The organism is Mesobacillus maritimus (assembly GCF_019749255.1).
GTDB lineage: Bacteria > Bacillota > Bacilli > Bacillales > Cytobacillaceae > Mesobacillus_B > Mesobacillus_B maritimus_A.
Window position 1 is genome coordinate 57,672 of the sequence record NZ_JACWFH010000009.1, and the last position, 115,343, is coordinate 173,014.

The 115,343-nt window shown below is 39.7% G+C and carries 122 protein-coding genes, 1 other RNA gene and 2 riboswitches (1 of these 125 only partly in view); of the genes, 36 read left to right on the top strand and 87 right to left on the bottom strand.

Annotation, left to right across the window (positions count from 1 at the left end):
- Positions 1–331: the 3' end of a potassium channel family protein gene (locus tag H0185_RS08880; RefSeq protein ID WP_343223122.1), read on the top strand. Its footprint begins 695 nt before the window's first position; only the last 331 of its 1,026 coding nucleotides appear in the window; its start codon lies off the left edge, out of view; the stop codon is at positions 329–331.
- A 1-nt stretch (position 332) separates the two neighbouring features.
- On the opposite strand, the gene H0185_RS08885 is transcribed toward H0185_RS08880, so the two are convergent.
- The 3 genes from H0185_RS08885 to H0185_RS08895 form a co-directional block, all read right to left on the bottom strand.
- Complete coding sequence (locus H0185_RS08885) at positions 333–734, bottom strand: YugN-like family protein (protein ID WP_221873146.1); 402 nt, start codon at positions 732–734, stop codon at positions 333–335.
- A gap of 112 nt (positions 735–846) precedes the next feature.
- Positions 847–2,199, bottom strand: a complete 1,353-nt coding sequence (locus H0185_RS08890; RefSeq protein WP_281427597.1) for a glucose-6-phosphate isomerase — start codon at positions 2,197–2,199, stop codon at positions 847–849.
- A gap of 238 nt (positions 2,200–2,437) precedes the next feature.
- On the bottom strand, positions 2,438–3,601 hold the full coding sequence (locus tag H0185_RS08895; protein WP_221873147.1) for an iron-containing alcohol dehydrogenase: 1,164 nt from the start codon (positions 3,599–3,601) through the stop codon (positions 2,438–2,440).
- Between the two features lie 157 nt (positions 3,602–3,758).
- Between H0185_RS08895 and H0185_RS08900 the strand changes: the two genes are divergently transcribed.
- Positions 3,759–3,995 (top strand): DUF378 domain-containing protein, encoded by a 237-nt coding sequence (locus tag H0185_RS08900; protein WP_221873148.1) that lies wholly within the window; start codon positions 3,759–3,761, stop codon positions 3,993–3,995.
- Between the two features lie 93 nt (positions 3,996–4,088).
- On the opposite strand, the gene yugI is transcribed toward H0185_RS08900, so the two are convergent.
- Positions 4,089–4,466, bottom strand: a complete 378-nt coding sequence (gene yugI, locus H0185_RS08905) for a S1 domain-containing post-transcriptional regulator GSP13 (RefSeq protein ID WP_221873149.1) — start codon at positions 4,464–4,466, stop codon at positions 4,089–4,091.
- Between the two features lie 241 nt (positions 4,467–4,707).
- Between yugI and H0185_RS08910 the strand changes: the two genes are divergently transcribed.
- Positions 4,708–4,908, top strand: coding sequence for a helix-turn-helix domain-containing protein (locus H0185_RS08910; RefSeq protein WP_221873150.1), 201 nt, complete (start codon positions 4,708–4,710; stop codon positions 4,906–4,908).
- A 151-nt stretch (positions 4,909–5,059) separates the two neighbouring features.
- On the opposite strand, the gene H0185_RS08915 is transcribed toward H0185_RS08910, so the two are convergent.
- Entirely contained in the window at positions 5,060–6,232 is a 1,173-nt protein-coding gene (locus tag H0185_RS08915; protein ID WP_221873151.1) for an aminotransferase, read from the bottom strand.
- Positions 6,232–6,732, bottom strand: a complete 501-nt coding sequence (locus tag H0185_RS08920; protein ID WP_221873152.1) for an Lrp/AsnC family transcriptional regulator — start codon at positions 6,730–6,732, stop codon at positions 6,232–6,234. The genes H0185_RS08915 and H0185_RS08920 overlap by 1 nt, the downstream gene beginning before the upstream one ends.
- Positions 6,733–7,172: 440 nt before the next feature.
- Between H0185_RS08920 and H0185_RS08925 the strand changes: the two genes are divergently transcribed.
- Entirely contained in the window at positions 7,173–8,033 is an 861-nt protein-coding gene (locus tag H0185_RS08925; RefSeq protein ID WP_221873153.1) for an alpha/beta fold hydrolase, read from the top strand.
- Between the two features lie 254 nt (positions 8,034–8,287).
- Here H0185_RS08925 and H0185_RS08930 read toward each other — a convergent pair whose 3' ends face one another.
- From H0185_RS08930 to H0185_RS08940, 3 genes are all read right to left on the bottom strand, one after another.
- Positions 8,288–8,548 (bottom strand): DUF1871 family protein, encoded by a 261-nt coding sequence (locus tag H0185_RS08930; RefSeq protein WP_221873154.1) that lies wholly within the window; start codon positions 8,546–8,548, stop codon positions 8,288–8,290.
- 105 nt (positions 8,549–8,653) lie between these two features.
- Complete coding sequence (locus H0185_RS08935) at positions 8,654–8,842, bottom strand: hypothetical protein (protein WP_221873155.1); 189 nt, start codon at positions 8,840–8,842, stop codon at positions 8,654–8,656.
- 91 nt (positions 8,843–8,933) lie between these two features.
- Positions 8,934–9,662, bottom strand: a complete 729-nt coding sequence (locus H0185_RS08940) for a peptidylprolyl isomerase (RefSeq protein ID WP_221873156.1) — start codon at positions 9,660–9,662, stop codon at positions 8,934–8,936.
- A gap of 123 nt (positions 9,663–9,785) precedes the next feature.
- Between H0185_RS08940 and kapB the strand changes: the two genes are divergently transcribed.
- Entirely contained in the window at positions 9,786–10,166 is a 381-nt protein-coding gene (gene kapB, locus H0185_RS08945) for a kinase-associated lipoprotein KapB (protein ID WP_221873157.1), read from the top strand.
- A 75-nt stretch (positions 10,167–10,241) separates the two neighbouring features.
- Here the strand turns inward: kapB and kapD are convergent, their stop codons facing one another.
- Both kapD and H0185_RS08955 read right to left on the bottom strand, forming a co-directional pair.
- Positions 10,242–10,862 (bottom strand): 3'-5' exonuclease KapD, encoded by a 621-nt coding sequence (gene kapD / locus H0185_RS08950; RefSeq protein ID WP_221873158.1) that lies wholly within the window; start codon positions 10,860–10,862, stop codon positions 10,242–10,244.
- A gap of 209 nt (positions 10,863–11,071) precedes the next feature.
- Entirely contained in the window at positions 11,072–11,299 is a 228-nt protein-coding gene (locus tag H0185_RS08955) for a hypothetical protein (RefSeq protein ID WP_221873159.1), read from the bottom strand.
- Between the two features lie 233 nt (positions 11,300–11,532).
- Here H0185_RS08955 and H0185_RS08960 point away from each other — a divergent pair, with 233 nt between their 5' ends.
- The 7 genes from H0185_RS08960 to mnhG are packed head-to-tail and all read left to right on the top strand — an operon-like array spanning position 11,533 to position 17,291.
- On the top strand, positions 11,533–13,938 hold the full coding sequence (locus H0185_RS08960; RefSeq protein ID WP_221873160.1) for a Na+/H+ antiporter subunit A: 2,406 nt from the start codon (positions 11,533–11,535) through the stop codon (positions 13,936–13,938).
- A complete protein-coding gene (locus H0185_RS08965; protein WP_221873370.1) occupies positions 13,938–14,360 on the top strand; it encodes a Na(+)/H(+) antiporter subunit B in 423 nt (140 codons plus the stop codon). Before H0185_RS08960 ends, H0185_RS08965 begins: the two co-directional genes overlap by 1 nt.
- Complete coding sequence (locus H0185_RS08970) at positions 14,360–14,701, top strand: Na(+)/H(+) antiporter subunit C (protein ID WP_221873161.1); 342 nt, start codon at positions 14,360–14,362, stop codon at positions 14,699–14,701. Before H0185_RS08965 ends, H0185_RS08970 begins: the two co-directional genes overlap by 1 nt.
- Complete coding sequence (locus H0185_RS08975; RefSeq protein WP_221873162.1) at positions 14,694–16,175, top strand: Na+/H+ antiporter subunit D; 1,482 nt, start codon at positions 14,694–14,696, stop codon at positions 16,173–16,175. The genes H0185_RS08970 and H0185_RS08975 overlap by 8 nt, the downstream gene beginning before the upstream one ends.
- A 6-nt stretch (positions 16,176–16,181) precedes the next feature.
- On the top strand, positions 16,182–16,658 hold the full coding sequence (locus tag H0185_RS08980) for a Na+/H+ antiporter subunit E (protein WP_221873163.1): 477 nt from the start codon (positions 16,182–16,184) through the stop codon (positions 16,656–16,658).
- Positions 16,658–16,942, top strand: a complete 285-nt coding sequence (locus H0185_RS08985) for a Na(+)/H(+) antiporter subunit F1 (protein WP_221873164.1) — start codon at positions 16,658–16,660, stop codon at positions 16,940–16,942. Before H0185_RS08980 ends, H0185_RS08985 begins: the two co-directional genes overlap by 1 nt.
- Entirely contained in the window at positions 16,926–17,291 is a 366-nt protein-coding gene (gene mnhG / locus H0185_RS08990) for a monovalent cation/H(+) antiporter subunit G (protein ID WP_221873165.1), read from the top strand. The genes H0185_RS08985 and mnhG overlap by 17 nt, the downstream gene beginning before the upstream one ends.
- A gap of 131 nt (positions 17,292–17,422) precedes the next feature.
- Here mnhG and H0185_RS08995 read toward each other — a convergent pair whose 3' ends face one another.
- From H0185_RS08995 to H0185_RS09015, 5 genes are all read right to left on the bottom strand, one after another.
- Positions 17,423–17,809 carry a hotdog fold thioesterase gene (locus H0185_RS08995; RefSeq protein ID WP_221873166.1) on the bottom strand — a complete coding sequence of 129 codons (387 nt, stop codon included), beginning with the start codon at positions 17,807–17,809 and terminating at the stop codon, positions 17,423–17,425.
- A gap of 233 nt (positions 17,810–18,042) precedes the next feature.
- Positions 18,043–18,246, bottom strand: a complete 204-nt coding sequence (locus H0185_RS09000) for a hypothetical protein (RefSeq protein ID WP_221873167.1) — start codon at positions 18,244–18,246, stop codon at positions 18,043–18,045.
- 119 nt (positions 18,247–18,365) lie between these two features.
- Complete coding sequence (locus tag H0185_RS09005) at positions 18,366–19,679, bottom strand: Na+/H+ antiporter family protein (RefSeq protein WP_221873168.1); 1,314 nt, start codon at positions 19,677–19,679, stop codon at positions 18,366–18,368.
- 1,141 nt (positions 19,680–20,820) lie between these two features.
- The gene (locus H0185_RS09010) at positions 20,821–22,326 is read right to left on the bottom strand and encodes a leucyl aminopeptidase (protein ID WP_221873169.1); all 1,506 of its coding nucleotides are present in this window, start codon (positions 22,324–22,326) and stop codon (positions 20,821–20,823) included.
- Between the two features lie 59 nt (positions 22,327–22,385).
- A complete protein-coding gene (locus H0185_RS09015; RefSeq protein ID WP_221873371.1) occupies positions 22,386–22,766 on the bottom strand; it encodes a DUF309 domain-containing protein in 381 nt (126 codons plus the stop codon).
- 80 nt (positions 22,767–22,846) lie between these two features.
- Between H0185_RS09015 and H0185_RS09020 the strand changes: the two genes are divergently transcribed.
- On the top strand, positions 22,847–23,320 hold the full coding sequence (locus tag H0185_RS09020) for a divergent PAP2 family protein (RefSeq protein WP_221873170.1): 474 nt from the start codon (positions 22,847–22,849) through the stop codon (positions 23,318–23,320).
- A 191-nt stretch (positions 23,321–23,511) separates the two neighbouring features.
- Here H0185_RS09020 and H0185_RS09025 read toward each other — a convergent pair whose 3' ends face one another.
- The 4 genes from H0185_RS09025 to H0185_RS09040 all read right to left on the bottom strand — a co-directional run bounded on the left by H0185_RS09025 (position 23,512) and on the right by H0185_RS09040 (position 26,550).
- Positions 23,512–24,222, bottom strand: a complete 711-nt coding sequence (locus tag H0185_RS09025; RefSeq protein ID WP_221873171.1) for a 3D domain-containing protein — start codon at positions 24,220–24,222, stop codon at positions 23,512–23,514.
- Positions 24,223–24,346: 124 nt separating this feature from the next.
- On the bottom strand, positions 24,347–24,670 hold the full coding sequence (locus H0185_RS09030) for a YuiB family protein (RefSeq protein WP_221873372.1): 324 nt from the start codon (positions 24,668–24,670) through the stop codon (positions 24,347–24,349).
- 140 nt (positions 24,671–24,810) lie between these two features.
- Complete coding sequence (locus tag H0185_RS09035; RefSeq protein ID WP_425515820.1) at positions 24,811–24,936, bottom strand: YuiA family protein; 126 nt, start codon at positions 24,934–24,936, stop codon at positions 24,811–24,813.
- Between the two features lie 396 nt (positions 24,937–25,332).
- The gene (locus tag H0185_RS09040; RefSeq protein WP_221873173.1) at positions 25,333–26,550 is read right to left on the bottom strand and encodes an NAD(P)/FAD-dependent oxidoreductase; all 1,218 of its coding nucleotides are present in this window, start codon (positions 26,548–26,550) and stop codon (positions 25,333–25,335) included.
- 396 nt (positions 26,551–26,946) lie between these two features.
- On the opposite strand from H0185_RS09040, the gene H0185_RS09045 reads away from it, so the two are divergent.
- Complete coding sequence (locus H0185_RS09045; protein ID WP_221873174.1) at positions 26,947–27,942, top strand: NAD(P)/FAD-dependent oxidoreductase; 996 nt, start codon at positions 26,947–26,949, stop codon at positions 27,940–27,942.
- A gap of 103 nt (positions 27,943–28,045) precedes the next feature.
- On the opposite strand, the gene H0185_RS09050 is transcribed toward H0185_RS09045, so the two are convergent.
- Together H0185_RS09050 and H0185_RS09055 are read right to left on the bottom strand one after the other, a co-directional pair.
- Positions 28,046–28,408 (bottom strand): HesB/IscA family protein, encoded by a 363-nt coding sequence (locus H0185_RS09050; protein ID WP_221873175.1) that lies wholly within the window; start codon positions 28,406–28,408, stop codon positions 28,046–28,048.
- A 119-nt stretch (positions 28,409–28,527) separates the two neighbouring features.
- Entirely contained in the window at positions 28,528–28,764 is a 237-nt protein-coding gene (locus tag H0185_RS09055) for a YuzB family protein (RefSeq protein ID WP_221873176.1), read from the bottom strand.
- A 255-nt stretch (positions 28,765–29,019) separates the two neighbouring features.
- On the opposite strand from H0185_RS09055, the gene H0185_RS09060 reads away from it, so the two are divergent.
- The gene (locus H0185_RS09060) at positions 29,020–30,087 is read left to right on the top strand and encodes an NAD(P)/FAD-dependent oxidoreductase (protein ID WP_221873177.1); all 1,068 of its coding nucleotides are present in this window, start codon (positions 29,020–29,022) and stop codon (positions 30,085–30,087) included.
- 117 nt (positions 30,088–30,204) lie between these two features.
- Here H0185_RS09060 and H0185_RS09065 read toward each other — a convergent pair whose 3' ends face one another.
- On the bottom strand, positions 30,205–30,441 hold the full coding sequence (locus H0185_RS09065) for a NifU family protein (protein WP_121611167.1): 237 nt from the start codon (positions 30,439–30,441) through the stop codon (positions 30,205–30,207).
- A 154-nt stretch (positions 30,442–30,595) separates the two neighbouring features.
- Between H0185_RS09065 and H0185_RS09070 the strand changes: the two genes are divergently transcribed.
- On the top strand, positions 30,596–30,925 hold the full coding sequence (locus tag H0185_RS09070) for a YuzD family protein (protein ID WP_221873178.1): 330 nt from the start codon (positions 30,596–30,598) through the stop codon (positions 30,923–30,925).
- A 9-nt stretch (positions 30,926–30,934) separates the two neighbouring features.
- Here the strand turns inward: H0185_RS09070 and thrB are convergent, their stop codons facing one another.
- The 5 genes from thrB to yutH all read right to left on the bottom strand — a co-directional run bounded on the left by thrB (position 30,935) and on the right by yutH (position 36,467).
- Positions 30,935–31,864, bottom strand: a complete 930-nt coding sequence (gene thrB, locus H0185_RS09075) for a homoserine kinase (RefSeq protein WP_246629107.1) — start codon at positions 31,862–31,864, stop codon at positions 30,935–30,937.
- The gene (gene thrC / locus H0185_RS09080) at positions 31,861–32,910 is read right to left on the bottom strand and encodes a threonine synthase (RefSeq protein ID WP_221873179.1); all 1,050 of its coding nucleotides are present in this window, start codon (positions 32,908–32,910) and stop codon (positions 31,861–31,863) included. Before thrC ends, thrB begins: the two co-directional genes overlap by 4 nt.
- A complete protein-coding gene (locus H0185_RS09085) occupies positions 32,907–34,208 on the bottom strand; it encodes a homoserine dehydrogenase (protein ID WP_221873180.1) in 1,302 nt (433 codons plus the stop codon). Before H0185_RS09085 ends, thrC begins: the two co-directional genes overlap by 4 nt.
- Positions 34,209–34,410: 202 nt before the next feature.
- Positions 34,411–35,394 (bottom strand): 2-hydroxyacid dehydrogenase, encoded by a 984-nt coding sequence (locus H0185_RS09090; protein WP_221873181.1) that lies wholly within the window; start codon positions 35,392–35,394, stop codon positions 34,411–34,413.
- A gap of 65 nt (positions 35,395–35,459) precedes the next feature.
- Complete coding sequence (gene yutH / locus H0185_RS09095; RefSeq protein WP_221873182.1) at positions 35,460–36,467, bottom strand: spore coat putative kinase YutH; 1,008 nt, start codon at positions 36,465–36,467, stop codon at positions 35,460–35,462.
- Between the two features lie 194 nt (positions 36,468–36,661).
- Here yutH and H0185_RS09100 point away from each other — a divergent pair, with 194 nt between their 5' ends.
- On the top strand, positions 36,662–37,165 hold the full coding sequence (locus H0185_RS09100) for a phosphatidylglycerophosphatase A family protein (RefSeq protein WP_221873183.1): 504 nt from the start codon (positions 36,662–36,664) through the stop codon (positions 37,163–37,165).
- A gap of 495 nt (positions 37,166–37,660) precedes the next feature.
- Here the strand turns inward: H0185_RS09100 and H0185_RS09105 are convergent, their stop codons facing one another.
- Positions 37,661–38,428: a TIGR01457 family HAD-type hydrolase gene (locus H0185_RS09105; protein ID WP_221873184.1), complete on the bottom strand. Its 768-nt coding sequence runs from the start codon at positions 38,426–38,428 to the stop codon at positions 37,661–37,663.
- 88 nt (positions 38,429–38,516) lie between these two features.
- Positions 38,517–38,954, bottom strand: coding sequence for a DUF86 domain-containing protein (locus H0185_RS09110; RefSeq protein WP_221873185.1), 438 nt, complete (start codon positions 38,952–38,954; stop codon positions 38,517–38,519).
- A 215-nt stretch (positions 38,955–39,169) separates the two neighbouring features.
- On the opposite strand from H0185_RS09110, the gene H0185_RS09115 reads away from it, so the two are divergent.
- Together H0185_RS09115 and H0185_RS09120 are read left to right on the top strand one after the other, a co-directional pair.
- Positions 39,170–39,436 (top strand): DUF3055 domain-containing protein, encoded by a 267-nt coding sequence (locus tag H0185_RS09115; protein WP_221873186.1) that lies wholly within the window; start codon positions 39,170–39,172, stop codon positions 39,434–39,436.
- An 88-nt stretch (positions 39,437–39,524) separates the two neighbouring features.
- Entirely contained in the window at positions 39,525–39,809 is a 285-nt protein-coding gene (locus H0185_RS09120) for a cytosolic protein (protein ID WP_221873187.1), read from the top strand.
- Positions 39,810–39,895: 86 nt separating this feature from the next.
- On the opposite strand, the gene H0185_RS09125 is transcribed toward H0185_RS09120, so the two are convergent.
- Complete coding sequence (locus H0185_RS09125) at positions 39,896–40,171, bottom strand: YutD family protein (RefSeq protein ID WP_221873188.1); 276 nt, start codon at positions 40,169–40,171, stop codon at positions 39,896–39,898.
- Between the two features lie 151 nt (positions 40,172–40,322).
- On the opposite strand from H0185_RS09125, the gene H0185_RS09130 reads away from it, so the two are divergent.
- Positions 40,323–40,967 (top strand): YhcN/YlaJ family sporulation lipoprotein, encoded by a 645-nt coding sequence (locus H0185_RS09130; protein WP_246629121.1) that lies wholly within the window; start codon positions 40,323–40,325, stop codon positions 40,965–40,967.
- Positions 40,968–41,018: 51 nt separating this feature from the next.
- Here H0185_RS09130 and lipA read toward each other — a convergent pair whose 3' ends face one another.
- Positions 41,019–41,939: a lipoyl synthase gene (gene lipA / locus H0185_RS09135; protein ID WP_221873189.1), complete on the bottom strand. Its 921-nt coding sequence runs from the start codon at positions 41,937–41,939 to the stop codon at positions 41,019–41,021.
- 276 nt (positions 41,940–42,215) lie between these two features.
- Here lipA and H0185_RS09140 point away from each other — a divergent pair, with 276 nt between their 5' ends.
- Positions 42,216–43,205: a M23 family metallopeptidase gene (locus tag H0185_RS09140; RefSeq protein ID WP_221873190.1), complete on the top strand. Its 990-nt coding sequence runs from the start codon at positions 42,216–42,218 to the stop codon at positions 43,203–43,205.
- A gap of 34 nt (positions 43,206–43,239) precedes the next feature.
- Here H0185_RS09140 and H0185_RS09145 read toward each other — a convergent pair whose 3' ends face one another.
- From H0185_RS09145 to H0185_RS09265, 26 genes are all read right to left on the bottom strand, one after another.
- A complete protein-coding gene (locus H0185_RS09145) occupies positions 43,240–43,341 on the bottom strand; it encodes a methionine/alanine import family NSS transporter small subunit (protein ID WP_221873191.1) in 102 nt (33 codons plus the stop codon).
- Positions 43,341–44,852, bottom strand: coding sequence for a sodium-dependent transporter (locus H0185_RS09150; protein WP_221873192.1), 1,512 nt, complete (start codon positions 44,850–44,852; stop codon positions 43,341–43,343). The genes H0185_RS09145 and H0185_RS09150 overlap by 1 nt, the downstream gene beginning before the upstream one ends.
- Positions 44,853–45,122: 270 nt before the next feature.
- On the bottom strand, positions 45,123–45,887 hold the full coding sequence (gene yunB, locus H0185_RS09155) for a sporulation protein YunB (RefSeq protein ID WP_221873193.1): 765 nt from the start codon (positions 45,885–45,887) through the stop codon (positions 45,123–45,125).
- Between the two features lie 119 nt (positions 45,888–46,006).
- A complete protein-coding gene (locus tag H0185_RS09160) occupies positions 46,007–46,309 on the bottom strand; it encodes a YunC family protein (RefSeq protein ID WP_221873194.1) in 303 nt (100 codons plus the stop codon).
- Between the two features lie 55 nt (positions 46,310–46,364).
- Entirely contained in the window at positions 46,365–47,747 is a 1,383-nt protein-coding gene (locus tag H0185_RS09165; RefSeq protein ID WP_221873195.1) for a bifunctional metallophosphatase/5'-nucleotidase, read from the bottom strand.
- 155 nt (positions 47,748–47,902) lie between these two features.
- Positions 47,903–48,751: a DUF72 domain-containing protein gene (locus H0185_RS09170; protein ID WP_221873196.1), complete on the bottom strand. Its 849-nt coding sequence runs from the start codon at positions 48,749–48,751 to the stop codon at positions 47,903–47,905.
- Positions 48,752–49,414: 663 nt separating this feature from the next.
- Positions 49,415–50,812, bottom strand: coding sequence for a Fe-S cluster assembly protein SufB (gene sufB, locus H0185_RS09175; protein ID WP_221873197.1), 1,398 nt, complete (start codon positions 50,810–50,812; stop codon positions 49,415–49,417).
- A 59-nt stretch (positions 50,813–50,871) separates the two neighbouring features.
- Positions 50,872–51,315 carry a Fe-S cluster assembly sulfur transfer protein SufU gene (gene sufU, locus H0185_RS09180; protein ID WP_221873198.1) on the bottom strand — a complete coding sequence of 148 codons (444 nt, stop codon included), beginning with the start codon at positions 51,313–51,315 and terminating at the stop codon, positions 50,872–50,874.
- Complete coding sequence (locus tag H0185_RS09185; protein WP_221873199.1) at positions 51,305–52,534, bottom strand: cysteine desulfurase; 1,230 nt, start codon at positions 52,532–52,534, stop codon at positions 51,305–51,307. Before H0185_RS09185 ends, sufU begins: the two co-directional genes overlap by 11 nt.
- Positions 52,534–53,841: a Fe-S cluster assembly protein SufD gene (gene sufD, locus H0185_RS09190; protein ID WP_221873200.1), complete on the bottom strand. Its 1,308-nt coding sequence runs from the start codon at positions 53,839–53,841 to the stop codon at positions 52,534–52,536. The genes H0185_RS09185 and sufD overlap by 1 nt, the downstream gene beginning before the upstream one ends.
- A gap of 19 nt (positions 53,842–53,860) precedes the next feature.
- A complete protein-coding gene (gene sufC, locus H0185_RS09195) occupies positions 53,861–54,646 on the bottom strand; it encodes a Fe-S cluster assembly ATPase SufC (protein ID WP_221873201.1) in 786 nt (261 codons plus the stop codon).
- A gap of 343 nt (positions 54,647–54,989) precedes the next feature.
- Positions 54,990–55,160: a YuzK family famiily protein gene (locus H0185_RS24600; RefSeq protein WP_485020621.1), complete on the bottom strand. Its 171-nt coding sequence runs from the start codon at positions 55,158–55,160 to the stop codon at positions 54,990–54,992.
- A gap of 194 nt (positions 55,161–55,354) precedes the next feature.
- The gene (locus H0185_RS09200; RefSeq protein ID WP_221873202.1) at positions 55,355–55,732 is read right to left on the bottom strand and encodes a carboxymuconolactone decarboxylase family protein; all 378 of its coding nucleotides are present in this window, start codon (positions 55,730–55,732) and stop codon (positions 55,355–55,357) included.
- A gap of 184 nt (positions 55,733–55,916) precedes the next feature.
- Positions 55,917–56,762, bottom strand: coding sequence for a MetQ/NlpA family ABC transporter substrate-binding protein (locus tag H0185_RS09205; RefSeq protein ID WP_221873203.1), 846 nt, complete (start codon positions 56,760–56,762; stop codon positions 55,917–55,919).
- 17 nt (positions 56,763–56,779) lie between these two features.
- Positions 56,780–57,445, bottom strand: coding sequence for a methionine ABC transporter permease (locus H0185_RS09210; protein ID WP_221873204.1), 666 nt, complete (start codon positions 57,443–57,445; stop codon positions 56,780–56,782).
- Complete coding sequence (locus tag H0185_RS09215) at positions 57,438–58,463, bottom strand: methionine ABC transporter ATP-binding protein (protein WP_221873205.1); 1,026 nt, start codon at positions 58,461–58,463, stop codon at positions 57,438–57,440. The genes H0185_RS09210 and H0185_RS09215 overlap by 8 nt, the downstream gene beginning before the upstream one ends.
- 195 nt (positions 58,464–58,658) lie before the next feature.
- Positions 58,659–58,773: riboswitch (SAM riboswitch) on the bottom strand.
- A 104-nt stretch (positions 58,774–58,877) separates the two neighbouring features.
- Positions 58,878–60,188 carry an O-acetylhomoserine aminocarboxypropyltransferase/cysteine synthase family protein gene (locus H0185_RS09220; RefSeq protein ID WP_221873206.1) on the bottom strand — a complete coding sequence of 437 codons (1,311 nt, stop codon included), beginning with the start codon at positions 60,186–60,188 and terminating at the stop codon, positions 58,878–58,880.
- A 71-nt stretch (positions 60,189–60,259) separates the two neighbouring features.
- Positions 60,260–60,362: riboswitch (SAM riboswitch) on the bottom strand.
- Positions 60,363–60,441: 79 nt separating this feature from the next.
- On the bottom strand, positions 60,442–60,783 hold the full coding sequence (locus tag H0185_RS09225) for a hypothetical protein (protein ID WP_221873207.1): 342 nt from the start codon (positions 60,781–60,783) through the stop codon (positions 60,442–60,444).
- 186 nt (positions 60,784–60,969) lie between these two features.
- On the bottom strand, positions 60,970–61,281 hold the full coding sequence (locus tag H0185_RS09230; RefSeq protein ID WP_221873208.1) for a thioredoxin family protein: 312 nt from the start codon (positions 61,279–61,281) through the stop codon (positions 60,970–60,972).
- A 7-nt stretch (positions 61,282–61,288) separates the two neighbouring features.
- The gene (locus H0185_RS09235; protein ID WP_221873375.1) at positions 61,289–61,639 is read right to left on the bottom strand and encodes a toprim domain-containing protein; all 351 of its coding nucleotides are present in this window, start codon (positions 61,637–61,639) and stop codon (positions 61,289–61,291) included.
- 240 nt (positions 61,640–61,879) lie between these two features.
- Positions 61,880–62,119: a YusG family protein gene (locus tag H0185_RS09240; protein ID WP_221873209.1), complete on the bottom strand. Its 240-nt coding sequence runs from the start codon at positions 62,117–62,119 to the stop codon at positions 61,880–61,882.
- A gap of 144 nt (positions 62,120–62,263) precedes the next feature.
- Entirely contained in the window at positions 62,264–62,644 is a 381-nt protein-coding gene (gene gcvH, locus H0185_RS09245; RefSeq protein ID WP_221873210.1) for a glycine cleavage system protein GcvH, read from the bottom strand.
- Between the two features lie 93 nt (positions 62,645–62,737).
- Positions 62,738–63,100 carry an arsenate reductase family protein gene (locus tag H0185_RS09250; protein WP_221873211.1) on the bottom strand — a complete coding sequence of 121 codons (363 nt, stop codon included), beginning with the start codon at positions 63,098–63,100 and terminating at the stop codon, positions 62,738–62,740.
- Positions 63,101–63,302: 202 nt separating this feature from the next.
- Entirely contained in the window at positions 63,303–65,090 is a 1,788-nt protein-coding gene (locus tag H0185_RS09255) for an acyl-CoA dehydrogenase family protein (RefSeq protein WP_221873212.1), read from the bottom strand.
- A gap of 197 nt (positions 65,091–65,287) precedes the next feature.
- On the bottom strand, positions 65,288–66,463 hold the full coding sequence (locus H0185_RS09260) for an acetyl-CoA C-acetyltransferase (RefSeq protein ID WP_221873213.1): 1,176 nt from the start codon (positions 66,461–66,463) through the stop codon (positions 65,288–65,290).
- A gap of 219 nt (positions 66,464–66,682) precedes the next feature.
- Positions 66,683–69,067 (bottom strand): 3-hydroxyacyl-CoA dehydrogenase/enoyl-CoA hydratase family protein, encoded by a 2,385-nt coding sequence (locus H0185_RS09265; RefSeq protein ID WP_221873214.1) that lies wholly within the window; start codon positions 69,065–69,067, stop codon positions 66,683–66,685.
- Between the two features lie 220 nt (positions 69,068–69,287).
- Between H0185_RS09265 and H0185_RS09270 the strand changes: the two genes are divergently transcribed.
- A complete protein-coding gene (locus H0185_RS09270; protein WP_090743131.1) occupies positions 69,288–69,419 on the top strand; it encodes a YuzL family protein in 132 nt (43 codons plus the stop codon).
- 131 nt (positions 69,420–69,550) lie between these two features.
- On the opposite strand, the gene H0185_RS09275 is transcribed toward H0185_RS09270, so the two are convergent.
- The 3 genes from H0185_RS09275 to H0185_RS09285 form a co-directional block, all read right to left on the bottom strand.
- Positions 69,551–70,465 carry a proline dehydrogenase family protein gene (locus H0185_RS09275; protein ID WP_221873215.1) on the bottom strand — a complete coding sequence of 305 codons (915 nt, stop codon included), beginning with the start codon at positions 70,463–70,465 and terminating at the stop codon, positions 69,551–69,553.
- 195 nt (positions 70,466–70,660) lie between these two features.
- On the bottom strand, positions 70,661–70,903 hold the full coding sequence (locus tag H0185_RS09280) for a YusU family protein (protein WP_221873216.1): 243 nt from the start codon (positions 70,901–70,903) through the stop codon (positions 70,661–70,663).
- 1 nt (position 70,904) lies between these two features.
- On the bottom strand, positions 70,905–71,717 hold the full coding sequence (locus tag H0185_RS09285) for an IucA/IucC family C-terminal-domain containing protein (RefSeq protein ID WP_221873217.1): 813 nt from the start codon (positions 71,715–71,717) through the stop codon (positions 70,905–70,907).
- Positions 71,718–71,903: 186 nt separating this feature from the next.
- Here H0185_RS09285 and H0185_RS09290 point away from each other — a divergent pair, with 186 nt between their 5' ends.
- From H0185_RS09290 to H0185_RS09300, 3 genes are read left to right on the top strand one after another with little or no spacing between them, the layout of a single operon-like run.
- Entirely contained in the window at positions 71,904–73,487 is a 1,584-nt protein-coding gene (locus H0185_RS09290; RefSeq protein ID WP_221873218.1) for a spore germination protein, read from the top strand.
- Between the two features lie 24 nt (positions 73,488–73,511).
- Positions 73,512–74,600 (top strand): GerAB/ArcD/ProY family transporter, encoded by a 1,089-nt coding sequence (locus tag H0185_RS09295; RefSeq protein ID WP_221873219.1) that lies wholly within the window; start codon positions 73,512–73,514, stop codon positions 74,598–74,600.
- Entirely contained in the window at positions 74,597–75,673 is a 1,077-nt protein-coding gene (locus H0185_RS09300) for a Ger(x)C family spore germination protein (RefSeq protein ID WP_221873220.1), read from the top strand. The genes H0185_RS09295 and H0185_RS09300 overlap by 4 nt, the downstream gene beginning before the upstream one ends.
- Positions 75,674–75,746: 73 nt before the next feature.
- Here H0185_RS09300 and H0185_RS09305 read toward each other — a convergent pair whose 3' ends face one another.
- Positions 75,747–76,916, bottom strand: a complete 1,170-nt coding sequence (locus H0185_RS09305) for an FtsW/RodA/SpoVE family cell cycle protein (protein WP_221873221.1) — start codon at positions 76,914–76,916, stop codon at positions 75,747–75,749.
- A 412-nt stretch (positions 76,917–77,328) separates the two neighbouring features.
- Here H0185_RS09305 and H0185_RS09310 point away from each other — a divergent pair, with 412 nt between their 5' ends.
- From H0185_RS09310 to H0185_RS09335, 6 genes are all read left to right on the top strand, one after another.
- Positions 77,329–78,252, top strand: a complete 924-nt coding sequence (locus tag H0185_RS09310; RefSeq protein ID WP_221873222.1) for a substrate-binding domain-containing protein — start codon at positions 77,329–77,331, stop codon at positions 78,250–78,252.
- Between the two features lie 16 nt (positions 78,253–78,268).
- Positions 78,269–79,141 carry an ABC transporter substrate-binding protein gene (locus H0185_RS09315; RefSeq protein ID WP_221873223.1) on the top strand — a complete coding sequence of 291 codons (873 nt, stop codon included), beginning with the start codon at positions 78,269–78,271 and terminating at the stop codon, positions 79,139–79,141.
- Positions 79,142–79,347: 206 nt separating this feature from the next.
- Positions 79,348–80,049 (top strand): ABC transporter permease, encoded by a 702-nt coding sequence (locus tag H0185_RS09320; protein WP_221873376.1) that lies wholly within the window; start codon positions 79,348–79,350, stop codon positions 80,047–80,049.
- Positions 80,042–80,776, top strand: a complete 735-nt coding sequence (locus H0185_RS09325) for an ABC transporter ATP-binding protein (RefSeq protein ID WP_221873224.1) — start codon at positions 80,042–80,044, stop codon at positions 80,774–80,776. The genes H0185_RS09320 and H0185_RS09325 overlap by 8 nt, the downstream gene beginning before the upstream one ends.
- A gap of 259 nt (positions 80,777–81,035) precedes the next feature.
- Entirely contained in the window at positions 81,036–81,791 is a 756-nt protein-coding gene (locus H0185_RS09330; protein WP_221873225.1) for a (S)-benzoin forming benzil reductase, read from the top strand.
- Between the two features lie 97 nt (positions 81,792–81,888).
- Entirely contained in the window at positions 81,889–82,044 is a 156-nt protein-coding gene (locus tag H0185_RS09335) for a hypothetical protein (protein ID WP_221873226.1), read from the top strand.
- Between the two features lie 124 nt (positions 82,045–82,168).
- Here H0185_RS09335 and H0185_RS09340 read toward each other — a convergent pair whose 3' ends face one another.
- A complete protein-coding gene (locus H0185_RS09340; RefSeq protein WP_221873227.1) occupies positions 82,169–83,203 on the bottom strand; it encodes a ThiF family adenylyltransferase in 1,035 nt (344 codons plus the stop codon).
- Between the two features lie 340 nt (positions 83,204–83,543).
- Between H0185_RS09340 and H0185_RS09345 the strand changes: the two genes are divergently transcribed.
- Positions 83,544–85,385, top strand: coding sequence for an aldehyde ferredoxin oxidoreductase family protein (locus H0185_RS09345; RefSeq protein ID WP_221873228.1), 1,842 nt, complete (start codon positions 83,544–83,546; stop codon positions 85,383–85,385).
- A gap of 712 nt (positions 85,386–86,097) precedes the next feature.
- Here the strand turns inward: H0185_RS09345 and H0185_RS09350 are convergent.
- Both H0185_RS09350 and H0185_RS09355 read right to left on the bottom strand, forming a co-directional pair.
- Positions 86,098–86,370, bottom strand: a complete 273-nt coding sequence (locus H0185_RS09350) for a MoaD-like domain-containing protein (RefSeq protein WP_221873229.1) — start codon at positions 86,368–86,370, stop codon at positions 86,098–86,100.
- A 1-nt stretch (position 86,371) separates the two neighbouring features.
- Positions 86,372–86,644: a ubiquitin-like small modifier protein 1 gene (locus H0185_RS09355; RefSeq protein ID WP_221873230.1), complete on the bottom strand. Its 273-nt coding sequence runs from the start codon at positions 86,642–86,644 to the stop codon at positions 86,372–86,374.
- Between the two features lie 156 nt (positions 86,645–86,800).
- On the opposite strand from H0185_RS09355, the gene H0185_RS09360 reads away from it, so the two are divergent.
- Positions 86,801–87,940, top strand: coding sequence for a zinc-dependent alcohol dehydrogenase (locus H0185_RS09360; protein WP_221873231.1), 1,140 nt, complete (start codon positions 86,801–86,803; stop codon positions 87,938–87,940).
- Between the two features lie 69 nt (positions 87,941–88,009).
- Here H0185_RS09360 and H0185_RS09365 read toward each other — a convergent pair whose 3' ends face one another.
- The 6 genes from H0185_RS09365 to H0185_RS09390 form a co-directional block, all read right to left on the bottom strand.
- Positions 88,010–88,999 (bottom strand): Gfo/Idh/MocA family protein, encoded by a 990-nt coding sequence (locus tag H0185_RS09365; RefSeq protein WP_221873232.1) that lies wholly within the window; start codon positions 88,997–88,999, stop codon positions 88,010–88,012.
- A 137-nt stretch (positions 89,000–89,136) separates the two neighbouring features.
- A complete protein-coding gene (locus H0185_RS09370) occupies positions 89,137–89,703 on the bottom strand; it encodes a PepSY domain-containing protein (protein WP_221873233.1) in 567 nt (188 codons plus the stop codon).
- A 209-nt stretch (positions 89,704–89,912) separates the two neighbouring features.
- Positions 89,913–90,557, bottom strand: coding sequence for a PepSY domain-containing protein (locus H0185_RS09375; protein WP_246629108.1), 645 nt, complete (start codon positions 90,555–90,557; stop codon positions 89,913–89,915).
- Between the two features lie 54 nt (positions 90,558–90,611).
- Complete coding sequence (locus H0185_RS09380; RefSeq protein ID WP_221873234.1) at positions 90,612–91,970, bottom strand: sensor histidine kinase; 1,359 nt, start codon at positions 91,968–91,970, stop codon at positions 90,612–90,614.
- Entirely contained in the window at positions 91,967–92,665 is a 699-nt protein-coding gene (locus tag H0185_RS09385) for a response regulator transcription factor (protein WP_221873235.1), read from the bottom strand. The genes H0185_RS09380 and H0185_RS09385 overlap by 4 nt, the downstream gene beginning before the upstream one ends.
- Positions 92,666–92,785: 120 nt before the next feature.
- Positions 92,786–94,030 (bottom strand): YeeE/YedE family protein, encoded by a 1,245-nt coding sequence (locus H0185_RS09390; protein ID WP_343223116.1) that lies wholly within the window; start codon positions 94,028–94,030, stop codon positions 92,786–92,788.
- A 363-nt stretch (positions 94,031–94,393) separates the two neighbouring features.
- Between H0185_RS09390 and H0185_RS09395 the strand changes: the two genes are divergently transcribed.
- On the top strand, positions 94,394–95,638 hold the full coding sequence (locus H0185_RS09395) for an MDR family MFS transporter (protein ID WP_221873236.1): 1,245 nt from the start codon (positions 94,394–94,396) through the stop codon (positions 95,636–95,638).
- Between the two features lie 48 nt (positions 95,639–95,686).
- Here H0185_RS09395 and H0185_RS09400 read toward each other — a convergent pair whose 3' ends face one another.
- From H0185_RS09400 to H0185_RS09420, 5 genes are all read right to left on the bottom strand, one after another.
- Positions 95,687–96,715, bottom strand: a complete 1,029-nt coding sequence (locus H0185_RS09400) for a DUF418 domain-containing protein (protein WP_221873237.1) — start codon at positions 96,713–96,715, stop codon at positions 95,687–95,689.
- Between the two features lie 102 nt (positions 96,716–96,817).
- Positions 96,818–97,828 carry an aromatic ring-hydroxylating oxygenase subunit alpha gene (locus H0185_RS09405; protein WP_221873238.1) on the bottom strand — a complete coding sequence of 337 codons (1,011 nt, stop codon included), beginning with the start codon at positions 97,826–97,828 and terminating at the stop codon, positions 96,818–96,820.
- A 262-nt stretch (positions 97,829–98,090) separates the two neighbouring features.
- Positions 98,091–98,360, bottom strand: coding sequence for a DUF1450 domain-containing protein (locus H0185_RS09410; protein ID WP_221873239.1), 270 nt, complete (start codon positions 98,358–98,360; stop codon positions 98,091–98,093).
- A 291-nt stretch (positions 98,361–98,651) separates the two neighbouring features.
- Positions 98,652–99,629 carry a ring-cleaving dioxygenase gene (locus H0185_RS09415; protein WP_221873240.1) on the bottom strand — a complete coding sequence of 326 codons (978 nt, stop codon included), beginning with the start codon at positions 99,627–99,629 and terminating at the stop codon, positions 98,652–98,654.
- A 135-nt stretch (positions 99,630–99,764) separates the two neighbouring features.
- Positions 99,765–99,956 (bottom strand): YbxH family protein, encoded by a 192-nt coding sequence (locus H0185_RS09420; RefSeq protein WP_221873241.1) that lies wholly within the window; start codon positions 99,954–99,956, stop codon positions 99,765–99,767.
- Positions 99,957–100,158: 202 nt separating this feature from the next.
- Here H0185_RS09420 and H0185_RS09425 point away from each other — a divergent pair, with 202 nt between their 5' ends.
- Positions 100,159–100,566, top strand: coding sequence for an LAGLIDADG family homing endonuclease (locus H0185_RS09425; RefSeq protein ID WP_221873242.1), 408 nt, complete (start codon positions 100,159–100,161; stop codon positions 100,564–100,566).
- 331 nt (positions 100,567–100,897) lie between these two features.
- Here H0185_RS09425 and ssrA read toward each other — a convergent pair.
- The 5 genes from ssrA to secG all read right to left on the bottom strand — a co-directional run bounded on the left by ssrA (position 100,898) and on the right by secG (position 105,598).
- Positions 100,898–101,234, bottom strand: a transfer-messenger RNA (tmRNA) gene (gene ssrA / locus H0185_RS09430).
- Between the two features lie 172 nt (positions 101,235–101,406).
- Positions 101,407–101,874: an SsrA-binding protein SmpB gene (smpB, locus tag H0185_RS09435; RefSeq protein WP_221873243.1), complete on the bottom strand. Its 468-nt coding sequence runs from the start codon at positions 101,872–101,874 to the stop codon at positions 101,407–101,409.
- 123 nt (positions 101,875–101,997) lie between these two features.
- Positions 101,998–104,331 carry a ribonuclease R gene (gene rnr, locus H0185_RS09440; protein ID WP_221873244.1) on the bottom strand — a complete coding sequence of 778 codons (2,334 nt, stop codon included), beginning with the start codon at positions 104,329–104,331 and terminating at the stop codon, positions 101,998–102,000.
- Positions 104,332–104,394: 63 nt separating this feature from the next.
- Positions 104,395–105,141 (bottom strand): alpha/beta hydrolase, encoded by a 747-nt coding sequence (locus H0185_RS09445; protein ID WP_221873245.1) that lies wholly within the window; start codon positions 105,139–105,141, stop codon positions 104,395–104,397.
- A gap of 223 nt (positions 105,142–105,364) precedes the next feature.
- A complete protein-coding gene (gene secG, locus H0185_RS09450; RefSeq protein ID WP_221873246.1) occupies positions 105,365–105,598 on the bottom strand; it encodes a preprotein translocase subunit SecG in 234 nt (77 codons plus the stop codon).
- 225 nt (positions 105,599–105,823) lie between these two features.
- Here secG and H0185_RS09455 point away from each other — a divergent pair, with 225 nt between their 5' ends.
- A complete protein-coding gene (locus tag H0185_RS09455; protein WP_221873247.1) occupies positions 105,824–106,729 on the top strand; it encodes a nuclease-related domain-containing protein in 906 nt (301 codons plus the stop codon).
- Positions 106,730–107,759: 1,030 nt separating this feature from the next.
- Here H0185_RS09455 and eno read toward each other — a convergent pair.
- From eno to H0185_RS09485, 6 genes are all read right to left on the bottom strand, one after another.
- Complete coding sequence (eno, locus tag H0185_RS09460; RefSeq protein ID WP_221873248.1) at positions 107,760–109,058, bottom strand: phosphopyruvate hydratase; 1,299 nt, start codon at positions 109,056–109,058, stop codon at positions 107,760–107,762.
- 96 nt (positions 109,059–109,154) lie between these two features.
- Positions 109,155–110,693 carry a 2,3-bisphosphoglycerate-independent phosphoglycerate mutase gene (gpmI, locus tag H0185_RS09465; protein WP_221873249.1) on the bottom strand — a complete coding sequence of 513 codons (1,539 nt, stop codon included), beginning with the start codon at positions 110,691–110,693 and terminating at the stop codon, positions 109,155–109,157.
- Positions 110,690–111,445 carry a triose-phosphate isomerase gene (tpiA, locus tag H0185_RS09470; RefSeq protein WP_221873250.1) on the bottom strand — a complete coding sequence of 252 codons (756 nt, stop codon included), beginning with the start codon at positions 111,443–111,445 and terminating at the stop codon, positions 110,690–110,692. Before tpiA ends, gpmI begins: the two co-directional genes overlap by 4 nt.
- A 197-nt stretch (positions 111,446–111,642) precedes the next feature.
- The gene (locus H0185_RS09475) at positions 111,643–112,827 is read right to left on the bottom strand and encodes a phosphoglycerate kinase (RefSeq protein ID WP_221873251.1); all 1,185 of its coding nucleotides are present in this window, start codon (positions 112,825–112,827) and stop codon (positions 111,643–111,645) included.
- A 174-nt stretch (positions 112,828–113,001) separates the two neighbouring features.
- Positions 113,002–114,009: a type I glyceraldehyde-3-phosphate dehydrogenase gene (gap, locus tag H0185_RS09480; protein ID WP_221873252.1), complete on the bottom strand. Its 1,008-nt coding sequence runs from the start codon at positions 114,007–114,009 to the stop codon at positions 113,002–113,004.
- A gap of 185 nt (positions 114,010–114,194) precedes the next feature.
- Entirely contained in the window at positions 114,195–115,217 is a 1,023-nt protein-coding gene (locus H0185_RS09485) for a sugar-binding transcriptional regulator (protein ID WP_221873253.1), read from the bottom strand.
- Positions 115,218–115,343: the final 126 nt, after the last annotated feature.

The following is a 115,343-nucleotide window of genomic DNA, read 5'->3' on the forward strand; positions in this document are numbered from 1 at the left end:
AGAGCAATTGAATAACGCCAAACGCGCTGGAGCAGATGAAGTAATTAAAACAAATAAGCTGACAAGTGCGATTATTTTAGACAGTATTCATAATACGGGGATGGTTCATCCTCTTTCAGATTTATTGTCAGAATTCAAAAGCGGGACGAAACTTCGGTATCTGCAAACAACAGGGGATACGATTGGGAAAAGTATTAGACAAGTTAGTCTTTATTTTTTAGGAAAGGAGACCATTTTACTGGGGATAAAAAAAGGGGAGGACATTCATGTCCATCCCCATCCTGAGATGATCGTCGAAAAAGATGATCGCCTTTTAGTTATTACCAATTAACTTATAGTAGGCTTGCTTCTACTTCCTTCAGAAGAGATTGACCAATTTCTACATATTGAGTTGGTACGTCCCCGTCTTTCTCGACAGGTTCAGAAAATTGATTAAAGAGAGCACTCGTATTGCTAGTATGTGCATGATCATCTAAGCCTTTTTCATAAACATGGGCTAATAAAAACGGGCGGGTAATTTCGACCCTACATCCGTCAGAATCTAATTCACCTTCTATAGCATCAAAGGGAATTCTTAAAAACAAATATCCATCTTTATCTGAAATTTTATAATCAAAGCTACCGTGGTCATAATCCCAATTTCCACCAATGGTATAACCCATTGGCTTTAATTTTTCTTCAAGCTTGGACAAGAGCATTCGTTGTCCTTCAATCCTTGATGGAATTTCAATCATATCTTTCTCCCCTTCTCTTTTTCCTTTTAGTCTTTGTCTATTCGGGGATTTTCATCAACAAAAAAGAGTGCCAGTTTTTAACTGGCACTCTTTTCTTAACTAAACGGTTGTATTACTTCAGACGCTTTTCAAGCTCTGCTTTCTTTTCTTCAAAGCCTGGTTTGCCTAAAAGTGCAAACATGTTCACTTTGTATGCCTCTACTCCAGGTTGGTCGAATGGGTTGACTCCTAGGAGATAGCCACTCATTGCACAAGCCTTTTCAAAGAAATAGACAAGATAACCGAATGTATACTCATCCAACTGCGGAATCGAAACAATTAAATTAGGCACCCCACCATCGGTGTGAGCTAATAAAGTTCCTTCAAATGCCTTATTGTTTACAAAGTCCACTGTTTGGCCAGCAAGATAATTTAGGCCATCAAGATCATTTGCTTCCTTTTCGATTGTTAGTTCATGACGTGGCTTTTCTACTTTAATGATGGTTTCAAATAGATCTCTACGTCCTTCTTGTACATATTGACCTAAAGAGTGTAAATCGGTTGAGAAATTAGCAGAGGAAGGATAGATTCCTTTTTGGTCTTTTCCTTCACTCTCGCCAAACAATTGCTTCCACCATTCTGAAAAGTACATTAGGGACGGCTCATAGTTGATGAGCATTTCAATCGTTTTCCCTTTGTTGTAAAGAACATTACGAACAGCCGCATACTGGTAGGCAAGATTATCTTCAAGCTCTGACTGGCTGAAATCTTCTTTTGCTTGAGCTGCCCCGTTCATCATCTTTTGAATGTCCGCGCCACTTACTGCAATCGGTAAAAGACCTACTGCAGTTAAAACTGAATAGCGGCCACCAACATCATCTGGAATAACAAAGCTTTCATAGCCTTCTTCATCAGCAAGTGTTTTAAGTGCCCCTCTTGCTTTATCCGTCGTCGCATAAGTACGCTTTTTCGCCTCTTCAGCACCATACTTTTCTTCAAGAAGTTTACGGAAAATCCTGAATGCAAGCGCAGGCTCAGTCGTTGTCCCTGATTTAGAAATAACGTTAATTGAGAAGTCTTTGCCTTCAAGTAAATCCATTAAATCTTTCATGTATGTAGAACTGATATTGTTTCCAACAAAGATGACTTGCGGAGTTTGTCTCTTCTCTTTTGGAAGAGCATTGTAAAAGCTGTGTTGTAAAAACTCTAACGCTGCACGTGCTCCTAAATAAGAACCACCAATTCCAATGACTAGCAAAATATCGGAATCACCTTTAATCTTCTCTGCCGCCTTTTGAATACGAGCAAACTCCTCCTTGTCATACTCAACAGGCAGGTCAATCCAACCTAGAAAATCATTTCCTGCTCCTGTTTTTTCATGCAAAGAGTGGTGTGCTACTTTAACAAAATCCCTTAAATATGTAACTTCATGTTCTCCAAAAAAGCTCAAAGCCTTGGAATAATCAAAAGAAATATGTGCCATCATGATCCTCCATATCGTTTATTCTTTTTCACTTTAACCAAAGCTGGTTCAAGAATCAAGGTACCCTAAAAAATGTAAGCGCATGCGCAATAAATTTTTTCAGATATCTTATCCAATAAGACAATCTTATTACTTATTCCTTTTATTCTCTTTTATTGTTATCAACAATTTGAATTTCCTTTAACCAAAAGGAAAAAGAGTTCCAGTATAGGCACACTGGAACTCTTAAACATCCATCGTCTTATAAGGACATCTGATAAATTTTAAGGACATCCTCTTTATTTAACTTAGTGAAATTTCCGAACTCCCCATTGATGACAGCTTTATCTGCCATTATTTCAAGCTTGCTATCATCAATGTCATAATCAGCCAAGCGTGATGGTGCACCGATGCTATTCCAGAATTCACGGAGTTTTTCAATTCCTTCAAGCCCTACTTCTTCAGTTGGTTTTCCTTCCGGATTGACGCCAAAGACACGCTCGGCGAGCTTTGCAAACCGTTCTGGCTTCACATGCAAGTTATGCTTCATCCAGTTAGGGAATAAAATTGCCAATCCACCACCGTGTGGAATATCGTAGACAGCTGAAACGGCATGCTCAATATTATGAGTTGCCCAGTCGCCTCTAAAGCCCATTGACAGCATTCCATTTAAGGCCATTGTTCCGGAATAAAGGATAGTGGCTCTATGGTCGTAGTTTTCTAAGTCCTCAAGGAGTTTAGGAGCTGTCTCCATAACCGTAAGTAGTAAACCTTCACACATTCGATCTTGGAAGTCCGTATTTTCTTCAAGATGGAAATAATGTTCAAATACATGAGACATCATGTCGACAATTCCATAAATCGTTTGATTCTTCGGAACAGTATAGGTATTTACGGGATCAAGGATTGAGAATTTTGGAAAGACTGCAGGGCTGCCCCAACCATATTTTTCATTTGTTTCCCAGTTGGTGATGACTGATCCTGCATTCATCTCTGACCCAGTTGCAGCAAGGGTTAGGACCGTCCCAAAAGGCAAAGCTTCCTTCGCAAATGCTTTTTTGGTAACCAGGTCCCAAGCATCCCCATCATACTTTGCACCAGCAGCAATTAACTTTGTACAGTCAATGACACTTCCGCCCCCGACAGCAAGGAGAAATTCAATTCCCTCTTCCTTACAAAGGTTAACTCCCTTATGTACTGTAGATAGGCGTGGATTGGGCTCTACACCAGCTAGTTCATATACTTGTGCTCCTAAACCATTGAGTAAATTCATTACATCGTCGTAGAGACCGTTTCGCTTAATGCTTCCTCCACCATACACAACAAGTACCTTTTTTCCATACTTAGGTACCTCCGTTTTCAATTGCTCTAGTTGACCTTTTCCAAAAATAAGTTTTGTTGGATTCCAAAATGTAAAATTATCCATAAAAATCACTCCCTTACTCCTATTATGTAAAAAATAAATAGCCTTTGCAAAACATTACTATGCCCCAATTCTTCGCTTGAAAATATTTTTTCTTACTTGAATAAAATAACCGACACAGAGTCATCTTATTATTGACATACTAAAAGGAGGAAACCTCATGAGTACACTTCAGCGTATTGCATTAATCCTTACCATTATTGGCGCAATCAATTGGGGGCTAATTGGCTTTTTCCAATTTGACTTAGTGGCATCAATCTTTGGTGGCCAAGATGCAGGTCTCTCAAGAATTATTTACGGCTTAGTAGGGCTTGCTGGTTTAATCAACTTAGGGTTATTATTCGCTCCAAGCGAAGCTGCAGAGAGACAACAGGGTACAGAGCCAAATCGGTCATAGGTATCATATACTTGAATTTTACCTGTAGTAGCTAAAAAAATATCCCCATTGCAAGAAAAAAGCTGCATCATAATTGATGCAGCTTTTTTTGGATTACATTTTTGATTGTGTAATCCATTCTTGTAGCTTGTCTTTAAGTGTATTAAATCCTTGGGAATCATCATCTTGGTTAATGATTGCTGCTGCACGCTTTCTAGCTTTTTTAACTTTAACTGGCTGCTCAGGAGCTTCCTGAGTTGCACGAATAGAAAGACCAATTTTACCAGCTTCTTCGTCGACAGATAAAACCTTAACTTGAATTTCATCTCCAACTTTTAAGTGATCGTTAATATCTTTAACAAATCCATGAGTAATTTCGGAAATATGAACAAGACCTTGTGTATTGTCGTCTAGGGCAACAAATGCACCATAAGGTTGAATTCCAGTCACCTTTCCAGTTAATATGCTACCTGCTTCGATTTTTTCAGACATGAAAACACTCCTATTTTTTATGATTATACATCTCTTTTATACGCAATAAAAAATTATACCATATTTATTTAAAAATATCAAAACATTCTTTTTAGAAGTAAAGATTACCACTACTGGTCCACATCCTAAAATCAGATTTTGCATTTACAGAAAGTAACGAAATGTTCATTTAAACAGGCGTTATAACCCTTCTTTCGTGATAAAATAAAAATTAGAATATTGAATAAAGAGGTGAAGAACGATGGCTTCGATTGGTGATATGATTAAATCCTTCCGAGAAGAACGTGGATTGAGTTTGGAAGAGCTAGCGACAAGAACACGAGTCGGGAAAGACACGATTATGAAATACGAATCTGGAGAAAAGGTTCCAACGAATCAAACGATTCTAAAACTGTCCACCGTTCTAGATGTCCCCGCATCTGTGTTGTTAAACAAAAAGTAAAAGTTTTTGGCGACAGGTTTCTAAAAATCCTGATCGCTTTTTATTTTATTGTATAGATTTGGTAGAAATGGTTATCCTATTTGTATAAGGCTTTCTAGTATTCCCCCCCTTTTTTAAAGGGCAGCCATTTTGGCTGCCCTTCTTTTTTTCTTTAAGATGTTTGTTTCTCAAGAAAGCGCCGAATTCTTTTGATTGCTTCTTGAAGCTGTTCAATCGACGTCGCATACGAACATCGGATATATCCTTCTCCACTTTCTCCGAAAACACTTCCTGGGACAACAGCGACTTTTTCTTCCATTAACAGTTGTTCAGCAAATTGGTCAGAAGTTAGACCAGTTGTTTGGATGGATGGAAAAACATAAAAAGCTCCACCAGGTGAGTGACAGGATAGCCCTAATTCATTTAAGGAACTAACCATGTAATTTCTACGGCGACGGTAACTTTTCCGCATCTCTTCAACTTCGTCCTGACCATTTCTCATAGCCTCAAGTCCGGCATATTGCGCCATTATTGGCGCACACATTATTCCATACTGATGAACCTTTAGCATCGCAGCTGTGATCTCCTTAGGAGCACAAACAAACCCAAGACGCCACCCTGTCATCGCAAACCCTTTAGAGAATCCTGAGATTAGAATCGTTCTTTCCTTCATGCCGTTAATGGCCGCCATGCTTGTATAAACCTCATCATAAACAAGCTCAGCATAGATTTCATCAGAGATAACAAGGAGGTCATAACGTTCTGCAATCTCAGCAATTTTCTGTAGTTCTTCCTTATTGAGCATTGTGCCGGTCGGATTATTTGGTGAACAGATCATAATTGCTTTTGTTTTAGACGTAATCGCGGATTCTAGCTTTTTAGGAGAGATTTTAAACTCCTGCTCTGTTTCGGCCTGCACATGCACAGGTGTCCCTCCCGCTAAAGAAACTAAAGGACTATAAGAGACAAAACAAGGTTCCACGACAATCACTTCGTCCCCTGGGTCAAGAATGGATCTAAAAGCAATGTCAATCGCTTGGCTTGCTCCCACCGTTACGATAATCTCACTATCTGGTTGATACGCAACTTGGAATTCGCGTGCCATATACGCAGCGATTTCCTGCCTAAGTTCTAACAATCCCGCATTGGCAGTATAGGAGGTATATCCTTGCTCAAGCGAGAGAATTGCCGCCTCCCTAACCGTCCAAGGTGTGACAAAATCCGGCTCACCTACACCCAGTGAGATCACGCCCTCCATTCCAGAGGCTAAATCGAAGAAACGTCTTATTCCTGAAGGCTTTAGTTCGTTTACAGTTTTGGACAAATAGGCATTTGTTGTTTTCATTATGGAGACACCACAATCCGCTTATCTTCTTCCTCTGGTTCAAAAATCGTTCCATCATGTTTGTATTTTTTCAAGATAAAGTGAGTGGTCGTTGAAATCACTGAATCAAGAGTAGAAAGCTTGTTGGAAACGAACCGAGCCACTTCATTCATCGAGCGCCCTTCAATCGTAACGGACAGATCGTATGCTCCCGACATCAAGTAAACAGATTTTACTTCTTTATAGCGATAAATCCGTTTGGCAATTTCATCAAACCCTACGCCACGTTTAGGGGTAACCTTCACATCAATCATAGCGGTTACTCCTTCATGTCCAGATATTTTAGACCAATCAACAACAGATGTGTATCGGACAATAATTTTAAGATCTTCTAGTCTATGGAGCAGTTCTTCTGTTTCATTTACGGCAAGGCCAGTCATCGCAGCTAGGTCTTCCGTTGAAGTTCGTGAATCCTTCTCGAGAATTTCAACAATTTCTAATTCTTTTTCTGTAAGCTGCATAATATCCTCCTCAATAATAAATAAAGCTATTATATCAAAATTGTCTGAAACATTATATCTTATTTTCCCCAGCTTTTGTGTAAAGAAGTAAAAATTTTTTATATGCTATTTTCACAATCGCTATTGCTTTTGGAAAATATGGATGATTGGCCTAGCTTTCACATAAAATAGCTTACATTTCTAGGAGAGACCTTCCATAAATAAAATACTAAAAGCTCATTTTTTGTAAGGTTCTTTTTTAGTCTAGTGAGTTTATTATGGGACCAATAACTAGCTGTTTTTACGGTAGAATTAGCTATTAAAATTAGCCACAATCATTACGAAAACAGCCTATGTACAAATCGACGTTAAGTTGTTAACAACAATCTCTTTGGAATACAATCGTTTATATAACGGACAAACTATAAAGAATGGTTATCGGGGAGGACGATGTCAGGATTATGGAAACTTCTCTTATTACTGGTAAGAAAACAATAAACGGCATAGAGGTATACTACGAATATTACAACCACCCTACTTCCAAGGAGACCGTCGTTTTGATACACGGTTTTTTATCATCGCTTTTTAGCTTCAGACAATTGGTCCCGTTACTAAAAGAAAGATTTTCAATTGTATCGGTTGACCTGCCTCCATTTGGCAAAAGCGGACACTCCGCAAAATATCAATATACGTTTAAAAATATGGCCAAGACAGTTGTTGAACTACTAGACAACCTTGGCATTCCAGACTATCATCTTGTCGGTCATTCGATGGGAGGACAAATTGTCCTAAATATCCTTTCCCATTTTCCCGCCCATGCAAAAAAAGCTGTCTTGCTTTGCAGCTCAGGTTACTCAAAGAGAGCCAAACAGTCCCTCATCCTTGCAAGCTATTTGCCTTTCTTTTATCTCATGATTAAAGTGTATCTAGCGCGGTCAGGGATTGAAAAAAATCTGAGGAATGTCGTTTATGATCAAAATTTAATCGACGATGAAATGCGGCAAGGGTATATGAATCCTTTTTTAGAAAATAGCATTTTCAAAGGACTTACCGGCCTGCTCCGGCACCGCGAAGGTGATCTTCCTCCAGAGATACTTCACCAGATTCAGACACCTTGTCTCTTAATTTGGGGAGAATATGATAAGGTAGTTCCTTTACAAATTGGAAAACGATTAGCACAAGACCTCCCCAACTCAACCTTAACGGTACTAAAAGATACTGGCCATCTTGTTCCTGAAGAAAGACCGCAAGTTGTTTTTCAGCATATCAAGAATTTTATATTTGAAGGCGAAAAAGAGAAGGAGAATACAAGTGGCTTTTAGTATTGTAGAACGAATCTAAACAATAGATCTGGTCTAACTAACTTACCTTTTGACCTTGCTTTGTACCGTTTCAAGCATTTAGAATCGTTCTATTTTACCCTTCGACCTGGTTTTGTATCTCTTTGGGGATTTAGAGCCGGGGTTTTGTTTTACCAAGCGCTCTGGTGATAGACAGGCCAATTACGACCAATAATGAATCAACAAAAAAACGGCAACGTTCATAATGAACGTACCGTTTTTCTGTTAGTACTGTTTTATATTTGACAAGAGCCTTGATCTTTTAACGATAGTAATGTTTTTGCCAGTATTAAACACCCTTCATAGGGCAGGAGTTCTTCAAAGGAGTGCTCGTAAATCCCTTGAATGCGAATCGCTAGCTTATGCGCATCATTTGTTTCGTGAACAGCGTAAATCACATCCGCTATTTCTGGATCATACTCACCATCTCCACAACCAAATGGATCCCATTCATTTAAAACCTTCACGAGTTGTAAATTTAATTCCTGTGCCTCCATCGTCATCACCTATATTTTCTAAATTTATCTATCTATTCTACCATGAACCTAATAAATAATAAAAAAGGACCCTAAGTATTTCTCAGGGTCCCCTAATAAAGCCATCTACTTATTCCGTTCATCCTGTATCGTTTGTTGAGGTGTTTGGTCAGCTTCCTTTTTCGAAATTTTAATAAAAAATCTCATTGCAAGAATGGCTCCAATAAATGAAACAATTATCCAAAAAGCGGCTGGAATATATTCAGATTTGTCTTCTGGAAAATAAAGAAATAAAGATAACACAAGCCAATTCATTTCATAGACTTCCTTTCTGCCAAGGGCAGTCATTCATGCTTTTATTATAGCATATCCCCATTTATTTCACCTTTAGATGCTCGTCAATAGCTTACTGGAGAACTTCTATTTTCTCAATCACAACATCTTCTACCGGTTTGTCTCCTGCTTCTGTCTCTACAGCAGCAATTTTATCGACAACATCCATTCCTTCAATCACTTGGCCAAAAACGGTGTGATTGAAATCTAACCATGGAGTACCACCATTTGCTTCATACGCATCAACGATTTGTTCCGGATACTCTTTTTCATAGCCTCCCTGAAAAATGGAGTTTTGAACAATAAAGAATTGGCTTCCATTTGTATTCGGACCAGAGTTTGCCATGGCTAATGCACCACGAAGATGGAACAAGTTATTGGAAAACTCATCCTCAAATGGCTCACCGAAAATACTTTCTCCCCCTCTGCCAGTGCCTTCTGGGTCTCCGCCCTGTATCATAAACTCATTCATGACGCGGTGGAACGTAACTCCCTCGTAATACCCTTTTTCACTATGAGTGATAAAATTTTCTACAGCCTTAGGCGCTTGATCAGGAAACAACTTAATCTTCAGGTTTCCCATTGAAGTTTGCATCTCAACAAGTCTCTCATTTTCAGCTACCTCGTTTGTTAATTGCGGAAAATAATCACTCTCAGGAATGACTTCTTGTTCTGCTTTATTTTCACTTAATGGATTGGACTCCCCGGGATCATTGCTATTTTCTTGAGATTCAGAGTTTGTCCCACAAGCACTTAAGACCATTAAGGTAAAAACTATTAGAAACATCCATCTTATACGCATCCTTTTTACCCTCCAATTCTCGTTTAGGTTCTTTCCTTTAACACCTGTTTTGTTTTTTTTCCTTATATGTTCCATAATATAAACTAAGATATTTAATAAATCCAGAGATAGGGGGAGATTTGAGTGAGTGAATTTAAAGTTGGAGACAAAGTAACAGGTATTTATAAAACAGGTAAATACGCCGGGGAAATTACGGATATTCGGCCAGAGCACTATTTGGTCCGTGTCTTAGCTGTTCTGAAGCACCCTATGCAAGGAGACTTACATAACCCAAAGGATATTGAAGTAGGAATTTTCCACGAGCGCCGTGCGTTGGCCTTTAGAGAACAAGCCAACATACCTAAGAAAATGGTAAAACCATATGAAAGTGAGATTCCCGATTACCAAACATCGCTAAAAACAGCCATTGTTCATTTCAAGGAAGCCTTACAAAATGATGATTCACAATGGGCAGCACAAAGCTTAAAGAATATCGAAACACTTGAGAAGGATTACTTTAAATAAGAAAAGCGCAAGCGCTCTGTTTGGTGCGTATGAAATAAGTCAAAAAGCCAGTTCAACTAAGAATTGACCTGGCTTTTAGGCAAAATTATTAAAAAGCTTTGATAAATCAATCCGATCTCCAATTGTTGTTGGCTTCGGCTGTTTTAAGTATTGTTTATCTTTTTCAACAAGTTTATAAATATGATAGGTTGTAAGTGCATCATCGAGAGCGCGGTGATGTCGTCCAGTTCCTTCCCGGCCGTACTCTTGAACTGCTTTCCAAAGACCCGTTTGATTCTGATCCCCAAAGAAGCGCTTGTACTCCATGGAAAGGTCAACTTCCTTTCCTGAAAGTGGGAACTTTAGTCCTGCTTGCTGACAATTATGTCGTAGAACTTTCATATCCATATTTCCCCATGTGATGACAAGTCCAGGTTGTTGATTGTCCATCGATTTTAACTTATTCACAAGTTCATTCAAAGAGATGCCACCGTCTACTTGCTTCTGAGTAATGTTTAAAAACGATTTACATCGCTCAGATAGTCGTGGAAATCTTGTGGGTACGACAAAGGAAGAAAACTCTTCGAGAATTTTTCCGTTTTCTACAAGAACAATTCCAGCTTCAATGATCTCTTGGTAAAACCCTTTCTTCCTCCCCTGTCGGTCAGGCATTGTAAATTCGAAATCAATAAAAATGGCCCGATTCTTCTTCTCCATTCTTCCCCAACTTTCTGTGAAACTTATTATCTAATTTTTCTGTTATATATTTTTTATTTTTACTATTATAGCATGTTTTGTAGCCCGTTTTTTAAATTTTTCAGTAATTTAATGCTTCCGTTAAAAAACTTTTGCTTTTTTTCTAAAAAAGAGAACCTTTTCTAGTTTAAACCGTATAAAAAAAGGATGAACTTTTGTTCATCCTTTTACTATCTTCCGTCAGTTGAAATAATCCTGACGTACTCCCTTGGAGCAAATATTTCATACCTTTTCATTTCAAGATATGAACCGTCACCTAATTGCTGAACCTGAACCATTCCCGGTGTCTCTTCTAAGGAAGGATCATAAAATTCGCGGCTAAGCTGTCGGTCGAGGGTGATTGCGCCTACTAGCAAAACGGTAAATAAGGACAGACATACGATGACTTTCTTCGCCATAAAATCCCTCCATCAACATTAGGATGCCAAGAAAGACAGGGGTTTATACGTAATAAAGCAACCAAAATGGCTTAAATGCATGCGGTATTCATTTACGATATAATGAATTTTGTATTTAGGGGTAACCCTTATCATTTGTTTGCTATCGGCGGCTTTGGTTACAATAAGCATTGAAATGAAAAAGTGGGCTGAAGAGTTGTAACAAAATCACATTTTAAAAGGAGGTTATACATTTGTCTTTGCTTCATCTCGCCATTATTTCACCATTGATTTTGGCCATTTTTATTCCTTTTGTACATAAAACATTCCCTAAAATTCATACTGGCTGGTTTCTCCTGCCACTTCCAATTTTATTGTTTGTCTACTTTTTATCCTTTCTTTCAGGTGCGATTAAAGGTCAAGCAACGATGGAAACTTTACCGTGGATTCCATCACTTGGTATTGATTTCACGGCAAGGGTAGACAGTCTAGGGTTATTGTTTGCTCTGCTAATAACAGGAATAGGCGCGCTAGTTGTTCTTTATTCCATCTATTATTTATCAAAAGAAAAAGAAAAACTAAACCAATTTTATGTATATCTGCTTTTGTTTATGGGAGCGATGTTGGGAGTCGTACTATCGGACAACCTTATCGTTTTATACGCATTCTGGGAATTGACGAGTTTTTCATCCTTTCTACTGATTGGATATTGGAATCACCGTGAACGTTCTCGCTATGGTGCACAAAAGTCAATGCTGATCACCGTTTTTGGTGGCTTATCTATGCTAGGGGGAATCCTGCTCCTCTATCTAATGACTGGAACATTTAGTATCACTGAATCAATTGGGCTAGCTGAAATGATTGTTACCCACGAACTGTTCACAGCTGCATTGATTTGTTTCTTACTTGGTGCATTCACTAAGTCAGCACAATTTCCATTTCATATTTGGTTACCAGATGCAATGGAAGCACCAACACCGGTTAGTGCTTACTTGCACTCTGCAACAATGGTTAAGGCAGGGATTTATTTAGTTGCTAGGTTAACTCCAATCTTTGCTTTTTCTGGTCTTTGGATTTGGCTAGTCGCAGGAATTGGGATCATTACCTTATTCTGGGGCTCTTTCTCTGCTGTTAGACATACAGACTTAAAAGGGATATTAGCGTATTCAACCATTAGTCAGCTGGGACTAATCATGTCACTTTTAGGCATTGGGGCTGCAGCACTTCATTATCCGAGCATAGATGCAGGGTTTTATACTGCAGCTGTAACAGCAGCTGTCTTCCATTTATTAAATCACGCTACCTTTAAAGGCAGTCTATTTATGATGGTAGGAATTGTCGACCATGAGACAGGTACAAGAGACATCCGGAATTTAGGCGGACTCATGACCATCATGCCAATCACTTTTACTATAGCCGTCATAGGTGCCTTTTCCATGGCTGGTTTACCGCCGTTTAACGGCTTCTTAAGTAAAGAAATGTTCTTTACAGGGATGCTGCGTGCACAGGAAATTGGCTTTTTCAATATGGATACATTTGGAATTATTTTCCCAATATTGGCTTGGATCGCTAGCGTATTCACATTCATCTACAGCATGATTATTGTGTTCAAGACCTTTACAGGTAAATTCCAACCTGAAAAACTAAAAGTTAAGCCTCATGAGGCGCCAATTGGAATGCTCATTTCTCCTGTTATTCTTGTTTCATTAGTTGTACTTATTGGTCTTTTCCCTAACACTGTTGCTCCTTTAATAAAAGGGGTAATGGGCTCAATTCTGCCTCAACTTATCCAAGAAGGCATGGAATTTGATGTTCACATTTACCATTGGCACGGATTTGATTCACCAGAACTTTGGATGACAGTTGGCGTAGTCATCATAGGGGTGCTTCTATATAAGTACATGGCAAAATGGACAGGCGTTTATACACGGATGCCAGAAAGGTTTTCATTCAATGCAGCCTACGATAATGGGTTAGCCATGATTCAAAAGGGATCAAATTCTTTTACCAATGCTTATATGACCAACTCAATCCGTACCTATCTCATTTATATCTTTGCATTTTTCATTTTCATCCTTGGCACTACGATGGTGGTAAAAAATGCATTCGTATTAGATACAACGAATGTTGCTGATATTCGAGCGTTTGAGGTTGTATTGGTAGCTATTATTGCAATTGGTTCGATTTCGATTCTCTTTGCAAAATCACGAATGACATCCATCATTTTACTTGGAGCGGTTGGCTATTCCGTCTCGTTGTTCTATGCCATCTTCAGAGCTCCAGACTTAGCCTTGACACAGTTAGTGATTGAAACCGTTTCGGTTGCCCTCTTCCTTCTCGCTTTCTACCACTTGCCAAAGGTGAACAGACACGAAGAGAAGAGAACGTTCAAAATGGGCAATGCCCTCATTTCTGTGGGAGTGGGAGCCTTGGTGACACTTATTGCTTTATCCGCTCACAGTAGTAAGGCATTTGATTCGATTTCACAATACTATGTTGAAAATACGTATAAAAAGGCTGGCGGGGAAAACATGGTGAACGTAATCCTTGTGGACTTCCGGGGCTTTGATACTTTGTTTGAAATTACGGTTCTCGGAATCGCTGCCCTTGGAATCTTCTCCTTAATTAAACTGCGGCTTACAAGGGGGAAAGAACAGTGATGAAAACCAATAATCTTATCCTACAAACAGCTACAAAGGTACTCGTATTCATCATCCTACTATTTTCGGTTTATATGTTTTTTGCGGGTCACTATGAACCAGGCGGAGGGTTTATCGGAGGACTAATGGCATCCGGAGCAATTGTTTTACTGCTCATTGCGTATGATATCAAAACTGTCAGGAAGATTCTCCCATTTAATTTTATAAAGGTAACGGCAACGGGGCTCTTGTTTTCTGCAGGGACCTCTGCCGGGGCACTCTTTTTTGACAAACCGTTGTTAACTCACTGGTTTACGTACGTTCATCCCCCGCTGTTAGGGAAGATGTCCCTCCATACAGCCGTCCTTTTTGATACCGGGGTCTTTTTAGTCGTCGTTGGCGTGACGATGACCATTATTCAAACGATTGGAGAGAGCGAATAATGGAAATTTTAATGGCATTTCTTATTGGAATTATCTTTATGTCAGCGACATATCTTATGCTTTCCAAAAGCTTACTAAGAATTATTGTTGGGACTGGTTTGCTAAGTCATGGAGTTCACTTGCTTTTACTAACGATGGGTGGCTTAAAAACCGGAGCTGCTCCCCTCCTTGGGCAGCATGCTGAAGCCTATACAGATCCACTTCCACAAGCTTTAATTTTGACAGCCATTGTTATTAGCTTTGGGATTACGGCCTTATTTTTGGTCGTGGCCTATCGGAGCTACCAGGAGCTTGGTACCGACAATATGGAACTCATGAGAGGAAAGGAAGGAAATGAATAGTCTAATCACACTACCGTTACTTATACCATTCTTCACAGCGATTATCCTAATCTTCTTCGCAAAGAACATACCTGTTCAGCGCTGGATTGCGACCATTGGTTCTGTCTTAACAATAATCGCTGCTATTAGTTTAGCTACAACTGTATATACAAATGGAATCCAAACGATGAATTTAAGTAACTGGGAAGCACCGTTTGGAATCACGCTTGTTTCTGATATGCTTTCAGCACTTCTAGTTGTAACAACAAGCTTAATCGCATTTGTATGCCTCCTCTACTCCTTCAAATCAATCGGGAAGGAACGGGAGAAATACTATTATTACCCTGTTTTCTTCTTCTTAATTCTCGGTGTTAACGGGGCATTTACAACTGGCGATATTTTCAATATGTTTGTTTTCTTTGAAGTTATGTTAATGGCTTCATATGTCCTCCTAGTGTTAGGTGGGATGAAAATTCAGCTAAGAGAAACAATTAAATACTTACTTGTGAATGTTATCTCTTCTGCTTTGTTCGTCATTGCAGTTGGCTATCTTTATTCAATTGTTGGTACCCTAAACATGGCTCATATTTCGGTAAGACTACATGAGTTGGGGCAATCCGGAATTGTCACAGTCATTGCTGTTTTGTTTCTAATTGTTTTTGGGATTAAGGGCGCTATTTTCCCACTGTACTTCTGGCTCCCTGGGTCCTACTATGCTCCTCCGGCTCCAGTAATGGCCTTGTTTGGAGCATTGTTAACAAAAGTAGGGGTTTACTCAATCACAAGAACCTATACACTGTTTTTTACACAGGATGTAGGCTATACACATGAATTACTTGAGATTTTATCCATCATCACTATCGTTATCGGTGTAATCGGGGCAATCGCTTATTCTGATGTTAAGAAAATCATCATCTACAACATTATTGTTGCGGTTGGGGTTATTCTCTTTGGAGTAGCTACCCTTACGACAGAGGCCCTTACAGGCTCAATCTTTTATCTAATTCATGACATGATTATCAAAGCAGCTTTATTCTTGTTAATCGGAATCATGATCAAAATCGCTGGTTCTAGCAACTTGAAAGACATGGGTGGACTAATTCACCGTTATCCGGGACTAGCCTGGACTTACTTTATTGCGGCGCTAACTCTGGGTGGAATCCCACCACTTAGTGGATTTATGGGAAAAGTCTTGATTGTCCGCTCAGGGTTTGAGGCAGGGAACTACTGGGGTGCAGGCATTGTTCTGCTATCAAGCTTGTTTGTCCTCTTTTCTGTCATGAAAATCTTTATTAATGGCTTCTGGGGAGAAGCTCGTGAATATTCACAAAAAGAAAAGCAGCCAGTAAAGTGGTTGCTAACTGCTCCTGTTATCCTGACTATTTGTGCCGTTCTTTATGGACTCGGGACTGAGGCCATATATCCAATCATTTCAACTGCTGCCGAGACACTAAGTAATCCGGAAATCTATATTAAAGCAGTTTTAAAGGAGTAGTGGGCTATGGCATTTCAGATGTTACTTAATTTTTTTCTTGCATTTTTATGGATGTTCTTTAAGACAAGTTTTACCCCAGCAGCATTTGTGGTCGGTTACTTTTGGGGTCTAGTCATATTATTCATTTTTCGAAGTTATTTTCCTTATCGGTTCTATCTGCACCGCGTTTGGGCTGTCATTAAATTGTTTTTCCTTTTTATCAAGGAACTTGTTTTATCAAATATCACGGTCCTAAAGCTTGTGTTAAAGCCAAAAGTAAACATAAAACCTGGGATCTTTGCACTTCCTACAGATCTACAAAAGGACTGGGAAATCATGCTACTCGGTAATCTCATTACTCTAACACCAGGAACCTTAACGGTTGATGTATCAGATGACAATAAAGTTCTCTATATTCATGCCGTCCATATTGATGATGTTAAAGACTCAGTTGATAGCATTAAAAATACATTCGAAAAAGCGATCATGGAGGTGAGCCGGTAATGCTTAATATCGTACTCTACATCGCACTTCTGTGTATTTCAATTGCTATGATTGGTCTTGTATACCGTGTTATTAAAGGCCCAACGGTTCCTGACCGAGTAATCGCTCTTGATGGACTCGGAATAAATCTGGTCGCGATTATTGCGATTTTATCCATTATTCTTAGAACAAGTGCATTTCTTGACATCATGATACTTATCGGACTTCTTGCCTTCATTGGTACTGTTGCTTTTTCCAAGTATCTTGAGAAGGGAGAGATTTTGGAACGTGACCGAAATTTATGAGGTTATTATTGGACTGTTCATTATCATAGGAGCTCTTATTAGCATTGTTGCAACAATTGGAGCGATTCGATTCCCAGACGTTTATACTCGAAATCATGCAATATCCAAGAGCACAACTTTAGGTGTTTTAATGATTCTCCTTGGAGCTTTATTCTATTTCATGTTTTTCGAGGGACAATTTAATTCCCGCATAGTACTTACGATGCTGTTTATCTTTATGACTGCACCAGTAAGTGGTCATCTAATTGGTCGGGCTGCCTATAACTCAGGTGTTAAGTTAGCACAACAAAGTGTGACCGACGAACTAGCAAGAGATCGAAAAAAAGTGAAACAAAGCAAATCAATCTAAAAAAGAGCCACTAATCCTTGGTTAGTGGCTCAATTTATTATGTTCGTTAAACTTGGTTACTTTAGCTAAAAAATTGTAATTAGGTTAGACTATGTTTGCTTAGAAAGCAATTACGTAAACACCCGATTATATTATCGTTTTAGCTTAATGACCGCAATTGTACATCTTGAAATACATACGAGCTTGCCTTCTTCGTCGGCAATGTTTATTTCCCAAACCATTGTTGTTTTGCCTTGATGAAGGACGGTCCCAGTTGCTGTTACTACCCCATCCCGTTTGGAGCGGATGTGATTCGCATTTATTTCTAGTCCAACCACAGCTTCTGTTTCTTGGTCAACAAGCTCATAAGCCCCTATACTAGCAACTGTTTCAGCAAGTGCTACTGATGCTCCGCCGTGTAGCAATCCAAACGGTTGTCGTGTCCGGTCATCTACTGGCATTGTAGCAATTACTTTCCCCTTTTGTAGTTCGACCATTTCAATTCCTAAAGAATTCATAAGTGTTTTGTCCAGTTTCATTTTCCCTTCTCCCTTCTCCTTTTGATCCTTTGTATACACTAATTAACTATACTTTCATAGTGATAATGAATATTTCGGTATATTTTCCGAATTCCCTCTTTCATTTTACAAGTTCTACAGAATTCAGACAAAATGCGAGGAATAAATTGTTAGTGATTTACTTACCGATTGCTAAAATAGAACAAAAGAAAAACAGCCCTTTAACATGAGCTGCTTTCATTTATTTTTATTCATTATCTGTAGGGATATGGGCCATATCCGTATCCGTACCCATAAGGATATGGTGGATAGGCTGGAACTGGTGGATAGAATGGATAGGGTCGAGGTCTAACGATAGCACTTCCTAATAATCCACCTAAGACTCCACCAATAAACGGTCCTCCGAATAAAAATGGTGCACCTATAAATCTATTGTGCGGGTTTCTCATACCGTACATTAGGCTTTCCTCCTTTTCTAGTTGCAATGCCTTCCCTATTTCATATGCAAATGACCTAGCTTATGAGTGGGCAAACAACTAGCAGAAAAGGAGAAACAACATATTTACCTTATAAGATTTTATAAGATCATTGCTGCTAACCAACCAAAGAGAATAAGCCCCAAATTATAGTGTGTGAAAGTCGGAACACAAGTGTCCCAAATATGATTGTGCTGACCATCTACGTTTAACCCTGCTGTTGGTCCAAGTGTACTATCAGATGCTGGGGAACCAGCGTCTCCGAGCGCCGCCGCTGTACCTACAATCGCAATTGTCGCCATTGGGCTAAACCCAAGCTCCATACAAAGGGGTACAAAGATGGTCGCAATGACGGGGATCGTTGAGAACGAGGAGCCAATCCCCATGGTCACGAGCAAGCCAACCACAAGCATCATAAGAGCGCCTAAAGCCTTATTATCACCAATGGTTGCCGCAGCCCACTCAACAAGCCCTGCAACATGCCCAGTCTCTTTTAACACATCTGCAAAACCAAAAGCGGCAAGCATAACAAAACCAATATAGGCCATCATCTTCATACCTTCTGTAAGAAGATTATCAGCCTCACGCCATTCAATCGTTCCACTCATATAGATAACCACAATTCCAACCAAGGCTCCAATAATCATAGACTCCGTCATTAGTTGTACTGCGAGTGCGGCGATAATGGCTAAAATTGAAAAAGTAATCCCTTTTTTTGAATAAGAGCCTTTTTTCACTTCCATTTTATTATTTTGGACATAAGCTCTTGGCTTCCGATATGAAATAAAAACAGCAACTAGTAATCCAACAAGCATCCCCACAGCAGGGAGAAGCATTGCGGTTGGGATATCACTTGCTGCAATCTCTAGTCCACTATCTGCAATATTTGTCTGTAAGATCTCATGGAATATCGCACCAAAGCCTGCTGGAAGCAAAATATATGGTGTCACTAAACCGAAAGTTAGTACAGAAGCAATTAGTCTTCTATCTATGTTCAATTCATTAAAGATAAACAATAATGGTGGAATTAATATCGGAATAAATGCAATATGAATTGGAATTAAATTCTGTGAAAAAATAGACATCAGTAAGATAAATAAAATAATCATAATTTTGGAATAGGTTTTCGCCTTTTGTTGGCCATTTTTAGCCACCATCCCCAGCATCCAATCGACAAGTGCAGTCGGTAAGCCTGCAGCAGATATCGCAACCGCAAAACCACCTAGTAAGGCATAACTTAATGCAACTTCCGCGCTACCTCCTAGACCACCTGCAAAAATTCCAATTGTATTTTCTAGCCCTAATCCTCCCGTCAATCCCCCTACTAGGGAACCAACAATAAGGGATAAAACGACATTTACTCGTAATAAACTTAATACAAGCATAACGATAACAGCAATAATTACAGCATTCATAGTTGTCTCCTCATAAGATGCTTTGCTAGCAAATTAGTAAAATACTTTAGTTTGGTAAAATGGTAGAGAACTAAAATATATGTACTAAAATAGCACAACTTATATTAAAAAGTCAATTGCTTTTCATATTAGGCTCTGTTCTTCCGATAATGTTGATTTCTGTTGTTTCAAGCCAGGCACAATGTTTTGACTGAATAGTCCAGGATGCTTGCCTATCTGCATGATCTCGCCACTCAAATAACTATTAGTCCGTCAGTTAAGTCTTAGATGACTTTATCTGTTTCCCCTCCAGTACTTGTTTAGGCTGCCAATCCATACCGCTTTCTCTTTTTATCAAACTACAATCAGTCTAAAAATGGCACTTTGAATGGGCTGGATGTGACCCAATTTTGACTATTAGGTCAATGGAACGGGCACTTTGGAGGGCTCAATGTGACCGAATAGCAAAGGATATTAATAAAATAGTCACATTGTTGAGTTCAATATGACCAAATCGAATATGACATCAATGGAACGGGCACTTTGGAGGGCTCAATGTGACCGAATGGCAAAGGATATTAATAAAATGGTCACATTGATGAGTTCAATGTGACCAAATTGACTATGAGGTCAATGGAACGGGCACTTTGGAGGGCTCAATGTGACCAAATAGCAAAGGATATTAATAAAATGGTCACATTGATGAGTTCAATGTGACCAAATCGAATATGACATCAATGGAACGGGCACTTTGGAGGGCTCAATGTGACCGAATGGCAAATGATATTAATAAAATGGTCACATTGATGAGTTCAATATGACCAAATCGAATATGACATCAATGGAACGGGCACTTTGGAGGGCTCAATGTGACCAAATAGCAAAGGATATTAATAAAATGGTCACATTGATGAGTTCAATGTGACCAAATTGACTATGAGGTCAATGGAACGGGCACCTTGGAGGGCTCAATGTGACCAAATAGCAAATGATATTAATAAAATGGTCACATTGATGAGTTCAATGTGACCAAATCAATTATAAGACCAAAGATACGGGCACTTTAAGGGCTCCAATATCCCTCTTCAATCGATTACAAGGTCACTTCAGTCCCTATACCCAAAGTTTGTACCTAATTGGTTCTTGAAAATTCCCTTTACTTTTATGAAATAGGTTCAAATCTTTCTACTAATAATGCCAGGGTTCTTGTCATCACACCGGTTGCTCCTACTGGACCAAGGTCATGGTCTTTCCTTGTTCCAGATGTTCCTGCAATATCAAGATGAACCCAAGGAGTTCCTTCTGCAAATTCTCCAACGAAAGCAGCCCCCATAATCGCATGGCCTTCGCTTCCTGGAGAGTTATTTAAATCTGCGATTTTACTTCCTCGCACTCTTTCTTTATCTTTTTCAAAGATTGGTAACCTCCACATCGGTTCACCAGCTTCGTAGGATGCTTCCAGTACTTGTTCAAACCAAGCTTCATGATTGGTAAAAGCCCCAGTTGTCTCAAGTCCGAGAGCTGTAATAACGCCACCGGTTAGTGTTGCTACATCGACTAGATAATTGGCTCCATGATGCTTAGCGTAAGTAACAGCATCTGCAAGTACCAGACGACCTTCTGCATCTGTATTTAAAACTTCAATTGTCTTTCCACTCATTGATGTAATCACATCATCTGGCTTAAATGCCTTTCCACTTACCATGTTATCCGTTGAAGGAATGACGGCGACGACGTTCTGTTCCGGCTTGAGTTCACCAATAATTTCCATCGCCCCAAGTACTGCCGCAGCACCACCCATATCCGTTTTCATTCCGACAATGCCTGTCTTCGTCTTCAAAGAATAGCCGCCTGTATCAAAGGTAATACCCTTCCCTACAAGTCCAATGACATCCTTCCACTCTTCTTTGCCTTGATATTTCAAGACAATCATTTTTGGTGGTTCTTCGGATCCTTGGTTAACGGCCAATAGTGCGCCCATCCCAAGATTCTCAATTTCTGCCTTATCGAGGATTTCGACCTCAAATCCATACTTCTCCCCAAGACTCTGAGCATAGTCAGCCATATCTGTTGCTGTCAGCATATTTCCTGGCAAATTAACAAGTGTACGAGCAGAGTTAACGCCTTGTCCGTACACATAGCCTACCGAAAGGGCTGCCCCTACTTCACTTTCATCTAGCTTCGAAGAATAAATCGTAAGCTGTTCAATTTTCTTATCAGGTTCATTGGATTTTTGCTTATATCCTTCAAATTGATAGGTTGCCATTGCACACGCTTCCCCTAACGCATGTGCCGCATCGAGCATCTCTACTTTCTCACCAGTAAAAGTATCGAGGACAAAAGCCGCTTCCGTCCATTTTTCCGCTTTGGATGATTTGAATAAACGGCCAAATGCTTCGCGTAGTAGTTCAAAGGAAAATTCCTTTTCTTTTCCTAGACCAACAAAGTAGAGCCTTTTTGCACCAATTTTATTAAGCGTATGTACTTTTGAAATTGCTTTTTTCTTCGTTGAAATATCTCCACTCTTAAGCAAATTGATGATTTCTCCATCAAAACGTTGATCCAACTCTTGTAAAACACCATCTAAACTCGTCGTCTTGTGAGTTACACCAACCACTAGACATTCATGAGTTGTATTTAAATCGACTTGATTTTTCACATTAAACAAATGATCCACCTCCAAAAGATACTCTTATTATATCTAACCTAGAAAAATATTTCGAGAGGCTAATCATCTTCTAAGTATAAGAATAATGTTGGCAAAGCTGGCAGTTCTTCAATTTTAGAAAACGAAACTTTATCGATATCATCTGGTATAATAGAGATGCAGTGCTCGATATAGGCAATAACTGACTCAAGATCAAGACCCCATTGTTTTGGTCGATAAGGCTGTAGATATTCATGAGCTACTTTCATCATCAGCCTTGTCCCTTTAACATTGCCATAGCTATAGTGATAAATAGCCACACTCATTTGCAGGAGCCCTTTTAAAAACAAATTACTCTTGTCCTCCATCCACATATCTTCTAATAGGTCGTGACAAGTGTAGTAATCTCCTTCATTAAATTTGATAAAAAATTGATAATACTCAATAGGATATTCATTCAACAAGTAAGCACCTCCAGGTTAATGAAACTCTCATTGAAGGGTAAAATTATTCTGTAATGATTATTTAGGGGGACACTTCTATGGACTTACTAACTAATTTTCCTTTATGGGCATCAATTGCTGCAATCTTTTTTGCTCAGTTCGTAAAGGTACCTATCCAGTATATTGCCACGAGGCGAGTTGACTGGTCACTACTAACTAGTACTGGTGGAATGCCAAGTTCCCACTCTGCAGCTGTGACCGCGCTATCAACTGGTGTTGCTCTAGAGGCGGGAATGAATTCCCCTGTATTCGCTGTTGCTGCTATTTTTGCAATCATTACGATGTTCGATGCCACAGGTGTTCGCCGACAAGCTGGTGAACAAGCTATTGTGTTAAATCAGCTTGTCGCAGATTTTAACCGTATTATTGATGATGCGAAGGACTGGCCGAAAAAGCCTGAGCGGGAAAAACGGAAGGAACTAAAAGAACTCCTCGGCCATAAACCAATTGAAGTTCTTTTTGGTGGATTAACTGGTATCTTTCTTACCTTACTGCTTCACTATATTTTATAGAGAAGAGGTTCATTTATGAAAGTATCCCTTTGTCCCAGCAATACTGAAGTAAAATTATTAAATGGCTTCTGAAGAGTAAGTTTCTAGTCTATAAAAAGACTAATAACCTTCATAGTAACTCGTATTCCAGTAAATAGTAAATAACAAAAAGGCAAACCATTGGGTTTGCCTTTTTGCGGTTTACACATCTATTAAGATTTCTTTTCACCTACAAATTGTTGCCGGAAAACCTGCATCGTTTCATCTTCATTCATCGCCTGTAACTCTTCCTCTGTCAAATGCCCATTCCCCATCTTAACAATTGAAACCTCGACAGTCTTTTTACCCCATTCTTCGTATACCTCTTCAACGGTATCATAATAAAGGTCTAGCTTATCCCCTTTAATAGCTCCACCTTTGTCTGCCACGACACCATAGCCATAACCGGGGATAAATAATACGGTACCAATCGGGAAAACACTTAAGTCTGCTGCAATGGTCGAGAAGAGGTCTCGTTTTACTTTAACCCCCGAATAAGTGATACCATATTCCGGATGGTCAGGTTCCTTTCCGGTTGATTCAATTCCAGCTGTATAGCCGGTTGCCACAATCGTTTTCTTAGGATATTCAGACCAGTCAAGATCTTCTAAAACCGGTTGGGCTTTCCCTACAACAACTGTACTTGCAACCTTTTGATTTCTTTCACCAGTAAGATTTTGTATAATTCCTTCAGCAAGTCCAATTGCTTTTTTTATATGGCTTTCATCTATTTGACTTCCAAAGTTGTACCCATTGCTTTGATTTAAATAACGATTTAGATCATTTGCCCCTACTCCAGAAATCGAATGAAAAGTCGTTATTAGGGCGGCAATAAATAAGATTAGCATGATCGAACGCTTGGCCCACTTTTTTATACTATTCATGTAAATCTTTCACACCTCCCAAAATTATTCATTTCCTATGACAAAAGGAAATATTCATTTTGGGAGGTTTTTATAAACTCATTACTATTTCTAATAAAAAAACCTTCATGTCGTCATGAAGGTTTTAAAACATTTGATATCCATTTTTTCTTAGAAGCTTGATAACAAATCCAGCAACAATAGCCCCAGCTAGTCCTGAAATGAGGATAATGAGGTCGGCAGGTGCTAACTGAATGAAGTTTGTTCCTAGACCTTGGAAAGCTTTTCCGCTGTTTGTGAAATATTCAATGAACCGGACATCATCCACAATAAAAATGACAATGATTGGATAAATAATGGCCATAATCCATGACATTCTTAACAACATATTCAATAAAAATCCAATACCAAAAAATAAAACAAAAAACAATAGCATAGATATGATGAGCATTACGATTGTCACTACTATTCCCCCTATTACCTATCATAAATAGTGTACTGATATCCTTATAGGGAGTCAATAAATTAAATACCAATGCCTGTTCATTCCAAAGAAGAAATTTTACCTTTTAGATATAGAAATGACCTTGCAGATGCAAGGTCATTTCCTTAATTCTTCTCTTTTCCTGAGCCCTCACAGCAATAACATGTTTCTGAACCGCCTAATAATAATTGATAATACCCCGCTCCAGAGCAATATGGGCATCTTTTGTTTTCTGTCTTTGTTTGGTTCATTCTCATCTTCCTTTCTTTTATATCTGAATTTTCTGATAATATATCAAGAAAATCACAATATGAAAAGGGTCATTTTTGTGAAGATTTCTCACATGAAAACGCATACAACTATACCATTCTACCTGTAGCTTTCTTTTTCTCAGTCTTTTAGATTCTTTATAGAAATACAAATAAAAAAGTGTTTTCGTAACGGGGCTTGTCAAAATCCTAAAAACATATTTTAACGAAAGATGACTATTCGAAGGTTTTAGGAAGTTTCGAGGCTCTTTTCTGATAACGAATTTGTAGAGTAACAAAGTTTAATCTACCCTATTTTCGTATCCCAGAATAACACCGTTTCTGAAAAGAGCAAAAAAAGCAGGTCAAAGGACCCGCTTTACTTTTGCTAATTTTATTTTAAAAGATGTTGAATTTTCCTTTTTTGAAGACTAGTGAAGGACCACCAATCATAAATAAAGAACGATTATCGATAACCTTTTTTAATAATGCAGCTTTTCCACCGACAACTTTTTTACCAAAAGCTGTTCCAATTGCTTCGTCTTCGCCAAGTGAACATACAGTTCCTTTATTATGGAATTCAAAGGTTTCTAGTTCATTTTTCCCACGAACCAAAGCGGCAAGATTTCTTGCACAAACTTCACCCTGCTGCATCGCAATTTGAGCTGTAGGAGGGTATGGTCGATTGATTTCTTCGTTAATGATTAATGAACAATCACCAACAATGAAGACATTATCTTTGCCTGGAACTCTTAAATCAAGATCCACTTTAACGCGACCACGCATTGCTTCAAATCCAGAGTTTTCAATAACAGAATTACCGCGGACACCTGCTGCCCAAACAACAGTCTCTGCTTTGATTTCTTCCACTTCGTCTTCGCCTTTTGCGACAATGATTCCACCAGGAATTCCTTCTTTTATAGCAGTGCCAATTCTGAATTCGACACCTTTCTTCTCAAGGTAGGAAACAGCATAGTTCACTAGCTCTGGGTCAAACCCAGGTAGAACCATAGGTGCGGCTTCAACGCAAATCAACTTTACTTTATGATAATCTACATCGTATTCCTTACAAAGTTCAGGAATACGGTTAGCAAGTTCACCTAGAAATTCAATCCCTGTAAAACCTGCTCCTCCAACCACGATGCTTAAACGCTCATCTTTCTTTTCCACTTCTGTATTATAAGTAGCAAATTGGTACTCGATATGCTCGCGGATTTGGCGTGCAGCGTTCACATTCACAATTGAAAATGCATGTTCTTTGAGACCCTTAATACCAAATGTTTCTGACTCAGCGCCAAGAGCAATCACTAGGTAGTCATAGGAAATCTCACCATTATCAAGGATTACGCGATTTTCTTCTGATTTTATTTCTTCTACTGATGCCTGAACGAACTCAACTTTATGAGTATCAATAACCTCACGAATATCATAGCGTACACGATCGTGATGTAACGTTCCTGCAGATGCCTCATGTAACCACGTTGTCTCATAATGATAATCATTTTTATTAACAAGAATGATTTCAGCCTCATTGACTCCAATTTGCTTTTGTAGTCTTGTGACTGTCATCAATCCACCATATCCTGCTCCAAGAACGACGATTTTTGGCTTTCTCAAGTTTATCACTTCCACCTTTTTAATTGTATTTTATTATTATCTTTTCTCTTAACATTTACTTATAATTTTTATTAATAACTAAAAGCAATGAGAAAACTTTGTGATTCCCTTCACTAACATGGACAAAAAAATGTTCGTGAAATGTCACAAAAAGTTAACATTCTGTTTACGCATATTAAATAATATTCCTTTTCACCTTGTTTTTCAAGTCCATTTTCCTATAAAATACGATTTTGACTATTCGCAAAAATACTAAATATAAAATGTAGGAATATAATATAACTGTTATTTTAATCTTTAGGAAAAGTAAGCGTTTTTCCTTGGTAAGAGTTTTATGGTTTAGTTTATGGTATGATGAATAGTGGAATTATTCTGTATATAGTGAGGTGGAGTTACATGAAAGAGGATAAAAAATTGTACGACATCACAATTATCGGTGGGGGCCCCATCGGACTGTTCACCGCCTTTTACGGTGGGATGAGACAGGCTTCAGTAAAAATTATCGAAAGCCTTCCACAGCTTGGAGGTCAGTTATCCGCACTTTACCCCGAGAAATACATATACGATGTTGCTGGATTTCCAAAGGTTCGTGCTCAGGAGTTGGTTAACAACCTAAAAGAACAAATGGCTAAGTTTGAGCCAACAATTGTCCTAGAGCAATCCGTACAAAACCTAAAAAAACAGGATGATGGAAACATTAAGTTAGTAACAGACAAGGAAACACATTATACAAAAACGGTGATTATTACTGCCGGAAATGGCGCTTTTCAACCACGGCGACTTGAGCTTGAGCTTGCATCTAAATATGAAGGCAAAAACCTCCATTATTTTATCGATGACTTAAATCAGTTTGCCGGGCAAAAAGTAGCCGTGCTAGGTGGAGGAGATTCCGCCGTTGACTGGGCATTAATGCTCGAGCCGATTGCTGACCAGGTCAGTATCATACACCGACGGGATAAGTTTCGCGCACATGAACATAGCGTAGAAAACCTTGAAAAATCCAAAGTGGATATTAAGACCCCTTATGTTCCGCTTGATCTTGTGGGTGATAGCTCTAAAATTAATCAACTTATCCTTAAAGAAGCTAACAGAGAGAACAAACTGACACTCGATGTAGATGCGGTTATCTGCAACTTCGGATTTGTTTCTTCCCTTGGTCCGATTAAGGAATGGGGACTAAACATTGAAAAGAATTCTATTGTTGTAAATTCTAAAATGGAGACGAACATTCCTGGTGTTTACGCTGCAGGCGATATTTGCACCTATGATGGGAAGGTAAAATTAATTGCATCCGGTTTTGGAGAAGCTCCAACAGCCGTTAACAATGCCAAAGCGTACATGGATCCTAAGGCAAAGGTTCAGCCATTGCATAGTTCGTCCATGTTTAAATAGTATCTATAGTTTAACTAAATATAGAGCGTTAAGCTTTTTTGTCGTCTAAAAAAAGCAAGGTGAATGGAAAAAACTACATTCACCTTGCTTTTGTTTAACAAGATTAGCAATCTTCAGGAGAACCTGCGTTTGTAGCTGTTTTAAACGAAGAACCACAACCACATGATGCAATTGCATTCGGATTGTCAATTGTGAATCCGCCGCCCATCAATGATTGCTTGTAATTAATGATGGTTCCTTTAAGAATTGGGATACTATCCTTATCGATCAGCACCTTAATTCCATGCTGCTCAAGTTCCTGGTCACCTTCCTCAACCTCATGGGCAAACCCCATACCGTAAGAAAGACCGCTACAGCCGCCACCTTTTACTCCGACACGGAGAAAAGCACCTTCTTCTTCATTCTGTTTCATCATATCCTTAATCTGCAGTGCAGCTTCTTCAGTAATGTTTATGATTTGTTCCATATTAATACCTCCAGTCATAGAAGAATCCTTCTTCCTTTATTATATACAGTCTATTCCTGCTCCTCAACCAATCGGTTTAGAATCAGTACCTATTTTAATAAAACCATATCATTGATAAATTAAAATATTGGGTTTTCATCCAAATAGTTGTAGATTTTTTCAACTAATTCATCAGGGCTGTCCGCGCTCACCGGTTCACCATTTACTAACGCATATAGAGATCTTGCACATTTTCCACAATAACTAAGACAACCATATTCAATAATATCTAGGTTCGGATCACGTTCTAATTGCTCTAGTGCCTTTTGCGCCCCATTAGCCAAGTTGCTAATACAAAACTCAATGATCGGTCTCATCCTGATTCACCTCTTTACTAATTGTTTATCCTACCTTTTTTTATAAAATCAGTCAATTTCGACTACATCCCACTACAGATCTTACTAGGGGAAATTTGTTGTTATTTTGTCACAATTTCGTTATAATTCATTTGGAACATAAAGTATACATTATTTCGAAATATTTTTCTTTTAAAAAATGTAAACGGTTCAGTTTGAAAAAGTGGATGAAAACAAAGGGACTGTATTCAAGAGGACGGAAAAGGGGATATTTAAATGAAAAATCTCGTGATTCTTGGGGGCGGTTATGGCGGCATGAGAATTCTGCAGCGCCTATTACCAAATGATCTGCCTGAAGATGTAACCATCACCTTAATTGACCGTGTACCATACCATTGTTTAAAAACAGAATACTACGCTCTGGCCGCCGGAACAATTTCTGATCAACATGTGCGTGTTTGTTTTCCTGAGCACCCAAGGCTTAAATTAAAATATGCAGAAATAACCGAAATCCAGATAGACAAACAACAGGTATGTTTACAAAATGGGGAAACTGTTCATTATGATGAACTCATTATCGGACTGGGGTGCGAGGATAAGTACCATAATGTACCAGGTGCAAAAGAATATACGTATAGTATTCAATCAATTGAGAAAGCTAGGGACACTTATCAAAGACTCAATAACTTACCAGCTGGCTCGACAGTAGGAATTGTTGGAGCTGGATTAAGCGGAGTAGAACTTGCAAGTGAACTAAACGAAAGCAGAAGTGATTTGAATATTAAACTATTCGATCGTAGCAACTATATTTTGTCCGCGTTTCCTGAACGACTAAGTATCTATGTTGCGAATTGGTTTGATACAAATTCAGTCGAAATCATTAATAATGCCAATATCACTAGAGTAGAAGATGGCATCTTGTATAATCATGATGAACCCAATACTGTAGATGCCGTTGTTTGGACGGCTGGAATCCAAGCAAACAAACTTGTTCGTGACCTGCCAATTGAGAAGGATAATATGGGGCGGGCTATCGTTACTCCAAGGCATCACCTACCAGATTACGAGAATGTTTTCGTCCTTGGTGACTGTGCGAGTCTCCCTCATGCACCAAGTGCTCAACTTGCAGAAGGACAAGCAGAGCAAATCGCCGAAGTCATGATTAAGCGCTGGAAAGGCGAGGAACCACCTGAGTCCTTCCCAACCATTAAACTAAAAGGGATTCTCGGATCACTTGGAAAAAAACATGGATTCGGCATGATTGGAGAACGAGCGATTACAGGACGAGTAGCTAGAATATTAAAGTCTGGAATTCTATGGGTCTATAAATATCATAACGGTTAAGGGTGCAGCAGCACCCTTTTTATTTTTCAGGCTAATGACCCTAAACAGAGCTTTATTCACATAAAAAAAAACGGCCTTGCCGTTGGCAAAACCGTTAACAAATCATACTATTTAAGTTTAGAATACTTGTTCAACTTCAACGACACCAGGAACTTCTTCTAAAAGAGCGCGCTCAATCCCAGCCTTCAAAGTAATCGTTGAACTAGGGCAGCTTCCACATGCACCAAGTAAACGTAATTTTACTATTCCTTCATCAACGTCGACAAGTTCACAGTCACCGCCGTCACGAAGAAGGAATGGACGCAATTTATCTAGTACTTCCTGGACTTGTTCAAACATTTGTTGTTCAGACATGTAAAATCGACTCCTTTCATACTCCTATTATAATCACATCAACCTGAAAAATCTATTGTTTAAACCTAAATCCAATATACAACAGTTATTTTTAGGAGAAATGTTTTAAATATTGTAAAATTAAAATAAAATATAAAGTACGGAGGAATCTAGAATGTCGCAAAAGACCGTCGAGATTGTCGTATATGGAGCCGATCAGCTTTGCCCTAGTTGTGTTCATCTGCCTTCATCAAAAGAGACCTATGAATGGTTAGAAGCCGCTATTAGCAGGAAGTATACCAATCAGCCCTTTACCATTACGTATATAGATATTTATAACCCGCCAAATGATGTTGAAAAGAGAAAGTTTGCAGAGCGAGTCATCGACGAGGAAATGTTCTATCCAGTTGTCTTGCTCGGCGGGAACATTGTTGGGGAAGGAAATCCACGACTTAAAACAATATTTGCCGAAATGGAAAAATACGGATACCAGGCCGAAAGTTGAAAAAGAGCCCTAAATTGGGCTCTTTTTCGTTTCTGCTACTTCTACAAAGGCCTGACTTCCAGCCCGATCAATTTCTAACTCGACGACGCGCATGGACGAGAGCGTGCCTTCAAGCAAAGAAGCTACTGATTTTCCTTTCCCTGGTTCAACTAAGCAAAGGATGGTTGGACCAGCACCACTAAGGGCCGTACCAAATGCACCAGCTTCCATGGCAAGTTTCTCAACATCTTCCCACCAAGGAATTAGTCCTCTTCGATAAGGCTGATGAAATCGATCACAACTCATCATCTTTCCTGCTAGGTCCCAATTTTCGGTAAACAGCGCAGCTAATAATTGATTCGAAACAGCACTTGCCTCGACTGCCTTTGAGAAAGGAAGCTGATCTGGAAGTACAGCTCTAGCCGACTCGGTTAGCAGTTCCTCTTCAGGAATAACGGCGACAACATCCATATTGACATTTTGAACAACTGTTAAATCAATGTCGGCACCTAACTGACTTCCTACGACAAGGCCGCCATAAATGGACGCTCCGACATTATCAGGATGACCTTCAATTCCTGCGGAAATATCTAATATATCCTTGTGTGAAAGGTTAAGCTGACAAAAGTAATTGGCAAGTTCAATTCCGGCAATAATCGCAGCCGCACTTGAACCTAGACCGCGTGTAAGTGGAATTTCGCTACTAACAGCTAATCGACAAGCTGGCATTACCTTCCCATACTGCTTAGCAGTTTCTTGTGCCATTTTTACAATAAAATGCCTTTCATCAGTTGGAAAAATAGAAAGTTCCTTTGAGAGCGGAATGACCTCCCAGCTTTCTGCCCTTTCAGCTTCAACTGTAAGATATAGATTTACCGCCAATCCTATAGAATCAAAGCCTGGGCCTAAATTAGCAGAACTTGCCGGTACTCTTACCGTCAACATACCATCATTTTTCATCGGTGAACAACCCCACGAATATGTTCGCTCACCTTCTCTTCATCATTTGGAAGAACAACTGGCTTAATAGTGCTACACTCTATAGCAGTTTGAGGGTCCTTAAGTCCATTTCCAGTTAACACTGCAACAACTTTTGATCCTTGAGGAATTTCACCCTTTTTCACCATCTTATAAACCCCTGCAATTGACGCGCATGACCCAGGCTCAGCGAAGACACCTTCTGTCCTTGTTATTTTCTGATATGCTTCTAGAATTTCTTCATCAGAAACCTCATCAATTGTGCCGCCAGATTCATCCCTAGCGTTTACCGCGAGCTGCCAGCTAGCAGGATTCCCAATTCGAATGGCTGTTGCGATTGTTTCGGGATTTTCAAATACGCGGTCATGAACAATTGCGGCTGCTCCTTCAGCTTCAAAGCCAAACATTTTCGGAAGGCCCTTTCCGTATTCTTTAAAGCCTTTCCAGTAGGCACTGATATTTCCGGCATTCCCTACAGGGATTGCCAAGATATCTGGGGCGCCTCCGAGCTGATCACAAATTTCAAAAGCTGCTGTTTTTTGACCTTCTAGGCGATATGGATTCACAGAGTTTACAAGCGCAACAGGCTCTGTTTCGCTTATATTTCTTACCATTTTAAGGGCTTCATCAAAGTTCCCTTCAATCGAAATAATCTCCGCTCCGTACATAACAGCCTGGGCAAGCTTGCCCATTGTGATTTTCCCTTCAGGAATCACGACAATACAACGCATCCCGGCACGAGCAGCATAAGCAGCCGCAGCGGCAGATGTATTCCCTGTTGATGCACAAATGACGGTGTCACTGCCCTCTTCTTTCGCTTTGGCAACCGCCATGACCATTCCTCTATCCTTAAAGGAACCTGTAGGGTTTGTTCCTTCGGTTTTCACATATAAATCAATGCCCCATTCCTTAGACAGGTGATCAAGCCGGATTAGCGGTGTATTCCCTTCATTAAGGGTAAGTAACGGGGTTTTTTCTGTTACCGGTAAGTATTCTTTATATTCTTCTATAAGGCCTCTCCATCTCATGCGTTCGCACTTCCTTCCACTCTGTAGGAACTCTTAATCTCTTTAATTGCATTAAGGTCCCTTAGCTGCATTAAAATTTCTTCGTAGTTTTTTAGTGATGCTTTATGGGTTACAACGACAATCTCAGCTAACCCCTTTTCCTTAACTGGAAGTTGAAGGATTTTTTCAAAACTTACCCCATATTGTGTGAAAACAGAAGTGATTTCTGAGAAGACGCCCACTTCGTCTTTCGCGTGAATACGTAGAAAGTACTTTGAATAAATTTCTTCTGGATCTTTTAAATTTTTCTCATGTTGTGGTGCAACTGCATAGCTTCCATTAATCCCAAGTCGCATATTTTTTACAACGGCAACGAGGTCTGAAACAATGGAGGTTGCGGTTGGTAAACTACCCGCGCCTGGACCATAAAACATCGTTTCACCAACTGCTTCACCATAAACATATACTGCGTTATATTCATTGCTAACAGAAGCAAGCGGATGTGCTTTTGGTAAGAGCGTAGGCTGGACACTTACCTCGACCTTATCGTCACCATCACGATGCGCAATGCCAAGTAGTTTCATTGTATAACCAAGCTGTTTAGCATAATGAAGGTCTTCTTCGTTGACCATGGTAATCCCAGTAGTTTTTACATCTGCTAGGTCTACTTTCATTGAGAAGCCAAGCGTAGCCAAAATAACCATCTTCCGTGCAGCATCCAGGCCTTCTACATCGGAGGCAGGATTTGCTTCAGCATACCCCAATTCCTGTGCTTCCTTTAGCACATCTTCATAAGCAAGTCCTTCTTCGGTCATTTTGGTTAAAATATAATTGGTTGTGCCATTCACAATTCCCATGAGCTTCTTGATTCGGTCGGAAGAAAGACCATCTACAAGACTTCTAATAATTGGTATCCCACCAGCTACACTTGCTTCATAAAATACATCACAGCCATTATCAGATGCGGCTGTTAACAGCTCGCCACCATAAACAGCCATCAAGTCTTTATTCGCTGTCACTATGTGTTTTTTATTTCGTATAGCCTGGAGCAAATGTTCTTTCGTTTGCTCTACGCCCCCCATTACTTCAATGATTACATCAATTTCAGGGTTATTTATAACTTCTTCAACGTTTGTAGTTAAAATTGCAGGGTCAATTGAGACAGCCCTTGCCTTCCCTAGTTCTTTTACGAGAACTTTTTTCACTACTATTGGGCAACCAACCTGGTGGATCAGTTTATCTTGGTGGTTTTCAATGATCTTGATTACACCACTTCCTACTGTCCCAAGTCCGAGTAGTCCAATTGATATTGGCTTCATAGATGTTCCCTCACTTCCTGTTCTCCACTCAAGTACATCTGTCTTTGTATAGTAGACATTATAAGTTTTGTTTCATCTATTTACAAGGATTATTTATCATGAAATAGCAATGAAAACGGTTAATTAATAAAAAAATTAGAATTTTTTTATTAAACCACCAATATCAGTGAAAAAGAATGATTTTTATAACGGTATTGATTTCTTATTTCGTTTCAAGCATTGACTTATTAACTAAGGTTTTCGGGCTCTCCCCTGTTAAAATCCGTTGAATATTTTCCACACAAATATGTATCATTGCCATTCTGGTATCAATACTTGCACTACCTATATGTGGGAGCGCCGTAACATTCTTTAGCTGTAATAGTGGATGGTCTGATGCGATTGGTTCAACCTCAAACACATCAAGACCCGCACCGGCAATTTCTTTTTGCTCGAGCGCCTCATATAGTGCTCCCTCATCTGCAACGGCTCCTCGTGATGTATTAATAAAAATTGCAGTGGATTTCATTTTTCGGAAGACTTCTGCATTAAACATATGCCTAGTTTCATTTGTTAGCGGTGCCATTGCCACCACAAAATCAGACTGACTAATTAGGCTTTCAAAAGAAGAGTATTTAGCACCGATTTCCTTTTCTGCCTCAGGCTTTCTAGTACGGTTATGATAAAGGATCTCCATTCCAAATCCTTTTGCTCTCCTGGCAACAGCTTCCCCAATTTTCCCCATGCCACAAATGCCAATTGTTTTGTGATGAACATCATGACCTGCGAGAAGGAACGGACTCCAACTCTGCCATTTCCCTTCTTTTGTAAATTCAGCAGCTTCTACAACCCTTCTTGCTGTTGCGAGCAATAAGGCAAAAGTTAGGTCTGCAGTTGTCTCCGTTAGTACGTCTGGCGTATTGCAAACGTAGATCCCTCTTTTTGTTGCAGCTTCAACATCAATATTGTCATAGCCGACAGCCATATTGGCTACCACCTTTAAATTACTTGCCACAGATAGCAGCTCCTCAGTGACAGGGTCAGAAACCACCGTTAACAGCGCATCTACCTTTTTAACCTCTGATAATAAAACATCTTGTGGGACGGCTATTTCTTCGCTTTCCCACATCTTCACATCAAATTTTTCTTTTAATTCTGCAACACAAACGTCTGGTAGTTTCCTCGTAATATAAATAGATGGTTTCATGACATTCCCCTTCTTTCAAAAGAGTTTTCGTAATTATTTTAACATACTGACCATTCGATTGTGGACTATTTCATTAACCATTTAATAACTGGCAATTTATAGGAACGAACCGGAGCATCAACGAGCTGATAAAAGCCTGCTAGAAACCGCTCTTGCTCAGCAGAATAGGTTAAATACTTTTGCATCCTCTCCTCAAGTGCAAGCCTTTCTTGCTCTGAATTGGTGATATAAAAATTTTCAACACATTCGAAATAATGAAGTGGAAACAAAAGTCTTGAGAATAAGAGCCTCCAGGAAAATGAAGAAAGCTTATTAATCTGTTGATACTCATCCATGAACTTCCTTACGTCTGGTTGGTAGGTTTGCGCATTATAGAAATAACGTTCTCTTATCCACTCTGCCAAATCCCTTGAAGCATGATCAAATACCCAATCATATGGGTTTTTAACTAAATGTTCCTTCCCCCAACTTCCTTTTTTAAAACGTTCGTGACAGACCGTCCCATTGTCCATTTCAAGGGGCGTCGAATCTAACTCTGTATCTGTTAAGTATTGGATCGCATTCTCTGTAAGTCCCATATAATATGGAAAAGAATCAAAAAACATTTTCTCAAACTCATTCTCGGGGCTACGATTTAGCCTGCTATTCCAAAACCCTTCCATCTGGTCTAGTCGTTTTTCCCACAGTTGCTTCCACTGTCCAATTCTATTTATGGTCTTTACCTGGAAGGGCATATACCTTCCCCGATAATGAAACTTAGCTAACTTTTTTCCAGTTTTTTTGGGATTTAGTGGTTTGGGTTCACGGTATTGTAATAAACTGTAATAACCCCCTTCCCACTCACAGGTAGCTGCACCTTCATTTGTTGGCAAAAAGCTTGGCACATCTTTGTCACCAAACGTACGAAGTTGATCCGAGATTTTCTTTATCTCGCTTATCTCTTGCTCTTTCTTCCCATTTACATTCATAATCAAATAAAGTGAAGCATTTTGTTTGAATGCACGATATCTTTCAAAATCAAGCTCATAGCCTTCTTTAATGCCATATTTTTCTTTCAACATTTTTTCAAACATACAACCATCCCACCTCAAGATGAACTTTTTAGTACTATATGAGTCGATGTTAGAAAACTTGTTAACAATGAAGGTTGCAACCTTTTGTTTTTAGGCTATCTTGTAAGAGAGTGTAGGAATGATATCAGCTTTAGTGTTTATTTTAGTGAGCAAATGTAGAAAATAAGGAAATATGAAAGAAGGGTGAAAATTTTATGTTAGAAAAAAATAAAGCAATTAAACTTACCGAGGAAACAGCTCGAGAATGGCTTAAAAAGCGTGGTGTCGAGGTTGAGGATATTGCTCAACTTGTTTACTACCTTCAAGAAAAATATCACCCAGCGTTAGCGATGGAGGATTGTTTAGAGAATGTTGAACGTGTTTTATCAAAACGCGAGGTACAAAATGCCATTTTAACTGGCATCCAGCTTGATATTCTTGCTGAACAGAAAAAACTTGAGGAACCATTACAGTCTATTATTGCAATCGATGAAGGACTATATGGGGTCGATGAAATTCTTGCCTTCTCGATCGTCAATATTTATGGATCGATTGGGTTTACAAATTATGGATATATCGACAAGCAAAAACCTGGAATTCTAGAAAAACTCAACGATAAATCCAGTGGTCAATGCCACACTTTCCTTGATGATATTGTAGGTGCAATTGCAGCTGCGGCCTCTAGCCGACTAGCACACCGCGCTGCAGATATTGAGTAGGATAGTCCTTACTAATAACAAAGCGAAAACGCTTGGTGATCCAATTATCTCCAAGCGTTTTTCCTTACCTGTTGTTTTTTGGTTAAATGTCTGGATATTTAAATCCCATTCGGACTGAAACTAGCTATATTTGCTTTTCTCTGTCCGAACTTAGACACTATTCGGACTGAAACTAGCGATATTTGCTTTTCCTTGTCCGAACTCAGACACTATTCGGACTGAAACTAGCGATATTTGCTTTTCCTTGTCCGAACTCAGACACTATTCGGACTGAAACTAGCTATATCTGCTCTTTCCTGTCCGAACTCAGACATTATTCGGACTGAAACTAGCTATATCTGCTCTTTCCTGTCCGAACTCAGACCTTATTCGGACTGAAACTAGCGATATTTGCTCTTTCCTGTCCGAACTCAGACCCTATTCGGACTAAAACTAGCGATACTTACGATTCTCTGGCCGAACCTCCCACTTCGCATCAGCAATGCACAGATTGCACTAATAAATCTCCCACTCATCTAATGTATCCACAGTGTATGTTGGCTGTATTTCGTAGTTACGAAGGTGTTCCACGGTCGTTACGCCAGTATGAACGAGGAGTGTATCCATTCCAGCGTTTATTCCTGCCCGAATATCGGTATCGTAGTTATCTCCCACCATCAATGTCTCAGCCCTTTCAGTGCCTAACACTTTCAATGCTTGCTCCATGATGATGGATTCTGGCTTGCCTATAAACGTGGGCGTTGTTTGAGTTGAAACAGCTACGACAGAGGTTATTGACCCATTTCCAGGGACCAACCCTCGCTCTGTAGGAATCGCAATATCCGCATTTGTAGAGATAAATTTTGCGCCATTACGAACTGCTAGGCATGCTACTGCCAATTTTTCATATGTAATCTCCCGATCTATGCCCATTACAACATAATCCGCTTCTTCGCCATCTTCCTTGAGTCCTTTTTCCTTTAGCGCCGTTCGCAAGCCTTCCTCACCAATCGTATAGACCGTTGCACCATTATTTTCTTCAAAAATATAATTGGCTGTGGCTTGGCTCGTTGTAAACACCTGCTGTTCGGTTGCAGGAATATGAAAATCGCGAAGCTTGGCCGCAACTTGAGCTGGCGTGCGCGCTGAATTATTCGTCACAAACAAATATGGGATCCCTTTTTCACTTAATCTTTTAATAAAATCACACGCTTCGGCAATTTGTTCCGCCCCTCGATACATTGTTCCATCCAGATCAATTAGATACCCTTTATACTTTTTCATCACTAACCTCCTTGTCCACTTTTTAGTATAACTCTCTTTATAACTATTGAAAAAGACCGTGAGCATTTTCACGGTCTTATCGTACAGTCTATTTTTTAAAAGCCGAAACAGGTCCGAGTTCGTTTGATAAATATTCGCGAACCTTTCCAGAAAAAAGATCTAATGCAGCGATGGATTTTAAGAAGGCTTGATTTAAAACTTCGTGGTCTACTTTAGTGTATTGTTGTACGGTCATTTTTCGATACTGCATCAAGTCAATAAACTTATCATGCATTTCCTTCGTTATGACTTTCTCATCATCAAGGATATCGATAATATCCTCATAACTCCCAGGATCACGCATAATAAAGCCATCAATCATCATATTCCCCACATCAAGAATGGCTTCTAAAATCGTGTGCGTTAATCTTTCCAAGGCCGCCTTTTCGATTTCTGTATCCCATTGACCGTGATTTTTAAATAATTCAAGTTGTCTATCCAGGAAAACAAGAGTTTCCTCAATTGAGTCTCTGTCAACAAAGTACATATGTATTCCTCCGTTACGCCGTATTTCCCTGCTTTAAAGCAAGTAGTTCTTTTCACTATTGTACCATAATGAAAAGGGATTCAGTACGGACAATGGCTATTCCCCTCATACTAAAAGAAAATACCTTATTATGTTCATGCAGAGTCCACCGCTTTTTGATAAGATGTATAAGATAGCGTTACAATTGGGCTTGAACCGAGGGAGGAATTTTAAAAATGACAGAACGTTTTTTCTTATACGATGATCTAGTAAATACAAAAACCCGCTTTGTTAGTTTTATGGGGGAAAATCAACGATTTGATTTGGCATTAATCCAATCTGATCGATACTACGGTAAAATGCTTGTCCTTGATATTCAGGGAAATAGATTTGCCATCATTGGACATGATGACCTTGATGAAGAAGGATATCTAGAACATGCCTTTAAATTATCTGAAGAGGATGCCGAGGAACTTCGCTCATTTTTACGCGAGTCGGTGTAACTTTAAGCCCAGAATCGTTTTGGATTGTTGTTATTCTGTGGTCGAACAACCAATACTAAAAACAAAACGAGAGAAGGGGGTAAAGAATATGGCCAACAAGGACTCACAAATATACTCAGATGTTTCCAACGTGGAAAAAAGCAAGAACTTTTTAACAGCTGAAGAGTTTCCTGAGGGTCCCTTTGGATCACCTCGTGGCAAAGAGGAACCTGTCGAAAATAAAAGCTCAGAATGGAAAGAAGGACAAAGACCCTATAGTGCGTTTAATTATGAAAATAAAACACTGCATCAGGAGCTTCCGCGCCAAATGGAAGGGGCGCATCCTACCCATGATGACCCTGAGCGAGATGAACAGGAACCCTATACACCATAAAGAACAAACTTTTTGACACTCTAAATTTGGACAACTTTAGTTTAGACATCTTTTAACAAACAGAAAAAGGCCATTTGGCCTTTTTCTTATTTTTTCACCTTTTTTACAATAAAATAAGCACAACCAAAATTACAAAACTCATATAAGTACTCACTTACTGTGCTAATTTTTGTATCGAATGTCGCTTTCTGGCTTTGATCTTCAAAAAATCCTTTTAGTCTCAGCTGACCATAGCCCCAATCTCCTACAATATAGTCATATCTGGTTAAAATATCACTATATCGTGAACGAAACGCTTCCTCATTAAAAGCTTCTTTGTAGTCATCAATGACCTCATAACAAATATTATTGATGCAAATCATACTTTCACCTCTTTTAGCCTAATTCCTATCTATCTGGTCACTATGTAATTCTGTATGTTCTGCCTTGTTTAAATTATAACTGATTCTCCAGCAATTACTAAGAAAAAAAAGAAATAATGGGTCATGCTAATCCATAGGGGGTGTTGTGCAGATGATAAAAAAAGGAATCGCCATATTGGGGATTTGTGGCTTCGCTCTTGCTGGATGTGCTGGAAATGCAACTGATCAAGGTCAAGATGGTCGAGAAAAAGCAGGTATTTATAATGAAAGTGGTAGTCAATTGCATACCAACAATCATGAACCAGATTTCTACAACGCCGGTATGGATGGCAAAGATACTGGCTTTGGTTATGTACGTTATAAGCGAACTGGTGTAATGACTGCGAATGATCAACCCAAGTATGAAATCGATCGTGAACAGCTCGCAAATATGATTTCAAAGCTTGGGGCACAAGTACCAAATGTTGATGATGTTTCAACATTGGTGACGGATGAAGAAGTATTAATGGTCTACGCATCTGATTCGGACAACCCGAATGAAACTGCCGAACAAGTGAAAAAAATGGCAATGTCTGTGGTACCTGGTTGGTTCCATATTTACGTAACCGATGATACTGATTTGAGACAAAATGTTGAGAACTTTGCTACACTTAAGAGCAATAGTCGTGATGTTGATGCCTTAATTGACAAGTTAATTAAGCAAATGGAGAAATCTCCACAAGGACAAGATACCGCCGATTCCACCTATGATAATCTCGAAAGAGCAACAAATAATAATTCAATGAACACTCAATAAGCAGCAACAGTGAAGAAAAAGAGTTCAGCTAGCGCTGAACTCTTTTTTGCGTTACGCTTCCTTGGCTTCTTTATTTTCACCAAGCATCTGCTTATGCTTCGCTGCTTCATTCACCTGTTCATCTGCATGATAAGAAGAACGAACTAGCGGACCAGCCTCACAATGGCTGAATCCTTTCTCTAACGCAATTTCCTTCAATTCATTAAATTCATCTGGGTGGTAGTATTTTACAACCTTTAGATGTTTTTTGGAAGGTTGTAAATATTGCCCAATCGTCAAGATTTCAACATTATTTTCACGAAGGTCATCCATTGCTTCAATAATTTCTTCTTTCGTTTCTCCAAGCCCAATCATGATGCTTGACTTCGTCGGAACAGAAGGTTGCATTTCTTTTGCTCGACGTAAAAATTCAAGCGAGCGTTCATAGGTGGCTCTAGCCCTAATTCTAGGAGTCAGGCGTTTTACAGTCTCAATATTATGGTTTAGAATATCTGGCTTTGCATCCATTAATGTTTGCAAGTTCTCCATTTTCCCACCCATATCTGATGGTAAAACTTCGATGGATGTAAATGGATTTTTCCTGCGGATTGCCCTTACAGTTTCAGCAAAAACTGCGGCTCCCCCGTCTTTAAGATCATCACGGGCAACTGCTGTAACCACAACGTGTTTCAGGTTCATTGTAACAACAGAATCTGCCACTCTTTCCGGCTCTTTCAAATCAAGCTCAGTTGGTAGACCTGTCTTTACGGCACAGAAACGGCAAGCACGAGTACATGTATCACCAAGGATCATAAAGGTAGCAGTACGTCTTACAGCCCAACACTCGTGGATATTTGGACAACGGGCTTCTTCACATACAGTATGTAGACTTTGCTCGCGCATCATTTTCTTTAATCCTGTATAATTTTCATTTGTATTTAATTTAATTTTCAGCCATTCTGGCTTTCTAAGTACTTCCTCTTTATTGGTCATCTTGTCACTCCATTTCCTAAAAAACCCTTTATTTCCAAGGAATCCTTCCTTAGTCACTTTAACATACTTCAAAAACTTAGTACAAGTACTGTACTTTATGGTTACCATATATTGTTTACTATGATATCAATATTTTCTCACAAACTATAGGCATATACACAGCTATGGTTTCTTATCATCGAAAGGAAGAGCTCAATGAATAATTGCTCCCTCAAAAATCCAAACTTAGTAAAGATAATATTTTTTACTGAAACAAAGCGGAAGGAGGATTCCTGAGTGAGGTATCTTCTTGCATTTATTGTTTTATCACTCCTCTTTACTTTTCCGTTTAATGTAGCTGCCAGTGAAAAGCAAGAGGATATTTATCAAAAGCGGATGGAGCTTTATAAAAGGGTGGAAGCTACTACCCAAATCCCCTGGTACTACTTAGCTGCGGTCGACCAATATGAGCGTAGCATTCGTAAGGCTAGAAAAGATCTTCCAGCCGCAGAAGGACTAACAGGAATCTATTTTAAACCAGAAGTATGGTCCGGATTGTTGAATCCAAATCCGAACGATACGAATCCAGAGAGAATTCAGTTCTTTGACGGTGTGGGCTACGATGGAAATGGAGATGGAAAAGCCGAAATCACAAATGATGAGGATGTCCTTCAAGCCTTTGCCCAAATACTTCTTACTTATGGGACCGACCATGACAATCTAAAAATTGGCCTCTGGGAGTATTACAAGCGTGATAAAACAGTCGGAATCATAATTGGTAAAGCCAAAATCTACAAAACGTTTGGACGTCTTAATTTAGATGAACATTCCTTCCCAGTCCCCTTAAGAAGTAATCATAGTTACAAAAACACTTGGGGTGACGCCCGAGGGTGGGGTGGAAGAAGAATTCATGAGGGGACAGATATATTTGCTGATTATGGCGTACCAGTCCGTGCAACTGGGTATGGGATCGTTGAAATGAAAGGGTGGAACCGTTATGGAGGGTGGAGAGTCGGGATACGAGACATCAACAATACGTATCATTACTTTGCCCATCTAAGTGGTTTCGCTAAGGACTTAAAAATCGGACAAATTGTCGAACCTGGACAAGTTATTGGTGGTGTTGGGAGCTCTGGTTATGGCCCTCCTGGTACTTCAGGTAAATTCCCACCTCATTTGCACTATGGAATGTATAAAGACAATGGCTATACAGAATGGTCCTTTGACCCTTATCCACATTTAAGGTTATGGTCCAGAGAAGAACGTGCAAGAAATAAGAATAAGTAAAAGCCAGCCTCATATTTGAGGCTGGCCTTCATTTTTATGATCGAGATTTTTTCACCGCATGCATAACACTCGCTGCAAGCCCACCCCAGATAATCACCATACCAATAACCATCATCGCTACCGCACTTGCTTCCATTATTTAGAAACCCCCTTATCTTTTGGGATATCATAAAGACTTGAATCCCACTTCTTCACGTGGGTAAATAAAATTCCAAATACGATTGCTCCTATTGCTACCAACCAGCCATAGTAGACATTAAACATAACTGGGTATCCACCGTAACTAGTTTCGATATCAGTAAGAACATTCATAACCAACATGACTCCTAGAACAACTGGAGTAATAAACTTCAAACAAATGATCCACCAGCTGCCAAGGCGAATATCCGAAATGGCATTAGCGTGGTCTTGCAAATTGTTTAGTTCCTTCGCGACCCATGCAATTATGATAATTTCCACGAGACCTGCAAAAGCTACACCATAATTATTGATGAACGCATCAACAGTGTCGAGGAAATTAAGACCGCCTTGAGTTGCATATAAAATTGAGATTAACGCTGAAAGACCACCACCAATGGCAACCGCCTTGGTACGTGATACTTTAAACTTTTCTTGCACACCCGCTATATAGGTTTCTACGATAGAGATGAGTGAAGACAAGCCTGCTAAAGTTAAACATACGAAGAATAAGACTCCAAATGCGCCACTAAACGCCGGCAGCTCATTAATAATCTGTGGGAATACAGCAAACGCCAGGATAACCCCTTTGCTTACAACCTCATCAATCGGCAACCCTTGTTGCATAGCCATAAAGCCTAATGCTGCAAATACCCCAATACCTGCAAGTAATTCAAACGAGGAATTCGCAAAACCTGTAATAAACGCATTATTGGTAATATCTGATTTCTTTGGTAAATAACTTGAATAGGTAATCATGATTGCAAAAGCAATCGATAAACTAAAGAAGATTTGTCCGTATGCTGCAACCCAAACCTTCCCATTCGTGATCTGGCTCCAGTCAGGTTTGAAGAAGGCATTAACCCCATCAATTGCTCCCTCAAGTGTCAAAGCGCGCACAACAATAATGAAAAATAATACTACAAGTGCTGGAATAAAAATTTTGTTGGCGACCTCGATTCCTTTCTTAACTCCCTTATATAGAATACCAAGCGTAATGATCCAAACAATGATCAATGGGAAAAATACTCCTGGAACAAGACTTCCGACCTGTCCTGGGTCAACTACTTTTAAATAATCCCCTACTAAGAAGGTAAGCGGATCTTCTCCCCATTGCTTCCCAACAGAGAAATAACCATAAGACATTGCCCAAGCGATAATAACGGCGTAATACGTAGAAATCACAAATGAAATGGCTAATTGCCACCAACCTAGCCATTCTGCTCCTTTTTTCATTTTAAAGAAACTAAAAGGTGCCGATCCTCGATATTTGTGGCCAACCGTAAATTCTAGGATTAGCAACGGAATACCTGCAGTTAATAATGCAAATAAGTATGGAAGAAAAAAGGCTCCCCCACCGTTTTCGTAAGCTACACCTGGAAAGCGCCAAATATTTCCCAAGCCAACAGCTGAACCTACTGCAGCAAGAATAAAACCGGCCCTTGTCCCCCATTGCGGACGATTCTCCATTATCATATACCCCCCATTTTTTCCGATTGTCCTTTAAGTTAAAAGAACAATTGAAACTTTTTTTATTTTCTGATATTTTACTTGTGAATAGTATAGCTCGTATTTTTTCTTTTGTCAAAATAATAATTATCATTTTTTATTTAATTCTTTTTACCTTAAAACTCTTAAGGAAACTCCTCTTTCAGCTGTTTATCTAAAGCTGCCCAGATAGACTTGGACAGCTTTAATATTATTGCTTTTGTGCACTAAATCATAAAAGTTTTTCATTGCTTACGGATTTGAGGGTAACTCAATTGCAGGAGCACCACCTCCACCATTATTGAAAAATTGCGGTACCTCTCCTTCGTGTAGAAATGTGCCAATTGGAATATCTTCTTGGATGGTTGCAACCTTTGTGGCAAATGGGATAATGATTTGTACATTCACAATCACTCTAATGGAAGCTTCGATCCACGTATTATTGATTCCAAGCGGTTTTTGATCCCAAACTACATCCGTAACCACATCTCCAATAGCCGTAAAGCGAACAGGGATATTTGGTCCTTGGTTGGCAAGGAGAACATTGTTTGTTGCTTGACCTAATGGAATATAATACACAAGGCCTTTCTCTGATTCAACACCTTCAGAGTCAAATTCTACATCTGCCAAGGACTCCAATGACTCCACATTCCCTTTTTCTGCCTCATTAATATTTGCTTGGACAAGGCTTACTGTTTCGGCTTTAATTTTGTTGAGAACTTCAGCGTTATACTGAATAACAGTTCTTTTGCCTTCACTAATCGGAACATATTCGATTAGGTCTGTGGTATTCATGCCGCTAACAACTTGTTCGTTAATAGCTTTGTTAATAACAAGAGTCGCAATTTTCGTCGTCTGAGATTCAGCATAATGCATCAAAGTAGGTTCAATTTTCTTGTCAATAAGCCACAGACCACCCACTGTTGAGAGAATAAAAAATAGGATTGTTAGCAAAAGAACGTATTTGAACGGTAAGGGTCCTTTTTTACGTCGCAGCCGGAGGCCCGATCTCGCCAAAATAAAATCCCCCCTTTACAAGCATATGTATGCTGTAAAGGGGGGACATAGCCTAAAAAGTATTTATTTATTGTTTACAAATAGGTTAGTAGATGTTAACACAAAATCCACATACCGGATTAGACCATTTTTCCAAGCGCTTCTTTCCCAGACATGCCTGCGGTGATTCCTAAGTTTTCAGCCTCAATCGTGACCGATTCCAATGGAGCTTCGAGTAGTTGTTCAATCGTTTTCACTCCGACGGCTCTCCCGGCAATCACCTTGCGATCTTTTAATTTCTCATTTAAAAGTGCGACGTCTAGTGCACCACACATAATATATCCTTTATCGCTTGTCACAACAAGCAGGTTTGTTTTTGGCAGTCTGACAGAAATGCTTAAGAAGGTATGGCCGTTTAATTCGATTGGTGACATTTCAATCATTAATCAGCTCCCCTTTCCTACTAACAAGTTATGCATAAGTAGGAAAAATGTGAGCCTAGCTATTGGGATATAACTCTGTTAATTTCTCCCTTAATATATCCCTTAGAAATTCTGGAACAAAGTATTTTTTCGTTTGAGATCGGAATATTTCTGGGAAGAATCGACCAAAGGTGAACATATCTGGAATCGCTACCGTATAGATAGATTTCGGATTGATGGCCTCACTATTAATCAAAATTTCGCTCGTATGTTCAGATGTTTTTCTAAAATCAATTCCTTCATAAACAAAATTCCCCATGACCGTTCCTCTGAATCCAAGCCCTTTGATTTGAAGATGTGGCCATTTTTCATCCTTTGTTTGTAAAAGTACTTCTTTTAACTCGGCACCCGTTAGTCTCACAGTACAAGGATTAATTGGATGAGGACAAATGGCTAATAAATCGTATTGAGTTACTCTCCCCTTATCCAACCCGTTTAATAAAAGACCAGCATTTAAAAAAGCACAGTCCGCATTGCACCATTCTTTTAAGGTTTTACACAAAAGGTCAGCTAAGGGTGACTCCTCAAAATGCTTGGCAGTTAGCGGGTGGGGCAAATCTACTACCGGTACTTCTAAAAGACCTTTTCCCTTTGCATAAAGACTTTCAATGATCTCTTTTTCATTTTCTACTGGTTTCATTTCATTCATATCATATAAACTAGCCTTTTTCGTAAGGACTTTCTTTGTCTTTTCATCTACTTCCACTATTACATGGCCAGTAAATTGCCCATACTTTCCTGCAGCAGCTAGGAGTGTATTCTCCACCTGCTTTCCTTCATGTAATATATGATGAGTATGGCCGCCGAGCACGACATCAACCTCAGGAAACATTGTGCCTATGCGTTCATCATCATGGATGCCAAGGTGTGACAACAAAACAATGATATCTGCTTTCCCTTTTAATTCTTTCAAGCACGCTTCCAGTTCCTCAATCGGATCGGTTACCTTCCAACCTAAAAGGTCATAGATATGATTAAAATTCACAGTCAGACCAATCGTTCCAATTTTCGTTCCAGCCTTGGTTGTAAAAATTTTATAAGGCTGAAGCCACTCTGGCCTTGTCCCATCTTCCCTATACAAATTAGCTGCTAATACTGGGAACTGCCTGCTTTCGTACATATTGTCTAAATCTTCATAGGATTGGGTGATCCCCTCGTTATTTCCAAATGTCACCGCATCATAACTGGCAGCATTCAAAAGTTCGACGATCCCCTTTCCCCTCGTAGCATCTGCTAAAGGGTGCCAGCGGTCCATATGATCCCCGATATCTAACAGGAGAAACTCATCTCCCTCTTGCTCATGCCATTTCCTTCGCTGTGTTACAAGCTGGTGAATTCTCGGCCAATGTTCAAAATGACTATGTAAATCGTTCGTATGATATATATGGAGAACTTCCAATGAATCTCATCCCTTTTTCTAAAATGACTCTTTTCTCAAACCTTTTTTGCTTTATTGGGCGAACGATGTATTTACTTAGAATTGCGAGAAAAGAGTTTATCACCTAACGCTCAAATATTGCTTTCCTTCCGGTAAATCGGCATTGGCTACAGCCTCTAAAATAAACCCAGTTGTCGTGGATTTAAGTCCCTGTATTCAATATTTAAAAGATCTAGCATCTGAAGCGCATTATCAGCCGCATCTCCTCCAGAGTTATTATTAAATAGTACATAAACATTTTGAGTTTTCTTTTTAAGTTCTGTTAATTGGGTTGCCCACTCTTTTAATTCTTTTTCATTGTACCTATATAAATAGCGAACCTCTCGCCACTTGTCTCCAGCTGTCTGTCGATTCCAACCAGCGATATTCCGACCATGAAATCGAACCAGAACCTTCTCTTTAGAAGTAGGTTCAAGGACAATCGGGACCGACCCATCCCCAGCTTGGGGTTCATCACAAATACTATGTACCCATCTTTCTTGCTCCATAAATTGCAGTGTCTTATCCCTAAGGTCATTCGTAAACCATGAGGTGTTCCTAAATTCTAATGCGCATGGGATATCACCCATTTTATCCCGACACCAACGTAAATAATCGACATTCTTCCGTTTACAATCAAACCATGGCGGAAACTGAAATAACACCATCGCAAGCTTCCCTGCTTCCTGATAAGGGCGAAGTGAATCACAAAATGCCTCAAACATCTCATGATGATCCTGAAACGGACTTTCACCACGTAAATGTCCTGTCATCCCTTGATAGGCTTTTACGATAAATTGAAAAGAAGCTGGAGTGTCTTTGACCCAGCGATTCGCATTTTTTATCGGTTGTATGGCATAGAAGGAAGTGTCCACTTCCACTACTGGAAAATAACTGGCATACTCTTTTAATTTTTCCCGTGCTGGGGTCCTGCTACCGTATAGACTGTCATGGTCTCCCCAGCCTGTTAATCCAACTGAGATCATAACACCCCTCCATTATCTATATGATAGCATATCTTGAATGTAGGTACTCTTTTGTAATCTTATCCACAAATAAAACCTTTTCTGAAGGGGTTCATATAAAGAAGAGATGGTAATGTCATCTTTAGAGAAATGAAGAAGGTTGGTCCTACTATTCATTTATTTTTTGACCATGTTGGAAGTGGTTTGTCTTCAGGCATTGATGATAGTGATAATAAGCTAAAATCTTTCACCATTTGTGGGTAGGGAAGTTTTTTCCAGCGACCGCAACCATAAAAGGCGACACCATCATTGTTGAACATAACCAAATTGAAGATTCTTGCCATGTTTAGTACGCGCGGAAGGAAAATCCTGATGAAGCAAACCTTTATAATAAAGAAGGGTTACCGGCTTCGCCTTTTAGTACGGAGAATAGTTAAAGAGAGTATATAGCTATTTAGAGTCAAAATTGGGTTTGGCTCTTTTTTTATACTAATTTTTGGGGCAGCGTAGCATTCGTTTTTCATTGTATTTATTATCATACAGCTCGTTTGAGGATGACCCTTCAGTTCCCATAACTCGTCTTACCACCTTTGTTTGGGCACCGAGGCTCCTCCTCACTTCCCATACTACTTCCATAGAAAAAGCCGCTTACCATTAAAAGTAAGCGACTTTTATTAAATGATATTAACCGATAGACCCTTCCATCTCGAACTTAATCAGACGGTTCATTTCAACGGCATATTCCATTGGAAGTTCTTTTGTAAATGGCTCAATGAAGCCCATTACGATCATTTCAGTTGCTTCTTCTTCAGAAATTCCACGGCTCATTAGATAGAAAAGCTGCTCTTCGGAAACTTTAGACACTTTCGCTTCATGCTCAAGCGAAATATTGTCATTTAAAATTTCGTTGTAAGGAATTGTATCAGAAGTAGAGCTATTATCCATAATTAAAGTATCACATTCAATATTAGAACGAGCACCTGTCGCTTTACGTCCAAAGTGAACTTTACCACGGTAAGTTACTTTTCCGCCTTGTTTCGAAATAGATTTCGAAACAATTGTTGAAGAAGTATTTGGTGCAAGGTGAATCATTTTCGCACCTGCATCTTGATGCTGGCCTTTTCCTGCTAGGGCAATAGAAAGCGTCATCCCTCTTGCTCCCTCACCTTTTAGAATAACAGCAGGGTATTTCATGGTTAACTTAGAGCCGATATTTCCATCAATCCATTCCATTGTCGCATTTGCATCACAAACAGCACGCTTCGTAACAAGGTTATAAACGTTGTTCGCCCAGTTCTGGATTGTTGTATAACGGCAGTAAGCATCCTTCTTAATGATGATTTCAACAACCGCACTATGAAGAGAGTTTGTGGTATAAACAGGTGCTGTACATCCTTCAACATAGTGAACATGCGCGCCTTCATCAACAATAATTAATGTACGCTCAAATTGCCCCATGTTTTCAGAGTTAATACGGAAGTAAGCTTGTAAAGGTGTTTCAACTTTGATTCCTTTTGGAACATAGATGAAAGAACCACCAGACCAAACTGCAGAGTTCAACGCCGCAAATTTATTGTCTGTCGGAGGAATAACCTTCGCCCAATGCTCACGGAAAATCTCTTCATTTTCCTTTAGAGCAGAGTCTGTATCCTTGAAGACAATTCCTTGTGCTTCAAGGTCTTCCTTCATGTTGTGATAAACAACCTCAGATTCATATTGAGCAGAAACCCCAGCAAGATACTTTTGCTCTGCTTCAGGAATACCAAGTTTGTCGAACGTACGCTTAATTTCTTCAGGTACTTCATCCCATGATTTTTCTGATTTCTCAGATGGTTTAACATAATAAGTGATTTCATCAAAGTTTAGAGAGTTTAAATCTCCGCCCCATTGTGGCATTGGCATTTTATAAAAATGCTCAAGTGACTTCAGACGGAAGTCAAGCATCCACTGAGGCTCATCCTTCATTTTGGAAATCTCTTCAACGATTTCACGAGTCAACCCTCGCTTAGATCGGAAGATGGAAACGTCTTTATCGGAAAAGCCATATTTATAATCACCGATCTCTGGCGCTTTTTTAGCCATCGTCGAATTCCTCCATTCTAAGGAGAAGAACATGCATCCTTCTCCATATTAGTATCGTTTTACTGATTGTCTTCGTTTAAGCCCTTTTCCATAGCCTTCCATGCAAGTGTCGCACACTTAATCCGGGCGGGGAATTTAGCTACACCTTGTAAAGCTTCGATATCCCCTAAGTCTATGCTATCATCTTCATCATATTCTTTTCCTTGCATCATATCTGAAAAGATTTTAGATAGTTTTAACGCATCTTCAATCTTTTTCCCTTTGATCGCTTGGGTCATCATGGAAGCAGATGACATGGAAATGGAACAACCTTCCCCATCGAACCTTGAGTCAGTCACAATGCCATCTTCGACATTCATGGTTAACTGAATCCGATCTCCACATGTAGGGTTATTCATGTTCACCGTTAGGCTGCCATCTTCAAGTACCCCTTTATTACGTGGGTTTTTGTAGTGGTCCATAATGACTTGACGGTACAGAGTATCAAGATTATTAAAAGACATCGCTGAAATACTCCTTTGTTTTGATAAGTCCAGAAACCAACTTATCAATTTCATCTTCCGTATTATACAGATAGAAGCTTGCACGTGCTGTTGCAGAAACATTCAACCATTTCATCAGCGGTTGAGCACAATGATGACCAGCTCGAACGGCAATTCCTTCTGCGTCGAGAACAGTAGCCACATCATGTGGATGAACATCATTTAAGTTAAAAGTGACAACACCCGCACGCTGAGAAGAATCTTTTGGTCCGTAGATCGTAAGACCCTCAACAGTTGACATCTTTTCCATCGCATAGGCAGCTAGCTTATGCTCGTGTGCTTCAATATTCTCTAATCCCACTTCTTGTAGAAAATCGATGGCCGCACCAAGACCAATTGCACCAGCAATAATCGGTGTTCCACCTTCGAACTTCCATGGGAGTTCTTTCCATGTTGATTCATATAAGCCTACGAAATCAATCATTTCGCCACCGAATTCGATTGGCTCCATTTTTTCTAAAAGGTGCTTCTTACCATAAAGGGCACCGATACCAGTTGGACCACACATTTTATGACCAGAGAGAGCAAAGAAATCGCAATCTAAGTCTTGAACATCAATTTTGATATGTGGTGCACTTTGGGCTCCATCTACCACCATAATTGCGCCATTTTCATGAGCAACTTTAGTAATTTCTTTGATTGGATTAATAACCCCGAGTACATTTGAAACATGCATGATTGCAACAATTTTAGTATTGCTAGTTACAGTTTCCTTAACATCTTCGAGAGAAATACTTCCATCCTCTTGAAGAGGTAAATATTTTAAGGTAGCACCGGTCGCCTTAGCGACCTGCTGCCATGGAATGATATTACTATGGTGTTCCATATATGAGATGACAATTTCATCTCCTTCACTTAGGTTTGCACGACCGTAGCTGGCTGCAACCGTGTTAAGTGAAGTTGTTGTCCCTCTAGTAAAAATCACTTCTTCAATTGATTTTGCATTAATAAACTTCCGAACCTTTTCACGAGCTCCTTCGTACCCATCCGTTGCTCTTGTACCAAGTGTATGAACTCCACGGTGTACATTGGAATTATATTCACGGTAGTAACGATCCACTGCCTCGATGACCTGAACAGGTTTTTGGGATGTTGCCGCACTATCAAGATAAACTAACGGATTCCCGTTTACTTCCTGATGCAAGATTGGAAACAATTCCCGAATCTCTCGGACGTTCATTATTTTACTTTCCTTTCAATGACCTCAACTAGTTGCTTTCTCACACCTTCGATTGGAAGCTGTTTTACAACCGGAGCTAGGAAGCCATGAATGACAAGACGCTCTGCCTCAACTTGAGGAATTCCACGACTCATCAAATAGTACAGTTGAACAGGATCAACGCGACCAACAGAAGCAGCATGACCTGCTGTTACATCGTCCTCGTCAATAAGCAAGATTGGGTTCGCGTCACCACGAGCCTTTTCACTTAGCATTAAGACACGAGACTCTTGTTCTGCATTTGCTTTCGTTGCCCCATGTTCGATTTTACCAATTCCATTGAAAATGGAACTAGCACTATCTTTCATTACGCCATGCTTTAGGATATACCCTTCGGAGTTTTTACCAAAATGAACAACGGCTGTTGTAAAGTTTTGAATTTGTTCTCCACGACCAACAACCACTGACTTCGTATCGCCAATTGATCCGTCACCAACTAGATTGGTTGTATTTTCAGAGATGGTATTCCCGTCATTCATTAGACCAAGAGACCACTCAATTTTCGCATCTCTACCAGCGATTCCACGACGGTTTACATAAGTTGTTGTATCTTTTGCCAATGTGTCAACTGCGCCATATTGAATGGTAGCATTCGCATTCGCAACAACTTCAGAAATGATGTTGAATTTACTTTCAGCTGTTTCCACTGTTGAAATATAGTTTTCAACATAAACCACGCTACTATTGTCTTCTGCGACAACTAATACGTGATTGAAAACATTGGCTTCAGCATCATCATGGATGAAAATAGCCTGGATTGGTTCAGTTATTTCAACATTTTTCGGTACATACAAGAAGGCTCCACCATTTACAAATGCAGCATGGAAAGCTGTCAAACGGTGTTCATCTGTTTTTACTGCTGTCATATAATATTTCTTCAACAAATCACCGTGTTCACGTGCTGCTGTGAAAATATCAGTAAAGATGACTCCTTTATCTTGGAGCTCTTGTGTTACAGACATGTAAGCAGGCTTATTGTTTCGTTGAACATAAAGACTGTTTTTCTTTGCTTCGCTCCCTACAAGAAGTTTCACTTCCTCAGGTAGCTCTTCAAGATTTGTATATGCTTCACTTTTAACGAGAAGCTTTTCAAATTGGGTAAAGTTCCAATTGGTAATTTTCGTTTTATCCGGTCTTGGCATTGGAAGCGTGTCAGCTTGTTCTAAAGCTTTTACACGTAACTCAGTTAACCATTCCGGCTCGTTCATTTCTTTTGAAAAGGAAGTAATATATTCCTGATCAAATGGCAGCTTTGTTTCAGTAGTCATATTGATCCTCCCCTAGTGCTTACGCTTCTTGGCCAACAGTTTCGTCTTCAATCCCAAGTTCCTGTTTAATCCAGTCATATCCTTCTGCTTCTAGGCGCTGTGCAAGCTCTGGTCCACCAGATTTTACAACGCGGCCTTGCATCATAACATGAACATGATCAGGAGTGATGTAGTTCAATAAACGCTGATAGTGAGTAATGATTAGGCAGCCAAAGTCTTCGCCGCGCATTTGATTGATTCCTTTAGAAACAACTTTTAATGCGTCGATATCAAGACCTGAGTCAATTTCATCAAGAATGGCGATTTTTGGTTCAATCATCATCATTTGTAGAATTTCATTACGTTTCTTTTCTCCACCCGAGAAACCTTCGTTCAAGTAACGTTGAGCCATGTTCGGATCCATTTCAAGGAATTCCATTTGTTTATCCATTGTGCGGATAAATTTCATTAATGAGATTTCTTGTCCTTCTTCACGACGGCTATTGATAGCAGAGCGTAGGAAGTCAGCATTTGTTACTCCGCTAATTTCACTTGGGTATTGCATCGCTAGGAACAATCCTGCGCGTGCTCTCTCATCTACTTCCATCTCTAGAACATTCTCACCATCTAATGTAACGCTTCCGCTAGTTACTTCATACTTAGGATGACCCATAATTGCGGAAGACAATGTTGACTTACCAGTTCCGTTAGGTCCCATAATTGCATGGATTTCGCCACCCTTGATTTCAAGGTTGACACCTTTTAAAATTTCTTTGCCTTCAATCTCAACATGAAGGTCCTTAATTGATAATACAGATCCACCCATAATTGCTACCTCCGTTAGTAAATAAAAGTATTAACCAATTTGCATCGGATAATTAATCTATTCTCATTCTATTCTCATTACAATCTTATAACAAATTAAAACTGTGTGCAACTGTTTAACAAACGGATATTATATTACAAAAACTCAGAGTGCCTCCCTTTATTTTTCACAATGCAATAGGCTTTCATGTATTGCGGTTTAGAGGACAGTCCTATCCAACTAGGGAACATGACACCCTCCCAAAATTAGGCACTATTATAAGTAAATCACACAAGTTATGTAATTACAAAAAGATAAGACCAGTGTAGTTAACACTGGTCTCAATATAACCTAAGATTCAACTTTAAGCGTGGACTTTTCTGTCGAGATCCGCTACGATTCTTTGACTCTCAATATAATCCTGGTCGCGCCGTCTCTCAACTTTCATCCTTAGTGTATGCTTCATGCAATATACCTGATAACCAATCCCATGAGCGCTGTGCATTGCCTTATCCATCTCAGTCGTATAATTCATTTGAAGCTGAGTAATGTATAACCCATCCCTTCATGTTTCCTTATTGCTTTTTAAGACTCTGTAATCGTAACACTTATACATAAGTCTACTCAAAGCGAAAAAAACCGACAATTTGGGGATATGATGGGATATAAGTGCTTCAGCTCTCAATAACCCTATCAGTCGCAAGATTCTTTCCTAATTCTTATAAGCTTTTAATGTTCTTTCTTATTTTGACTAAAATCCTCCAATGTATCTTGTACAAGAGTAACAGCCTGGCTCATTGCAGCTCCGCCACCAAATGCAGCTGTCACCCCAACAGCTTCTAGGATTTCTTCTTCAGACGCACCTTGATCAATGCAGCCTTTAATATGGTAAATGATACAATACTCATCTTGGGCAAATAGCGCTATCCCCAAGGCAATAAGCTGCTTCTCTTTCTGAGAAAGTGCCCCTTCTTTAAAACATTCTTCTGTAAAGGCGTTATAATGTTCAGCAAGTTTAGGCATTTTCTTCGTAAATACACCTAGACCTTCTTTATACTCAAGTAAAGCTGCTTCAGACATATTATTTGCATCATTTTGTTGTTCCATGACTTTCACTCCATTCATATATAATCAGAGTTATTATGTTTGAAATTGACAATGGTTATTCTCTTAACATAGATTAGCTCCCTGATAATTCATTCCCATTTAATGAGAAAATCGGAAAGTTAACATACTTACACAAAAAAAACTGCCCGAAAGTTAGGCCTTCGGGCAGTTTTTTTATACATTTTTATTCAGCTAATAATACTGCGCCTGAGTAGGTTTCTTCAATAAACTTTCTAATTTCATCAGACTTTAATACTTCAACTAGTGCTTTAATTTCTTCACGGTCTTTATCTTCAGAACGAACAACGATCAAGTTAGGAGGAACAACGTCACTACCTTCAAAGGCAATTCCATCTTCTTCAATGTTGATTCCGCCTTCAAGTGCATAGTTCCCGTTAATGACAACAGCGTCTCCTTCTCCACTTTCAAAAGAAGAAGCCAATAATCTTGCTTCAATTAGAGTTGTAAAGTCAAGATTCTTTGGATTCTCAACAATATCGTCTACACGAGCGTTCTCGCCAACTCCCTCTTTAAGCTTGATTAAACCTTCTTTTTCAAAGATTGGCAAAATCCTGCCGTGGTCACTTAAAGAATCACTCATAATAATTTTCGCACCTTCAGGAAGTTCCTCTAGACTATCGTATTCTTTTGAATAAATTCCAATCGGCTCTTGGTGAATTTCACCTACGCTAACAAAATCAAAGTCTTCATTTTCTTCCATTTGAAGCGCAAGGTATCCAGGAGTCTGGAAGTAGTTTGCATCAATCTCCTTACTATCTAAAGCAACATTCGGCAAAATATAATCTGTAAACTCTTGGATCTCAAGGTCAATTCCTTTTTCCTTAAGTAGAGGAACAGCTGCTTCTAACACTTCAGCATGTGGTACGACCGAAGCACCTACTACTAATTTTTTGTTACCTTCTTCTTCTCCACCTGTAGAACCTTCTTCATTTCCCTCATTTCCGCCACCACAAGCAGCAAGTCCTAGAACCAATAAAGATAAAATCAAGAAACTTAGTAATTTTTTCATTTTTTCTCCTCCTGTTGTTAACGTTTGTCAGTTCTTTTTGTAAAATAATCTCCAATTAATTGGATAATAAATACCAGAATTAAAATAGCGATGGTTGCTACAAGTGTTACCATTGGTCTATTTCGCTGAAAACCTTCGAGATAAGCAAAATGCCCCAAGCCACCGGCGCCAATTACGCCAGCCATTGCTGTAAAACTAACAAGCGAAATCGCTGTTACAGTTAAACCTGAAATAAGTGCAGGCAAGGACTCAGGAATAAGCACTTTAAAGATGATTTGAAAATGATTAGCTCCCATTGATTGCGCTGCCTCAATTACACCTTTATCTATTTCTCTTAAAGCAATTTCTACCATTCTCGCATAGAACGGTGCAGCCCCAATGATCAAAGCAGGTAATGCCGCATTTGCCCCCAGCATCGATCCCACTAGCGCTTTAGTAAATGGGATAAGGAGTACAATTAAGATGATAAACGGAATAGAACGAAAGATATTTACAAATGCAGCAATTACAAAATTCACTGGTCGATTTTGCCATAAACTGCCTTTATTCGTTAAAAATAAGAGCAGTCCTAGAATCATCCCTAGAATAAAGGTGGCGAGTACCGATATAGTGGTCATATAAATAGATTCTTGTGTTGCTTCAATTAACTTGTCCCACTTAACTTCTGCAAGAAAATCATCCATTGCTGATCACCTCCACACCCACTTCTTGTGAAGAGATATATTCAAGAGCCTTTTGAATGTCTTTTTCTTCACCATCAAGGTGGATAAAAAGTGTCCCGTAGGAACCATTTTGCGTTTGTGAAATTTTCCCTTGGAGGATGTTAACTGTCAACGGAAACTGACGAATTAAATTGGTAATAAGAGGTTGTTCTGCCCCGTCCCCAACAAATGTGAGTTGGATAACTTGTCCATTCGGATAACCAGAAAGTAGGTGTTCAATCGTGTCCTTAGTCTCCTCTGGTTCTGTGACTTGCTGGACAAACTTCTTGGTAATCTGCTGCTTCGGGTTTTTAAAGACTTGCAGAACTGGACCTGTCTCCACGATGTTACCACCTTCCATGACAGCAACGCGATGACAGATTTTCCTGATCACGTGCATTTCATGAGTAATGAGAACAATCGTAAGACCTAACCTTTTATTTATATCAACCAACAACTCTAGGATTGAATCCGTAGTTTGTGGATCCAGTGCAGAGGTAGCTTCATCACATAACAACACTTTTGGATTGTTTGCAAGCGCCCTCGCAATCCCCACCCTTTGCTTTTGACCGCCACTTAATTGTGAAGGGTAAGCATTTTCTCGTCCATCCAGCCCCACAAGGCTAATTAGCTCCTTGACTCGTTGCATTCGCTTTTTCTTCGGTACTCCGGCGATTTCAAGTGGAAAAGCAATATTATCAATGACGGTCCTGGACCAGAGTAAATTAAAGTGCTGGAATATCATCGAAATTTCTTGGCGGGCTTTACGAAGGTTTGCACCTTTAATGTGGGATATCTCTCTTCCAGCTACCTTAATTGAACCATCAGTAGGAATCTCAAGACCATTTAGCATACGAATCAGTGTACTTTTCCCAGCTCCACTGTATCCAATAACGCCAAAAATTTCTCCATCATTTATGTCTATGTTGACATTGTCAACTGCCTTCACTGCTCCCTGTTTTGCAGCATAGGTTTTGGTTACATTTTTTATGGTAATCAATCAGATTTTCACCCTCTCTTGTTCCACAAAACATCTTTCTGGCTAACTTAATCTAATCCAAAAGGAAAAAATAATAAGAGTGTAAAGTTAGCTTTTGTTTTCTAATGAAAAACCATTCAGAAGATGTCTAGTTAAAGCATAACAAAAGCCTTCCTGCGAGAATGAGCAGAAAGGCTTTTTATCATCTATTCCTTTCTCTCATCTTTCAACGCTAACATAGCCTTGAGTGAATTGGCACCATTTCAATAGGGTTCCTATTGACGGTTGCCGGGTTTCAACGGGCACTTCCCTCCACCTCTCTTGATAAGAGCATCATATAAAGTTTTTAAATAACCGGTTTAGTTAACGAAAGTGATTTTATCATGGAACAAAATTGGGTGTCAATTATAATGTTTCACTTTTTGAAATATTCACCTATGCTCTTGTAGGTGCTGGAATACCAGTTGCCTGGAAGATTGCTTGATCCAGATCCTCGATTAGGTCATCAACATTTTCAATTCCAATAGAAAGACGAATTAAATCTTCCGGAACACCAGCAGCTTTAAGGCCTTCGGCATCTAACTGTTGGTGTGTTGTGCTTGCTGGATGAATGATCAAACTTTTTGCATCCCCTACATTTGCAAGATGTGACCACAGTTCAATCGAATTAATGAGTTTGGCACCAGCTTCTCTACCACCTTCAATTCCAAATACAATAACAGCACCTGCACCTTTAGGAAGATATTTATCGGCCAGTGCTTTATCAGGATGTGAAGCATGACCTGGATAAGAGATCCAGCTTACAGCCGGATGAGCTTCAAGGTACTCAACAACCTTTTGTGTGTTGGCAATATGTTCTTTCATTCTTACATGAAGCGTTTCTAACCCTAAGGTAAATTGGAACGCATTTTGCGGACTAAGCGCTGGCCCCATATCGCGTAATAGCTGGACGCGTGCCTTTGCAATGTATGCCGCTGCCCCAAGCGCTTCACTATAAACTAAATCATGGTAACTAGCATCAGGAGTAGTAAACCCAGGGAACTTAGGTGAATTCCAGTCAAATTTCCCTCCATCCACGATAATACCTCCAAGCGTCGTTCCATTCCCAAGGAGCCATTTCGTTGCTGAATGAATCACAATATCTGCTCCATGTTCGATTGGACGGCATAAATAAGGGGTTGAGAAGGTATTGTCAATGATTAACGGAATACCTGCCTCATGAGCAATTTCAGCGGTTCTCTCAATATCTAGGATTCTTAGGCTTGGGTTTCCGATTGTTTCAGCAAAAATGGCTTTCGTTTTATCAGTAATAGCTGCTTTGAAGTTTTCCGGATTGGTAGAATCAACAAACTTTACGTTAATTCCATACTTCGGAAGTGTCACAGCGAAGAGGTTATACGTTCCCCCATATAATTGAGAAGCAGCTACAATTTCATCCCCTGCATGGGCTAGATTCATGATTGCTAAAGTGATTGCTGCCATCCCACTTGAAACAGCAAGTGCACCAATGCCCCCCTCAAGGAGTGCAACACGCTCTTCAAAAACAGTTACAGTTGGATTGTGGATTCGGCTATATATGTATCCATCCTCTTTTAAGGCAAATAAATCAGCAGCATGATCTGTATTTTTAAATTGGTAAGCATTTGTCATATAAATTGGCAAAGCCCTTGCTCCGGTGACTGGGTCAGCTGTTAAGCCTCCATGAACTCCTAATGTTTCTAAACGATAATTCTTCTTTTCGGCCACTTTTCATCTCTCCCCTAAGATTTGTCTTTATAAAACAAAAAACCGCTTCCATAAGAAGAGGTTTTATTCTCTTCTTATCTTCCAGAGTTTTCACTCTGATGGATTTAGCACCGTGTGTGTTAAACCGGTTGCCGGGCTTCGTAGGGCCATTCCCTCCGCCACTCTTGATAAGAAATAACCTATTAAATTAATCTGATGATAGCACCCTACAAAGGTCTACGTCAATTAATATTAGATAATTTAAAAAACTTTCTCACAACCTGCTCTTTCCTACTAAATAAAAGACAGATTCCAGGAGTAATTTATTACGGAAGCTACCCACAACTTGTAATTCATCTCGGATAGCCCCTTCTCTAAGTTTTAAACTTCCATCAAGCAACAACGAAATAACATCCGAATCCCCTTGAATTTTCACCTTCATCGGTTTCTTCTCCATCATAATTGGGGACATGGAAACCATTCCGTTATCTATATAAATGGAACAGCTTTCCCATTCATTTTCGATCGTAAGTACTAATTTAACTGTGTTTAATAATTCAAAGATATGCTTTTTATATTCTAGATTTTTCACAAAATACTCAATTAACTCTTTCACACCGAACGCCTCCTATTACTAGGTGAGTTCTGCATGAGTCGGAGGATTCCTTTAAGTATCCTTCGACATTAACATAGGTAATTCTACTCGCTTTTACATAAAAATAGACAATACCCTTATTAAGTATGGCATTGTCTAAAAATTTCCCGAGAAATATGTCAGATTTTTAGAGGAAATAATGGGGAATTAAGCTAGATGGGATTTGATTTTCTCATGTAAATAGGGGACAGATTGAAAGGCAAAGATGGTTTCCATCACCTGACCATTTTGAATAATGAGCAAGCATGGGACACTTTTCACTTCGAATTGTTCGGCCAATGCGGGAATATAATTCAGATCGGTTCTACCTATTTTCATGTTGGGGAATAATTTAGCAATGACCTCCAACATTTTTCCAGCCATTTGGCATGTCCCACATATTGGGGTATAAAAATAGACAAGTCCTGTTTCTTTGTTTTGTATAAATAGATCAATGTCTTCTTTTGACCAATCTGTCATTTTCTAGTCATCCTTTTTCCAAATACTCAGCATGTACATCAATATTTGCCCCTAATAAAACGGTCGCAAGATGTTTTTCAGGAGCAGTAGCAACTTCCCGATAGGTTTTATCGATATATAAATGACTCGCTTCAGGGAATTCTCGCTTAAACTGTTTTCTTAATTTTTCTCCAGAATCATCAGCATCAACAAGAATGTAAACATCTTTAAAAAACAAGTCTTCAATTAGTTCATCCAGCTTTGAAACCCCAATGGTCCCATTGGTACAAATAATGTCTACCGGTTCATTTAATATGCTCTGAATCTTTTTTTTGTCTGATGAACCTTCCACAATGATTACTTTACTCCATTCATCCATCATATAAACCACCGCCAAACTGCATTTCTTTATTCTATTTTCATCATTGCAAAAGAGATTGTGCATTTAAACTAACTTTATACCTATTTTCACGTTTTTAGAACAAGAATGCAAAACATATGTCTTAAATTTGGAAAAGTTCATCGAGTGAATTTTCGCTAACCCTTCTAATCGCTTTTTCATGTTCATAAGGGATAAAACATGAAGCAAAAACAGCGGACGGATTCCGCTGTTTTTGCTTCAACACCAGCCTCCTTCATCACAGTCCGTATAGCGTGGTTCATCCTGGCCTGGTACTGAAACATGCTGATATATTTTTTGTTGATCTGTTTCGAAGTGGTGTTCTAATTGTATTTGACTGCCTTCGGGCAGAGTGATTTTTCCGACTTTGTTATTTTCAAGGTAGAGTTCGATTTCTCCATTATTTAGTTTCCCTGTTATCCGATCTGTAACATCTAACTTTTTTGACTCTAATGTCATCTTTATCACCTCACCTTTTGCTGTATGTTTATTCTGTCCGATAAATCGATTAGGAAAAATGGTAATTAACGGAGAAAGGATCATTGCTGTTTCACGCGTAAAAAAAAACAGCATCTCCTATATAAAGGATGCTGTTTTTTCATTTTATTCTTTAATCATTTCTTCATATTGTTCAGCAGACATAAGCTTATCTATTTCCCCTGCATCTGCTGGCTCAACAATAACCATCCACGCCTTTTCGTAAGGAGACTCATTAACAAATTCAGGGCTATCATTTAATTCTTCATTAACTTCAACCACTTTACCACTTACAGGAGCATAGAGTTCTGAAACTGTTTTAACAGACTCAACGCTACCGAATGGCTCATTTGCAGTCAATTCATCGCCAACTTCAGGTAGTTCAACAAAAACAATGTCGCCTAGCTCTGATTGTGCAAATTCTGTGATTCCAATTCTGACTTTGTCGCCTTCTGTTTTTACCCATTCATGCTCTTCTGAATAACGTAGTTCTTTTGGTGTTGCCATAACTAAATCCCTCCAATTTGTATGTATATCTTACTCTCCTAGGGTGAGCGTAATCCCTCAACCATGGGTAGTTACGAACCGATAACTAAATGCCTATTTATTAAGCCAAGCCTGTTCATAGGCGTCTTCTTTAAAACCAACGGTTACATGCTCACCGTCCGTTAATAAAGGTCGTTTAATTAACATTCCATCCGAAGCTAACAGTTCTAGGAGCTCAGAATCACTTGCTGTTTTAATTTTGTCCTTTAGCCCAAGTTCACGATATTTTTGACCACTTGTGTTAAAGAATTTTTTTAATTCAAGCCCACTTTTTTTATAAAGGTCCTCTAACTCTGCCTTTGATGGAGGATTTTCCACAATATGTACTTCCTTGTATTCCAGTTCCTTGGAATCTAACCACTTCTTTGCATTTCGGCATGTCCCGCATTTAGGATACCAATAAAAAGTCAATGACATTCTTTCCACCACCCTATTTTTTAATATCCACTATTTATCCCTTTAAACGGATATTACCATAGACGAACCATGAAATTCTATTAATGCGTGTCCTATTAACAGGATATCTTTTTATAGAAACAAGTTCAAGCCCCTCCCATTGCCGGCAGGGGCTTGATTAACTGATTTCATTCACTCACACAAGTTGTGAATTAGAATACATTTAAACGGTGAAACGTTCTGCTTCGATTAATTTATCAGCTGCTTCACGCTTCTTCGGAATTACATTGATTGGCGTGTAACGAGTAAGTTTACGGAATGCAGACAACAGCATACGGAGAGTATCTCCTTCTTCAGCTGCAACAAGCGTTTCTTTTGCATCGTGTTCGATTTTGATGAAAGCTTCTTGACAGAAGATTTCTGTGTAAAGTACTTTTTGCTTGCTCTTTTCAAGACCTTCTTTTTGAATGGCCTTTTCAGTGCGAAGCACAACGGATTCCATTGCATACGTTTGGGAAACGATATCTGCAATATTCACAAGGATTTCTTGCTCTTTATCAAGCGCTTTGCCGAATTTTTGAGCAGCTAATCCCATTGCTAGTAATGCAATTTTCTTAGCATTGGCAACTAAGTACTTCTCTTGTGCTAATGGCTCAGTGCCTGGCTCTTCTGGCATCATCATCATTAACTCTTCTTGTAGTTGCTGTGCTTTTTGGAATAGTGGTAATTCGCCTTTAAATGCTTTGCGCATATATGTTCCTGGAACTAACAGACGGTTAATTTCATTTGTTCCTTCAAAGATACGGTTGATACGCGCATCACGGTAAGCACGCTCGATTTCATACTCTTGCATGAAGCCATAACCACCATGAATCTGAACGCCTTCGTCTACAACATGATCAAGGGTTTCAGAAGCAAACACTTTATTTAGTGAACATTCAATTGCATACTCAGCAACAGCTGCAGCTACCTTATGACCATCATTTAAATCTTCTGCACTCATCTGACCCATGCTGTCTTCGTAAAGACCAACTGTACGGTAAACAGAGCTTTCTGTTGCATAGATTTCAGAAGCTAGAGTTGCTAGCTTTTCTTTCGTTAGGTTAAATTGTGCAATCGGAGTCTTGAACTGTTGACGCTGATTTGCGTATTTTACAGTAAGATTAAATGCCTTTTTAGATCCACCGATTCCACCAACACCTAGCTTATAGCGGCCAATGTTTAGGATGTTGAAGGCAATCATATGCCCTTTCCCTGGTTCAAATAGAAGGTTTTCTACTGGTACTGGAACATCTTCAAGAATCAATGTACGTGTAGAAGAACTCTTGATTCCCATTTTCTTTTCTTCTGCGCCTGTAGATACGCCTGGGAATTCACGTTCAACGATGAAAGCAGTGAATTGCTCACCATCAATTTTTGCGTAAACAACAAATACATCAGCAAATCCTGCATTTGTAATCCATTGTTTTTCTCCATTTAGGATATAGTGAGTGCCTTCTGCATTTAACTTAGCAGTGGTTCTAGCTCCAAGTGCGTCGGAGCCTGAACCTGGCTCGGTAAGAGCATAAGCAGCGATCTTTTCACCAGTCGCTAGAGCTGGTAAATACTTTGCCTTCTGTTCCTTATTTCCGAAAAGGACAATTGGTAAGGAGCCAATCCCAACGTGAGCCCCGTGAGAAAGCGAGAATCCACCTGATCCAGACATTTTTTCAGTGATAAGGGAAGAACTGATTTTATCAAGTTCAAGTCCACCGTATTCTTCAGGAACATCTGCACCAAGTAAACCAAGTTCACCTGCTTGTTTTAGTAATTTGACGGTACGGTCAAATTCATGATTTTCAAGATGCTCAATTTGTGGACGGACTTCGCCTTCAACAAAATCTTCCGTTGTCTTGGCAATCATAATTTGTTCATCAGTATAATCTTCCGGAGTGAAGATTTGATCTGTTGTTACTTCCTCAATTAAGAAACTTCCACCTTTAAGGACTTTCTTTTCTGTTGGATTTGCCATTGCTTATTCCTCCAATTCATTCTTTTATTTACACGAATTAACCTAGTCTGTTGGCTTTCTCTCTAGGTACACGATTCCGTGGGAGTGCCGGAGGTCATCCCCTGTGGGGCTCCCCTACCCGTACTCCCGCAGAAGTCGATTGCCTTCCGCTTTAATCAACATAAGTTAAATGAATTAAATGCCTATATTTATAACATTTATATAAGCTCAAATACTCCTGCAGCACCCATTCCGCCACCAATACACATCGTTACAACTCCAAATTGAACATTACGACGCTTCATCTCGTGGATAAGAGATAACGTCAGCTTGGCGCCTGAACAGCCTAGCGGGTGTCCTAAAGCAATAGCTCCGCCGTTTACATTGACAATTTCCTCATCAAGCCCTAGATGCCTGATAACCTGAATCGATTGTGATGCAAATGCTTCATTTAATTCGAACAACCCTACGTCGGAAAGTTCAAGACCTGCAAGCTTTAATGCCCTTGGAATCGCCACAATTGGTCCAATCCCCATTACTTCAGGTGGCACACCACCAAGTGCAAATGAACGGAACTTTGCCATAGGAGCTAATCCTAATGAATCTGCCTTTTCGCGGTCCATGACCATGACTGCAGCTGCACCATCACTTGTTTGTGAGGAGTTACCAGCCGTTACAGATCCAGTTAAAGAGAAGGCTGGACGTAACTTTCCAAGTACATCGATAGTCGTACCCGGACGAACCCCTTCATCCTGTGTAAATTGGAAGCTTTTTTCGACCAATTTGTTGTCTGCGCCGACAGATCGTTGAGTTACATCAACCGGAACAATCTCATCAACAAATTTGCCTTCTTGAAGGGCCTTAGTTGCACGCTGATGACTTCTCACAGCAAAAGCATCTTGCTCTTCACGAGTAATTCCGTATTTTTTCGCAACAGCTTCTGCGGTATGCCCCATTCCCATATAGTACTCTGGTGCTGTTTCAGCAAGTTTAGAGTTTGGACGCATAACATGACCAGTCATTGGAATCATGCTCATAGACTCCGCTCCACCAGCAATAATAGTATCCGCATGCCCTAGCATAATTTTTTCTGCTCCGGTTGCAATGGTTTGAAGGCCAGATGAACAGAATCGGTTCACCGTCATGGCTGGGACCTCATACGACAAGCCAGCGAGTGCCCCTATGTTGCGAGCCATGTTCAACCCTTGCTCTGCTTCCGGCATTGCACAACCGATAATTAAATCATCTATATTTCCCTCATAATTGCCTGCTCGCTTCAAGGTTTCCTTTACAACAAGCGCTCCAAGGTCATCTGGACGAACATTGGCTAGCGACCCCTTCTTCGCTCTTCCGACCGGGGTTCGAGCTCCGGCAACAATTACCGCTTCTCTCATTCCATTCCCTCCAATTCGTATTAAACGCTTCAGCGCCTTATGTCCCAAGCTAAAAATTTTTGCTCTGACTCTAGCAGGGACAAACTTATAGAAGGATTAGATTCAATTAATCTCTATGAATCTTATTCATAAAAATCCATTCTAGAATGCGTTATCGCATCGTTAGGCACTGAAGTTCAGTTAAAAATCCTTCTTATTTAGTAAACTAGTAAACTTGAGTTAGTTACGAAGTGGCTTCCCTTTAACGAGCATATGCTGCATACGCTGTTGCGTCTTCGGTAGAGCTACTAGGTTAATAAAAGCTTCTCTTTCAAGGTTCAGCAAGTAATCTTCATCCACTTCGGTACCATACGGAACCTTTCCTCCTGAAATAACATAAGCAACTTGCTTTGCGATTTCAAAGTCATGTTCAGAAATAAACCCTGATAAACGCATTCCATCCGCACCTAATAGTAGAGTTGCATAACCCGGTTCGCCAACAACAGGAACCTTTTTACGGGCTGGTGCCGTATATCCACTGTTATACAGGTGCAAGACCGCTTGTTTCGCATCATATAGCAAGTGGTCTCCATTTACACTTACCCCATCAGACTTTCCAAGGAAGTTATTATCGCGTGCTTCTTCACCAGAAGTTGAGGTTTTGGCCATCGCAATGGTTTCAAACACTTTGTTTGCTACCTGCTGAAGGTCAAAGTCAACTCCATTTGGAAGTCCTTCAAGATGTTTGATGTATAGTTCTTTGTTACCGCCCCCACCTGGAAGGAGACCAACACCAACCTCAACTAGACCCATATAAGTTTCCATTGAAGCTTGGATATGCGCTGCTGGGAGACATACTTCTGCACCCCCACCAAGAGACATCCCATGTGGTGCTGCTACAACCGGTTTTGGACTATATTTGATTTTCATCATCGCTTGTTGAAATTGGCGTACAGTCATATCTAATTCAAAATAATTATCATCTTGAGCTTCCATTAGCATCATTGCCAGGTTTGCACCTACACAGAAATTCTTACCCTGGTTCCCAATGACAAGCCCTTTATAGTTTTTAGCTACTTCATCAATTGAGTAATTAATCATTTGGATGACATCCAGACCGATCGAATTATTCGGTGAATGGAACTCAAGTAAAGCCACTCCATCGCCAATATCAATTAGGCTAGCGCCAGCGTTCTTTTTAATAACACCCTTTTCAGCTTTCACTTGCTTTAAGTCAATGATTTTTGGATTGACTTTGATTGCCTTATATTCACCATTGCTGTAGAACGATTTAATTCCGCCTTCCATTTTATAGAAAGAAGTGTGCCCGTTCGCTAGCATTTCTTTAATCCATGCAGGGACAACCGTTCCCTCTGCTTCCATTTTTAAGACCGATTGTTCAAGACCGATTGCATCCCATGATTCAAAAGGTCCCATCTCCCAACCGAAGCCCCATTTCATTGCATTATCAATGGAAACAATATCATCAGCAATCGTGCCTAATAATTCAGCGGAATAGATGAATACCGGACTGAATATGTTCCATAAAAGCTGCCCTGCACGATCATCTGCATATATAAGCGCTTTCATTTTATTGGCAGTGCCTTTTTGTTGTTTACTTGCTTCAACGGCTGCAGTTTTTAATTTCTTACGAGGACCATATTCAAGCGTATTGGGGTCAATCTCGACAATTTCTTTTCCTTGTTTAGCAAAAAATCCTTGACCTGATTTACTACCTAACCATCCTCGATTAACCATTTCTTTCATAAACCCAGGAACTTCAAACACTTCTTTTTCCACACCATCTACTTGTTCATAAACGTTGTTTGCAACGTGATAGAAGGTATCTAGTCCTACCACATCTAAGGTACGGAATGTTGCACTTTTCGCACGACCAATTAGTGGTCCTGTTACAGAATCAACCTCTCCAACGCTGTAGCCGCCGTTTAGCATTTCACGTACAGTTACGAGTAAACCATAGGTTCCAATGCGATTTCCAATGAAATTTGGTGTATCTTTTGCTTCAACAACACCTTTTCCAAGATGGTCCTCTCCAAACGTTTTAATAAACGATAGAACATCAGGATCTGTATCTTTTGTTGGAATCACTTCTAGTAATTTTAAATAGCGTGGCGGATTAAAAAAGTGCGTACCTAAGAAATTCTTTCTAAAGTCCTCAGATCTCCCCTCCGCCATTGCTTCCACTGAAATACCTGATGTATTTGAACTAACAATACTGCCTTGCTTTCTATACTGATCAACGTCTGTAAATACCTTTTTCTTAATATCAAGGTTTTCCACAACAACTTCTATAATCCAATCTACTTCATTCAATCTGTGCATGTCATCTTCAAAGTTCCCTGCCTCAATTAATGCTAGGTTCTTTTTCGAGGCAAGTGGGGCAGGCTTCTGTTTCAAAAGCTTTTTAAGCGCTCCCTCACTAATACGATTGCGGACTTGCTTATTTTCTAATGTCAATCCCTTTGCCTTTTCTGACTCAGTCAATTCACGAGGTACAATATCAAGAAGTAAAGTTGGGATTCCAATATTCGCCAAGTGTGCAGCAATTCCGGACCCCATTACTCCTGAGCCTAAAACAGCCGCTTTTTGGATTTGTCGCATCAAATCTGTCTCCTCCTTTGACAAATGGTTTGAATGAATACTCATTCATTTTCGGACGAAAAAAATATCCAGAATGAGTTCTGCTATTACTACTATAAAATATTTGAAAAATTTACGCAATATGTACATAACGAAAAAAATAAAATTTTTTGATTTTTATTTTAAAATTGTAATTTTACTTGAAACCACCTTGAATGGATATGCTACTAACGGGGGTGAAAAGATGGCTAGATTGAAGAAAGATCCTTCAAAAAGAGGCGTCAGTGCAGCTAGTGTAAAAGGGAATGCTGGGCCGACTGTCGAGAACGACGGCGGTGGTAAGGTAAATAGCCAAAACAACCAGTATAAAAAATAGTCAGAGATCATTTGAGTGAAATAATATTAACAGGCTGGTCGCATCTACCAGCCTGTTCCTACAAACTGAGTTTTAACTTAGACATGGTCCAGATACAGCCACCTATCAGGTATTTAGTGACCTTGGGCAACTTATTTAAACATGCCTTTTATCAGAAATTGAAGGTTTGCGGGCCTCTCAGCAAGCCTCCTCATAAAATAACCAAACCAATCGGTCCCATACGGAACGTAGACCCTCATTTTGTAGCCTTCATCTTTAAGTTTTTCGTGGTACTCAGGTCTAATGCCATAAAGCATCTGAAATTCAAACTGTTCAACAGGGATGTCATGTTCCTTTACAAACTTCTTCGTATACTCGATGATTTTGTTATCATGACTGGCTACGGCTGTATAGTGACCATTTAATAAATGAATCTTTATCAGCTTTTTTAATTGTTCATCTACATCCTTTTTATTAGGATACGCTACATCTACAGATTCTTTATAAGCGCCTTTTACTAATCGCAGATGGGGTGCGTAGTCATGAAGTGCTTGTAAATCTTGCTTCGCTCGGTAAAGATAGGCTTGGAGAACAGTCCCGATATGATCTGATTCGCTCCGCAATTGTTTAAAAATATTTATCGTCTTTTCGTACCTAGAGTAGTCTTCCATATCTATGGTGACAAACACATCGTTCCATTTCGCAATGCGGAGAATCCGTCGCATATTTTCAAGTACCAGATCTTCGGATATATCTAACCCCATGGATGTTAATTTTACGCTTAATTGTGCATCTAATTTCTCATGTCGTATTGCCTCAATAGTCTTTATTGACTGGTTCACTCGTTCCCTCGCTTCTGCCTCCGATTCAACAAATTCTCCAAGAAAGTCAAGGGTTACCGAGAGACCCTTCTTGTTTAACTCTTTGATGACAGTAATAGTCTCTTCTAGGTTTTTTCCTGCAACAAAACGAGATGCACCCAAACGAAATCCATATTTCTTTGCTAACCTTGTAATCATCCGATTATTGGATAAAAACAGAAAAAAGTTCCTTAACCATTTTTCCATTGTCCACACTCCTTTTAGCAAAATAGCCTTATCGAAGCGCTTACATTTTTTGAAAAACTGTAATTACGACCCCCCACTCTTTTGAACGCTATTGCTGTATATTAGTCCTTCTCTATATAAATATAAATATCGCCTGTTTAGTGTTCTTTATTTTCATAATCAATTAAAAAAACCATCACATGGATGGTTTTTTGATTATTTCTTTCGGTTAAGTTCATTCAGTTCTTTTATTTCCTTGATTACTTGCATGATATCCTCTTTTGCATCTGGATAGCTTTGGTTCCAATGTTGTGCAAGTGGGGGCATTGATTTTGCTATGTGATTGTAAATAATCCATGCTTTTACCTTCTCTTTATTTTCACTTGAAGGCTCACCGATTAGTAATTCAGTATATTTCTCTAACAAGCCATCAAGTTGTTCCTGTAATTTTGCTTTCACGTCAATTCCTCTTTCCCGTGTTAAATTGCTTGCAGTAAAGTGGACATGTGTTGCAATAGGTCCGTTTTGCTCCAAGCTGATAGGTAAAACAACAAGTTTTGCGTATCCGAATGCTCTCGTTTAAAGCTGATAAATAGACTGGTTCCGTATTATATCTCTGCAATGGGTTCCGCTCATATGGTCCAAAAAGCTTACCTGGAGCTTGATTGACAATAAAATCATAGTCTTCATAAGCAAGCGATTCTGGCTCAGAATCTAGAAGCTTTTCGTACAACCAATGTAAATAGACAGCAATATTTTCCCACAAAATAGATTTAGAGATATTTCCTTGTGTTGTTAAAGTGTTCAAAACTGGATTCATAATATCCCTGAATAAATGTTGGATGGCTTGATCTCGCCAATGAGTTCGGTCATTCCCTGTATATTCTTCAATTGACAAATCCTTAAAGTAATACTCCGGCAGCCAATTCCCTTCCTTTTTAGAGCTTTGGATATACAAAGAGTCTAAGGAGAAACAGAGACGCTTGTTCCAGGAGGATAAGGCAAATAAGTATATGCCAACGACAAATGCAAAATGTTTCATGAACACAGAGGCTGTTACTTTTAAATTTGGGGCATTCAATTCCACTTTTACCTCTTCAAGAAACGTCTGCATTGGCTCTTTTGATACAAGATTGCTCATCAGGGTTACTGAACTTCCTTGTTCAAGTTTCGGGGTATACCTGAATTTTAATAACTCAGCAATTTCTTGCTCAGATAATTTACCGTACACTGAATCTTTCACCCTCTCGTAAAATGCGACGCTCCTTTTCATAAGATGTTTCACTTCCTTCGAACATCCTTCCGCCCCCCGCATTCTAATAATATCTAGTAGTTCTAGTCTAACATAACAGGATAATCTATAAGGCATATTCATGCACTTATTACAAGTTACAAGACTTCAACATAAAAATAACAAGTTTGGTAAAAATAAGGACAAACTTTCGAAGTGGTGAGGGATATGAGCATTTTCTTTAGGAGACGCAGACGTCAGAAAGAGCAAGACGATAAGGAGCAAAAGAAGCAGCCTAGCTCAAAGGGGAACGCTGAAAAAGATAAAGATAAAAATAAAGATGATGAAAAAGCTAACAAACACGCTGAAGAATGGGAAAAAGAACTCTCCAAATCAACTGATTATCAAAAAAAGGATTATATTAATCGAAAAACAGGAAAAAAGTTTATTTTCACCTTTATTCCTACGCTTGTTGAGGAAAAGGTTTTGGATAATAACGCTTTGCCTCCTTTACTTGAGGAAGAGTTTCTTAAAATCATTGATGTAAAAAAACTGCTTCCTATCGCTGATGTTGAAGTTTCTAGCGATACCAAAAAAATAGCACAAAAGCTACTTGATGGATATGTCTTGCTGACACTTGAAGAAGACACAAGAGAATTTGCCTTCTTCTCTGCAAAAAAAACGGTAGTCAGATCTGTTACATCCCCTGAAATAGAATTCAGTGTTATTGGACCAAAGGAAGCGTTTGTTGAGTCTATCGGGGATAACCTAAACATGGTTCGCACTCGTTTGCCTGTTAAAGAATTGATTATTGAAGAATATACCGTTGGGAAGTTATCAAGGACGAAAGTGGCCGTAATTTATATCGACGGGATTACAAATAAGGAAATTATCAATACTGTAAAACAACGAATTGACGATATTGTAAAAGATGAAATAGCGGATAGTTCCTATTTCACCCAGCTTATTGCGGATAATGGAAATTCTCCCTTTCCACAGCTACTTGATTCGGAAAGACCTGACAGGGTAGCTTCTAGTCTTGCAGAGGGGAAGGTAGCCATAATCGTAGACGGTTCCCCTCACGCCTTAATTGGTCCAACTTCATTAACGGAGTTTTTTAATGCCTTTGAAGATTATTTTTTAAACTGGATACTAGCAACTTTTATTAGAATGATCCGCTTGTTTGCTGTCGTTTTCTCGATTATGATTACCCCCCTTTATGTGGCGGTGGTTACGCATCATTATGAATTAATTCCAAAAGACTTATTGGTTACCCTGGTTGCCTCAAGGCGGGTTGTTCCTTTCCCTCCAGTTCTAGAAGCTTTGTTCCTAGAAGTAACGATTGAGCTTTTAAGAGAGGCAGGAGCCAGACTTCCTACAAAAGTCGGGCAAACAATCGGTATCGTGGGCGGTATTGTTATTGGAACAGCATCAGTTGAAGCAGGACTTACGAGCAATGTTCTCTTAATCTTCATCGCACTGTCTGCTCTTGCCTCTTTCACGACACCTGTCTATCAAATGAGTAATACCATTCGTTTGTTACGCTTTCCCTTTCTTTTTATGGCCGAGATATGGGGAATACTCGGGATGACAATTGCCTTTAGTTTTTTAATAGCCCATTTGCTTCGGCTTACGTCGCTAGGACTTCCATATATGGAGCCTGTTTTTCCGCTAAGACTTCATGACTTTAAAGATGCATTATTTCGCTTGCCCTTTAGTAGTCAATCAAAGCGTCCGACGTTTCTTAGAACAGGTGATTCAAGCCGATTTAGTAAAGATAAGGCTAAAAAGAAAAAGGACATTGATGAATAATTTTAGAAGGCAGGAGAAGATTTCATGCAACAATCCATTCCAGAGAGTCTAAAGATCTCCCCATTCATGGCAGCATTTGTGGTTGTTTCGATGCAAATAGGAATAGGTGTCCTTGGGTTTCAGCGAATAATCTCAAAAGATGCAGGATATGATGCCTGGATGTCCGTTATTGGGGCTGGACTAGCTGTTCATATCATTGTATGGATGATGTATAAAATTTGCGAGGGAGTAGATGGGGATGTCATGGCAGCAAATATATTTGTTTTTGGCAAAACCATTGGCAACAGTATTAATACACTTTTTATAATATATTTTACAATGACCTGCTTAACTTTGCTCTCTGGTTTAATTGAAGTCATCCGTACATGGATGTTTCTATCCATGCATCCCATTTTCTTTGCTTCCGTCTATTTACTTTTAGGGATTTATATTGTGAATGGTGGGTTTAGAACAGTAGTTGGTATTTCCTTATTTGGGATTGTTGTTCCCGCTTATTTACTATTTTCTTTTCTTGCCCCCATTAGGTACGGTGACTTTACAAACTTGTTACCGATTTTTGACCATACCCCGGTTCAAATGCTGAAGGGTGCTTATAATATGACCCTTACCTATCTTGGTTATGGTGTTCTGTTATTTATTTATCCTTTTATTAAAAAACCTAAAGAGTCAAAAAAGTGGGTTCATATTGGACTCACGGCGACGATGATTTTTTATACGCTATTAGCTGTCATTACCTTTGCCTATTTCCCTATCTCCTTGCTACAAAAATCGATTTGGGCAACTCTAGAGATGTGGAAGATTGTAAAGTTACCTTTTATTGAAAGATTTGAGTATTTGGGGCTTGCCAATTGGGCATTAATTATTCTCCCTAATGTGGCAATCTCCTTGTGGGTGGCGAGTCGTGTAGCAAAACGGGTCTATCATATTAGTCAACGGAAAGCGGTACTATTTATTGCTGCTGTCGTATTAATTTGTGTTTTAATGTTAGATTCCCGGGAAAGGATAAATATTTTCCATGACCTACAGGCAAAAGCAGGTTTCATCCTAGCCTTTATTTATACTCCCTTCCTGTATATCTTACTGCTTATTAAGAAGAAGGTGAACGCGAAGTGAAGGTAACTCGTATCCTATTAACCCTACTCATGTGCTGTTTACTCTTAGTTGGATGTAACCCAAGGTACGAAAGAAAGGTTATTGATGATATCAATATTGCCACTGGTATGGGCATCGATAAAAGTGGTGATCAATTGAAAGGAAGCATCATGATTCCTGTTTTCAAAGCAGACAAGTCGATGGAAAATTTCCTGTTTACGGCTAAAGGAACGATTATGAGAGATGTGGCAGCGCAAATGCAACAAAAAGCATCACAGCCAATCTTTTCTGGAAGCATGGATGTGGCCTTATTCGAAGAAGTAGTGGCCCGGGAAGGAATCGTGCAGGTTCTTGATGTCTTTCTGCGTGACCCTAGCGTTGGCGCAAGAGTCCATCTAGCGGTAGTGGATGGAAAAGCTCAAGAAATTTTTGAAGGCAATTACGGAGACCGTGGAAATGCACAATACTTAAAGGATTTAATTGAACATAATATGGAGGGAGGAAATCTGCCTTTAACGAATCTCCATAGTTTTTTGTTTAACTTTTACCAACAAGGGAAAGATCCATATTTACCCTATCTTAAACAAGAAAGCCCTGAGTTAGTGAACATAACGGGCATTGCCATCTTTAAGGACGAGAAAGTAATCGATATTCTTCATGAAAATAAGATGTTTTATTTTAAGCTCCTTGTTGACAAATTTTCAATGGGGCAAGTTAAGGTGAAGGAAGAACATGGAGAAGCTACTGTTAAAAGCATAACATCCGATACAAATATGAAATTAACCAAAAGGAAGCCATATGAAATTACAGTTCAGATTAAACTAAAAGGCCTCCTGACTGAGCACGAAGGAACTCGTTTAGAAAAAAACGAGGTAAAAGACATCGAGAAAGAATTGGAAAAACAAATTAACAAAACTTGCCTGAAATTGCTTGAGGATTTTCAAAAACAAAAGGTTGACCCTATTGGAGTGGGACACTTTGTCAAAACAAAGACTCGCAATTTTAATTTTGAAAAGTGGCAAACTGACTACCAAGATGTTACATTTAAGGTCTCTACCAACGTAAGGATTCTTGAGGTTGGGGTTGTGGAGTGAGTGGAGTTAGTTGCAATAACTATTAACAGTAAAGAGCAATGGTAGCTTGTACCATTGCTCTTTCTTGTGCTCTTTAGTCTGAGGTAGAGAACATGTACTTTTTATAATGATAGCGAATGGAGAAGATTAAACTGATGGCTAACATATTCCCCATCAGTGAGCTTCCTCCATAGCTAACAAATGGAAGCGGAATCCCGGTAATTGGTAAAAGACCAATCGTCATGCCAATATTTTGAAAGACATGGAAAGTAATCATACTAATGACGCCAACACAAAGGTAAGAATAGAAATCATTCTTGGTTTCCATGCCTACTTTGGTGATTTGATAGATGAGCAAGAAAAACAAACTGATTAAGATACTTGCTCCAACAAATCCAAATTCTTCCCCAACAACACTAAAAATAAAGTCAGTATGGCTTTCTGGCAAGTAGACATCCCTTACGCCGTACCCCTTACCTGTTGTTTCTCCTGAACCTATAGCAAGTAACGACCTCGTTAACTGAAACCCAGTAGTACTCTGGTAGTTATAAGGATCAAGCCATGAATAAATTCGCGCAAATTGATACTCTCTTACACCCAGATACTTTTCTAGGACCTCTGGGTGCCATAGAACGAAGTAAAAAATCCCACCCACCAAGGTAACCCCAGCAGTAAGGATCGGCATAAGGATTTTCCATGAAATGCCGGAAATAAAAATCATTCCAAACATAATCGCAAGGAAGACTAGCGAGGTTCCTAAATCTTGTTTAATAACTAGCGCTAATGGAAGAAGAGTGACGAGACCAATTTTTATTAACAGCCAAAAATCTGTTCCGATTGTTTTCATCGTGTTTTTCTGGTGATGATCATAGATGATTCTAGCCAATCCCAAAATGATAAAAACCTTCATAAACTCGGAAGGCTGAATCGACCCTACTCCAGGAAAAACAAACCAGTTTTTTGCTCCATTGATGACTGGGGCAATACTTGACGGTGCAACGATTAGAAATCCTAATGCGGCAATCCCTAAACCATATACATACCACGTTAATTTTTTTAGTTGGTCAGAATCAAGTCTAATGACAACACTAATAATACAGATTCCAACCACATACCAAACAATTTGTTTTGCTAAAAATTTTTCTCCATATTGACCAGTAGATTGAGCACTATAAATGGAGATGCAACTAGCTAAAAATAGTAAAAACAATATTAAGACCAGTCCATAGTCAACCCTAGAATTATTATTTTGATTCGAAGTCATTATTTTTTTCCCCTTTTAATGAGGTTGTTGTTTGTAAGTCTGCTTTCGTAACAATTGTTGCTAAAATCAAGAAGCCACATTTGGCGGATGATTGCTAGTTTTTCATACCGTTTACAAGCTGCTACTCGTAAATTAAGGCAATATTACAGCTGAAGAACAAAGTTTTGAGAAAGAACTGTACAATACTTCATTATATTTTTTCTGAGCAGAAATAACAACTTCTAGTTTAGGATTGGTTATATTTCACTAGATTATTTAGCCTTTATTTTAGTATTATTATTGTATAAATGTGACTATTTTGTGAACTACATATCACAAAACTTAATAATACTTAACGTTTTTGATATTTGTCACACTTCTTTAAGTCATAATCGTTTATTTTAGAATTATATCGTCAAAGGTGGTGAACAAAATGCAAGATGTTACATATACGGCGGATGAAATTGCTTCTATGTTTAAAATCTCCAAACATACTGTCTACGAGCTGATAAAGCGAGGTGACTTAAAAGCCTTTAAGGTAGGAAATAAAATGCGAGTCGAGCATGTGGAGGTAGAGCGCTACAAACAACTGAAAGCATCCACACCAATTAGTGGAAGCGCTGCCCCTACTCCATTCTATCAAAAATCTTATACCTTAAAGCTCGCCGGCAGCCATGACTTTCTTGTCGAGCATCTCGTCAAGTATGCTGCAAATGAATCAGCTGGTCTTGCGATTCAACCTAGCTATATTGGAAGTCTCGAAGGATTGATGATGCTATATCGTGCTAGTGCAGATATTGCGGCAATCCATTTACTAGACCCGAACTCGCAAGAATACAATCTCCCTTTTATTCGTCAATTATTTGTACACGAGCCCATCACAGTGATTCGATTAGCTTCACGAGAACAAGGGTTAATTGTGGCAAAAGGGAATCCGAAGAAGATTGTCAGCGTAGAGGATTTTACACGGAATGATCTTTCGATTGTCAATCGCCAAAAGGGAGCAGGTACCCGTTTCCTACTTGACTCTTTTCTAGCAAATAAAAATATTAGTCCGATATCCATTAGAGGCTATGAAAATGAAGAATGGACTCACCTTGGTGCTGCCTCGCATGTTAGCCGTGGCTCAGCGGATGTAGCCTTCGGAATTAAATATGCTGCCCGTCAGCTTGGACTTGATTTTATCCCCGTAACGAACGAAAAGTTTGACCTGGTTCTTCGCTGGACAGAAGAAAACAAGGTTGCACTTGAACACTTACTAGATTTAATTCATTTCACCACCTTTAAAGATAGCGTCCTTGAACTTGAAGGCTATGATGCAAGTGAGTTTGGAAAAATCATTTACAATTTTCAATAACTTGGAGGAATTGCACATGAAAAACAAATTTCTATCGATAATGTTCATATTATCTTTAGCCTTGATGACAGCATGTTCCAACTCAGATACAGAGAAGGCTGAAGCCCCTGAAGGAGCAAACGAACCAGAAACAACTAAAGTAGATCGAACAGATTTGATTCTTGCAACAACCACTAGTACTCAAGATAGCGGTTTGCTTGATGAACTAATTCCAATGTTTGAAGAAGAAAATCCTTATAAAGTGAAAACAATCGCTGTTGGAACTGGACAAGCACTTGAAATGGGTGTAAAAGGTGAAGCAGATACACTGCTAACCCATGCACCTGCTTCTGAAAAAGAGCTTGTTGATAATGAAGACGTCTTAAACTATCAACAAGTTATGTATAACGACTTTGTTGTTGTAGGGCCAACAGCTGATCCAGCAGGCGTCAAGGGACTTTCCACAACTGAAGCCTTTGCAAAAATTTTCGAATCACAATCAGTCTTTGTCTCACGTGGAGATGATTCTGGTACACATAAGAAAGAATTACAGTTATGGGAAGAAGCCAGCCTAACCCCTTCTGAAAATGAAGCTTATCTTGAAACGGGACAAGGAATGGGAAACAGCCTTCAGGTCGCTGCTGAGAAACAAGGGTATATTTTGACAGACCGCGCGACCTACCTTGCTCAAAAGGATACACTTGGAGAATTCGAGGTGCTGGTTGAAGGAGACGACAATCTTCTTAATATCTATCACGTAATGGAAGTAAACCCAGAAAAAAGTGATATGATCAATGTAGAAGGTGCAAAAGCATTTGTTGAATTCATGATTGACGAAGATACACAAAGTACCATTGCTGAATTTGGAGTAGAAGAATACGGCGAACCTCTTTTCTTCCTTTTTGAATAAGCTGTTTTCTAAATCTTTGCTAATAAAATAGGACTGTTGGAGCGAGGTTTGCATTGCAAAAATAGTGTTTATTCAAGAGAATAATAGTTTACAAACTTAGCATGAAAGACAAACTAGCTTTTTTGGGTTAAATCAGCTTAGGATTTTAATCACGAAGCCTTGAATACTTGCTTGAACTGAAACTAACAAGGAAAGTTTGATTGCGGATGGATTTATTAATTGAAGGATTAAAAAAAGCCATAGAATTGATCCTTGCTGGGGATCCGATTATTGCAGAAATCACCTTAAGGACCCTTAAGGTCTCCTTAACGGCAATTATCATCAGCATGATTGTTGGCATCCCCGCTGGCATGGTGTTAGGGCTGGTTCAATTTCCTGGAAGAAGGCTCATTCTTGCACTCGTAAATATTGGCATGGGCTTACCACCAGTAGTTGCTGGTCTTTGGATTACCTTGCTTTTATGGCGTTCTGGCCCGCTTGGGGAGTATTCCTTACTCTATAGTGAAACAGCCATAGTTCTTGCTCAGACTTTAGTCTCTTTACCTATCATTACAGCCCTAACGGCTACAGCGTTTCAACAGATTAGTGAAAAAATGATTCTACAGGTGAAAGCCCTAGGAGCAACACGCCTTCAATTAGTATGGATTTTGATGAAAGAGTGTAAACTAGCCATCCTTGCGGCCATTATCGCTGGCTTTGGCAGAGTCATTGCCGAGGTTGGAGCGGCAATGATGGTGGGTGGAAATATAAGTGGCCAAACTAGAATTCTCACCACTTCTATCGTCATGGAAGTGTCAAAGGGAAATTTTGATATCGCCTTAGCCTTGAGTTTTATATTGATGACTCTTGCCTTCTTGATTACCTTTTGTCTTACTTATTTACAACAAAGGAAGCGATCCAATGAATAACCCTTTAATTACTTTGGAGAATATTGATGTAAAAGCACGGGATAAACGCATTTTATCCATCCCCTCTTTTGAACTCCAAAAAGGGGAAATTCTTGGTTTGATGGGACCCAACGGTGCCGGTAAAAGCACTTTGTTGAAAACTTTAGCATTGTTGGAACCACCCCAAGCAGGCACCATCAAGTTCCAAGGCGAGTTGGTTTCTGATCGGTCCTCACTTGCTGTGCGCAGAAGGATTGCAGTCGCTTTGCAGCAATCCCTTCTACTCGATACCAGCGTCTATCAAAATGTTGCTATGGGGCTAAAGATTCGAAACAAACCTCGAAAAGAAATTAAAACCCAAGTTCATTACTGGCTAGACATCTTTAAAATTAGTCACCTAGCAAAAAAGCATGCTTATCATCTTTCAGGAGGTGAGGCCCAGCGTGTTAATCTTGCACGTGCCATGATTATACAGCCCGAGGTGCTCTTTCTTGACGAACCCTTTTCTGCACTAGATTTCCCAACAAAAGTACAGCTTTTGAAGGATATAAAATCTGTCGTCGAAGAGACCAATACAACCACGGTTTTCATTAGTCATGATTTAATGGAAATTAAATACTTTACGAACACCCTCGCCATTTTAATTGGCGGTGAAATAAAACAACATGGTCCAACAGAAGAAGTGTTATCCTTCCCAAATAGCGCTTCTTCCACCTTCATTGGTGAATGGAACCACCTCTTATCTTAGATCTTTTTAGTGCTCCGGTATTTCGGAGCACTCTTTTTATGGAGTGAATGTGAAACCTCTGTTTCAATCTTTGTCGTAATTGCAGATAAAGAATGAAAATAGCATTCTTAGTGAGAAAAAAACTACCTATGCATAAAATAGCTTCTTACCCCATTAGGACTTTAGGAACAATCTTTATAAAATACAGCCAAGGGAAAATAATTTCATGTTTTTCTTTCGATGTGGTTCAATAAAACTATAGAATTTTGGAGGGATGATAATGAAATATGCGATTATCACTGGTTCATCACGGGGACTTGGCGAGGCAATTGCCAAAAGGATGCTAGAAGAAAAGGTGAAGGTCATTGGTGTGGCAAGAAGCGAAAATGAAGAATTTAAAATGTTGGCTAAACAGCTTGGAGGCGAATATCACTTTTACCCGTGCAACCTAGCCTCGACAACTGAAATACGTTCTGTCTTCCATGAAATTTCAGAGCTAACTTTTAATGAGCAAACCGAACAAGTTTATTTAATCAATAACGCCGGAATGATAGAACCAATTGAAACAGCTGGTCAATTAGATGACCACGCAATAGCAACGAATGTTCAAGTCAACCTAACCGCACCAATACAAATTTCCAATCTTATTTTAAAAAATGCAAGCGAATCTAAAACTCCACTTACGATTGTTAATGTCACCTCAGGAGCAGCTGAACGTCCTGTTCATGGCTGGAGCCTTTACTGCAGTACAAAGGCTGGAATCAATATGTTTACCAAAACTACTGGCTTAGAGCTAGAAAATCAACAAAGTCAAATGAAAGTGATAGGCTATAGCCCTGGTATCATGGATACAGAGATGCAGAGCACGATTCGTTCTTCTTCTGAAGAGGCCTTTGCTGAACTAGATACGTTTAAGGGCTACAAAGAAAAAGGCATGTTAAGAACCCCAACTGTTGTCGCAAACGCGCTTGTTCTCCTTATGTTAGAAGGAAAAGTTGATAACGGTAAGATCTATTATGTGAATGATTTGATTTAACCACCTAGACACAATAAATTTATAGGCCTTTTTTGGATATTATTTCATTGACGAGAAAAACTATAAACGAAGTATGTTACAAGGGGGTTTTTCTTAGATGACAAAGAAGGTTAATAAAGGTAGTAAAAATCAAAATTCACCAAAAACTCAACATCAAATGGCTGAGTTTTCACAAGAGCTAATGACGAGCGGTGACAACAGTAAAGGCAACAAACATAATAAAGATCAGAACGATAAAACCGACAGAGATTGAATACATGTGGATACAAAGAAACCGACATCAGAAATGCCGGTTTCTTTTTCTATATAGTTGTGAATAGTGTGAATAATCTGTTGGTATCTCGTAGATACCCCTCAATTTTTGTGGATAACTATCGTCAACTTCCTGAATACTGTGAATAATATTTCCTCGCTTGAGTTATATCATCCACACCATGAACAAGAACTCTTCCATCTTTGAAAAAAACCATTGAAACCTGATCATCTGGATAAAACCTCAATAAGAAAGAATTGACCTTTACCTTCCTCACACCACCTTGCGCTAATCTTTTCGCAAGTGCAGGTAAATCAAATTGCTGCACATTCCGTGGGTTGATTTGAACAGTGTCCCGGCCACAAAGAACGGCATAAGCAGTTTGCTGATTTGAGGACCTATCAAGAAATTCAAACTGGCGATGAACACAAGTGGGACACTCAGGGTTCCTTCCCTCCGAAATATCCATTTGCAAGGTAGATGAAAACCAAATATCCAGCTGTTCTAGATTGGGGTTATGTTCTGCGCCTACTAGCAATTTTATTGCCTCAACTGCTTCAAAGGAGCCTATTATATCTGTTAAGGGCGATAATACTCCGATTGTATCGCAGGTTTCACCTAATCCTGTTGGAACCTCCGGAAAAAGGCATCGATAACATGGGGTTTCTCCGGGCTTAATGACCGCAAACATCCCCCTTGAGGATACCGCTCCTCCGTATACCCAAGGAATTCCTAATTTTACGGAGATATCATTAATCACATACCGAGTGGAAAAGTTATCGGTTCCGTCGACAATCACATCAAATCCTGTTAAAAGTTCTTCTGCATTGTCCAAATTAAGATCAGCAATGATTGGCTCTACTTTTACTGTCGAGTTAATTTTCTTAAGCTTTTTTTCGGCGGCAATCACTTTTGGAAGGTTTGCTGCAGCATCATCTTCATCATAAAGCGACTGACGCTGCAAATTAGAGAGTTCTACCAAATCCCGATCAATCATGCGGACATAGCCCACTCCTGAGCGAACCAGATGGTTTGCAATAATCGTCCCTAATGCCCCCATCCCAACGATAACTGCACGGCTATTTAAAAGTTTCATCTGGCCTTCTTCCCCTATTGGTTTAAAAAGAACTTGCCGTGAATACCGATTCAAATCGTTCATACTATCCCTCATTTCTGTCTTTACAAGAGTCTTTTTCAACCTTTGTTCTTGAATTGGATTAAAACAGCTTTCACTAAAAAGGAGCCTGTTAGTTATGAGAAAAGAGCGTCTAAACTTCCTAAATATACGATAAAGGTTTCTTACGTAAAAATCGGTTTTAGGATTTTACACCCCATTGCAAAAAGCTTGAGTTCCTTTTCATTTGGTTTTGTTTGTATTTGTTTAGTTTACATTAAAAATATTCGAATTATTTAAAATAAGCAAGAAATTTCCTGAGATACCATATATAATTAAAGATAGTCATAGTTTTTTTAATAAATAGAAAGAGGTGGCAAAATCAATGAATCTTGGCGGTTTTATGAACAAAGAAGTTTTAGTAGACCTAACGAATGGGAACGTTAGCTACAGAGAACTTAATGAAGAAGATGCTAGAAAATACATTGGTGCTCGTGGTCTTGGGGTTAAATACCTTTTAGACAATGGTCCAGATGTAGAGCCCTTCTCTGAAGAGAATCTTTTGTGCTTCATGACTGGTCCTGTAACTGGTTCACGTTCTTCGATGAGTGGCCGGATGGCAGTTGTGACAAAATCTCCTCTCACGCAAACAGCAACAGACTCTCATATTGGTGGCTGGACTGCAGCTCGCTTAAAATGGGCTGGTGTTGATAACATCATCGTAAAAGGGAAAAGTGATAAGCCTGTCTATCTTTACATAGAGAATGGTCAGGCAGAGCTTCGTGATGCCGCTCACCTATGGGGGAAAGGCACAAGAGAAACCGTTCAAATAATGAAAGATGAACATGGCGAGGATAACCTAAGCGTTTTAACCATTGGTCAAGGTGGAGAAAACAAGGTTCGATTTGCAGCCTTTATCAACGAACATGACCGTTCTGCAGGTCGTGGGGGTACGGCAGCTGTTGCTGGCTATAAAATGTTGAAAGCCATTGTCATTAAAGCAGCGCAAAAAGGAAATATGCCTGTTCCTAAACTAAAGGATGAAAATAATAAGGCGAACCGCAAGGCAGTTAAAGCGATTCTTGAAGGTGGACTGACAGCCCCTAAAAAAGGTGGTTTATCTGTTTATGGTACGAATGTACTTACAAACCTAATCAATGAAGTGGGAGCGCTACCAACAAAGAACTCTCAATTCACTCACTGGGATCAAGCTGAAAAGCATAGTGGGGAATACGTAAACAAGCATTTACTTGTTTCTAATAACGCCTGCCACGCTTGCCCTGTTGGCTGTAAAATTGAAGTAGAAGTAAAAGATGGAAAATATAAAACAAGAGTAGAAAGCTTTGAATTTGAATCTTCCTGGTCATTAGGCTCAAACTGTCTTTTAAGCGATGCTGAGGCAATTGCTTACTTGATTGACCGTTGTAATGAATATGGTCTCGATACAATTGAGCTTGGTCATGCGTTTTCCGTCACAATGGAAGCATATGAAAAAGGTCTTATCTCTGAGCCACTTAAATGGGGCGACGCCGATGCGATGATTGAATTAACAAGGAAAATTGCTTTCCGTGAAGGCTTTGGTGGCGTTCTTGCTGAAGGTCCTGCGCGCGCTACGGCGGAATGGGGAGCACCTGAACTTTCCATGTCTGTTAAAGGGCAGTCCATTCCTGCCTACGACCCACGTGGAATTCAAGGAATTGGCCTTGGCTATGCAACAAGTAACCGTGGTGCCTGTCATTTACGCGGATATACGGTCGCAAGTGAAATCGCTGGTATCCCTGAACCAACAGACCGCCTGAAAGCAGAAGGCAAAGGCGAATTGCTTAAAACTTTCCAAGATATGCTTGCATTTGGTGATTCTATGGATATCTGTAAGTTCTCTTCTTTCTCTGAAAATGCAGAGCACTACGCGGAGCAGTACAGCACAATGACCGGTGTGCCAATGACAGCAGACGATGTCATGCTAGCTGGGGAAAGAATCTACAACCTCGAACGTTATTATAATAACCTTGCTGGCTTTGACAAGCGCGATGATGACTTCTTGCCAAAGCGTTTCACTGAAGAGCCTGCTTCTGGAAACAGTACAGGATCTGTCAGCCGCATGGATATCATGCTTGAAGAATACTACCAAGTTCGTGGCTGGAAAGATGGAGTGGTTCCAGCTGAAAAGCTTCGTGAACTAGGCATTCTTGCAGAAGAGAACCCAGCACCGACTGAAAAGCAGTAAATTAGTTCTTTGTCACCAAAACACATTGGGTTACTCCCAGTGTGTTTTTTTAATGGTAGAGATGACTGATTTTATAAGGACTTTGAATCATGATGGATTGGCTGTTTACCATAAGGCGCTCTCATAGACATTTCGTTGAGGATTCCTGCTATTTTGTCCTTGAGACGGGGTCTCATAGACATTTCGTTGAGGATTCCTGCTATTTTGTCCTTGAGTCGGGATCTCATGGACATTTCCTTGAGGATTCCTGCTATTTTGTCTTTGAGTCAGGTTCTCATGGACATTTCGTTGAGGATTCTTACTATTTTGTCCTTGAGACGGGGTCTCATAGACATTTCGTTGAGGATTCCTGCTATTTTGTCCTTGAGTCGGGGTCTCATGGACATTTCGTTGAGGATTCTTACTATTTTGTCCTTGAGACGGGGTCTCATAGACATTTCGTTGAGGATTCTTACTATTTTGTCCTTGAGACGGGGTCTCATAGACATTTCGTTGAGGATTCCTGCTATTTTGTCTTTGAGTCAGGTTCTCATGGACATTTCGTTGAGGATTCTTACTATTTTGTCCTTGAGACGGGGTCTCATAGACATTTCGTTGAGGATTCTTGCTATTTTGTCCTTGAGTCGGGTTCTGACCCAAAATAATAAAAATTGCCGATAATGCCCTCTCCCAGAAGGTACTCATCATCAGCAACAAAAAACATTCTATATTCTTACCCACCTACTCTTGTAGTTTTATGGCGGTATAGTTTAATCAATTCTTGGAGTTTTGATTCTGTTTCTGCTGTAAACCGTATATGAACAGCGTTGACTTTAAAGACCTTTGTAAACTGAAGTTCATCTTCCTTGAGAATTTCCCCAATCCAGCCGTCTCCCTTATAGATAAACGGGAATGTATTGGTTTGAGGAATCCCACCTAGCTCTTCGAAATACATCCCAAGATGATTTCGATTGATTCCACGAAATTCAAGTTCACGACTCAACATCTCAACCACCTGCAACGGGTGGAAACAAGGCAAATTGATCTTGCTCCTTCACCTTTGTTTCAAGATCATCCAAGTGGATAATATTTTTCCCATTTATATAAACATGAACGAATGGCTTCAACCTTTTTTCATCTGTAAATATCTCTTCTTCGATATCCGGGAACATCTCCACCATTTTATCGAGAATATCTATCACTCGGTCACCATCTGGTTTTACTTCAACACTTACCCCGCCACATATTTCACGGAGATTGGCGAATACCTTTACCTGCATGGACTAGCCCTCCTCTGTCTCTTTATTCAATCTTAAGCGGAAAAGCTAGCTTTGTCACTAATCCAGAATGAAAAAACCTTCTTCTTCACAACATAGTAATGAAACTTACACAAATGGGTACTAGACTATTTTTTATAAGAAGGAGGATACGTCCCAATGAAGGCTGTCACTTTCCAAGGTGCAAAGGATATCCAAGTTAAAAAAGTAGACGACCCAAGAATTGAAAAAAACGATGATGTGATTGTCCGTATTACTTCAACAGCTATATGTGGGTCTGACCTTCATATCTATCTTGGGGGAATCCCCACACGGCCCGGATTTATTATCGGCCATGAACCTATGGGAATTATCGAAGAAGTTGGACCCGATGTTAAAAAAGTAAAAAAAGGGGACAGAGTCATTATTCCGTTTAACGTTGCTTGCGGGCATTGTTTTTATTGTCAGCATAATATGGAAAGTCAATGTGACAATTCAAATCCGAACCCTGATATCGACTCTGGAGGCTTTTTAGGATATACAGAACGCTATGGAAATTACCCTGGAGGACAAGCAGAATTCTTGCGGGTACCGTACGGAAATTTTATGCCCTTTAAAGTTCCAGACTCTTGTGAGCTCGAAGATGAAGCGTTACTCTTCATTTCAGACGTGCTCCCGACTGCCTACTGGAGTGTTGAGCATGCTGGAGTAAAACCGAATGATACGGTCGTCGTGCTCGGTTGTGGTCCTGTTGGGCTAATGGCTCAAAAATTCGCATGGATGAAAGGAGCCAAACGGGTCATCGCCGTTGATAACCTTCATTACCGGCTCCGTCATGCAAAGGTAAAAAACAATGTTGAAGTGTTTAATTTCGAAGATTTTGATGATACAGGAGCACATATAAGAGAAATTACCCAGGGTGGTGCCGATGTAGTGATTGATTGCGTCGGCATGGATGGGAAAAAATCAGTGGCAGAAAAGGTCGAGCAGAAATTAAAACTCCAAGGCGGAACTTTAAGCGCCATTCAAATCGCCAAAAACTCCGTTCGAAAATTTGGGACGATTCAACTTACGGGTGTTTATGGTGCATACTATAATATGTTCCCGCTTGGGAATATCTTCGAACGGAACGTGACCCTTAAAACAGGGCAAGCGCCCGTCATCCATTATATGCCTACGCTTTATGACATGATTGTTAAAGGCGAAATTGATCCAACAGAAATCATTACTCATAAGGTTCCTCTAGATCAAGCTAGTAATGCTTATAAAATCTTTAGCGAGCATGAGGATGAGGTCATTAAGGTAGTTTTAAAACCATAGCATAAGTTAGTCTGGAAAGGCATTTCCTATAGAAAAATCTCCCCTTCAACAAAGAATGGGGAGATTTTTTTACATTCCTTCATCAGCTGGGTAATGCACACCAATCTGTCGCCGACACTCATCAATAATCTCCATCACCTGTAAGGAGTGCGTTAAAGAGTTAATCTTTGACTCTGTTTGACCGCTCTCAATTAAGTGAATGAATTCTTCTACCTCATAATACATTGGTTGTTTAGATTGAGGTTGGGTGAGTTCCTCAATAGAACCATTCCGATAGTGGACTTCCACCTTCTCAGGAACATTTATTTTATCAATGATCAGATTAGCATCCTCACCTTGAATCTCCGATGGAATAGAAGAGTCAGTAATTTTTGAGTACGTCACAATAGCATCCATGTCTTTATACGTTAGAAGGATACTGCCTGCTCCATCTACTCCGGAATCTAGCATAACCCCGGTTGCTTGAACCTTCTCTGGTTTCCCAAAAAGAACGATGATTGGGTAAAGACAATAGATCCCGATGTCCATCAATGCTCCATTCGAGAATTCTGGTTTAAAAGCGTTAAGGATTGTACCCTCTTTATATGCATCATAGCGAGATGAATATTGACTATAGCTAGCAAAATATCGGCGAACTTTTCCTACTTTATGTACATGATCAAAGACGACCTTAAAATTAGGCACCAAAGTATTTTTCATGGCCTCCATTAATACAACTTCATGCTTTTGAGCTGCACTTATCATCTGCCTTAATTCGTGCGCATTTGAGGCAATTGGCTTTTCACATAAGACGTGCTTGCCATGTTCAAGAAAAGTGATGGCTTGCTGAGCATGCAAGGAATTCGGGCTTGCGATATAAACAGCATCAATTTCATCACTCATCGCCATACTTTTTATATCCGTGAAGATCATTTCAGTTCCGTACTGATTAGCAAACTCACGTGCCCTCTCCTCAGTTCTAGAATATACTGCTCCTATTGAGAATCTAGGGTGTTCCTTAGCGGCTTCAATGAATTTATTCGTAATCCAGTTCGTTCCGATAACGCCAAATCGAATCATCCGTTTTCTCCCTCCTATTTTCTAATCCTTATTGTACTTTAACCAATTTATTAAAAATCAACAAGTGTTCTAGAAGGAAACAAAAATGGCCTACCCATGGGGTAAGCCCTTTTCTCTAATACTTTTTAGTCATCTTCTCAATCATTGTCGTCATCATCTAGGTCATCTATATCTTTTTCTACAATTTTCCCAGTTCTTGCATTTATTTCATAATCTATTTCGTGGGTGTCGGTACGGATTTCAATTTCATACTCGCCGTCATCATAGTCAACTTCAACTACTTCACCTGGGGTATCTTTTGTTGCAATCGCGATGGCTTCATCTTTGGTTATTCTTTGCTTTATTGCTTGAGTATTTTTATCCTGAGTGTTCACCTTAGCAGAAGTTGTGCTACTCGCGGTAACATCGTCATCATTGTCGCGATCCACTTTGATGATTTCTCCAGAACTTGCATCAATATCAACGTCAATATCATCGTTTCCATTTTGGTCAGTGAGATCGACCTCATATTTTACTCTTCCATCATCTTTTTCTAACTCTACACTTTCAACTGTGCCTTCTACTTCAGTAACAGCAATTTCTTCTGCCTTCTTCGTAGAAATAAAATTATTTTCCTGGGTGCCTTCTGAGAATGCCCCTACACCAAGTGCTCCTCCTAATAAAACTACCCCTGTCACACCAATGATTAGTATGTTTTTTTTCATTTTATTTTCCTCCTTTGTTGGTATATCTACACTATAGACCACCAAAATGAGGAGACATTGATAAGAAAATGAGAAATTGATGAGAAAATAACTAGAGTTCTCTTTTTTTCTCGTTCTATTGCGTTTAGCAGTTGAATTTCGCTCTAAACAAACGGAACATAACATCGACTTCTCACTGTGACACAGCCGGCTTTATTGTCATTCACTTGTTAGTCATCCCAGATAACGGACATCACTTCTCCTGAAATTGCATTAATCTGGATTGTGGCTTCCGCCTCTTCCCCTTCACGTTCAATTTCAACTAAGTAATAGGTGCTCCCTCCAGATTCTTCAAGTTCTACGTCTTCGACTTCTCCGTTTAATTGCTTTAAGGCGATTGCGATGGCTTCTTTCTCTGTTAGTTGCTTAGGTGTCTCTGGTTGTGCATTTGAGTTATCTTCAGTTGGTGTCCCTTGATTTTCTGGTGGGTTCTCTATTGCATCTTGTTCAGAAGGCTTTTCTTGTGAAGTGTTAGGTGGATTTTCAATTTGCTCTTCTCCTGTTGTTGGTTTCTTTTGATCACCTTCGTTGCTTGCAACCGCTTCTTTGGTTCTTGTCATGCTAGCAATTTCCCCAGTTTCACGGTCAATTTCAATCTCATAGGTGCCTGGGTCTAGCACAATCGTAATGAGATAAAGGTTTGTTCCTTCCTTCACACTAACAATGTCACCAGAATAAAGTTCCTGTACCTTTTGAGTGGCTTCCTCAGCCGTAAGTGGTTGTGCCGAGGTCATTACTCTAGAAACCTGCCAAACAGCAAACATAACGACCAAAAACACGCCTGCTCCAATGAGCATTTTTTTCCCTCTACCCATATGCTTCACTCCATTTTTTTCATTCCCTTTATTCTACGCTACTAAAATGAGAAATTAATGAGAATCGGAAAGAGGCAAACTTATTTTAGCTGTAGTTCCAAGACCTTCAACACTTTCTAACGCAATCGTTGCCTCCATAGCATCCGCAATTTCTTTCGCTAAAGACAAACCTAGTCCAAAGCCACCAGTCTTTCTTGATCGAGCTTTATCTACCCGGTAAAATCGATCGTAAACCTTTTCCAATTCGCCTGATGGAATCCCAATCCCACGGTCAGTGACTGAGACCACTGCTTGGTCTTTAGAACTGCTAATTTTTACAACAATTCTTTCTTCACTATATTTTCGTGCATTATCCATTAAAATAAAGAACAATTGCTTAAACCGTTGCAAATCAGCATTTATCACGACCTCCGTCTCTTGCTTCAGCTCAACCTCCCGATTATAGGCTTTTTCAAAAGATCTTACAGCTTCCTTGACCACTTCATTTAGGTGAATTTCTTCTTTTTCAAGTAACCAGTGTTGCTCATTCCTTGCGAGCAGCAGCAATTGTTGGGTTAGATCCTTCATGCGAATAGCTTCAGAATGAATAGCCTGAATCGACTCGTCGAAAAGCTCTGGTTGGTCTTTGCCTCTTCTTTTTAATAAGGATGCATACGATTCAATCACGGTAAGCGGCGTTTTTAATTCATGTGAAGCATTTGAGATAAATTGACCTTGCTTTTCGTAGTTTACTTCCAATAGTTCTATCATATTATTAAACGTTTCGCCCATTTGATAGAGTTCATCTTTAGATTGTTTAGGCAGGGGGATCCTTTTAAATTGACCACTTCCCTTGATATCACGCATGGTTGCAATCATTGACGTAATCGGCCGAGTGATAAAATTACTAAGAAGACTAGACGAAATGAATACAGGAATCATCGCTAAAATGGTGACAATGATGAGCACCAGCTTTAGAGTATTGAGCATCTCTGCCGTCGATTCTAGATTTTCCGTTACTTGAAGCTCAACTACCTCGCCATCACGAGAAATCATTGGAATTGAAACAAAGGCATGAGGAATATTATTGTATTCAACAATTGTTTGAACTTCTTTGTGGTGAAAGCGTACCGGTTTTTCTCTAAGGTCCTGCTGATTGGGGACAGCCACTCCTACCCCTGGATTAGCCTCTTTATCAACAATCTGCATCATTCCATTTACGGGCACGTACGCAAGTAAGATATTCTGCAAGTCCACCGTCGAGTTGACTTGATTGATTCCATTCATTGCTTGTTTCGCTTCGGCAACAGTACGTTCAACCTCACTGTCCAACATCATTTTACTAAAAGAAAGATATATAGACAGATTCACTAAAATCAATAACACGATGAACATAACGGTCGTATATAAGTTAATTTTATTCCGAAGCTTCATTTTGACTCCTTCAGTACATATCCGATCCCTCGGACCGTGTGAATATAAGGTGTTCCATGAGGCTTATCAATTTTATTGCGCAAATATCGAATATACACATCGACGACATTGGTATCTCCGTAATAATCGTAACCCCAAACACCGTTTAATAGTTGCTCGCGGTTTAGTACTTGTCGGGAATTTCTCATTAGATAAGCCAATAAATCAAACTCACGGGGAGTTAGCTCAATGAGTGTATCCCCACGCATAACTTCATGGGTAACCTCACTTAATCTTAAATCTCCAACGGTGAGCCAATCTTGGTTAGTTTCCTCCGCCACTGGTTTTCGATGTAAGCGCAGACTAGCGCGTATCCGTGCGAGTAGTTCTTCAATTTGAAATGGCTTAGTCACATAATCATTTGCCCCTAAATCAAGACCAGATACTTTGTCTTCAACAGAGTCTTTCGCTGTCAACATGATAACAGGAGTATTGGAATCATTGGAACGAATTCTTCGGAGCAGTTCAATCCCACTAATCCCTGGGAGCATGACATCTAACAAGATTAGGTCCCACTCACCTTGCTGGAAGAGCTGAAACCCAACTAATCCATCTAACGCCTTTTCCACCTCATAGCCTTCATAGGTTAACTCCAATTCAAGAACACGGGCGATTTTTTCTTCGTCTTCAACAATTAATATTTTAGGCTTATCCATGACTACCTCACAATAAACTGAATTTTAGCTTCATTTTATCATAGAATTGAAAAAACTTTTATGTAAGAGGATATGCAAAAAAAGAGCATGACCATAGTCATACTCTTTCCTAGTTCATAATTAACAAATTGAGTCCGTTGATTTTGGGTTCTTTAGTCCAAATAACGGACGAATAAACAACGCTAGATACGTGCCGAGCATCGCCATAATTGCCCAAACCCAGCCATGAAGACTAAATGAAGCAATTCCACTGAAATAAGCACCGATATTACAACCGAACGCTAAACGAGCTCCATAGCCCATCATCAAGCCACCGATAATGGCCGCACCAGCAACACCTGGTTTAATTTTACCAGGCTTAAACGTACCTTGAGCAGCAGCAGATAAAAACGCCCCGAGCATAATCCCAAAGTTCATAACACTCGTTCCATCCATTAAAACAGAACTGGTAAGCTTGTCTGAACCTGCAAAATAATCCCAAGCAGCAACATCTACACCCATTGCCATCAATGCTTTACCACCCCATAGCGTAAAGCCTGATGTGATTCCCCATGGACTTCCTTTTACCATGAGAGTTAACGCATTTAACAAAGCTAGCACGATGGCTGCTCCAAATAATGGCCAAGACCCACGTAACACTTTTTTCCATCCTTGTGCCGTTGGCAGTGGTTTCATCATTGGCGGGTTCTTCTTTTTCGCAAATTTTACGCAAACCCAGTAAATAAGCGCAAACACTGCGAGTTGAACTACCCAAGCACCAAAGTACCCTAATCCAGTTGATTCAGCTAATGAAACAGCTGGGAACGACGGCATATCTTCCATCCAAAAGGTGATGTGATAAGCACCCAATGCTGAACCAGCAATAAAAGCAATTAAGGTTAGAATCATTGAGGAAGATCCGCCACCTACATTGTATAGCGTACCTGATGCACAGCCATTTCCTAGCTGCATTCCGATACCGAAAAGAAATGACCCGACAACGACACTGACACCAATTGGATTTACATTCCCTGCTGGAGTAACGCCAGTGAAACTAAAACCTGTACTTAAAATAATGGCAAACAACGTAGATGCAACGGCTAACATGAGCATATGCGCCTGCAAGCCTTGTACATTACCGACCGAAACTAGACGTCTAAAAGCAGATGTAAATCCGAAGCGTGCATATAATAAAGCAGCTCCGAGCGCAAGACCAATAATATACAAGGTTCCTTGTGTCCAGCCTGCTATGTTTACAATGCTAATATATAGGATAATGGCAGCAATTGTTCCTATTGCCACATGTGGCTTCTGCATTGGACTTAATTCTGATACTACTGTTGTGGATTTTCCATCCCAATTTGTTGCTAATGATGTTTGTGCCACTTTATTCACCTCATATTCTTATAAAAATAGTTGGATTTAACTTTTATTATAGTAGCCTAACATTTTAAACTTGTAAACATTTAAAACTGGATAACAAGAATTGTATCCTTACCAACATTGTAAAATACTGACACTTGCCATTCTACTAGCAGAATGGTATATTAATTAAGCGATGAGCTGAGTTGGATAAGTCGACGGACACTCCTTTTAGGAAATGCACGATGTGGCGTGCAGTCCGTCGCCCCAATACGCAAAGACGCCTGCTATGCAGGCGTCTTTTTTATTTGTAATAAAAATCGAACTACTACCTTTGTCCTGTTTCTATTATAATAGAGTGATTAATCAGAAAGCAGGTTCAATTAGATGAGAATAAGAGATTTACATAAGAATATTAAAATCAGACTCCTGACCGATTTTTTTATCTCATTAACACAGATGGCAATTTTTCCTTTTATGGCGATTTATTTTAGTAGCCACCTGGGGGCGGCGCTAGCGGGGATACTCTTAATGATGAATGTCGCTGTTTCCATCGTAGCAGGGCTTTTGTCGGGGTATTTATCCGACCATCTCGGTCGAAAGAAAATCATGGTTTTGGCTGAAGTCTTTCAGGTAGTTGCTTTGTTCGTCATGATGATTGCCAATTCACCTCTTTTCATGTCGGTTTGGCTTACTTATTTTATGTTCCTATTCAGTAACGTAAGCTCGAGCATTACCGGTCCTGTTGTCAATGCGATGATTGTCGATGTCAGTACAGAGGAAGAACGGACATATATTTACGGAATTGGCTATTGGCTCGGGAATATATCGATTGCCTTAGGAGCCGCTCTTGGCGGGCTATTGTTTGAGGAACATCGCTTCCTTCTATTCAGTCTCTTTTTCCTAGTAAGTGTAGCAACACTGATTGTTATTCTTTTCTTTATTGAAGAATCGCTTGTTCTTAAACCATCACCAGGCACGACAAAAAAGCTAAATGGGGGTGGGTTTCTTCAAAATTATGGGAAGGTATTAAAGGATCGTCGCTTTATGCTTTTTACCTTAGCAACCGTCTTTGTGATGTCACTTGAATTTCAGTTAGATAAATATATTGCGGTCCGATTAAAAGAAGAATTTCATGCCGTTATCTTTAACGTTGACATTACTGGAATCAAAATGTTTAGTATCATCATGCTGATTAATACGATTGTCATTGTTTTACTGACCCTACAACTGTCAAAATGGTTAGGTCAATTTGATAAAAAGAAAGTCCTTACGATCGGGATTGTCATCTATTCCATTAGTTTCAGTGTTCTAAGCATCAGCAATTCTTTCTCGATTATCGTTTTGACTGCGTTTCTCTTTACGGTTGGGGAATTAATCTATTCACCTGTCAAACAAACCATCTTAGCCGGTATGATTGACGACAACGCACGTGCTTCCTATATGGCGGTTGATAGTCTTTCTTATAATGTGGCAATGCTGCTTGGCAGCTTTGGATTAACATTAGGTGCACTCATTCCAGCGAGCGGTATGGCGTTTGTCTATTTATGTTTAGGTTTAGCTGGGTTGTTTTGTTATCGTTTGGCAATTACAGATGAAACGACTTCAAAAGAAATAAATGTATCTAGTTGATGGTATCACGTAAAAAGGCTCTCATCCTTTATCAAGGGAGAGCCTTTTTTATTTAATGAAATCTTGGTATTTCGTTTTTTCTTTTATCCGTAATGGTGGCACTTGCAAATAGGTCGCCATTCGCCATACCCATTCTAGAGGTCCAAAGCGGAAATAGCGCAACCAGATCATACTAAATACTAATTGGATGATATAAATAACTAAACAGATTCCCAATGTTTGAAGCAAGTTCAGTTGGCCGTATAAATCAAACACAGAGTTTGCAATTAAAATGAAGAATGTTTGAAATAGATAGTTGGTTAAGGCCATGCGACCATAGTATTTTAAAGGTGTTAATAGTTTTTTCACAATGGGTATTTGCAACACGAGAAGAAGCAGCCCGACATAAAAGGCCGAGACAATTGGACCAATCATAATCCCGACATGATAAAACCAATACAGTTCTAGGCTCCCTTCCCTACTAGGTATCGGGGTTTGTGTAGCTTGATAATAAAGAGCCATTGCAGTAAGCAGGAAGAATATGATGGTAAACCAACTCAACTGCTTTCTTTTTACTACTACATTCTCAAACAACTGATATTGTCCAGCTGCTAAACCTAGTAAAATAAGTGCAACTGGGAGAAACATTTTAATGCCTAGCGTACTAAAAACCAAAAGCAAAATGAACCCAATCGTTAGATTAAGCTCTTTTTTTAGCTTATAAAGAGGCAAAATCAGCAATCCACATACTGCGTAAACACTTAGAGCTTCACCAGGATGGTACATAGAATGAAACAACCCAAAGCTGAACATCACAAATATTCTTCGTAAAAATAAGAGGCTTCCATTCTTTCCCTTTGCATTTGCACGGGATATGAATAGGTAAAATCCTACTCCGAATAGAAACGAGAAAATCGTATAGAATCTACCCTCAACAAAAAGATATAAAAACTTCCAATAGACCGCATCCGGTGTGTTCGGAGCTGGCGTGTTCGCAGACAAAAGGGAAACAATATTAATCAGGATAATGCCTAAAAGGGCAAATCCTCTTAGATAATCGAGCTCATCAATTCGATTTCTTGTCTCAACCGGATTCATTATTCACCTCCGTTAAAAAGAAACACTCCTTATCGAAGGAGTGTTTCTTTTTCATTCTAGTTAAATTGAAGCATAGTTTGTGCGATTAAGCAAAAGGAAATGTTAAGCCGTTCCTAGGGTAACTCCAAGCTTTTTAAGGTACTGACGATAAGCAATACTCATCCGGTCACAAACAAGGGAAAGCTCGACTTGAAGATCAAGTGGAAGTTCTTCTGGCTTTTGATTTTCAACAACTGGCTTATCTTGGGCAAAGATCATGTCCTGGAATTCAACAATTTCCTGGTCGGTTTGACCTGTATCATAATTAAAGGACAAAATCCCATAAGCAATAGATGTTTCCTCATCCACTGGACGAACGGTTAATAGAATGGTCATTAAACTATCATTTTCCTTATCGCGTTTCGTGAACTTTACAGTAAACGGAGACATGATTTCATACGTATAATAGACGTACTTAGCAATACCAGATCCATCCGGGTCAGGCTGGAAAATGGCAATCTCATCTGAATAGATTCGATTATCTTCCCAGTGGACGCTATAATCGCCAATCTCTCGATGAGTCTCCGTTCCTAATGCTCCTACATGAACAACCGCAAGATGGCCTACATCTAAGAAGTTCTCAATAATTCTTGGCGGTTGCGCATTTACTTTCTGCGGCCCCCAAATCACATTACGAAATTCGTTCCCTTCCATTTCTTCGTAGCGGAAGAGTTCCGGCTCATTCTTTGCAAGATTCACCCAAATGTATCCATACTTCTCAATACAGGCATAAGCTTCAGCTTTTGCTTTCTTCGGAATTGCTCTCCCTTCAGGAAGCTGAGGGATCTTTACACAATCGCCGCTATCATTGTATTCCCATGCATGATATGGACAAACTAGACAATCATTTTTTACTTCACCCAAGGACAATGCTGCTCCACGGTGAATACACAAATCTTTAAAAGCATGTACTCCGTTGCTATTTCGGAAAATTGCGATTCGACGCCCCATCAAGATGATTTGTTCTGGCTTTTCTCCTACGTCTGTTGAGCGGCAAGCAACAATCCAGCCTTCTTCCAACACTTTATCATCTATTCTTTTTTTGTCTCCAAGCAATTCCAGCGCCTGAGCCATTTCATTCCCCTCCTAGTATTTCTCTTTAATTCATATTTTAAATGGAGATAGGAAATAGGTCAACGCTAAATACGAATATAAATAAAATTATTAAAATAATTGTTCGTTTTTTGAATAGATAGTATCACTATTCAATATAAAGGAACCATTTATATCTATAAACCCCGAATACTCGACGAGGAAACAAAAAAAGAAGGAGGTTCAAGGAGTTGTATTAATCCTCCTTACCTACTTCTTCTTTTAACATGAGAAGGTTTTAGTGTTATCCCTTCTGAAGTTGTTTTAATTTATCTAATAACTTTCCTGCATCGTCTGCAGCGATGAATTCACCATTTACGATTGCATAAGGAGACAATTTGCACTCCTTGCACTTACTTTGGCACTGGTATTCTTTATATTCAATGTTTTTTTGATTAAAAAATGCTTCATACTCTGGGAAATGGTCCGCAGTTACAAACCTATCGAGGTTTTTTTCACAAAAATCAATTTGCAGTTTCCTATCTTTAGAAAAAAATTTTGCCAACAAGCCCATGAATCTTGCTCTCCTTTTTCCAACGGTTCCTTCTATTAATATGATAAACCTCATGGAGGATAAAGCAAGTGAAGAGTTTTACCAGAGCATTAAAACAAGTCAATGCTAGCTGGCAGTAGGTTTGTTTGTTTGAATACAGGCTTATTCGGATAGATTTCAGTAAAAAACACCTTGGTTTGTTTTGTCCGAATTCAAGAAAAAAGGACCAGATCAATTAGAAATGGTCACAAATTAATAACTATTTATTTTTTGTTATGAAAAGCATCGTGTCTCTTTTTACATTAATCACAGCTATTCCTTTTTAAAATCAATCGTACTTCTCACCGTATCGATTGGGCGCACCATTCTTTCGATTTGTTCTCGTTTTGATTCTAAAAACGGTGGGAGGGAAAGTTTTTCCCCAAGGGTTTCATACGATTCATCCCCCATAAACCCGGGACCATCCGTAGCAAACTCAAACAAGATTTGCGGAGCAACTCGGGAATAGAGCGAGCCAAAGAAGAAACGATCAACAAAGCCAGAAGTTTGGAAACCAAAGCTTCGCATATGCTGGTCCCAATCATCTAATACAGAACGATCATCTACTCGGAAAGCCGCATGGTGAACGGTCCCGTACCCTTGTTGGGCTGGTGGTAGGATGCTGTTATGCTCAACAATTACTTGTGCTCCATTGCCGCCTTCACCAACTTCAAATAAATACAATGATCCTTCATGTGCGATTTCTTTAAAGAGCAGCACCTTTTCCATCATCTCTTTAAAATAATCTATTTGTGCAATACGGACATGGATCGGACCTAACCCTGTTATCGCATATTCAAGAGGAATAGGACCTTTTTGCCAAGGCGTTCCTGCAGGTACACCTTGATTGTTCTCATCTGAGACAAGCTGATATTGTTGATCATCGAAATCAACAAAGGAGATTGTCTTTTTGCCGAACTGTTCTTTGATTCCTGAATGTTTTACCTCTAAGCGGTCAAAGCGATTTACCCAATAATCCAATGCTGCATCAGTTGGCACACGGAAAGCCGTTTTATATATTTCATTTGTCCCGTGTCGCCCTTTTGGGATGCCAGGAAAATCAAAAAAAGTCATATCTGTACCTGGGTTTCCTGTGTTATCAGCAAAAAACAAATGGTAAGTTTGGATATCATCTTGATTCACCGTTTTCTTTACTAAACGCATTCCTAATGTATACGTAAAAAATTCATAATTTTTTTCAGCACTGCTGGTAATGGCAGTTACGTGGTGTATTCCTTTTAGCCCCTTCATTTAAAAACCTCCAGTAATTGTGTAACTCTATATTTATCCTAAATTTAATTATCTTTAATTCGAGATAAATATATCACGTAAACCCTCCCTAGTCAAACCTTGGACTTTTTCCTCTCCTCTAAGAACTCATTCAAATTAAATTCCTTTATCTTCACAATACTCTTCAATCAACTGCTCAATTTGATCCATCTCAGGAAATTTCCCATTAAAATGAAACTTCAATTCCTCAACAAATTCGCCTTGGTGATATACATGAATTGCTCCATTTTGTTCGATTACACTAAACTCTGGCTCAAAGCGATAACCATTGCGTTCGACTGCACCCATTCTTCGTCACCATCCCAATTTTATCTTGTTTTATTATCTGTAAGTTACTAAAACCTATACTATCAAAAATTTTTTTGTAGGAAATACGAACAAACATTCCCTTTCGTGGTATAATAAAAACAATATAGGACTTAATCAGAATACAAAGAAGCCCTCATTTTATGTAGTAAAAGTGATAGATAGAGATGATGGAGGGGTCCAGATGAAAGACTGGGAGGCAGCATATATTGCAGGTATCATTGATGGAGAAGGTACGATTACATTAACTAGAATCCACCGAAATGAGCATCGGAGGCCATGTATTACAATTGCATCGACAGACAAAGAATTGTTGTTCTATGTTCAAACCTTAACTGGAGGTATTATAGCCGATAAAAGAAATTACAAGCCTAACATTCATAAGAATTCATTCACATTAAATATAAAGAAAAAACAAAGCGTCTTGATGGTACTAGAATCGATATCAACGTATCTTAGGGTGGATAAAAAGAAGAAGCGTGCTTTATGGATCCTTAATGATTATGAGAGAGTAACACTACGGAATGGAAAATATACACAAGAACAACTTAAAAAGAAAATTGAATTTGAAGAACAATTTTTTAAGTTATAAAAAAGACCAGCTAATCGCTGGTCTTGTTATCCACCTTATGTATGGTGGAGACGGTGGGACGTGCTCTTCCATGCTTTCGTCATGGCACTGACTATATCTTGAACCTGTTTTGGTCAGGTCCTCCGGCGTCTTATGCGAATCGTATATTAACCTTTCCAGGTCGAAATTCGCATCCTAGTACTACCATGTAGGTAGCCTATAAGTCGATACACGGCTGTTGGATTGCTCCACATACCGCTCGGCATTGCCCTATCACTTCAATGAGCGACTTAGGTTTCACCGATAAAGCCGGATTTTCACTTGTATGTTGCCATACAAGGCGACTAATTACTAATCGAACCCACGTCCAGAAGCAACGGCACTTAAGCTTCTACGAGTGTAGTCGACATATTCGCGTTTCGCTGAGCCATTTGCCTGCCGACAGGCGGCCGGTCAGCTAGTCTGGTTATTCTCTTCCTTTTCCCTCAGACGGTGAGATCCGGCGTAGCCCACTAAGAGTGAGTCCGCTACCCTACCACATGGGCGATGGAGGGGCGAACCGCTAAAGTGCTATTAGGCAGCTAAAGCGAAGTTGTTGTTAGTTTTGCCAGTTATAGGCGTTGACGTTTTAACGAGGCCGATCCCCTCGACTCGCAACCTAAGCTCGAACTACCCCTGTCGAATCCGTAGCGTCCCCATATAATATATAGAACAGACGTTAGGATACTCGGTGTTATTCCGAGCAAAAAGCTGTTTGCCACTCGTGGTGACAAGACTTATTATAGCACACTGACGAAATGTTTCAACTGGAAATGATTATCCAATTTTACCATCCCTTCTAAAGTCCACTAGAACCTCATGCTACATTTTCTGGCGATCACGAAAAGCACGCTCAATCTCACGCTTTGCTTCCTTCTGCTTCAAATCCTCACGCTTATCGTATTTCTTTTTACCGCGAGCAAGACCGAGCAAAACCTTGGCATAACCATTTTTCAAGTAAACCTTTAACGGAACTAATGCGTATCCAGTTTCTTTTGTCTCGCCAATCAATTTGTTAATCTCACGACGATGTAATAAGAGCTTTCGTTCACGAAGCGGGTCATGGTTATAACGATTCCCCTGTTCATACGGGCTTACATGCATCCCATAGAGAAATACTTCGCCATTTTGAACACGTGCATAGGAATCTTTTAAGTTTACACGTCCTGCACGAATCGACTTGATTTCTGTACCTTGAAGGACGATTCCTGTTTCAAATGTTTCTTCCACAAAATAATCATGGTAGGCTTTTTTGTTTTGTGCTACCGTTTTGCCGGCACCTTTAGGCATACTGTCTCCCCCTTTTTACTCCTCTATTTTACCATAAAGGCAAGTGCCTGACCTAGTCTAGAGGTCAGGCACCATGTACTTTCACCCTTTCACCGCACCAGGTGTCAGGCAATTAAGCGGCCGTTAACGTTTTTTAGGTTTCCGTTTTGCTTTTGGTGCATTTTCGAAAAACTTACGCTTCTTGCCTTTTTTCTTTGGTCCTTCGCCACGGCCAATTGACTTACTAGGAGAGTCTTGTTTTTTCCCCTGTCTTGGCTTGCGTTCACTACTACCCGTTTTAAACACTTTCGGTGTTGAAGTACGCTCACGTGGGGTACCTTTCATGCCGACGATTTCAAAGTCAATCGATCGTTCATCTTTATTCACGTTCACGACGCGAACCGTAATCTCGTCTCCAATACGGAAGACATTCCCGGTCCGCTCGCCAATCATTGCATAATGGCGCTCATCATAACGATAATAATCGTCTGTCATATAGCTTACATGAACCAGACCTTCAATTGTATTAGGGAGCTCAACGAATAAACCGAAGTTCGTGACCGAGCTAATAATGCCATCGTACTCGACACCAATCTTGTCTTCCATATATTCTGCTTTCTTCAACTCATCTGTTTCACGCTCCGCCTCTACCGCGCGACGCTCCATATCAGATGCATGCTTGGCGATTTCCGGCAGCTGGGCATTCCACTTTTCACGAGTGGCTTGATCTACTTTTCCTTCAATAAGGTACGTTCGAATTAACCTGTGAACGATTGTATCAGGGTATCGTCGGATTGGTGAAGTAAAGTGTGTGTAATAATCGGTTGACAACCCATAATGCCCAAGACTTTCCTCGTAGTATTTCGCCTTCTGCATAGAACGCAACATGACTGTAGAGACAACCATTTCCTCTGGTTTCCCTTGAACCTCTTCAATAATTTCCTGAAGGGCACGAGGATGTACAGAGTTTGCAGTTCCTTTTACGATATAACCAAAGTTCGTAATAAACTCGAAGAATCTTCTTAGCTTGTCTTCTTTCGGATCTTCGTGAATACGGTAAATGAACGGAACATCCATCCAATGAAAATGTTCAGCCACCGTTTCATTGGCCACAAGCATGAACTCCTCAATCAAACGTTCAGCTACTGAACGCTCACGCAACACCACGTCGGACGGATGACCATTCTCATCCACCAATACCTTTGATTCTTTAAAGTCAAAATCAATGGCCCCACGATTCATCCGTTTATTACGGAGAACTTCAGCTAATTCTTCCATCAGTTCAAACATCGGAACAAGCGACTCGTAGCGCTTGCGGACTTCCTCATCCTTCTCAACTAAAATTAAGTTCACATCATGATACGTCATTCGCTCGGTTGTTTTAATGACACTTTGGAAGATTTCATGATTGACCACTTCCCCGGTGGTGGAAATTTCCATCGTACAACTTAGTGTTAAGCGGTTCACCTTCGGGTTTAATGAACAAATTCCATTAGACAACCGATGCGGAATCATCGGAATGACGCGGTCAACTAAATAAACGCTTGTTGCACGATCTTCAGCCTCACGGTCAATTGGCGAACCCTCTTCAACATAATAACTAACATCAGCAATATGAACACCGAGCCTATAGTTGCCGTTGTCTAGCTTTGTCACCGTTACCGCGTCATCCAGGTCCTTTGCATCCGCTCCATCGATGGTAACGATGACCTCATCGCGGAGATCACGGCGGTTAGCAAGTTCATTTTCATCAATTTCATCTGGGGTCTCATTTGCCTGCTCTAGCACATCTGCTGGGAACTCTGTTGGCAAACCATGTTTATGAATGACAGATAAAATATCTACCCCCGGGTCATTTTTATGACCAAGAATGGAGATAACCTCACCCTCAGCTGACTTGCGACCATCCGGATAACTTGTTAGTTTAACAACGACTTTATGGCCTTCAACGGCTCCTCCACTTGCTTCCTTTGGAATAAAAATATCACTAGCAAACTTTTTATCATCGGGAATCACGAACCCGAAATGTCTACTTTCTGTATAAGTACCAACAACTTGCTGAACTCCCCGCTCAACAATTCGTACAATGGTTCCTTCACGGCGCTGGCCAGAGCTTGTCGATGAAACACGTGCAAGCACGATATCACCATGCATAGCGTTATTCGTTTCATTCGGTGGGATAAAAATATCATCCATTCCCGGTTCATCTGGTATCACAAAGGCAAATCCTTTTGCATGACCTGTCAGTTTCCCGCGTATAAGATTCATTTTATCTGGTAAGCCATAGCGGTTGCTTCGAGTCCGAACGACAAGTCCTCTTTCCTCCATCACGACGAGTGCTTTTACAAAGTCCTTGAAGGTACCTGAGTCCTCGATTCCAAACGCTTGTTCAAGCTCCTGGACAGTTAATGGCTTATAGGCCTCATCCTTCATATGATGAAGCAATTGGTCTATATGGCCTTGAATATTATCTTCCATATGTAATCCCTCCTTTTGTGGGTATCTTGTTAATAAAAGTTCGTAGTTAAAATTACCTCTTCATTATTCTTTCCAATTTAAGCTCTCTAAAAACGCATAAACATCCTCATGTAGCTGATCACGTTCTTTATCAAAGGTTATAACATGTCCAGATTCTTCATACCATTTGATTTCTTTTTGTATTGACTCTACTTCATTATAGATGATATTGGCACTTTCTGTATTAATCATCTTGTCATGGCGAGCTTGAACGACAAAAATAGGAGCATAAACCATATCAACATTGTTGCGAACATCAGCAATTAATTCCTGTAATGCCTTTAATGTTCCCATAGGGGTCTTTTTGAACTCTTTCATTTCCGCTTCAACAAGTTCATCTGACTTCCCTTCCAGCTTTTTATATTCCTTAGCATACGCTAAAACACCTTCGTACATAACTTCTTCACTTTTTATATACATCGGTGCACACATTGGAACAATCCCCTTTACTGGGACTGTATACCCTAATTTCAATGAGAATACTCCTCCAAGCGAAAGTCCTACTACAGCAATCTCTTCATAACCCTCATTTTTCAAGAACTCATATGCATTGGTGACATCCTTCCACCAATCCTCGGGTCCAGTATGGACCAATTCTTCCGGTGGAACCCCATGGCCCTGATAAATCGGTGCATGGCATGTATAGCCTTTCTCTTGAAGGAATCTCCCCATCATGCGGACATCAGCGGAATTCCCCGTGAACCCATGCAGCATTAACACCGCTCGTTTCCCTGCCTTGAATGTAAATGGTTTTGGTACTAACTTTTTCATTTAAAATACTCCCTTGTCTTTATTGGATACAACCTTTTTCGTTCATCGTTTTTCTTAATCAAACGTTTGATTAAATTCGTTTAACGTGCTGCCTTATGCCACCTTTTCTTTTCTAGTCCTATTTAGTTTTAACAAACCGCTCCACAACAATCCAGAGATACGCTCCTTAAGAAGATGCATAAAAAAACCCAGCCTCCTACGAGACTGGGTTTGCTTGTTTATTTTAAACATCAAAATAAGTAACAAGAATTGTAAGAATAAAAAACAAGACAGACAACACAATCGTGATGCGGTGCAGCACGAGGTCAATTCCTCTTGCCTTTTGCTTGCCGAATAATGTTTCAGCTCCGCCTGAAATCGCACCTGAAAGGCCCGCACTTTTACTAGATTGAAGTAACACAACGGCAATCAAACCAAGACAATCGATGATCAATAGAACAATTAAAAATGTATGCATGAAGCAACCTCCTGAAACTGCATATAACAATAGTATAAATTTATCATATTTTTGTGATTGAAACAATACTTGTCTTTGTCAACTATCGAAACTTTCGTGTAATTGGTACATTTCGGAGGTTCGGGACAATCCCCCTATCCACTTATCTAAATATTCAATCATTCATAAATTTGTTGTTAGTCAAACTCATTTTACTTAAAATAAAAATAGAAAGGATGTGGGAAATTGCTTATTAAGCCTCGGAAAAAATCACATTTATTACGAACCTTAGAAATTCTTAACTCAAGAATGGATCTAGCTGAAGATGAAAGACTATATTATCTATCACTAGCAAAAGGCTACCAAGGTGAAAAACTAAACGACTTATGGGTAGAGAGGTTACATGAGGAAATATTGGTTTTACATGACTTATTGTTCGAAATTAGGAATACACAGTTTCAAATTGATACTTTAATCATCACTCAAGAGCGATTATATTTACTTGATGTAAAAAATAATGAAGGAGATTACATCTATAAAAATGATGGGTTCTATACCCTTTCTGGCAATGAAACCAAAAATCACTTACATCAACTAAGAAGATGTGAATCCTTGCTCCGACAATTGCTTCAAACTCTTGGTTATAATCTCCCAATAGAAGCTTACCTCATTTTTAACAATCCTGAGTTCTACTTATATAATGTCCCACCGGAACTCCCAATCATTTTCCCAACACAACTCAAGCGATTTTATCAAAATGTAAATAAACAACCGTCAAAACTGAGTGAAAAACACAAAGTATTAGCAAATAAACTAGTAACTAAGGTCATTGGGGACTCTCGTTATTCGCAGCCACCAACCTATGACTATTACAAACTTCTGAAGGGGAATGCCTGCTGTTCTTGTCATTCTTTGCTTACTATTGTGGTGAAGAAGAAAGTCATTTGTACAGATTGTGGTCATTCTGAAAAATTAGAGGATGCAGTACTTCGAGGTGTTGAGGAGTACAAGCTCCTTTTTCCAGAGAGAAAGGTTACTACGATGGCAATATATGAGTGGTGTGGTGGGATTGTATCAAATAAAGTAATTCGTACCATTCTTCATAAAAACTATAAATTAATAGGATTAGGAAGATTTAGTTACTTTATATAGTTTGAAACGGAGGAATCTTGGCCAACTTATGGGGTTCACCCATAATGAGACACTCAATGTGACTGTTTTTCGGATTGCCTTTTCTGATTGGTCACATTGTGCACCTCAATGTGACCGTTTACCCAATTGCCTTTACTATTTGGTCACTTTGAGCACTTCAATGTGACCGTTTACCCAATTGCCTTTTCTTTTTGGTCACTTTGAGCACCTCATTGTTACCGTTTATCAGACTTTCTTTGGTGTTTGGTCACGTTGAACACCTCAATGTGACCGTTTTTCGATTGGCTTTCACGTTTGGTCACATTGAGCACTTCAATGTGACCGTTTACCCAATTGCCTTTTCTTTTTGGTCACGTTGAGCCACTCATTGTTACCGTTTACCAAACTTTCTTTGGTTTGGTCACATTGAACACCTTAATGTGACCGTTTTTCGGATTGCCTTTCACGTTTGGTCACATTGAGCACTTCAATGTGACCGTTTATCCAATTGCCTTTACTTTTTGGTCACGTTGAGCCACTCATTGTTACCGTTTACCAGACTTTCTTTGGTGTTTGGTCACGTTGAACACCTTAATGTGACCGTTTTTCGGATTGCCTTTCACATTTGGTCACATTGAGCACTTCAATGTGACCGTTTACCCAATTGCCTTTACTTTTTGGTTACTTTGAGCCACTCAATGTTACTGTTTACCAGATTGTCTTTGATGTTTGGTCACTTTGAACACCTCAATGTGACCGTTTCCCGAATTGCCTTTCACGTTTGGTCACATTGAGCACTTCAATGTGACCGTTTACCCAATTGCCTTTACTTTTTGGTCACTTTGAGCCACTCATTGTTACCGTTTACCAAACTTTCTTTGGTGTTTGGTCACTTTGAACACCTCAATGTGACCATTTACCCGTTTGGGTTGCTTTAAACCGTTCACTGTGACTGTTTCTCTAATTCCATTTGCTGCAGTCACTTAGACATTCTCTATCTTCTAGCAAAAAAAAAACGCTGGCACCCGCCAGCGTTTTTTATGATCTTCAATTAGTTCTTAAGGTTGTAGAAAGATTTGATGCCGTTGAACTGTGCTGTTTCACCAAGCTGATCTTCGATACGAAGAAGTTGGTTGTATTTTGCAACACGGTCAGTACGTGAAGGTGCACCAGTCTTGATTTGACCAGCATTTGTTGCAACTGCGATGTCAGCGATTGTTGAATCTTCAGTTTCACCAGAACGGTGAGAGATAACTGCAGTATAACCTGCACGCTTCGCCATTTCGATTGCATCAAATGTTTCAGTTAGTGTACCGATTTGGTTCACTTTGATTAGGATGGAGTTGCCAACACCCTGCTCAATACCTTGAGATAATTTCTTTGTATTTGTAACAAATAGGTCGTCTCCAACTAGCTGTACTTTACCGCCAAGACGCTCAGTTAATAGCTTGTGACCTTCCCAGTCGTTTTCGTCTAGACCATCTTCAATGGAGATGATTGGGTATTTGTTAACCATTTCTTCGTACCAGTCAACCATTTCTGCAGATGTTTTCACAACACCTTCACCAGAAAGATGGTATTTACCGTCTTCTTTGTTGAAGAACTCAGAAGATGCAGCATCCATTGCAAGACGTACTTGCTCGCCTGGCTTGTAGCCAGCTTTTTCAATTGCAGTAACGATTGTTTCAAGTGCTTCTTCGTTTGAACCAAGGTTAGGAGCGAAGCCACCTTCGTCACCTACAGCTGTGTTTAAGCCTTTTTCTTTTAGTACTGATTTAAGGGCATGGAAGATTTCTGCACCCATACGAAGAGCTTCACGGAAGTTCTCTGCACCTACAGGCATAACCATGAATTCTTGAATATCAACGTTATTGTCGGCATGCTCGCCACCGTTAACGATGTTCATCATTGGAACTGGTAGCTGCTTAGAGTTGAATCCTCCAAGGTATTGATATAGAGGAAGATCTAGGTAGTCAGCAGCCGCACGTGCTACAGCCATAGAAACGCCAAGGATTGCATTCGCTCCTAGCTTTCCTTTGTTTTCAGTTCCATCTAATTCGATCAAAGCTTGGTCAAGAGTCACTTGATCAAGAACATTGAATTCTTCGCCAACCAAGTATGGTGCTATGATTTCATTTACGTTTTCAACTGCTTTTAAAACACCTTTACCAAGGTAACGGCTCTTGTCACCGTCACGAAGTTCAACTGCTTCGTATTCTCCAGTAGAAGCACCACTTGGAACTAGAGCGCGTCCGAATGCTCCAGATTCAGTGTAAACTTCAACCTCAACTGTAGGGTTCCCGCGGGAATCAAGTACTTCACGTGCATAAACATCTGTAATGAATGGCATTGTATTCTCTCCTTATAGTTAAATTACCGAATCAATCGGTCTAATATAAAAACATGATAATAGTGCTCTGTTCTATTCTGACTAGTTGAGCAAGAATTATTTTTTAATTAAAGAATTCCCTGTCATTTCGACTGGCTTTTCAATCTGTAACAATTCAAGTATCGTTGGCGCTAAGTCACCAAGAATTCCGTCCTCACGAAGTTCAACACCTGGCTTAGTTACAATGACTGGAACAGGGTTTGTCGTATGCGCCGTCATTGGTGAACCTTCAAGCGTAACCACTTCGTCAGCATTTCCATGGTCTGCTGTGATAATCGCTGTTCCACCTTTAGAAACAATTAAATCAACAATCTTCCCTAGGCATTCATCCACAGTTTCAATTGCTTTAATTGTCGGTTCAAGCATACCAGAATGACCAACCATATCAGGGTTTGCAAAGTTTAAAAGAATTGCATCATGCTTATCTGCTTCAATTTCTTTTATCAACGCATCTGTTAACTCATAGGCGCTCATTTCAGGCTTTAAGTCATAGGTTGCAACTTTTGGTGAATTGATTAAAAGTCTTGTTTCTCCTGGGAACTCATTCTCGCGCCCGCCGCTCATAAAGAACGTCACATGTGGGTACTTTTCAGTTTCCGCAATACGCAATTGCGTCATATTGTTTTGCGAAATGACTTCCCCTAAAGTGTTGTCTAGGTTCGTTGGTTGGAAAGCAACGAAACCATCAACCGTTTCACTAAAGTGAGTTAAGCAGACAAAGAATAAATTCTCCGGATGCTTCTCGCCACGGTCAAAGGAACGGAAATCTTTGTTCGTGAAGGTATTCGAAATTTGGATTGCACGGTCTGGACGGAAGTTGTAGAAAATAACCGCATCATCATTCTCAACCGTAGCTACTGGTGTTCCATCTTCTTTCGTTATCACGGAAGGAAGAACGAATTCATCAAAGATTCCATTTTTATAGTTATCTTCAACCAACTCTAATGGATCTGTATACGTAGGACCTTCTCCGTACACCATGGAACGATACGATTTCTCTACTCGTTCCCAGCGCTTATCACGGTCCATAGAATAGTATCGCCCAGAAATCGTAGCAAATTCACCCACACCGATTTCTTTCATTTTCGCTAGCGTTTGTTTCACATATCCAGGAGCGGTTTGTGGACCTACATCCCGTCCATCAAGAAAGGCATGAACATAAACCTTTTCTACCCCTTGATCAGCCGCTAGTTTTAGTAGAGCAAACATATGCTCAATATGGCTATGTACACCACCGTCGGATAAAAGACCGAAGAGATGCAAAGCAGTGCCTTTTTCTTTCACATGCTTAATCGCATTTAAAAATGTTTCATTTTGTTCAAACTCGCCCTCACGAATTGAGAGGTTCACTCTTGTTAGGCTTTGATATACAATACGTCCAGCACCAATGTTCAAGTGCCCTACCTCTGAATTCCCCATTTGACCATCTGGAAGTCCGACAGCTTCTCCACTTGCAGTTAACTGTGCGTGTGGATATGAACTCCAATAACGATCAAAGTTTGGCTTTTTCGCCTGAGCTACAGCATTTCCCTGCTGCTCGCCACGACACGCAAAGCCATCAAGAATAATTAATGCTGTTGGAGATGTCTTACTCATTGCCCTGCCTCCAATAACTGTAGGAAGGAATCAGACTCAAGACTAGCTCCACCAACCAATGCTCCGTCGATATCGGATTGTGCCATATATTCTTTGATATTTCCAGGTTTCACACTACCACCATACTGAATACGGATAGCCTCTGCTACTTCAGGTGAAAAGCTTTCTGCTAATACCTTGCGGATATGTGCACAAGTTTCATTTGCATCTTCTGCTGTAGAAGATTTTCCTGTTCCGATTGCCCAAATAGGCTCATAAGCAATGACCGTTTGTTTTAATTGATCTTCAGTTAAGCCTTCAAGCGCTTTTGTAACCTGTGATCCTACAAGATCATTTGTTTCGCCATTTTCACGCTGCTCAAGCGTTTCGCCACAGCATACAATTGGAGTCAAGTTGTATTTAAAAGCAGCAATTGTCTTTTTATTGACCGTTTCATCTGTTTCATTAAACATTTCACGACGTTCTGAATGACCGATGATTACATAATTTACGCCGATGTCTTCCAATGCTTTCGGGCTAATTTCACCAGTAAAAGCACCGCTCTCTTCGAAATGCATGTTTTGCGCACCAATTTTTAGATCATGGTCTTTGGCCGCTTCGACAAGCTGACCTAAAAATAATGCCGGCGCGCAGACTACAGATTCAACTTTATCATTAGATGGAACGAGACCATTCACATCCTCAATGAATTTTTTCGCTTCTGGTAGTGTTTTATGCATTTTCCAGTTTCCTGCTATGATTGGCTTTCGCATAACCGGCACTTCCTTTCAAATCTTTTTAATAGGCTTAGGAATTAGAATTCTAACGAGTTAGCCTTTAATACATGAATCAGAGCCTGGTTCCGAAGCGTTCGAAAGGATCCGAATACTTCAGAACCTTGTTCCGAAAAGGTTTTCTATACTTAATAGAGGTTGGTCTTACCTAAATATCGCTAGGTAAGATTTTAGCCTTACTTATCGTTTAAAGCCACAACACCAGGGAGAGCTTTACCTTCCATAAATTCAAGAGAAGCTCCGCCACCAGTTGAAATATGGCTCATTTTATCAGCAAGGTTAAATTTCTCAACAGCTGCGGCAGAATCTCCCCCACCGATTACAGAGTATGTATCAGTAGCATCAGCTAGCGCTTGAGCAATGGCTTTTGTTCCTTTTGAAAAAGTATCTAATTCGAACACGCCCATTGGTCCATTCCAAATGACAAGCTTGGAGTTTTTGATTACATCCTCATAGATTCCTCGAGTTTTAGGACCAATATCTAATGCTTCCCAATCAGAAGGAATTTCTTCAATTGGAACAACCTTTGTATTGGCTTCCTCAGAGAAATCATCCGCAACCACTACGTCAACTGGCATATAAAATTTAACGCCCTTCTCTTTTGCTTTCGCAATGTAAGAATTTGCAAGATCCATTTTATCAGCTTCTAAAAGAGATTTCCCAATTTCATGACCTTGAGCTTTTACAAATGTATAAGCTAAACCGCCACCGATGATGAGGTTATCCACTTTATCAAGGAGATTCTCAATGACACCAATTTTATCTTTTACTTTCGCTCCACCAATAATCGCTGTAAAAGGACGTTCAGGGTTAGAAAGTGCCTTACCTAGTACATCAAGTTCCTTTTCCATAAGAAGTCCTGAAACTGCAGGAAGATGCTGTGCAATTCCTTCTGTAGAGGCATGGGCACGGTGAGCGGCACCGAACGCGTCATTCACATAGACATCCGCTAACTCAGCGAAAGATTTAGCTAATTCAGCATCATTTTTTTCCTCACCAGGATAAAAGCGAACATTTTCAAGTAATAATACATCGCCGTCATTCATAGTCCCGATTTCAGCTTTAACAGCATCTCCGTAAGCTTCGTCCGTCTTTTTAACCTCTTTACCAAGGAGCTCGGATAAGCGTTTTGCTACTGGGGTTAAACGCATTTCTTCTACCACTTGACCTTTTGGACGTCCAAGATGGCTAGCCAAAATGACTTTTGCCCCTTGTTCACTCAAATGCTGAATAGTAGGTAATGCTGCACGAATTCTTGTTTCATCGGTTACTTGACCGTCCTTCATTGGAACATTGAAATCAACACGGCAAAAAACACGTTTCCCTTTTACATCAATATCTTTAACAGACTGTTTGTTCAAGGCTGAAACCTCCTAATTAAGATAAACGCTAGCGTCAGTAATTTAGTAGACTTTACGCAGGCGCAACTGTCCTAGACTTTTTAATATCTAACAAAGAAGGGGAAGGGGACAGGCCCCACTCCCCTTCTTCCCACTAGAATATACCTTATGGGTGCTATCTAAATGCGTTTTAAATTAAAGGCCTTTTGAAGCGATGTAATCAACTAGATCTACTACACGGTTAGAGTAGCCTGACTCGTTGTCATACCAAGAGATAACTTTTACCATGTTGCCTTCCATTACCATTGTAGAAAGAGCATCGATAGTAGAAGAATGTGCATCGCCATTGTAATCAGTAGATACAAGCGGTAATTCGCTGTAGCCAAGAATTCCTTTTAATTCACCTTCTGCTGCTTCTCTTAGCGCTGCGTTAACTTCTTCAACTGTTACATCTTTACCAAGCTCAGCTACAAGGTCAACCATAGAAACGTTTGGAGTTGGAACACGAACCGCTCCACCGTTTAATTTGCCTTTAAGTTCTGGCAATACAAGTGCTACTGCTTTTGCAGCACCAGTAGTTGTTGGAATCATGTTTTCTGCAGCTGCACGCGCACGACGGTAGTCTTTATGTGGCAAATCAAGGATTTGCTGGTCGTTTGTATAAGAGTGGATTGTTGTCATCATTCCACGCTTGATTTCAAACTTATCATTAAGAACTTTAGCGAATGGAGCTAAACAGTTTGTTGTACAAGATGCATTTGAAATAACGTGATGGTTTGCAGGGTCATATTGCTCATGGTTTACACCCATAACGATTGTGATATCTTCTTCGTTAGCTGGTGCAGAGATAATTACTTTCTTCGCTCCACCTTCTAAGTGTTTCGCAGCGTCAGAACGCTTTGTGAAACGTCCAGTAGATTCTACTACCACTTCTGCTCCAAGCTCACCCCAAGGGATAAGTGCTGGATCTCTTTCAGCTGTAACTTTAATGCGGTGTCCTGCAACTACTAAGTACTCACCGTCTACAGATACTTCTTCTTGAAGTCTTCCGTGAACGGAATCATATTTTAAAAGATGTGCCAACATATTAGCATCTGTTAAATCGTTAACTGCTACTACCTCAACATTTGGGTTATTTAAAGCTGCACGGAAAACAACACGTCCGATACGTCCAAATCCGTTAATACCAATTTTTACTGCCATGATTTTTTTCCTCCTTTAATTCGTCCATCCTTTTTCTCGCTAATAGGATAGTATAAACATCATTCGTTTATACATCCCATACATACCTCTGTCTCCGCCTAATTAGGGAAGGAAAGTGGTACGTTTTTTATATATTAAAGGCATTGCTCATCTAACAGATTCAATCTGAATCCAATCAAGCTAGATTAGCCTTTAACTAAAACTTTGGCTGCACCTTCATCTGTAATCAAGATGGTTGAGGGAGGTGCTTGTTTCAAATATGCTTTGATTGCTTTAGCTTTCGATGCCCCTCCTGCAACAGCAATCACGTGATTGGCACTATTTAAATCTTCTAGTTGTAAGCCAATCGTTTGACCCTTATGAACAATGTCTCCATCTTCATTGAAATAGTAGCCAAAGGCTTCTCCGACTGCTTTTCCTTGAATGAGTTTGTCCATAATCTCTGCGGTGGTATTTCGACGTTTCGCCATTGAAATAGCTTCCCCAATTCCATGTAAAACCATGTTAGCTGATTTAATCAGGTTAAGCATTTCATAAATCTGTGGTTCCTTAATAAAGGAATCATAGATTTCACTGCTAACCTGGTCGGGTACATAAAACACACGATGATTCGAATTGGTTTTGTCAGCCATAATCGCACTTACTGTGTTCGCTTGATTTGTAACATCAAGCCCGAGCCCGCCCCTTGCCGGAACGAACAATAAGTTCTTCTTCCCAATTTCTGCAGGAAGCATTTCAGCGACAGCCGCCATCGTGGTTCCTCCAGTCACAGCAATGATATTGTCTGCTTTAACGCGTTGTTTCATGCAGTTTACACATGCTTTTCCCAGTTCGCGCTTGACCCAAGGGGATTGGTCATTGTCGCCTGGTACAACAAGCGCCTTTGTGACCGCATATTTCTTTTGTAGTTGTTGTTCTAGTTGGCTTGTGCCTGAAAGTTCATGCATAATACCTTCAAGACTTTCCAGTATATCTTTTCCTTCAAGCGTCAGGCTCATTCCTTGAGTAGACATTTGAATTAAATTTTGTTCTTTTAGAAACTCGACCTCACTACGCAAAACCCTTTCTGTAAAACCAAGACTTACAGCTAGGTTTCGACGCCCTACAGGTTGCATCGTATGTATGTTTTGTAAGATCAAATAACGTTTATGCATAACTTCTATCAGATCAGGCAATATTCTTTTTTGAATATCTAGCAATACTTGCATGATGTTTTTTTCCCCTTTAGAATATAGTGGGCTTTTTATGTCCCGCAGTGACATATTATGTCCCACTTGCTCCAAAAAAAATCACCCCTGATTCCTTTTTCATTCTAACAGGAGTGATAAACTAGT

What these genes read in the sequence shown, in the direction of transcription:
- H0185_RS09170 (WP_221873196.1), bottom strand. Translation starts at nt 48,751, where the DNA reads ATGATCTCAGTTGGATTAACAGGCTGGGGAGACCATGACAGTCTATAC.
- H0185_RS09090 (WP_221873181.1), bottom strand. Translation starts at nt 35,394, where the DNA reads ATGAAACCATCTATTTATATTACGAGGAAACTACCAGACGTTTGTGTT.
- H0185_RS09375 (WP_246629108.1), bottom strand. Translation starts at nt 90,557, where the DNA reads ATGGGTAGAGGGAAAAAAATGCTCATTGGAGCAGGCGTGTTTTTGGTC.
- H0185_RS09055 (WP_221873176.1), bottom strand. Translation starts at nt 28,764, where the DNA reads ATGAGACCGATCATTGAGTTTTGTATTAGCAACTTGGCTAATGGGGCG.
- H0185_RS09120 (WP_221873187.1), top strand. Translation starts at nt 39,525, where the DNA reads ATGGCCAACAAGGACTCACAAATATACTCAGATGTTTCCAACGTGGAA.
- secG (WP_221873246.1), bottom strand. Translation starts at nt 105,598, where the DNA reads ATGCATACATTTTTAATTGTTCTATTGATCATCGATTGTCTTGGTTTG.
- H0185_RS09005 (WP_221873168.1), bottom strand. Translation starts at nt 19,679, where the DNA reads ATGAATGCTGTAATTATTGCTGTTATCGTTATGCTTGTATTAAGTTTA.
- lipA (WP_221873189.1), bottom strand. Translation starts at nt 41,939, where the DNA reads ATGACCAATAAAGAGGAAGTACTTAGAAAGCCAGAATGGCTGAAAATT.
- yutH (WP_221873182.1), bottom strand. Translation starts at nt 36,467, where the DNA reads ATGTTTGAAAAAATGTTGAAAGAAAAATATGGCATTAAAGAAGGCTAT.
- H0185_RS09160 (WP_221873194.1), bottom strand. Translation starts at nt 46,309, where the DNA reads ATGATTGAAATGTCACCAATCGAATTAAACGGCCATACCTTCTTAAGC.
- H0185_RS09210 (WP_221873204.1), bottom strand. Translation starts at nt 57,445, where the DNA reads ATGGATGATTTTCTTGCAGAAGTTAAGTGGGACAAGTTAATTGAAGCA.
- H0185_RS09405 (WP_221873238.1), bottom strand. Translation starts at nt 97,828, where the DNA reads ATGGCTCAGGCGCTGGAATTGCTTGGAGACAAAAAAAGAATAGATGAT.
- H0185_RS09290 (WP_221873218.1), top strand. Translation starts at nt 71,904, where the DNA reads ATGAGCATTTTCTTTAGGAGACGCAGACGTCAGAAAGAGCAAGACGAT.
- H0185_RS09100 (WP_221873183.1), top strand. Translation starts at nt 36,662, where the DNA reads ATGTTAGAAAAAAATAAAGCAATTAAACTTACCGAGGAAACAGCTCGA.
- H0185_RS24600 (WP_485020621.1), bottom strand. Translation starts at nt 55,160, where the DNA reads ATGAATTATACGACTGAGATGGATAAGGCAATGCACAGCGCTCATGGG.
- sufU (WP_221873198.1), bottom strand. Translation starts at nt 51,315, where the DNA reads ATGTCTTTTAATAATCTTGATACTCTGTACCGTCAAGTCATTATGGAC.
- H0185_RS09020 (WP_221873170.1), top strand. Translation starts at nt 22,847, where the DNA reads ATGGACTTACTAACTAATTTTCCTTTATGGGCATCAATTGCTGCAATC.
- H0185_RS09270 (WP_090743131.1), top strand. Translation starts at nt 69,288, where the DNA reads ATGGCTAGATTGAAGAAAGATCCTTCAAAAAGAGGCGTCAGTGCAGCT.
- sufD (WP_221873200.1), bottom strand. Translation starts at nt 53,841, where the DNA reads ATGACTACTGAAACAAAGCTGCCATTTGATCAGGAATATATTACTTCC.
- H0185_RS09260 (WP_221873213.1), bottom strand. Translation starts at nt 66,463, where the DNA reads ATGAGAGAAGCGGTAATTGTTGCCGGAGCTCGAACCCCGGTCGGAAGA.
- H0185_RS08930 (WP_221873154.1), bottom strand. Translation starts at nt 8,548, where the DNA reads ATGGAGGCACAGGAATTAAATTTACAACTCGTGAAGGTTTTAAATGAA.
- H0185_RS08885 (WP_221873146.1), bottom strand. Translation starts at nt 734, where the DNA reads ATGATTGAAATTCCATCAAGGATTGAAGGACAACGAATGCTCTTGTCC.
- H0185_RS09485 (WP_221873253.1), bottom strand. Translation starts at nt 115,217, where the DNA reads ATGCAAGTATTGCTAGATATTCAAAAAAGAATATTGCCTGATCTGATA.
- H0185_RS08995 (WP_221873166.1), bottom strand. Translation starts at nt 17,809, where the DNA reads ATGAAACTGGACAAAACACTTATGAATTCTTTAGGAATTGAAATGGTC.
- H0185_RS09385 (WP_221873235.1), bottom strand. Translation starts at nt 92,665, where the DNA reads ATGGATAAGCCTAAAATATTAATTGTTGAAGACGAAGAAAAAATCGCC.
- H0185_RS09305 (WP_221873221.1), bottom strand. Translation starts at nt 76,916, where the DNA reads ATGACTTCGAATCAAAATAATAATTCTAGGGTTGACTATGGACTGGTC.
- H0185_RS08925 (WP_221873153.1), top strand. Translation starts at nt 7,173, where the DNA reads ATGGAAACTTCTCTTATTACTGGTAAGAAAACAATAAACGGCATAGAG.
- eno (WP_221873248.1), bottom strand. Translation starts at nt 109,058, where the DNA reads ATGCCATTCATTACAGATGTTTATGCACGTGAAGTACTTGATTCCCGC.
- H0185_RS08895 (WP_221873147.1), bottom strand. Translation starts at nt 3,601, where the DNA reads ATGGATAATTTTACATTTTGGAATCCAACAAAACTTATTTTTGGAAAA.
- H0185_RS09415 (WP_221873240.1), bottom strand. Translation starts at nt 99,629, where the DNA reads ATGAAGGGGCTAAAAGGAATACACCACGTAACTGCCATTACCAGCAGT.
- H0185_RS09445 (WP_221873245.1), bottom strand. Translation starts at nt 105,141, where the DNA reads ATGAAAAAGTTAGTACCAAAACCATTTACATTCAAGGCAGGGAAACGA.
- gpmI (WP_221873249.1), bottom strand. Translation starts at nt 110,693, where the DNA reads ATGAGTAAGACATCTCCAACAGCATTAATTATTCTTGATGGCTTTGCG.
- H0185_RS09050 (WP_221873175.1), bottom strand. Translation starts at nt 28,408, where the DNA reads ATGGAACAAATCATAAACATTACTGAAGAAGCTGCACTGCAGATTAAG.
- rnr (WP_221873244.1), bottom strand. Translation starts at nt 104,331, where the DNA reads ATGGAAGATAATATTCAAGGCCATATAGACCAATTGCTTCATCATATG.
- H0185_RS09395 (WP_221873236.1), top strand. Translation starts at nt 94,394, where the DNA reads ATGAGAATAAGAGATTTACATAAGAATATTAAAATCAGACTCCTGACC.
- H0185_RS08965 (WP_221873370.1), top strand. Translation starts at nt 13,938, where the DNA reads ATGAAAACCAATAATCTTATCCTACAAACAGCTACAAAGGTACTCGTA.
- H0185_RS09255 (WP_221873212.1), bottom strand. Translation starts at nt 65,090, where the DNA reads ATGGCAAATCCAACAGAAAAGAAAGTCCTTAAAGGTGGAAGTTTCTTA.
- H0185_RS09355 (WP_221873230.1), bottom strand. Translation starts at nt 86,644, where the DNA reads ATGCAGGTAAAGGTATTCGCCAATCTCCGTGAAATATGTGGCGGGGTA.
- H0185_RS08935 (WP_221873155.1), bottom strand. Translation starts at nt 8,842, where the DNA reads ATGAATTGGCTTGTGTTATCTTTATTTCTTTATTTTCCAGAAGACAAA.
- H0185_RS09420 (WP_221873241.1), bottom strand. Translation starts at nt 99,956, where the DNA reads ATGGGTGCAGTCGAACGCAATGGTTATCGCTTTGAGCCAGAGTTTAGT.
- H0185_RS09145 (WP_221873191.1), bottom strand. Translation starts at nt 43,341, where the DNA reads ATGGAAGCAAGTGCGGTAGCGATGATGGTTATTGGTATGGTGATTATC.
- H0185_RS09130 (WP_246629121.1), top strand. Translation starts at nt 40,323, where the DNA reads ATGATAAAAAAAGGAATCGCCATATTGGGGATTTGTGGCTTCGCTCTT.
- H0185_RS09365 (WP_221873232.1), bottom strand. Translation starts at nt 88,999, where the DNA reads ATGATTCGATTTGGCGTTATCGGAACGAACTGGATTACGAATAAATTC.
- H0185_RS09065 (WP_121611167.1), bottom strand. Translation starts at nt 30,441, where the DNA reads ATGTCTGAACAACAAATGTTTGAACAAGTCCAGGAAGTACTAGATAAA.
- H0185_RS09425 (WP_221873242.1), top strand. Translation starts at nt 100,159, where the DNA reads ATGAAAGACTGGGAGGCAGCATATATTGCAGGTATCATTGATGGAGAA.
- H0185_RS09240 (WP_221873209.1), bottom strand. Translation starts at nt 62,119, where the DNA reads ATGACATTAGAGTCAAAAAAGTTAGATGTTACAGATCGGATAACAGGG.
- H0185_RS09350 (WP_221873229.1), bottom strand. Translation starts at nt 86,370, where the DNA reads ATGTTGAGTCGTGAACTTGAATTTCGTGGAATCAATCGAAATCATCTT.
- H0185_RS09060 (WP_221873177.1), top strand. Translation starts at nt 29,020, where the DNA reads ATGAAAAATCTCGTGATTCTTGGGGGCGGTTATGGCGGCATGAGAATT.
- H0185_RS09295 (WP_221873219.1), top strand. Translation starts at nt 73,512, where the DNA reads ATGCAACAATCCATTCCAGAGAGTCTAAAGATCTCCCCATTCATGGCA.
- sufC (WP_221873201.1), bottom strand. Translation starts at nt 54,646, where the DNA reads ATGGGTGGATCTGTATTATCAATTAAGGACCTTCATGTTGAGATTGAA.
- H0185_RS08890 (WP_281427597.1), bottom strand. Translation starts at nt 2,199, where the DNA reads ATGATGGCACATATTTCTTTTGATTATTCCAAGGCTTTGAGCTTTTTT.
- H0185_RS09025 (WP_221873171.1), bottom strand. Translation starts at nt 24,222, where the DNA reads ATGAATAGTATAAAAAAGTGGGCCAAGCGTTCGATCATGCTAATCTTA.
- H0185_RS08955 (WP_221873159.1), bottom strand. Translation starts at nt 11,299, where the DNA reads ATGGCGAAGAAAGTCATCGTATGTCTGTCCTTATTTACCGTTTTGCTA.
- H0185_RS09275 (WP_221873215.1), bottom strand. Translation starts at nt 70,465, where the DNA reads ATGGAAAAATGGTTAAGGAACTTTTTTCTGTTTTTATCCAATAATCGG.
- H0185_RS09360 (WP_221873231.1), top strand. Translation starts at nt 86,801, where the DNA reads ATGAAGGCTGTCACTTTCCAAGGTGCAAAGGATATCCAAGTTAAAAAA.
- H0185_RS08910 (WP_221873150.1), top strand. Translation starts at nt 4,708, where the DNA reads ATGGCTTCGATTGGTGATATGATTAAATCCTTCCGAGAAGAACGTGGA.
- H0185_RS08900 (WP_221873148.1), top strand. Translation starts at nt 3,759, where the DNA reads ATGAGTACACTTCAGCGTATTGCATTAATCCTTACCATTATTGGCGCA.
- H0185_RS09070 (WP_221873178.1), top strand. Translation starts at nt 30,596, where the DNA reads ATGTCGCAAAAGACCGTCGAGATTGTCGTATATGGAGCCGATCAGCTT.
- H0185_RS08915 (WP_221873151.1), bottom strand. Translation starts at nt 6,232, where the DNA reads ATGAAAACAACAAATGCCTATTTGTCCAAAACTGTAAACGAACTAAAG.
- H0185_RS09315 (WP_221873223.1), top strand. Translation starts at nt 78,269, where the DNA reads ATGAAAAACAAATTTCTATCGATAATGTTCATATTATCTTTAGCCTTG.
- H0185_RS09410 (WP_221873239.1), bottom strand. Translation starts at nt 98,360, where the DNA reads ATGGGCTTGTTGGCAAAATTTTTTTCTAAAGATAGGAAACTGCAAATT.
- H0185_RS09115 (WP_221873186.1), top strand. Translation starts at nt 39,170, where the DNA reads ATGACAGAACGTTTTTTCTTATACGATGATCTAGTAAATACAAAAACC.
- H0185_RS09150 (WP_221873192.1), bottom strand. Translation starts at nt 44,852, where the DNA reads ATGGAGAATCGTCCGCAATGGGGGACAAGGGCCGGTTTTATTCTTGCT.
- thrB (WP_246629107.1), bottom strand. Translation starts at nt 31,864, where the DNA reads ATGAAAAATGATGGTATGTTGACGGTAAGAGTACCGGCAAGTTCTGCT.
- H0185_RS08975 (WP_221873162.1), top strand. Translation starts at nt 14,694, where the DNA reads ATGAATAGTCTAATCACACTACCGTTACTTATACCATTCTTCACAGCG.
- thrC (WP_221873179.1), bottom strand. Translation starts at nt 32,910, where the DNA reads ATGAGATGGAGAGGCCTTATAGAAGAATATAAAGAATACTTACCGGTA.
- H0185_RS09310 (WP_221873222.1), top strand. Translation starts at nt 77,329, where the DNA reads ATGCAAGATGTTACATATACGGCGGATGAAATTGCTTCTATGTTTAAA.
- H0185_RS09285 (WP_221873217.1), bottom strand. Translation starts at nt 71,717, where the DNA reads ATGAAAAGGAGCGTCGCATTTTACGAGAGGGTGAAAGATTCAGTGTAC.
- H0185_RS09335 (WP_221873226.1), top strand. Translation starts at nt 81,889, where the DNA reads ATGACAAAGAAGGTTAATAAAGGTAGTAAAAATCAAAATTCACCAAAA.
- gcvH (WP_221873210.1), bottom strand. Translation starts at nt 62,644, where the DNA reads ATGGCAACACCAAAAGAACTACGTTATTCAGAAGAGCATGAATGGGTA.
- H0185_RS09185 (WP_221873199.1), bottom strand. Translation starts at nt 52,534, where the DNA reads ATGAACGTCCGAGAGATTCGGGAATTGTTTCCAATCTTGCATCAGGAA.
- gap (WP_221873252.1), bottom strand. Translation starts at nt 114,009, where the DNA reads ATGGCAGTAAAAATTGGTATTAACGGATTTGGACGTATCGGACGTGTT.
- H0185_RS09125 (WP_221873188.1), bottom strand. Translation starts at nt 40,171, where the DNA reads ATGATTTGCATCAATAATATTTGTTATGAGGTCATTGATGACTACAAA.
- H0185_RS08920 (WP_221873152.1), bottom strand. Translation starts at nt 6,732, where the DNA reads ATGCAGCTTACAGAAAAAGAATTAGAAATTGTTGAAATTCTCGAGAAG.
- H0185_RS09235 (WP_221873375.1), bottom strand. Translation starts at nt 61,639, where the DNA reads ATGGATGAATGGAGTAAAGTAATCATTGTGGAAGGTTCATCAGACAAA.
- smpB (WP_221873243.1), bottom strand. Translation starts at nt 101,874, where the DNA reads ATGCCTAAAGGTGCCGGCAAAACGGTAGCACAAAACAAAAAAGCCTAC.
- H0185_RS09035 (WP_425515820.1), bottom strand. Translation starts at nt 24,936, where the DNA reads ATGAACCAAACAAAGACAGAAAACAAAAGATGCCCATATTGCTCTGGA.
- H0185_RS09325 (WP_221873224.1), top strand. Translation starts at nt 80,042, where the DNA reads ATGAATAACCCTTTAATTACTTTGGAGAATATTGATGTAAAAGCACGG.
- H0185_RS09110 (WP_221873185.1), bottom strand. Translation starts at nt 38,954, where the DNA reads ATGTACTTTGTTGACAGAGACTCAATTGAGGAAACTCTTGTTTTCCTG.
- H0185_RS09330 (WP_221873225.1), top strand. Translation starts at nt 81,036, where the DNA reads ATGAAATATGCGATTATCACTGGTTCATCACGGGGACTTGGCGAGGCA.
- H0185_RS08985 (WP_221873164.1), top strand. Translation starts at nt 16,658, where the DNA reads ATGCTTAATATCGTACTCTACATCGCACTTCTGTGTATTTCAATTGCT.
- H0185_RS08970 (WP_221873161.1), top strand. Translation starts at nt 14,360, where the DNA reads ATGGAAATTTTAATGGCATTTCTTATTGGAATTATCTTTATGTCAGCG.
- H0185_RS09345 (WP_221873228.1), top strand. Translation starts at nt 83,544, where the DNA reads ATGAATCTTGGCGGTTTTATGAACAAAGAAGTTTTAGTAGACCTAACG.
- H0185_RS08940 (WP_221873156.1), bottom strand. Translation starts at nt 9,662, where the DNA reads ATGCGTATAAGATGGATGTTTCTAATAGTTTTTACCTTAATGGTCTTA.
- H0185_RS09000 (WP_221873167.1), bottom strand. Translation starts at nt 18,246, where the DNA reads ATGTACGGTATGAGAAACCCGCACAATAGATTTATAGGTGCACCATTT.
- H0185_RS09400 (WP_221873237.1), bottom strand. Translation starts at nt 96,715, where the DNA reads ATGAATCCGGTTGAGACAAGAAATCGAATTGATGAGCTCGATTATCTA.
- kapD (WP_221873158.1), bottom strand. Translation starts at nt 10,862, where the DNA reads ATGGAGAAGAAGAATCGGGCCATTTTTATTGATTTCGAATTTACAATG.
- H0185_RS09380 (WP_221873234.1), bottom strand. Translation starts at nt 91,970, where the DNA reads ATGAAGCTTCGGAATAAAATTAACTTATATACGACCGTTATGTTCATC.
- H0185_RS09230 (WP_221873208.1), bottom strand. Translation starts at nt 61,281, where the DNA reads ATGACAGATTGGTCAAAAGAAGACATTGATCTATTTATACAAAACAAA.
- H0185_RS09250 (WP_221873211.1), bottom strand. Translation starts at nt 63,100, where the DNA reads ATGTCATTGACTTTTTATTGGTATCCTAAATGCGGGACATGCCGAAAT.
- yugI (WP_221873149.1), bottom strand. Translation starts at nt 4,466, where the DNA reads ATGTCTGAAAAAATCGAAGCAGGTAGCATATTAACTGGAAAGGTGACT.
- H0185_RS09370 (WP_221873233.1), bottom strand. Translation starts at nt 89,703, where the DNA reads ATGAAAAAAAACATACTAATCATTGGTGTGACAGGGGTAGTTTTATTA.
- H0185_RS09105 (WP_221873184.1), bottom strand. Translation starts at nt 38,428, where the DNA reads ATGAAAAAGTATAAAGGGTATCTAATTGATCTGGATGGAACAATGTAT.
- H0185_RS09085 (WP_221873180.1), bottom strand. Translation starts at nt 34,208, where the DNA reads ATGAAGCCAATATCAATTGGACTACTCGGACTTGGGACAGTAGGAAGT.
- H0185_RS09340 (WP_221873227.1), bottom strand. Translation starts at nt 83,203, where the DNA reads ATGAACGATTTGAATCGGTATTCACGGCAAGTTCTTTTTAAACCAATA.
- H0185_RS09205 (WP_221873203.1), bottom strand. Translation starts at nt 56,762, where the DNA reads ATGAAAAAATTACTAAGTTTCTTGATTTTATCTTTATTGGTTCTAGGA.
- H0185_RS08980 (WP_221873163.1), top strand. Translation starts at nt 16,182, where the DNA reads ATGGCATTTCAGATGTTACTTAATTTTTTTCTTGCATTTTTATGGATG.
- tpiA (WP_221873250.1), bottom strand. Translation starts at nt 111,445, where the DNA reads ATGCGAAAGCCAATCATAGCAGGAAACTGGAAAATGCATAAAACACTA.
- sufB (WP_221873197.1), bottom strand. Translation starts at nt 50,812, where the DNA reads ATGGCTAAAAAAGCGCCAGAGATCGGTGATTATAAATATGGCTTTTCC.
- H0185_RS09200 (WP_221873202.1), bottom strand. Translation starts at nt 55,732, where the DNA reads ATGGAACAACAAAATGATGCAAATAATATGTCTGAAGCAGCTTTACTT.
- H0185_RS09320 (WP_221873376.1), top strand. Translation starts at nt 79,348, where the DNA reads ATGGATTTATTAATTGAAGGATTAAAAAAAGCCATAGAATTGATCCTT.
- H0185_RS09045 (WP_221873174.1), top strand. Translation starts at nt 26,947, where the DNA reads ATGAAAGAGGATAAAAAATTGTACGACATCACAATTATCGGTGGGGGC.